We start from the raw sequence: 115,343 nt of genomic DNA on the forward strand, positions 1-115,343 counted from the left end.
GTTGCGCCAATGGTAGTGTGGCTCCGGCCATGTGAGAGTAGGTCATCGTCAGCTCTCTATTCTAAGAAGAGTCATCCTTAACCGGGTGGCTCTTTTTTTTTGCCTTTAATTTAGTCATTACCATGTGACCTACGCAGCTATTCCTAAAAAGCCCCAACATACTAATGTATGTTGGGGCTTTTCTTTGTCTGCTATTTTTTTATTGGTTTTGCCTTGCCTGTAAGAATTATCTCTAATCCTTACGGTTTTTATCAAGAGCTATAGAACAGATGACTTACGGAAAATAAAAACATTATGATGAATAGCTTCATTAATTTTCTGCACATCGAACGTTTCTTTATCTTCAGGAAGTCTTAATACTTTAGGCAAACGTGTGATAACCATTTTGTCATTGGCGATAGCATAGTGTCTATAATATTCATTAATGGTCTCATCACAGTCAAACTCTAAATAAATAATATTATCAGTATGACTTTTTGCCAATCTAACGATCGATAAGAAAAACTCATTCTTTAATTGATTCTTTGAGTGTTCAATATCTTTGAAATCATATCTTGGTTGCCATCCTACTATTAGTCTTTGCCAAAGATTTCCTTTTTCCTTGGTCTCATGATAAAGCTTTAGCTTTTGTTCTAGACGCGATATCTGTTTGAGATTGCTTTCCACATCATCGAACTCTTCTTTGATTATATCTATGATCTTTTTGGAGGCTTCAGTAAGTGCTTTTGCATTATAGTTTTTATTCTCTAACGAATCGTAGATCATATCTAATAAGTGCCTAAAGCTAATTAGTCTGGCAATCATAATCTCTACGTTATAAGAGTAAGTTGCAATAGGTAGTAATTGAAAGTTCTGAATACTATCAATCATTCTATTAAAAATTTTACTCAAGTAATAAAATAGATAGTCTCGATCGTCCTTGTCGCTGATAGCGTTTTCGATAAGGTTGTTTAGCTTATTGAGTATCAATACAGTGATTTGTTGTTCATACTCATTCATACGCTTGTGAATATGAAATTCTGTTTCTTCACCGTCTTTTTCAAGGGGTTTTTTAAGTAACGGTTCAATTTGCGTCTTACATTTATATTGTGCATCTTCAATAAACTTGATAATCGTATCTGATACGCCAGCATCTAAAGTATAGAGGCGACTCATGCAATAAGTAACGTGCTTAAGGTAGCGCTCATTATCTAAAAGGTTTTTTCTGAGAACTACATGAGTTAAATATACGTATAGTTCATTTTGCATACTGTCTTCATGCAAAAAGCGTTTGAAAGAGTAAGGGTTTTGTCTAGGCTTATCAGCGATACCAATCAAATACCAATACTTTTCACTTTCGATTACAAAGAACTTTTTACGCTTAGCTTCTTCTCTGATAATACTAGGTAAGTTTTCTTGTTCTTGAAAATCAATATCAGTCGAGTCCCAAGCACGAAAGTCACGTTCTTGAATCTTTTGTTTGATAAAAACTTCTTTAAAATACGTTTTTACAACGTCAACATTAAGCTTTCTAATGCCAGGTTGTACTATCAGATTTACATTATCAATCCAAGTCGCTAAATCGTATAAAAAAGCACGCTTTATACTCTTTCGACTCTGTTGGTCTAAATGATGATCGCCTATATCAATTCGATTAATATAGTCGATCATAGCTTCTACTTTATCTGCAAGATCAATAGCATCGCAGGTTTGCGGTTGGGATTCGACCAACTTTAGCATCTGTAGGCTAATCGCTTGCAACTCTTTATTGCGTACTGCGGTGTTAGATAATACACTTCTAAGGTTTTCTGGAATGATATAAGTAAAATTTGCGCTAATATTTCTCTTTGACAATATTTTTTCGTACACACTTTTACGACTAGCAGGGTCAAGCTGTGGCAAAATATTGGCAATGATTGTTTTCCAATTAGTACTTAAAGCTGGATCTATCGATTTTAATTGATAAATTTGATACTCTGAGAGCTCATATACGTGCATATCATAATTCCTTTGAACCATTTACAGTACTAATGTTTGCATAAGTGTCGTAATCTTAGCATTTATTAAATAGTCATAACACTGCCTATCATTCAAAATATTATTAAATCAGAAGGAGCCCTATGACAACTTCAAAAGTAACCTATCAAGGCGACTTGCGTACTAGCGCTATTCACTTGCAATCAAACAATGAAATTATTACCGATGCACCGACTGATAATCAAGGCAAGGGTGAAGCTTTTTCACCGACTGATCTATTAGCGACAAGCTTAGCCAGCTGTATGCTAACGATCATTGGGATTAAAGCGCGTGATATAAATGTCGACCTTGCAGGTACTACTGCTGAGGTGACCAAAGTGATGACAGCTGATCCAAGACGTGTCAGTGAAATACATGTTGCGATCATTTTTAATCAACAGCTCGATGAGAAAACGCAAAAGATATTTTATAACACAGCACTGACTTGTCCAGTTGCGAAAAGCATCCATCCTGATATTACGCAAAAGGTGACTATTCATTCTAAGAACTGATATATTTTATAATGGTGATTAATATGGCTTCCAAGACTTTACTTATTGTCGCGCATGCACCATCACCGAATACTAAAAAGTTGGCGCAAGCCGCTCATGACGGTGCCAATCATCCCGATATAGCTATCAATGTCCTTTTAAAGTCACCGAAAGATACGCAGCCTGAAGATATAATGGCAGCGGATGCGTTATTGTTAGGTACGACTGAGAATTTGGCGTATATGGCAGGACTGACCAAGGATTTCTTTGATCGCTGTTATTACGCGGTATTAGAGCACAAACAGGGGCTGCCTTTTGCATTATATATTCGCGCTGGGTTTGATGGGACGGGAACTAAACTGGCTATGAAAACGATTATCACTGGTTTGCGCTGGAATCAAATCCAAGATACGCTTATTTTAAAAGGTGATTGGCAAGAGGTGTTTGTGGAGCAAGTGGAAGAGCTGGCAATGACGCTAGCTGCTGGTGTTGAGGCAGGGATTTATTGATATATTAGCTTTGGATTGATAATTTATATATAAGAAAGCAATCGTAAGGACGTTATGAATAAAGACAATCTCGGAAATACCGATATCAGTAGCGCAGACAGACTACCTTTTTCACAAGCTTGTGAAAATAATAAACAACCTATCCTAGAAGTACTACAAAAAGAACTGCAAGACTCTACTCATGTATTAGAAGTAGGCTCAGGAACCGGTCAGCATAGTGTGTATTTCGCGCCAAATTTGCCGCACCTGCACTGGCAAACCAGTGATGTTATTTAATCATCAGGCGATCCAATCTTGGCATGAGAGCTATCCTGCGCCAAATTTGCATGCGCCATCAGTATTTAATCTCATGACAGATTCTATTCCAAAGTTGCAAGACGCTCCACCTTATGACGCTATTTTTACTGCCAATACCTTACACATTATTGCTTGGCCTTTGGTTGAGAGGCTGTTTGAGTTGGTCGGAGAAGCATTACCGTTAGACGGCAAGCTGATTGTTTATGGGCCATTTAATGAAAACGGACACTATACCAGTGCGAGTAACCGGCAGTTTGATAGCAGTTTGCGCCAGCGTGATTCTAATAGCGGTATTCGCCATAAAGAAGATATAATCGCTTTGGCAAAACAGCATAATCTAGAGTTAAGTTATAAATACCAAATGCCAGCGAATAATCAAATTTTGGTTTTTCAAAAAATAACCGCTAACTAAGTCAGCGGTTATTTGCGTTTTAATATCAGTACCAAGTTCTAACCAGTATTACGTAGTCCTGCTGCAAGGGCATTGATACTGCGAATTAGTGGATCTTCTACCGCCAGTTTGTCGGTACTTTTAGCATTATTATTATCAGGTTGGCGCATGCGTTTGAGTAGCTCGATTTGGATATAGTTGATCGGGTCTAAGTAAGCATTGCGCCATTGTAAAGACGCTGCCAGCTCTTGCTGCGTGGACAATAATGAGGTTTGCTCGAGCAGGGAGTTTAGGCCAGAGTGAGTAAGCGCGTGCTCGTGCTCGACAGCCTGCATGACTTGTGTGCGTAAGTGCTCATCTTTGCACAGCTGACTGTAGGCGTGGGCGATATTCATCTCCGATTTGGTAAAGGCCATTTCGATATTGCTGATAAAGGCGCTAAAAAACGGCCAGTTTTTATTCATCTCTTTCATCAATCCTTCGTTTTGTTTGACACTCTCTAATGCTGTGCCCACGCCATACCACGCAGGAAGGGTAAAGCGGGCCAATGACCAGCCGAACACCCAAGGTATCGCCCGAATTGTTGATTTGCTTGGCAAGCCTTTTTTGCGGTGGGCAGGGCGCGAGCCGATATTTAGCAAAGAGATCTCTTGTACGGGCGTGGCCTCGGAGTAAAACTGATAAAACCCGTCTGTATTATCCGTCAGTGCTCGATATTGCTGCTCGCCTGCATCGGCTAAATCTGCAAACAGTGCTTCATAGCTATCGAGCTGGGCCGGCTGCGCCACAAAGCGTGATGAGCTGGCTTTTAGCGCGCCTGTGATACCCATGGTCAGCTCAAACACTGCGGTATCTGGATTGGCGTATTTGGCATAGAGCACTTCGCCTTGCTCGGTAAACTTGATTTGTCCGTTTAATGTACCAGCGGGCTGCGCGGCAATGGCCTGATGAGTTGAGCCGCCGCCGCGACTGACAGATCCGCCGCGGCCATGGAACAGACGGGTGCTGATGCCGTATTGGTTGGCAATACGAGTGATGGTTTGCTGGGCGCTATACAGCTGCCAAGCCGAGGTGATAATGCCGCCGTCTTTAGAAGAGTCAGAGTAGCCCAGCATAATCTCTTGAATATTGCCTGAGTGCTCAAGTAGCTCGCGATACAGGGGGTTGTCCAGTACCGTTGGCATGATTTTATCGATGTTTTTTAGGTCTTCGATGGTTTCAAACAGTGGCGCTACCGGCAAGGCGGCAAATAAGTGTCCGTCGTCATTGATACCAGACAACCCTGCAAAACGCATCAGCAGCAGTACTTCTAGTAGTTGACTGGCGTTATTGGTCATCGAGATGACGTAGCTGCCAAAAGTATCGTCGCCGACCAGTTTGCGCAGTTTGGCCACCGACTGCATCAATGCCAGCTGCTCACGGGTTTGCTCGCTTAAATTATCGGTATAAATCAGCGGTGTGCCTGGTTTTTGTAGTAGGCGGGTCAGCCACGCTTGGCGCTCTGCTTCGCTTAGCACCTTGTAATTGGGCAAGTTGGAGGTATTGGCAAAAATATCGGCAATGACCTCGCCATGATAGCCTGAGTCTTGGCGAATATCGAGCGCGGCCAGATGAAAGCCGCAGGTTTTGACCAAGCGGATGGTATCTAGCAGTAGCCCTTCGGCATGGGCGCTATCATGCGTGTTGACGCTCTTGCGGATAAGGCGTAAGTCATCTAACAGTGCGGCCGGCGATAAGTACGCGTCTTTTGCTGCATTGTCGTCTGTGCCTTGGCTTTGGATATACTGGTTGGTTGCTTTTATTTTGGCAAGGATGAGTGACAACAATCTACGGTATGGCTCATGATTGTAGTCATCAGGGTTATAACAAAACACCTGCTGATCCAGCTCGCTATAGTCTTTAATGCGCTCATAAATCTCGGGCGCGATGGTGACGATGCTATCGCTATGAATCAGCTCGCGGCGCAGCTTTCGGATCAATACTTGGTAATGGCGCAGCACGGTATTGGCATGCATCAACACGGCCATTTCTGTGGTCTCATGAGTGACGAAGGGGTTGCCATCTCTATCGCCGCCGATCCAAGAGCCAAAATTGACAAAAGCGGGCAGCGCATAGTCACTAAGCTCTGGATAAATCTCTACGATTGCGTCTTTAATATTGCGATAGACTTTCGGTATGGCGGTAAAAAGACTGGCATCAAAATAATGCAGGCCATTATTAATCTCATCATAGACCAATGGTTTACGAGTCCGCACCTCATCTGATGACCATAGCAGGTCAATGGTTTCTGCGGTTTTTTGTTTGGCCTGCTCAAAGGCGAGACTGCCCTCAGGATAGACACCCATGGCATCGGTATGTTCGTATAGCGTTTGCAGGATATTCATCGTCGTACGGCGACGCGCCTCGGTAGGGTGCGCGGTAAAGACGGGAATAAATTTTAGCTGATCGATGAGCTCTTTGATTTGTTCAGGTTCGATCTGGCGCTCACGGCATTCTGATAAAGTACGGCGAAAAGAGCCTTCCCAGCTTTGGTTGGACTCTGCGCGCATCACTTGCCGCTGCTCACGTAAGTAGTTTTCTTCGGTCAGGTTTGCCAAAAAAAAGTAAATAGAAAACGCGCGAATGACGTTTTTTAGTGTTTGATTGTCTAGCGAGGCGATGAGCTCGATAAGTTGTTGTTTTTGTCCGTCGTTATGCTCGCGGCGCTCTTGGATAAAACCTTGGCGCAAGGTCTCGATGGTATCTAAGGTTTGTTGCCCAGATTGGCGAGAGATGGCCTCACCTAAAAACGATCCTAATAAACGAATGCGCGCACGCAATACGTCGTTATCTAATAACATAACTGTCTTCCTTGTCTATAACTAGGGAATATATCCAATAAAGCTTGGATATGGCTATTTTCCTTACTTAACGAACAATACGCCCTAGACGGATGAATAAAAACGGCCCGTAAATACAGTTACGAACCGCCTTATACAAAGTGATGCATCAAGCCTTTTATGATGGCTATAAGCGATGGTTATAAAAATTTCGCTTGATCAGAACTCGCCGCTAGTGTTTGCCACAGCTTTGATGCTGGCTGACTTTATTTTATGCCTGTCCTTATAATTTAACTGATAATCAGCCCGAACGCTATCGATATTCTTTAGCCAAAAAATCCAAAGAGCGCTGCCATGAGCGTTAAGGACTTAGCAATATATTTGATGATAGTAATGTGCTAATAGTTTGGCTCGTTGGTTTAACCAAAAATCAACAAGCTTCACGATATATGTGACATAAATCGCGAAGTTTTTAAGTAAGATGAGAGATGAGCACCATGGTTGGCAATGCTAGCGGTTGACATTGCGAACGGTTGGCACTGCCAGTCATAGTAGCGAAAGAGCAAAAAAGCGAAAGAGCAACAATAAAAAGTTAGATCATCAACCGCCGCGTAACCCATAAAGCATGAAGCGACAGTCGAAGTCACTATATAGATACAAGGATATAAATACTGGGTTTACGCACTTTGGATAGTCTCATCAGAGGCCATTTTATTCATCAGCTAGGATATATTATGAAAAAGCATCTTGATCATACTGACCCCGCAAAAGACATGAACCCAACTCGCGGCAATGGCGGCGAGACTCACCAACGTGCAGACGACGACACAAAAGCGCTCACTACGCAGCAAGGTGTCGTTATCTCTGATAATCAAAATTCTTTGAAAGCCGGTAGCCGAGGCCCGAGTCTTTTAGAAGATTTTGTATTACGCGAGAAGATCAACCACTTTGATCACGAGCGTATTCCTGAGCGTGTTGTTCATGCTCGCGGTAGTGCGGCGCATGGTTATTTTGAGCTGACAGAATCATTAGAAGAATACACGACCGCCAAAATCCTTACAGAAACAGGGAAGCAGACACCTTTATTTACGCGTTTTTCGACTGTGGCGGGCAATAAAGGCTCAAAAGATACGCCTCGCGATGTCCGTGGCTTTGCGGTAAAAATGTATACTGAAGAGGGGAACTGGGACTTAGTTGGCAATAATATGCCGATCTTCTTTATTCAAGATGCTATTAAGTTTCCTGATCTCATTCATGCAGTCAAGCCGGAGCCTGATCGTGGTTTTCCGCAAGCGGCCTCTGCCCACGATACCTTTTGGGACTTTGTCTCGCTAAGCCCAGAGACGATGCATAACCTGATTTGGCTTATGAGTGATCGTGCATTGCCGCGTAGCTTTAGCATGATGGAAGGTTTTGGTATTCATACCTACCGTTTGATCAACAAAGAAGGTAAGAGTACTTTCTTCCGTTATCATTGGAAACCAGTAGCAGGTGTACAGTCGCTTATTTGGGATGAAGCTGTAAAAATATCTGGTGCTGACCCTGATTATAACCGCCGTGACATGTATGAAGCGATTGAAAATGGTATGTATTTTGAGTGGGAGCTTGGTGTTCAGTTATTTACTGAAGAAGAAGCCAATGAGTTTCCGTTTGACCATTTAGACGCTACCAAATTGATTCCAGAAGAGCTAGTGCCAGTTAAAATCATCGGTAAAATGGTACTGAACCGTAATCCAGATAATTTCTTTGCAGAAACTGAGCAGGTAGCCTTCTGCCCATCGCATATACCACCTGGTATCGACTTTAGTAACGATCCCTTATTACAAGGCCGTCTATTTAGTTATTTGGATACTCAGTTGTCGCGCTTGGGCTCACCAAACTTTGCTCAGATTCCTATCAATGCGCCTAAATGCCCATTTGCAAATAACCAGCAAGACGGTCATATGCAAATGCAAGTGCCTAAGACTCGTGTCCTTTATGAGCCTCAAAGTCTAGATCTAGACCGTCCACGTGAAAGTCCTCAAAAAGGTTTTAACTCGTTTCATGAAAAACTGGACGATGGCGTAAAAGGTCGTATCCGTGCTGAGAGCTTCGCTGATCACTATAGTCAGCCACGTATGTTCTATCGTAGCCAAACCCCTGCTGAGCAAGCACACATTGCATCAGCCTACGCGTTTGAGCTTGGTAAAGTAGATGCGCCGCATGTTCGTACTCGCGTGCTCAGTCACCTTATCAATATTGATGAAGATCTAGCTAATCGTGTTGCCAATGCCTTAGGTATGGAGCTACCAGAAGCGGCAGAACCAGCAGCACCAGTACAAGATATGGACACCTCTAAGCCTCTACAAACGATTGGTCGTACGCCTAAATCACTAAAAGGCCGTTTGGTTGGTATCTTAGTGGCTGAAGGATCAAACCATGAGCAAGTTAAGAAGTTTGAAGATGCTATTAACGCTCAAGGCGGTATGGTCAAAATTGTTGCTCCTAGCAAAGAAGTCAAGCTTGACGACGATACGCGTATCCAAGCAGATGAGCGTGTCGCTGGCGCACCATCAGTATTCTTCGATGCGGTAGTGAGTATCATTATGCCGGATCAAGCTAAAAAACTAGCAGAGGATAGCTCAACGCTAGATTGGTTCACTGATGCTTATGTACATTGCAAAGCCATTGCTTATTGCGGTGCAACGGATGAGTTTATCTTAAGTAAACTTCCTGTAGAAAAAGATGAGTTTGTCACACCGCTCGCTGAGCTTGATAGCTTTGTAGAAAATGCAAAATCTCGTCTATGGGAGCGTGAGCCTAAGGTTCGTGACTTGGCTTAATCCGATGAAGTTGTAATTATGATGAAGAAAAACTCAGCCTAAGTGCTGAGTTTTTTTATTTTTTAGCGCAAGAACACCACATAACCTTGAAAGTGTGGATTGTCTTCTAAAAATGCAGCCCCTTGCCATTGACCACCTTCAATGATGCCTACTTTAAAATCAAAGGGCAGGTCTTTTAGCCGTATGAGGTGCTGCGCATAATTCGTCAAGGTGGTCGTGCCCTGATAAGTTTGTATCACCAGCTCGTCGATGGGGTCATTAAGCTGAATAAACTGAGAGTCTTCGGCTTGGTTTGACCAGTCCAGCAGACCAGTCACACTGAGTTGATACTGCGCGGGCAACTGCTGACGAATCTGCTTAAGCAAAGCGGCGTATTCGCCCAATCGGTAGGTTGGCGCATCATAGTCTATCTGAATACCCATAACGTGATTGCCTGCGCGTTGCCATTGCTCTAAGCGCTTTATAAGCTGTGGCATGACGTCCTCAGACCACGTCTGACTGGTCGCACGGTAGACCAGCCACATTTTTTTACCGCGTAAAGGTCGCACACCTAGCCCCTGCGTTATCAATGTCGCTGGTAATGCCTGAGCATTATTGTCATGGGTATCGGGGCGATAGTAGGGCATGTTGGGCGCACGTATCTCACCTTGTAATAGATACAACGTATGCGCTTGGCTGAGCTTGGTACTGTCTTTGGGCGGTGTCCACAGCCAAAACTGCTGGTAATCATTGGCCTGGATATTGGTAGTGTTCGTGGGCATGGTAATAGAGCCAATTTTACTGGCATCACTATCCTGTGATGGTATCTGCGTTATCTGCTTAGATGGCGCAGATGAAAAACGGCTTGCACCTTGATAGTAAACCAAAGCGGCAAACATAATAATACCCAGACCCAGCAAGCCTGATAGCCATCGCTTAAACGTAAATTGCTGATACTTTTGTGGATAATTACTCAAACCAGTAGCCCACCACATTTACCAGTAGTATTTTTGGTTTTTTGCCCAAGTGGTTTGGCTAAAGTCAGATTTTAGACGTTTAAACCATGCTTTGCGCACGGACAAATCAACCTGCTTATCGCCGCACTGGTTGTTACCCGAGCTGGCAAAACAACCTATGGCACGATGCAGCGCATAGGCGGACAGCTCGTCATCTTGATTGTCTGTAAATATGGCGCGGTAGATATCGAGTCTGCTGAGCGTTTGACCTGCGAAGTGACTGGGGACGTCACCTAAGTACGGATAGGGCTCGCTTGGATCATCGTCAACAATATAGCGAAACTCTTTGTCGTAGTCATCGAGGTAGCTGGTCAAATCGGTATCATACATAAACTCGGTCAGACACAAGGTTTGTAGTCTGTCGTTAGGGCGTTTACTGAGGCGCGTCACCGTGGTTGTCAAGTTTTGACACTTGATATGAAGGCTGATTTGTTTACCTTGCCAGTTAAATTGACTAAAAGTAGGGAAGTGCTTTAAGGTCTCATCCTTACTGCTATAGCCCTGATACTTTTGGGCGTTCTTTGGCAAATAACGCTGCTGGTAGGTTAAATAATCGTCGTAGCGTCCATGTATCAGTGATTTGGCGAGTAGCGCATAACGCGCCTCAACACCCAGTGCGTTTGTATTTGCATGATTGTCTGCAATTTGCTTTAGCAAGGTAGGGTCGGCTGAATATTTGATGACGCGCATCTTTAAGGCTTGTGATTGTATGCTGGTATCAGTAAACAATGAACGGTAATTATTGGTCTTGTCAGCATGCAGTGCTAATGCCAGCTCAGTGACGGTGTTTTGAAACGGCTGCTTGGGCAAGGTATGTAGCTGCTGCCATAGGGTATTGGCTTCATCGGTGCGTCCGAGTTGCTGTAATGCTTTTGCTTTTAAAGCGTATTGGCTAAATTGAGTATAAGACAGCTTACCCGTTGGCGTAGCGGTGGGCAAATAGGTTAGGGCGCGTTTTGGATTATTTTCTTGTACAAAATAATAGGTCGCGATCAGATACTGATACAAGTCCATACTGCCTTTAAACTTGGGCTTTAGACGCTCAAGCGCTGCCAATGTTATGGGTTTGGTGTTCATGAAGTTGCTGGCAGGTCGTAGACGATATAAGGCAAAACTGGTCAGCAATATGGGGTCATTAAGCACATTGATATCGACTTGTTTATCACTATCTGGAAAAAACAATCGTCTCTCAATCTCTTCTGGCAAGCGGCGACTGTCTAGGTTAAAGGCCAATGACTGTGTATGCTCGATTTGCCATTCTATTTCATCAACTAATTGTTCTTGCTTCCCTGACAGCCAATAGAGTCGGCGCTGTAATCCGCGAGCGGATGCTGTATACTGCCCTTTTTTAAAGCGGCTGAGATAAGTATTGATGGCGCTTTGCGTGCTGGCAAACAGTCTTGGGTCAACCGTTTTATGGTCATAAAAATAATCTTGCGCGCCTTGCTGATAAATACGATTGATACCTGTGCGAATCAGCATATAGTTGACCGTATCGAGCAGCCAAGCGCGTCCTGCATTATCCCCCGCATCAAGCGTGGTCAACGCGCTATATAGGTTATGCGCGCTATCAAAGTCTGATTTTTTGCCCAAATAAAACAGTTGTGTCGCCATGATGTAGTCCGCGTAGGGCTGTGCGTGGACAGACCACTTTAACGGAAAAGTAGCAGTATCTTTGAGCGCAGCGGTCTCATTATCAAATGAATCGGCACACTCACTGCGAATGGCGTCACGAAATTGCATCAGTTGTGCGCGCTCTTTTGGGGTTAATGCCTGATCTAGTGTTAGCGCGTTTTCTAGCGCCGTTTTACCTGTATAAAAGCTATTACAGTACTCAGCATAATTGCTGGTTTCAGAGGGCTCTAAAAAAGACTGATTGGGATTTTGTACTTGATTTACTGCCGCGTGCTTTAATGTGCGTAAGTTAAGCGGAAAGTCATAATAATAACCGCTGGTATGTAGCGTGTCAGGCTCATCAAAGGTGATTAAGCCCTTATCGGCAAGTAATAAATACAAATTGGTTTGGGTGTCATTGCCAGTATCTAAGGTGGGGAAGTTAATCTGACAGGCATTGTAGTAGCGATTGTCTAACGAAAAGTTAGAGCCACAGTATTCGCCGCCACCTGCTTGTGCAGACATACCAACGCTCATCAGACTGGCTGTCAACAAGCCTAAAAGCAAACTTTTGGGAACAGAGTTCAAAAAAGGTGAGGGGTGTCGTGTTGTATTGTCTGCGGTAGATTTCATAGCCAACTCGTGAGCGCGTACTGGATTGGAGTCTGTAATCATAACAGAGTTTTATTTTATCAATGTTATTTTTCCCCACAAAAATCAGCTTATATACCACAACGTGTCATCAACTAGTCCTAAGTCTGATACCTAAAATTTTAGCAAAACGCCTAAACGACGAATTGCAAGGAGCAAACGGAGTACAAGCGTTCATTGAAAGTCGAGTCGTACATAAGCTTCTGTACTACAATCAAAACAAGGGGTGTCATCAGTCCGCAGGGACAGGACTCTTTTTTGCCGCTTCATCATTAAAAATAAGCGCTTAGAGTGACTAAACTTATTATTTTTAACCTCGAATCGTCTAAAAAATAGTCGCTGTCAGTGCCATGGTCGAATGTTCGACACGCCCTAAGCAAACACTCAAGGATGACTTATGCGCTTAGATAAGATTGTGCGATTGGACGGTTATATTCAAAGTATTTATTTGGCGGTATATGCTAATAAGTTGCTGCTGCTTGACGGCTGCTGCCGTGCTGATGTGCCGATGGTACTGGCGTACATCACAGACACACTACAGCGCCCGATAAGCCAGCTTAAGGTAGTCATGGTGACACACATGCATCCTGATCACGCAGGCGGTGCAAATGCGCTTAAAAAAGCCACAGGCTGCCGTATCGTCTCAGCAGAAAAGTCACGGCAATGGTATGCAGGTATCGGCGGGCAAATGATGCATCTGGTTGATACAGGGCTGGCGTATTATGTGGCGCATCGCCAAAACCGTCCGCTAAAAAACCTATGGTATCCTGCGCACCTGCATCCTGATGTGACGGTAAGTGAGGAGGATAAAATTCCTCACTTTAGCGATTGGTTGGTACTTGAGACACCTGGACATACCGACCGTGATTTGTCGTTATTTCATCTGCCCAGCCGGCAAGTATATACAGCAGACTTGATTATCAAGCTGCGTCACAAGTTTGTCGCGCCATTTCCTATTTATGATCCAAAACTATATATTCAGTCGCTGCAAAAAATCAAAGCGTTAAAGCCCTCGGTAGTGATGATGGCGCATGGCCGCGAGCTGGCGATAGACGACGCCACTTTTGATATGCTCATCACGCAGGCACCCAAGCATCCGCGTACCATCAAAGACACCATCAAACATAAGCTGCTATGGCGCAAAGACGCTGATTTTACTGTCTTTTCGCGTCGCCGTAAGCTTAAACGATAGCGGTAACAGGCACGCAAAAAAAAGCCCCGTCACTATTAAGTTAGTGATGGGGCTTTTCAAATATGGTGGGCCGACCGCGACTCGAACGCGGGACCAATTGATTAAAAGTCAACTGCTCTACCAACTGAGCTATCGGCCCTAAAAGGGTGTGAAAGAAAAAGTGGTGGGCCGACCGCGACTCGAACGCGGGACCAATTGATTAAAAGTCAACTGCTCTACCAACTGAGCTATCGGCCCTAAAAGGGTGTGAAAGAAAAAGTGGTGGGCCGACCGCGACTCGAACGCGGGACCAATTGATTAAAAGTCAACTGCTCTACCAACTGAGCTATCGGCCCTAACTTTTCTCTCTCGTTTAAGAAGTTCTGTATCCCTAAACGTGAGAGCATAGTATATAGATAATTTTGAGTAATGCAACCCTTAATTTAAGAAAACTGCCTTTTTTCTTAGTTTACCGTGATTTTGAACATATTTATGTCCCATGTTGCTTTAATCGCGCGACAAGGCATCGACAGGGTCGAGCTTGGCGGCGTTGCGCGCAGGTAAAAATCCAAAAACCACACCAATCAGGGTCGAGCAAACAAAAGCTGCGATAATAGAGGTCGGTGAGTAGATAACCTGAAAGCTGTCACCGCCCACACGATTAATCACCTCACCAATGGCAAAGGCCAGTCCGATACCCAGCAAGCCCCCCAATACGCACACCAAAATGGCCTCAATCAAAAACTGCTGCATGATATCGCTTTGCCGCGCGCCGACAGCCATGCGCACCCCAATCTCATTGGTGCGCTCGGTGACAGATACCAGCATGATGTTCATGACGCCGATACCACCAACAACCAATGAAATGATAGCAATCGAAGAAATTAATAGCGTCATGGTCGAAGTCGTGGACTCAATAGTCTGGCGAATAGAGTCAGAATTGCGGGTACGAAAATCGTCTGCGCCGTGCCGCTCTTCAATCAGCTGCGAGATGGCTGACTCTGCCGCTGACGATGAGATGCTTTCATCCACCAAGGCCACGAAATTCTCAATATAGGCACTGCCTTCAATACGCGACATGACAGTCGTGTAGGGCATGTAGATGGTTGGAGAATCAGAGCTTGGGCCAAAGCCACTGTCTTTGGGTTCAAGGACACCTATCACGCGCCCTGGTACTGCGCCAATTAGTAGAACCTCACCAATAGGGTTGTCATTATCCGCGAAAAAAGTATTTTTGGCATTGTCATCTAAGATGACGTCTTGTGTACGCCGCAAAATACTTTGTTCATCAAAGGCTTGTCCTTGTGCCAGCGTTTCGCCCGTCACATCCAAATAGTCTTTACCCACACCACTGACGGTCGCTGATTCTTGGATACTGCGATAGCGAACGGTAGCGCTGCCATCTAACTGAGGACTGACGCTGACCACATAAGGCTGCGCGGCAACGGCATTGGCGTCATCAGGGGTTAAGTTGTCATCGTTGTAACTGCGCCTTGGATCCCCCCATGGATAGCCATCGGTGACAGTGATGGTATTGGTGCCAAGCGAGCTGATATTGGTCAAAATTTGCTGCTGTGAGCCTTTACCCAAGCCCACGACTGAGACGACTGAAGCAATACCAATAATAATGCCCAGCATGGTCAGCAACGTGCGCATTTTGTGCGCGCGCATGGCCAGCAGCGACATTTTAAAGGCCTCAAGCAGACGATCAATAAAGCTACCGATGCGGCTTTTTTTGTGCTGTTCTAGGATGGCCTCAGGCTGCTGTGTGCTATGCTCATAATGGTCATTGTGATAGTCATCAATAATATAGCCGTCTTTAATCTCGATGACACGCTCAGCTTGCGCGGCGATGTTGGGGTCGTGCGTCACCATAATGATGGTGTGCCCTTGCTCGTTTAACGACTGCAAGATTTGCATCACGTCTTTGCCCGATTGACTATCGAGCGCGCCTGTCGGCTCATCGGCAAGGATAATCTCGCCCCCATTCATCAAAGCGCGTGCAATAGAGACACGCTGCTGCTGACCGCCTGATAGCTGGCTGGGACGGTTGCCAACCTTGTCTGCCAGACCCAAATCACCGAGCAGGTGTGCGGCGCGTTCGCTACGTGCTTCTTTATCCATACCTGCATAGACGGCAGGCACGGCAACATTGTCGCGTGCGTTAATGTCGCCAAGCAAATGATAGCGCTGAAAAATAAAGCCAAAATGTTCACGGCGCAGGGTCGCCAGCTCATCGGCCTCAAGCTGGTTGACTGACTTGCCATAAATCTTATAGTCGCCTGCGCTGGCTTTGTCCAAGCAGCCCAAGATATTCATCAAGGTTGACTTGCCTGAGCCTGATTGCCCGATGATGGCAACCATCTCGCCTTGATAGATGGTCAAGTCAATATCATGCAGTACCCGCATTATCTGTTCGCCTGCGCGAAACTCTCTAATGACGCCTGTCAGCTGCATTAATGGTGGCGCATCAGCCGTTTCAGCGTGCATTTTTTGGGTATTCATAACCAGCATCTACCTTTATCATCTCTTTTTAGTACGTCTTCATTGTTGACCTGTGTTGCCGTTAAAATGGTGGGCGACCACCGCCAGATTGGTTGCCTTTACTGCTACTATTGGCTTCGCTTAAGATGACATCGTCACCTGCTTTCAAGCCGCTAAGAATTTGCGCATTGACGCGGTTATTAATCCCAACCGTAACAGGCTGTTCTTTAACCGTGCCGTCTGCTTGTAGTACGCGTACGGTCGCAGTTGTCTTACCGCTAGTATCGGTCTTGCTGTTTTTAAGGGCGGTAGAGGGTATCAATAGCGCATCTTTGGCTTGGTCAATGACCACGTACACTTGCGCCGTCATATCAATACGAAAGCGGCGCTCAGGGTTGGGCACTTCTAAATAACCAATGTAGTAGATAGCGGTGTCGGTCGAGCTGGTCTCACTGATTTGTTCAGGAGCAGGCTCAATAGCTTTGAGCGTGGCATCAAATTTCTGCTCAGGATTACCAATGATGTTAAAGTACACTGGCATGCCTGCTTGTACATTAATCACATCTGCTTCGGAGATTTGCGCGTTAATACGCACGGTGGATAAGTCGGCTAAGGTAACGATGGTCGGTGCGGTTTGATTGGCATTGACGGTGCTGCCTTGCTCAGTGGTGATAGAGACAACTGTACCTGACATGGGCGCGCGGATGGTGGTATAGCCCAAATCTTGCTGAGCAGTATTGACGTTGGTTTGTGATTTTCTAAGCTCGGCTTGTTGGCTACTGATATCGGCATTGGCAGTCACGATAGCGGCCTTGGCAGTGTCAATCGCCGCGCGTGCATTGTCTACTGCCGCTTTAGCCGTTTGAACCGCTGTGGCTTGGGTGTCGTATTCTTGCTGACTGATGGCGTCAATTTCTACTAAGGATTTTAAGCGGGCAAAGTCAGATTGTGCCTGTTTAAGCTCAGATTGACGACTGGCCAAATCGGCATAAGCGCTTTTTAAGTTGGCACGTTTACTTAATACATCTGCTTGAGCGCTTTGTAATGCTGCTGCGCTTTGCTCTAGTGTGGCTTGTTGATTGTCTAAGGCATTTCGTTGCGTGACTTGGTCAATTTGAGCAATCAAATCACCTTGCTGGACTTGGTCGCCAATATCGACATACAGCTTTTTGACTTCACCAGAAACCTGCGCGCCAACCTCAACCGTATTTAGCGCTTTGACCTTGCCTGATGCCATGACATTGTTTTCGATATCACCGATTTCGGCTTTAGCGGTCAGATAATTGGGTTCAGCGGCTTTTGGTTTTAACTGTTGATACGCAAAAACCCCAAGTAACAGCACAACGATTGCGGCAACCCCCCATTTTATTGCCGTTTTTTTACTTACCTTTTGCATCACACTTGCCCCGTAACCTTGAATCAAATGCAGTTATAGTAAAAGGTTGCTTGTCAAAAGGGAATGAGAATTAGTTTAAGAAAGGTTAAGGAGGATCGAGAGAACCAAAATCTGCCACTCGGCTGTGGCGAATTTGGTCGTCTTTTATACAAGTAAGTCGTTTATAGAAGTAAATTAGAGATGGCGGTCAAACGAGAGGTGTATCAAGCGATAAACAAGCGTTTGCCGGACAGCTCAAGCGCTGCTTGTAACAACAGCTCCCATGCAGGCTGACGGATAAGTCCTTTGATGGCTTGGTCGCAGCGATAAAGCAGCGCCGGCCACTGCGCGGTCTGCGCCTTTGACTGGCGACGACACGCCTGCTGATATAAGCCTTGTTTGCTGCGCCAAATGCCGAGCGCCTGCGGGTCTTGTCCATCTAGCAGCTGCATAATCTGGCGCATGTCTTTACTGATTGCCCACAGTACCAACGTTGTCGGCTCATCGGTGGTCTTGAGCTGCGTGATGATTTTGGCTACCTGCGCGCTGTTGCCAGCCAGCATGGCATCGGATAAATCAAAGACACTAAACTGAGCATCACTGACCAGCGCGGCTTGTAGATCATCAATATCTAATGCGACGTTTTCGGTATGAGTCCCGCCGTCAGTTGAGCTGGTAGAGTGATGGGCTGATTGTTGATGAGGAGTCGCCGCAGGTGTGAGCTGCGGCGCAAACAGATAAGAGAGTCGCCATAAGGTTTGATAGGCGCTTAGCAGATGGTGCTCGGTATGCGACATCAGCAGCTGCCACGCTTCTTGTGACAGCGTGAGGCCAAACTGCTGGGCCTGTATCTGTAATAACTGCTGACGCTGCTGCTCATTGTACAAGTTGCAATCAATCACGTGACCGTACTGAGCAAACGGCGCAAACCATTTGCTGCTCTGGCTGCGCTTGTCTTGCTTAGGCGTGAGCCATAGCAGGCTGTGACTGTGCGTGCCTGCTTGTGCCTCGATAGCAAAACGTTCGAGCGCGGCAATGACGGCTTTATCAGGCTTGTGATTGCCTGTCACAATCAGCGCACTGGCATCGTCAAACAACGACTGACTGCCAAGCTCGGATAACACATCTTGCCAGCTTTTGACTGACACCAGCTCGATGCGTTTGATGGCATAGTTTTGCGCGCGCCAGTGCGGACGCATGGCATCGATAAGCCATTGACTGAGTAACGGCTCATCACCGTGTGCCAGCCACAAGCCAGCTACTGTCGCCGCGGGTTGTAGTAGTTTTGGATAGGCTTGGATAAAAGTATCTTGCATAGGCTGAGGATACACAGGTTAAAAAAAAGAAGAAAAGAGCGGCGTTACATGATCATGAAGAATAGCAGAGCATTCCTACAAACTTATAAAATTACTGGGCGTTTGGCACCATCACGGTGGGTGCAGTGGCGCTGTTTATCATGGGTACTGCCTGCTTACCAGCAGGTGGCACTTTGGGTAAGGAGATGGCGACGTATTGATCCGTGATACGGCGTGCCAAGCGCTCATAGAGCCAGTCACGAATCTGATCGCCTTGCTGATCGTCAGTGCTGACCGAGGCTTCGTTGTACTGATAGCTGCGATCGACTTGGATGGCGTTTTTGAGTATCACAGGTTTGCCATTTTCAAAAGTTTGATAGCTGACATCGGCTGAGAGCACCAAACGGATTTCTGTCAAAACCCCAACCAGCTCATAACGCTTAAATCGCACATTGCTGATATCGATGACGGCGATGGGCTCTGCATGTGCTTGTCGATTGTTACGTGCCACATCATCTAAGGTCATATTGCTCATGACTTCCGCGCCTAGGGTTTTTAGGCGCTGAGTCAATGGCAGCTTGAGCGGAAACGACGTGCGATCATCTTCGATAATGACCGCTGTTTTGGCCACATCGAGCAGCATTGGTGTTTCATAACCGCGCAGCTGAAAGCCGCAGCCACTCAGTGCGGTGGTGGCACCGAGCACGGTCATCATCGGCAAAGCAGCCAGTAACGCTGTCGCAAGTTTTTGTCCGCTGGTCGATGATTGTGACGGTACTGCTCGGTGCTTATACGACATAATCGCTATCCTTTAATGATAAAAAGCTTGGGAGGTGCCCTCAAGTCCTCGTCTTTGGCCTAGTGAAGCAGTAAAGGCCGCTATCGAATAGAGGTGAGGGCCCGCCCTAACGTAATAAAGACGCATCGCAGAACAGCGCTAGCGGGTAGCGCCTAGCGCCTAGCTAAAGACGATGTACTAGCCTGCAACCACGATATTGACCAGCTTATTGGGTACGACGATCTCTTTTTTGATGTCCCCTGTCAAAAACTTGGCCACACCCTCAAGTGTGCGGGCTTGCTCTTTTAGTTGCTCAGGATCGCTGTTCGGTGCGACATCCATCTTACCACGCATTTTACCATTGACCTGAACGACCATTGTGATCATGTCCTGTACCAGCGCACTTTCATCAACAGTCGGGTAATCTAAGGTTAAAGTATCAAGGCCGAGCTGCTCAAGCAAATGCTCACCAACGTGCGGTGCGTAGGCAGATAGCATGATTAATAAATCAATCAATGCTTCGTGCTGTACTCGCAGGTCTTGCTCACTGCTGGCTTTAAAACCAGTCAGCTCATTGGCAAGCTCCATAAGGCTTGATACAGGTGTGTTGAGTGCTAAACGATCACCCAAATCACTATCAATCTTGGCGATGGTTTCGTGCGTTTTACGGCGTAAGTTTTTGGCTTCTTTACTCAGACCCTCTGTGTTCAATGTCGCACCGTTCAGCGTATCAATGCTGATATTGGCGGCCGTTAGCGCTTGCATGTGATCATTAGCGATGCGCCATACTTTTTTAACGAAGTTATAGGGGCCTTTTAGCGCGTCATCTGACCACTCAAGCGTCTGATCGGCAGGGGCGGTAAATAGCGTGTACAAACGTACGGTATCCGCGCCATATTTATCAATGGTGATTTGTGGATCGACACCGTTGTTTTTTGATTTGGACATTTTTTCTATTTTGCCGATGGTGACAGGCTGTCCATCAGATTTTAAAATCGCTTTAACTGGCTGACCGCGCTCGTTATAGTCGATATCGACATCTTCGGCGAAGTAGTAAGTGGTGCTGCCATCAGCGTTACGGCGGTAAAAAGTGCCCGCGAGCACCATGCCTTGCGTCATCAAGTTGGCAAATGGCTCATTGCCTGATACCAAGTTTTCGTCGCGCATGAGCTTATGGAAGAAACGCGCATAAAGTAGATGCATGACCGCGTGCTCGACACCGCCGATGTATTGATCGACAGGCAGCCATTTATTAGCGGCAGATTTATTGACCATGTTTTGCGTGTCGTTTGGACTGGCAAAGCGTGCGTAGTACCAGCTCGACTCAACAAAGGTGTCAAAGGTATCGGTCTCGCGCTCAGCTGGGTTGCCGCACTTTGGACAAGTGGTGTTGACAAACTCTGGCATGCTTTTGAGCGGGTTGCCGCGGCCATCAGGGACGACATCCGTTGGCAGTACGACAGGTAGGTCTTGCTCTTCGACAGGCACCGTGCCGCAGTGCTCACAGTTGATCATTGGGATAGGGCAGCCCCAATAGCGCTGACGCGAGACGCCCCAATCACGCAGACGATACTGGATTTTTTTCTTCGCAAGCTGTTGCGGCTCAAGTTTGGCAAGCATTGCCTCAAACGCTTGATCAAAATCCAAGCCGTCGAATTCGCCTGAGTTCACCAAGATATTGCGCTCAGTATAAGCAAGATTTGGCTCAGAGCCGTCCGCTTGAGCCGCAGCAAGGACGGATGCTTCAAAGTCTGCAGGCGACTGGATGACTTGCTTGATAGGTAGGCTGTATTTGGTTGCAAACTCATAATCGCGCTCATCGTGCGCTGGTACCGCCATCACTGCGCCTGAGCCATAGCTCATCAAGACATAGTTGGCGACCCACACAGGGACTTCTTCACCAGTGAGAGGATGGGTCACGGTCAGGCCTGTATCCATACCGATTTTTTCGGCTTTGGCCAGATCCGCTTCGGCGACCGAGCCTTTTTTGCACAGTGCACAAAACTGAGCGATGGCGTCATCATGCTCAGAGGCGTACTGAGCTAACGGATGCTCAGCGGCAACGGCGACATAAGTGACGCCCATCAAGGTATCAGGGCGAGTGGTAAACACTTCTAAGGTGTTGCGCTCGCCGGCGAGCTCATAAGGGAAGTGTACTTCCATACCCGCGCTACGGCCGATCCAGTTGCGCTGCATGGTCAGAACTTCAGATGGCCAATGACCCTCTAGCTGGTCTAAATCATCGAGCAGCTCATCGGCATAATCAGTAATATTAAAGTAATACATCGGGATGTCGCGCTTCTCAACGGGCGCGCCACTACGCCAGCCTTTGCCATCGATGACTTGCTCGTTGGCAAGAACGGTGTTGTCGACCGGATCCCAGTTGACGGTAGAGAGCTTTTTGTAGACCAAGCCTTTTTTGTAGAGCTGCAAAAACAACCACTGCTCCCACTGATAATACTCAGGGCTACAAGTGGCAAACTCACGTGACCAATCGATAGAGAGACCGAGCAATTTTAGCTGGGCGCGCATGTTGTCGATGTTAGCAAATGTCCAAGCAGCAGGCGGCGTTTGGTTGGCGATGGCGGCGTTTTCTGCTGGCAAGCCAAAGCCATCCCAGCCCATTGGCTGCATGACATCAAAGCCTTTGAGGCGATAATAACGGCTGAGTACATCAGAGATGGTATAGTTACGCACGTGTCCCATGTGCAGCTTGCCACTTGGGTACGGAAACATCGACAGCATATAGCGACTTGGCTTGTCGCTTGGCGCATTGCTCACTTCATAGCGTTTGTCCGTTGCCCATTTTTTTTGTTGTGCCGCTTCGATCAGCTGCGGTTGGTATTGGGTAGGGTCTATAGAAGTATTGTTGGTCTGATTGGTATTAGCAGTTTCTGCTGTCACGGCGTTGCTCATAGTCGGCTCGAAATTGATGATTACAGATAAATTGGGTAAAACAAAATAATGCCATAGCATAGCGTAATTTGGCAAAAATTGCGATGGTATGATGACGCGTTTGCGCTGTCACGACAACAGGTTGGCGAGTTGGGGGAAAGGCATCATAGCAGCGACAGGAGGTTTTTGTTTAATAAACCAAAAATTAACCGGCTTCGGTATAATACAGCGACTAATGATTATAGATTGGGAGTTTTTATGAGCATCACTGTTTATGGCATCAAATCTTGTAGCACCATGAAAAAAGCGTTTACTAAGCTTGATGAGTTGGGTGTCAGCTATGAGTTTCATGATTATAAAAAGCAGGGTATTGATAAAGAGAGCGTAGAGCGTTGGGTAGATTCGCTAGGTATCGATAAAGTGCTAAACAAGCGTGGTACCACATGGCGTAAGCTGACCGATGAGCAAAAGCAAGCAGCTGATGACAGTATAGATAAAGCGATAGATTTGCTGGTAGAAAATACCAGCATGATTAAGCGTCCGATTGTGGAAGGTCAGATTGACGATAAAAATCAAGGTCAGCCAATATTGTTGTGCGGCTTTGATGAAGCTGAGTTTGAGGCGGTTTTTTATAAATAATTTTTATAAAAAAGCTGTCACTTTGACAAATAATAAACTATGCTCTCATAGGTAGAATTAAGTTTACTAATTCATAGGGTTTATTGAATATTCAGATGTGCTACCAGCACGATATCTGAATATTCAATAGACCCTAATGTTCGAGGATAGAATGATGAAAAAATTATTACTGATGGCTACGCTTGCAGCAACACCTATAATGGCCACAAGCGTACAGGCGGCAGACTCATCAACTAAAGTAACCTTTGCAAAAGACAGCTATTGCGGTAACTTTACAGGCAATATCAAAGATGGAAAAGTGTTTCGTTTATGGCTTGCAGCAGACCAGAATTTAGTAATTCGTAATGTCGGCGATGATCGCATCAATGTGGCTTACGTCTCAGGGCCAAGTGGTCGATTGGACGGTGACCGCTATGATAATGAAACGTCTTATATTACTGAGAGCAAAGGCAATCACTATATGAAGGTTTATGGCAATAGTTACCATAGTTCTGTTGAGTTCTGTGCTTATTAAATTCATCTTGTTTGAATGAATGTTGATGGGTCATAAAATTGATAAACAGTTAAAAAGCCCGAGCTTAGAGTCTAAGCTCGGGCTTTATAATACCTACGACAAACCAAATCGCGCTGAAGCACCAAATAATGAGCACGTAAAGACGAATTTGCTCTGCTGTCCAATCAAGCGCAAACCACTCAATCATAAAGAACGACTTCCAGCCCTCTATCCAGCGCGCACCGCCGTAGCCAATAATCCACCAGCAATATAGGCTCTCTAAAACAAACAGTAGGCACCACAGCCACAGCGGCATGATTGACTCCTCAAGAAGCTAAAGCATGGCCGCATCAAGGTCACGACTGATTAAGGTACCGACGCCTTCGTTGGTAAAAATCTCCAGTAAGGTCGCATGAGGCACACGACCATCGACGATAACCGCACTTTTGACACCGCTACGCACCGCATCAAGTGCACATTGAATCTTGGGAATCATACCGCCTGAGATCGTACCATCTTCAATCAAGCCATCGACTTTCTTAGGTGTTAGTCCAGTCACCACTTCACCGTCACGGCCCAATACCCCTTTGATGTTGGTTAAGAGCATGAGTTTTTCTGCCTGCAAAAACTCCGCCACTTTACCGGCCACCAAGTCGGCATTGATATTATAAGTATGCCCTTCGCTATCGACGCCAAGTGGGGCGATGACAGGGATGAAGTCAGAGGAGATGAGCATATTGATCACGTCTTTGTTGACGCTCACCACATCACCGACGAACCCCAAGTCCACAGGTACAGCGACGCCATCGGCACCTATTTTGTCCATCATCAGTTTTTTTGCTTGAATTAAGTTAGCATCTTTACCAGTTAGGCCGATAGCGCGGCCGCCGTGTTTGTTGATGAGACTGACGATAGATTTGTTGACGCTGCCGCCTAGTACCATCTCGACGACATCCATGGTGCTTTTGTCAGTGACACGCATACCATCGATGCGATCAGACTGCCGCCCCAACTCTTTTAGCAGGTTGTCCACCTGGGGGCCGCCGCCATGAACGACGACAGGATGCATGCCAACGGTTTTGAGTAAGACGATATCACGGGCAAATGAGCTCTCAAGCGCAGGGTCAGTCATGGCGTTACCGCCGTATTTGACCACAATGATCTTATCGACAAAGCGCTGAATATAAGGCAGGGCAGTGGTCAATACTTCAGCAGTGATTTTGGCATCGTCTAGATTAAGCGTCATTACAAACTCCTACGGTAAAGGTACAGGGTCAAAAATATAAGCCAAAAAAGTGGGGGTGATAAGTTATTCAGCAGCAATCGCGATGATTTGCTCTGCCAGTCTTTGATCAAAGGGTCGGCACAAAGCGGCAAATCTGTTTTGTACTTCTTTTAAATCGTCAAGACTATCACCTGCAAAGCGCGCGGTCAGGTGATGACTGGTATTGGACTGCCGCAATACGCCAAAACCATGCGCAAAATCCAAGCGCACACCGTCGATACAGCTCAGTCTCGTGCCGATAGGCAATAACTGCCGCGCCTGCGCTAAGGTGATAGCGGGCTGTTGCGCTATACAATCACAAGACGAGCGTTCATTAGTAACTGTGTGGCTGCAGGTAGGATTGACCAAGCAATCTTTTTGAGACTCTGCTATATCGGACTGCTCGCAGGCCGCATCCATGAGCTGCTGTATATACTGACAAAAAACCTGTAGCTGCGTCACGATAGAGCGCTCGCGCGTGAGGGCATACGGTACTGGCAGATAATGATCGGCGGTACTGACCAGCGTAGGCAGGCTTTGGGTGATAGCTGCTAAGGATGTTTTGATAGCATCGTCCGGCTGAGCGGCCAATCCATGCAATAGCCGTAATGCCGCGTACATGGCATCATCATAAGCGATAAAACGCTTGTCATTAAAAATAAAATGCCCCGATAGCTCGCCTGCAAAGACAATGCGGCTATCGGTATGCTGCATCTGCTGGCGCATCAGACTGCTCCCCGTCCTGCTCACGATAGGCTCAGCGCCCAGCTCGGCCAGCAATGCAGGCAGATGGTGGGAGCACTTAACATCAAACAGTACTTGAGGCACCGCGGTTGACGCTGGGTTAGGCGCGCTATCGCAGAGCGCGGATTTTGCCAGTAGATACAACAGATGATCTGGCATCACCGTCTTGCCATTTTCATCGACGACCATCAGCCTGTCGCCATCGCCATCGAACGCCAGTCCGATATCGGCTTTGTGCGTGGTGACCGCTTGCTGCAACTGTTTGAGCCGACTTGGCTCAGTAGGGTCGGGGTTACCCAAAGGAAAATGACCGTCTGCTGTATCGTTAAGCATGACAACGCTCTGACAAAAACGCTGAAATAAAGGCTGAGCGATGTGACTGGTCGCCCCGTGCATACAGTCGATCACTACCGTCAGCTCAAGCTTGGGCGCAGCATAGCGCCAGTCGCTGCATGGCCGCTGGGCTGCGCTGTATTGTCCGTGATGGGGCGATGCTTTATCACAGGCCTGCTCACCACTTATAGGGTATAGAGGATATAGCTGGCTAAAAACATGATAAATGGCGTCGATATAGCCATGACTCACTTGCTCCGTTGGCAGATGCCCCAGCGAACCTATCGCTGCAGTCAAAGCAAGCTGCGTATCAGGAGGCGCCAGCTGCTGATAGAGCGCTTGAATCTCAGCACAGCTAGGGGACTGATGGTTTACCAGCCATTTTATGCCTAAGATGTCTTTGGCCGAGTGACTGGCGGTCACCATAATGCCATGTCCCTGATATTGCGCCGCCCAATATGCCATCATCGGTGTGGTCACCAAACCGAGCTGAATGACATGCAGGCCATGCTGTGCCAAGATAGTCGCTAAGGTATGTGCGATGTCATCACTGCTGCAGCGCACATCGTAGCCGATGACGACGATGCTTTGTTTGTTGGTGTTGTTTATGGTATTAGGAAGGATATGCTGCTGACTGATGCTGTGCGGATCCGTGTTTGGCCGACTGATATTTGACGGATCGACATTTGCCAAAGCATCCATATCAGCACTGGTGTCTCGGTATTCGGCGGTTTGATACAGATGGGCAAAAGCGTGCCCCAATGCCTGAATAAAATCGGTGGTAAAATGCTGCCGCGGCCCGCGAATATCATAAGCACGAAATAAGGATTGCTGGGCAGCAAAAGATGGCATCGCTTACTCTCCTTATGGCGTGATGGTTAAAATAGTAGAGGTTTTCTAGAGCCTGTCTTCCATTCAAGCGACAGTTATTAAATAGTCAAAAAAAGCAAGTCGGTCTACTGGCGACCTGAATGACCAAAACCGCCTGCGCCGCGCGCACTGGTATCACTAAACTCTGACACCACGGTAAATTCAGGGCGAGCGACAGGGACGACAATATACTGCGCCATGCGCTCTGCTGGGTTTAATACAAAATCCGCAGCGCTACGATTCCAAATACTGACCATCAGCTCGCCTTGGTAGTCGGCATCGATCAAACCCACCAAATTCCCTAAAACAATACCGTGCTTATGGCCCAGCCCTGAGCGCGGCAGAATCATCCCAGCATAATTAGGGTCCTCGATATACACAGCCAGACCTGTACCGACAAGATGTGTTTCCCCTGCTTTGATGGTCAAAGGCGCATCGATACAGGCGCGCAAATCAATACCAGCACTGCCATCGGTTGCACGTGTCGGCAAAGAAAATGCCTTGTCTTCAACGATTTTCGGGTTTAACACTTTTACTTGTACAGCTTGCATAACGCACTCACTCAACGATTGGATAGGTTGTAAATTAAATTCAAAAAAAATGCCTGATTCAGGCGACGCCGATTGGCTTTGTAAAAACAAAAAAGTCAATGACTGCTTTGGTGCTCACTCACAGTATCAGCACACTTGCTAGGCCCAGAAACGACATAAAACCGACAATATCAGTGACGGTGGTCAAAATCACCGACGCTGATAGAGCAGGGTCGATATTCATGCGTTTTAGCAGTAAAGGAATGCTAATGCCTGAGACATTGGCTGCAGTCATATTGATGGCGATTGCCAAGCCAACGACCGCACTGATCTTGATATCATGAAACCACAATTGGGCGATAAACGCCATGATTATCGCCCATATCATACCGTTTATCGCGCCGACCCACAGCTCTTTGTTCAGTAGCCATAGGCGGTTGGAGCCACCAATTTGACCCATCGCTATACCACGAATGACGACTGTTAATGTTTGCGAGCCAGCGATACCGCCCATACTGGCAACCACGGGCATTAAAATCGCCAGCGCCACCACTTTTGCCAACACCGCCTCAAACTGACCGATGACCGCCGCCGCCAATAGCGCAGTACACAGGTTGATACCGAGCCAGATACTACGGCTTTTGGCGCTGGTCAAGATAGGGGCAAACAGCTCCTCATCTTGGCTGACACCTGCGAGGTTTTTCATGGTGCTATCGACATCATCTTGGATAATCTCCATGATGTCCTCGGCATTCAACTGACCGACCAGCTCGCCATGGCTGTTGATGACAGGGGCAAAACGAATGTCTTCTGAGCGAAAAATCGCCGCCGCATCGGTGATATCGAGGCGATCATTGATGGTGATAGCAGGGTCGATAAGCGCTGACACCAAAGTGGTTTGATCATGTTTGATCAAATCCACCAAGCTTAGCAGTCCAAGCAACTGCTGGCTTTGATCGACGACCAACAGCTCTTGGCTTTCGTCATCGAGCAGATCGTCATTGTCGCGCAGCCAGTCTTGTACCTCAGCCAGCGTAATGTCGTCTCTGACCTGAATGGTATCAGGGTCCATATAGCGACCGACTTCCCAATCGGCATAGGTGTCGAGCTTATTGACCTGCACACGGATATCTTCGTCCAGCGTCGCCATCACCGAGGTGCGGACGCTGTCGGTCACCGTGTCCAAAATCTCCGAGATGTCTTGCGCGTCAAGGTCTTGTGTAAACAGCGATATCTCTTTGGATGAGATGTTTTCCATCAATGGCTGGCGCGTATCGACTTCTAGCTCGGCCAGCACCTCACCTTTGATATTATCGGGTACTTGCTCCCAAATCAGCAGGCGGTCTTGTGTTGGAAAAGACTCAAGTAAGCTGGCAGTTTCATACTCTGATTGCTTTTCTAAAAACGCGGTAATGTCTTCAAATGCCCTGTCAGCCACCAGACTTTGTAGATACAGCAGCTTGTACTCAGCGCTATACTCTGCAGGATTGTAATCTCCTTGCAGGGTCGATGGTCGTTCTTGTTCAGGCGGTGGCGTAGGCATAAAGGTTCCAATGTTTTTTACAAATGCTAGGACAGGTACTAGGGCGTGTCTTCAATTTACTCGGTAGTTGTCTCATCACGCAGCCATGTCGATGTTTTCTGTGCTGTGCCCTTATGATAACAAAGACGGGGACGAACTGCGCTCGCTGAACGTTTAGTAACCGTTAACGATTGCCCAATAATGCTCGAATATTGGCCAAATATTCATCAGCGACTTTTTCAGGGTCTTTGCTGGCTTTTTTCTTTTTGGCTTTGGCAGGCCAGTCGATATGATCCTCTGGCAGCTCATCTAAAAACCGCGACTCGGAGGTGACGCGCATTTGTCCACCAGCGCGGCGCTGAGTTGCCAGCGTCAGCGTCAGCTCACGGCGCGCGCGGGTGATGCCCACGTACATCAAACGCCGCTCTTCTTCGATGGTCTCACTGATGATAGAGTTGCGATGCGGCAGCATCTCTTCTTCTAATCCCATGATATAGACAAAATCAAACTCCAAGCCTTTGGCCGCGTGCAGGGTCATCAGATTGACTTTATTGGTGTTTTCTTCTTCTTGCTGTTGCTCGAGCATATCGAGTAATACCAGTTTGCGAATGATGGTATCAATGGTGCGATCTTCATCGTCTTCTGCGCGGTTGATCAGCGACTGAATACTGGTGTAGAGCATGTCGATATTGTCAAGGCGGTTTTTTTCTTGCTGCGGCGTCTTGGCATCGCTACGGACAAAGTCGATATAGCCTGTCTCATCAATCATCTGGCGCACGATGGGCACAGGGTCAGGGTGCTGATCCAGCTCGCGGGTATAGTGTTCGATAAACTCGCCAAACTCCTTTATCGTACCATAGGCTTTGGATGGCAATACGTGCGAAAGGCCCGCATGGGTACAAGAGGCGAGTAAGGAGATACTATGCTCTTGGGCAAATAAGCCTAACTTCTCAAGCGTCGCAGGCCCCATACCGCGTTTGGGCGTATTGATGATACGCAAAAACGCACTGTCGTCTTCTGGGTTTAATATCAGGCGCAGATAACCCATGATGTCTTTGATCTCACTGCGCGCAAAAAACGACTGACCACCAGAGAGCTTATAAGGCACTTGCAATTGGCGCAATTGTGCCTCGAGCATACGTGCTTGGAAGTTACTGCGATAAAGCACCGCGTATTGCTCCCACTCGTTGCCAAAGCGCAGCTTGTGCGTGACGATTTCTTTGGCGACCCGCTCGGCCTCATCATCGTCATTACGGCAGTTGATGATGCGGATTTTTTCGCCTTGGCCTTTATCCGACCAGAGCTTTTTTTCAAATAAATGCTCGTTGTTAAGAATCACCGCGTTGGCTGAGGTCAAGATACGGGTGGTCGAGCGGTAGTTTTGCTCGAGCATGACGATTTTTAGTTTGGGAAAATCTTCTTTGAGCAGTGCCATGTTTTCAGGTTTGGCACCGCGCCACGCATAGATCGACTGATCGTCATCACCGACCACGGTAAAGCGACCTTGCGGCCCGACCAAGTATTTGATCATCTCATACTGGGCGGTATTGGTATCTTGATACTCATCGACCAATAAGTAGCGAATGCGGTTTTGCCATTTGTCGCGCAGCTCCCTGTTTTCACGTAGTATCTTGGTCGGCAAGACGATCAAATCGTCAAAATCCACAGCGTTATACGCACGCAGATTGCGCTCATATAGACCATATAGCGTGGCAAAGATCATGTCTTCTGGATCGTCTAGCGTCTCCATCGCCTTATCCGGCTCAATCAAGTCGTTTTTCCAGTCTGAGATCATCTTGATGGCTTTGCCGACCAGCTCACGACTCTCAGCGCCGCTTAGGTTGTCGCGCATCATCAGCTCCATCAGCAGGCGCTTACTGTCGTCGCTGTCCATGATAGAAAAATTGCCCTTGAGCGGCGTATGCATCAGCTCATAACGCAAAAACTGCAGACCAAATTGGTGAAAGGTTGAGACCGTCAGACCACGCATCTTTTCGCTAGGGAGTAGCTTGCTGACACGCGCTTTCATCTCGCGCGCCGCCTTGTTGGTAAAGGTCACCGCGGTGATACGCTCTGCTGGCATGTTGCACTCTTCAATTAGATACGCAATCTTGCGGGTGATCACTGATGTCTTACCAGAGCCGGCACCCGCCAGCACCAATAGTGGGCCTGAGACGTAGAGCATGGCCTCGGATTGTTTGGGATTGAGTTGACTCATAACGTGACCTGTAAGACAAAAGCAAAAGATAAAATATCGTCGATTCTAAATAAAAGCGTCATGCGTTTATTGACCAGAAAGGCCGATAAAAATTTTCTGGCGTGCTATGCCGCTGCAGACAGAGGCTGCAAAAATTTCTATCAGCCTTGCTATAACATTTTATAGTGAACTGACTATAGCGGTATAAACACTGTACCGACAGCCACTGGATAAAAATAAACCATCACTGTCATCTAAGAGGGACAAACAAATATTGCCAATATAGGCTAAGATTTTTCATCAGATATCGTGCTGTAGGTTTATCATTACCGAAGATGATTGAGATGCTGCCAAAGGTGTCTTTGTGCCAATGGCGAGACATAATTAAAATTCGGTGAGGTATTATAAAGCAAAAACAACGACTTTGGGGAGGAGATGGCCGCGCAGAGATGCCGAGTAAAGCCAAGTGGTTTTGCTCAATAATGATATGGTATCAATTATAAGTAAAATTTATGGATTTGGGGTTAATATAAGGTAATGTCTATATCATAATTTATAGTAAAAAAAACATATTTTTTTTATAGAGAAAGTGACCGTCCAATACAGTTAAAAACTAGCTTTTGGGCACTGAAATGCGTATAGTACGTAAATAATTTATGCCAGTTGTCTCGTCCATTGTTGACTACGTGTAATGAGTTATTAAATCAATTAAGTAAGCAGTGCGATATGATATTGATTTAATAAGTTGATCTTACGTTGTTACAAGCGGGGTTAGATGACCAGCTTGCTCCGTATGTCTAGCGGAACCTCTACAGTTGGTCATGTCTGACATCGTCGTCAATACACTTGATAATTGGCTATTACCAGCACAGTACCTAATATGGTTATTTAGTCGTTACTTAAATACAGTCAGTGGCTCAATGACAGTCGCTTTGTGTTTTCGTCTGCGTCAAGCCTGCCGCTCACCGACCCTTATTGGTCAGTCTCTGCGCGGCGCTTGATACTCGATTGGGTGAGGAGCACGTATTATCATGTCTGCTTTTAATTGGTCAGCAATTGCTTTTATCTTAGCCGCCATTGGGCTAGTTGTTTTTATGCTGGTCGTGCCGCGTTTACTTGGCGGTCGCTCTCAAGGCTCACAAAAAGAAGAAGTATTTGAAGCGGGTGTTGTCGGAGCAGGCAACGCCCGTATTCGTCTGTCTGCCAAATTTTATTTGGTAGCGATTTTCTTTGTGATTTTCGATTTAGAAGCGCTGTATCTTTATGCGTATGCCGTTTCAGTGCGCGAAGCCGGCTGGTTAGGGTTTGCTGCCGCCGCCATCTTTATCACAATCTTAATCATCGGTCTGATATATGAGCTGAGTCTGGGCGCGATGAACTGGGCACCAGCGGACAAGCGCCGCAAAAAACCTCGGCTACATGCCGCGCCAGCTGGTTTTAATTTGGCAGACATCACCCGTTTTGATGGCGCGCACGAGCTGATGATCGATCCGACAGGTAAAGTCCCAGCGCAGTCATCAGGGCAGATCAATGTCTCAAACAATATCGAGACCAATCGTCGCCATCTACAAAATATCGATCATATCAATACCACGGGCAATGTGACTTCCGTGGATTTTGCCACGTCTGCGCAAAAAGACAGTGTTGAGCGTTAAGACGGTCAAGCTGTACAAAACCTTAGGGTTTTATGATGGTATATCAATGATCACTTATGAATAATGGGCGCGCGCGGTGGCAAGATGATTGTCCTGCAGTGCCCCATATAAAGGTTGTATGTTATGAAATACACATTAACAAAAGCCAACCCTGATGCAGATACCTATCCTGCTCAGACCAGTCAAACGGTCAAAGACCCTATCGAAGATGAAGTCAATAAAAACGTCTTTATGGGTCGTCTCGAAGACCTTGTCCATTCAACAGCAAACTGGGGTCGCAAGCACTCGCTTTGGCCATTTAACTTTGGTACCTCTTGCTGTTATGTCGAATATGCCACCACGTTAACTGCGGTTCATGACTTGTCGCGCTTTGGTGCCGAAGTCATTCGCGCCTCGCCGCGTCAGGCCGATGTGATGATCGTTGCTGGGACTTGTTTTGTCAAAATGGCCCCTGTTATCCAGCGTCTTTATGAGCAAATGCTAGAGCCAAAGTGGGTCATATCAATGGGTGCCTGCGCCAACTCAGGCGGTATGTATGATATCTATTCTGTCGTACAAGGTGTGGATAAGATTATCCCTGTCGACGTTTATGTGCCAGGTTGTCCGCCGCGTCCAGAAGCGCTGATTCAGGGGCTGATGCTGCTACAAGAGTCTATTACCAAAGAGCGCCGTCCGCTGGGTGTCCATGTCAATGAGCAGGGTATCTACCAGCCGCAAATGACGCCTGAGCGCGATCGCAAACAGGCAGACCGTATCGCGGTAAAAAACCTGCGCAGCCCAGACAGTATCTAAGCGCGCTGTTAGCGCCAGCGGTTATGTAGTCTGGCGAGGGTTTTATCGTTAATAATTCGTAGACGTACTCAGTACGCGTACGCCCATCACAGTTCGGTTATGATTAACATCGTTTAGTTATGATTAATGAAGGAATACATCATTCATGGTCACGGTAGTCGAAAACACAGATCCTAACAATAGGGGTCCTAAGAGCAAGCCTGCTCCAGCAGTCATCCAAGAGCTTACCCATAAATATGCTGGCAAGTTTGTGGTGCAGCATACGGTTGATGAGATTCCAACGGTGTGGGTGGCGCGCGCAGATTTGCTTGAGATATTGTTATTCTTGCGCAAGTTGCCCAAGCCCTATGTCATGCTATTTGACTTATCCGCGATAGATGAGCGGTTGCGCCAGCACCGTGCCGGTCTGCCAGATAGCGACTTTACGGTGTTTTATCATTTAATGTCGCTTGAGCGCAATAGTGATGTGCGTATCAAAGTGGCGCTAAATGAAGACGATTTGACGCTGCCGAGCGCCACGCAGATTTGGCCAAATGCCAACTGGTATGAGCGCGAAGTCTGGGATATGTTTGGGATTGTCTTTAGTGGCCATCCACATCTGACGCGCATCTTATTGCCGAAATACTGGGAAGGCCATCCACTGCGCAAAGAGTATCACGCGCGCGCCACTGAATTTACGCCGTATTTCCTAAACGCGGCAAAACAACAATACGAGCAAGAAAACCTGCGCTTTGTCCCAGAAGAGTGGGGTATGAAGCGCTCGGGCCGCGATGAAGACTTTATGTTTTTGAACATCGGGCCTAACCACCCTTCAGCGCATGGTGCTTTTCGTTTGGTACTACAGCTCGATGGCGAGGAAGTCGTTGATTGTATTCCTGATATTGGCTATCACCATCGCGGCGCAGAAAAGATGGCTGAGCGTCAGACGTGGCACTCATTTATCCCTTATACCGACCGTATCGATTATCTGGGCGGGGTGATGAATGAGCTGCCCTACATCATGTCGGTGGAAAAGCTCGCTGGTATTAAGGTACCGCCGCGCGCTGAGACCATCCGCGTGATGATGAGCGAGTTTTTCCGTATTACCAACAACCTATTGTATGTCGGTACCTTTATTCAGGATGCCGGTGGCATGACGCCGGTATTTTATATGTTTACCGACCGCCAAAAAGCCTATGATGTCATCGAAGCCGTCACCGGCTACCGTATGCATCCAGCGTGGTTCCGTATCGGCGGTACGGCTGCTGACCTGCCGCGTGGCTGGCAGCGCTTGGTACGTGAGTTTTTGGAGTGGATGCCCAAGCGTTTGGATGAGTATGTCAAAGCGGCACTACAAAACAGTGTGCTCAAGGGTCGTACTCAAGGCGTGGCACAGTACAATGCCAAGCAGGCTTTGGCTTGGGGTGTCACCGGAGCCGGTCTACGCGCGACAGGGGTGGACTTTGATCTGCGTAAGGCGCGTCCATACATGGGTTATGAGAATTTTGACTTTGAAGTGCCAGTTGGCTACAACGGTGATGCTTATGATCGCTGTATGGTAAAAGTCGAAGAGATGCGCCAGTCGCTGCGTATTATCCGCCAGTGTATGGACAACATGCCGCAAGGCCCGTACAAGGCCGACCATCCGCTAGCGGTACCACCGCCAAAGGACCGTACGCTAAATGACATTGAGACGCTGATCAACCATTTTATCTCTGTCTCTTGGGGCCCTGTGATGCCAGCGGGTGAGTGTGCCACCATCGTAGAAGCGACCAAAGGCCTCAACAGCTATTACATCACGTCTGACAAAGCCACGATGAGTTATCGCACTCGTATTCGCACCCCGACATTTGCTCATTTGCAGCAGATGCCGTCAGTGATTAATGGATCCTTGGTCTCTGATGCCATTATGTATCTGGCATCGATTGATATTGTGATGGCAGACTGTGACCGCTAGCGCTGTGATTTGAGATGAGTGTTTTTTTAAGATAAGTCAATCAATATATTATTGCCTGATGGCACGCCAAAATGCGATCACCTGTCAATATCATACAGTGTCTTTATGTCAGTGACGATAAGGCTGTAGTGGCTAGGTGCTTAGCATGATGAGTGAGGAAAGATAGAAGATTATGAAAATTGTTTCCGACAAAATGCCAAAAGTAGATGTGGCCAGCATCCTCACCCCTGAGGAGATTGCTGCCATTCATGAATATATGCATCACTATCCCCATGCGCGCGCCGCCTCGTTAGATGCGCTAAAAATCGTACAAAAGCGCAACGGCTGGGTCGATGATGCGCAGGTCAATGCTATCGCCAATATATTAGACATTCCGATGTCGGATATGGACGGCGTTGCGACTTTCTTTAACCGTATTTATCGTCAGCCTGTCGGCCGTCACGTTATCCTGATTTGTGACTCAGTGGCCTGCTACCTAACAGGTTATGAGGCATTATCGGTTGAAATTCGATCACAGCTGGGTATTGAGTATGGGCAGACCACAGCTGATGGCCGTTTTACGCTATTACCGATTTGCTGCTTGGGTAACTGTGATAAAGGCCCTGCGGTGCTGATAGACGAAGACACTTATGGTCCTGTCCAGCCATCTGAGGTCGCGCAATTATTGGAGCTATACGCATGAGTTTAACGATTTCAGAGCAAATTGCTCGTCGCGGTCAAGGTAAAGCGCCAAGCCAGCTAAACGAACAGCGTATACCAATTTATGGTGATAAGGCGACCGCCACCAGCGAAACCAAACCATTGACTTGGCGTTTGGCGCATCATGATGCCGTTTTGGATTTAGCGACTTATGAGTCTCTACAAGGCTTTACGGGTTTAAGAAAGGCATTGTCCAAATCACCAAAAGAAGTCGGCAATATGATCAAGGCGGCCAATGTCAGAGGACGCGGCGGCGCAGGCTTTAACGCTGGTCTAAAGTGGTCGTTTATGTCGCCGCCAGATGGCTTGCCGCGCTATCTCATCTGTAATGCCGATGAGATGGAGCCGGGCACCTTTAAAGACCGTTTGCTCATGGAGCGCCTACCGTTTCAGCTTATCGAAGGTATGCTCATTACTGCGCATGCGATCGGTGCCACCGATGGTTATATCTTTATCCGCGGCGAGTACATCTTAGCTGCTGAGCGCTTGGTCACAGCTATTGAAGAATGTCTAGCCAACAACCTGATGGGCGACAACATTCTTGGCTCAGATTTTAGCTTTAATCTGCATGTACATACGGGTGCTGGCCGCTATATCTGCGGTGAAGAAACCGCCTTGATCAACTGCCTAGAAGGTCGCCGCGCCAACCCTCGTACCAAGCCGCCGTTTCCGCAAATCTCTGGGGCGTGGGGCAGACCGACGGTGGTCAATAACGTCGAGACGTTAAATAATATGCCTGCGATTCTCAATCATGGTGTCGAGTGGTATCAGTCACTATCAAAGATCAAAGGCAAAAGCGAAACCCCTGGTACTAAGCTCTTTGGCTGCTCAGGATTGGTCAATGACCCAGGTCTATGGGAGCTACCATTTGGCTATACCGCTCGCGAGATCATCGAAGAGTTGGCTGGCGGCATGAAAGATGGCAAGACACTCAAAGCATGGTTGCCTGGTGGTGCCTCGACCGACTTTTTGACCACAGAGCATTTGGACGTGGTGATGGATTTTGACACCATTCAAAAAGCCGGTAGCCGTATGGGTACTGGGCTGATTATGGTCGTCGATGAAGCGCAGGACATGGTGCCGCTGCTGCGCAATCTTGAGATTTTCTTTCAGCGTGAGTCATGCGGTTGGTGCACGCCATGCCGTGATGGTCTGCCGTGGGGTGTCAAGCTGCTTACCGCCATCAATGATGGTGAGGGACAAGTCGGCGATGTGGAAAAATTAGAAGGCCTCACCCGTGACTTGTGGATTGGCAAAACATTCTGTGCCCATGCGCCTGGTGCGATGGAGCCACTGATGAGTGCGATTAAATATTTTCGTCCTGAGTTTGATCAAAAAATCGCGCAGGCGGTTGGTGTCGATGTCATTGATGCGGCAGCCAACCAACAGCCAGAAGTGAAATAAGGAGAGCGGCATGGCAGTCATACATATTGATGGTACCACTGTCGAAGTAGATAGCAGCGATAACTTGCTGCAAGCCTGCTTATCACTCGGCATTGATGTGCCGTATTTTTGTTATCATCCAGCCCTTGGCTCGGTCGGCTCGTGCCGTCAGTGCGCAGTCAAGCAGTTCCAAAACAAAGACGATATGGAAGCAGGCCGCGGTCGTCTGGTGATGTCTTGCATGGTCGCTCCTGGCGATGACATGTATATTTCAGTGACGGATGACGAAGCCAAGGCATTCCGCAAGTCGATGGTTGAGCTACTCATGACCAACCATCCGCATGACTGTCCAACCTGTGAAGAAGGCGGGCATTGTCACTTGCAAGACATGACTTATATGTCAGGTCATAGTCGTCGTCGCTATCGCTTTACCAAGCGCACGCATCATAACCAAGACCTTGGGCCATTTATCGCTCACGAGATGAACCGCTGTATCGCATGCTATCGCTGTGTGCGTTTTTATAAAGACTACGCAGGCGGCGAAGATTTGGGCGTTTATGGCTCAAACAACCGTGTGTATTTTGGCCGTGATAAAGACGGTCAGTTCGAAAGCGAGTTTTCAGGCAACTTAACCGAAGTGTGCCCAACTGGGGTATTCACTGACAAAACGCATTCTGATCGCTACAATCGTAAATGGGACATGCAGTATGCGCCCAGCATCTGTCATGGCTGCTCGGCGGGCTGTAATATCTCGCCAGGTGAGCGTTATGGCGAGCTGCGCCGTATCGAAAACCGTTATAACGGTGACGTAAACCGCTATTTCTTATGTGACCGTGGCCGCTTTGGTTATGGCTATGTCAACCGCGCTGATCGTCCAACCCAAGCGCTTGAACGTATCAATGACAAACACGTCAAAATCAATATTGACTACGCGCTTGATGAAACCATCAAACGCATCAAAGACAAAAAAGTCATCGGTATTGGCTCACCGCGCGCCAGTCTCGAGACCAACTTTGCGCTAAAAAATCTGGTCGGATTTGATAACTTTTCAACCGGCCTCAATCATCAGCAGCAAGCATTGGTCAATAAATGTATCGAAGTGCTCAGCACTGAAGGTATCTATAATCCTAGCATGGCTGATATCGAAGCACATGACGCTGTGCTGGTGTTGGGCGAAGACATCACCCAAACTTCATCACGTGTCGCACTGTCAGTACGTCAAGCCGCGAAAAACGAAGGCTTGAAAATGGCGGCGGCGCTGCAAACGCAGCCTTGGCTTGCCGAGCCTGTCAAGCGTATCGCGCAAGACGCGTTAAGCCCAGTATACGTCGTCGATGTGACCCAAACCAAGCTAGAAGACATCAGCAAAGCCAGCGTGGTAGCGACTCCTGAAGATATTGTTAAACTTGGTTTTAAAGTTGCTGATGAGATTGCAGGTCTGGCAGATGATTTGACGCAGATTGTAGCGCCGCAAGCGGATACTGCCGAGCGCGAGACCGATGCGATGCAGGCACTCGCGCAGCAAATCGCATATGATTTGATTCAAGCCGATCAGCCGCTGGTGGTTTCGGGTAGCAGCTTATCTTCTACCGCACTGATAGAAGCAGCGGCGCAGATTACCCAAGCGTTGACCCAAAAACGCGCGGCAATCAAAGCGACTGAGCAACAGCAGGTTGAGGCACATAATGCCAAAGTACAGGCAGCACAAGCGAAAGCGGCTAATGACCAGCCTGAAGAAGACCAAGATTTATCTGCTAAGCCGAACAAACCTGAAACAGGCGTGAATACAGAAGTGCAGGATGATGTCGAGCGCGAGCCTGCTGAAAACCTTGAGTTAAAAGAAGTAAATAACAGGTATCAGGCACAAGCAGGTATCTATCTAACGGTACCTGATGCCAATAGCATGGGCGTTTGTATGCTTGGCGGTCAGTCAGTTGAAGAGCTACTAGCCACTGACTTTGATGTGGTGGTGGTTGCAGAAAACCAGCTGACCGATGCCATTGATGCCAATAAGTTGACGCAGTTACTCGCTGATAAGACCGTCATCGCCCTTGATCATCAGCTGCTTGATTGGCACAAAGACGTCGACATCGTCTTGCCAGCCGCCAGTTTTGCCGAAGCGGATGGTACGCTTATCTCTGCTGAGGGCCGTGCGCAGCGCTTCTTCCAAGTTTATGATAATGAATATTATCATCCAATGAGCAGTATCAAAGAAGGCTGGCGCTGGTTACATGCGGTGCATAGCAGTATCGAAGGCCGTGATGTCGATTGGACACAGCTCGATGATGTCATCAATGCATTGATCGCCACCCATCCAAAGCTTGCTGGTATCAAGGGCGCCGCGCCCGATGCGGACTACCGTATCACGGGTCTTAAAATTGCGCGTCAGCCGCGGCGTTACTCTGGTCGTACTGCCATGCGTGCGCCGATCTCAGTGCATGAGCCAATGCAGCCAAAAGACTTGGATACAGGATTGACTTTCTCTATGGAAGGCTACACGGGCAAACAAACACCAAGCTCGATGGTTCCTTTTGCTCATGCTGCTGGCTGGAACTCGCCGCAAGCATGGAACAAATACCAAGACAAAGTCGGTGGTCATCTAAAAAACGGTGACCCAGGCGTGCGTTTGTTCGATATGCTCGAGCGCCTACCGACACGTCAGTATGTCGCACCAGAAGCCCTGTCTGCGACCACGACTGACATGCAGCAGGGACAAGCCAAACTGGTGCCTATCTATAACATCTATGCCAGCTCAATGATGGCATCGCGCAGTCCTATCGTCGCCGAACAGCTGCCGGTGGCGGCATGGCGTATCGGTATGGATGATGCCAAAGACTGGAATATTGCCGCTGGTGATTACTTAGCAATCGAGATTGACAAACAGCAAATCACCCTGCCAGTACAGATTGTCGGTTATCTAGCAGAAGGTTGTATTGGTTATCCTGTCGGGCAGGTGAGCATCATTCACCCTTCGATGCCAGCCTCAGTCCGTAAAGTCGATGCGCCCGTGACAATGAGGGGCGGTATGGCGGATAGTGCTGACGATACCACCAACCGCGCAGCGCCAACCAGCACCGCGCCGACCACCACACAGGAGGTGTAATATGCAAGTTACCCGTATTATCCCTGATGTGCCAAGCTTTTTGGCCAGTAGTATGAGCTTTGATACTTGGTCCGTTTTATTTATGGTGGTGCAAGCACTGGTCATATTTTTGGTGGTCGTTATCGTGGCGGCGTTGATGATTGTCTATGAGCGCCGCATGCTGGCATTATGGCAAGATCGTTATGGCCCCAACCGTGTCGGGCCGTTTGGCTCCTTGCAGCTGGTCGCTGATATGCTCAAAATCTTCTTTAAAGAAGACTGGACACCAAACTTCACCGATAAGTTTATGTTTACCTTGGCACCTGCGGTCGCCATGTTTACCGCATTGGCCTCATTTGCCATTATCCCTATCTCGCCGACCCTTGGGGTAGCGGATTGGGATATCGGTATTTTGTTCTTTTTTGCCATGGCAGGTATCGCCGTCTATGCGGTGATGTTTGGCGGCTGGGCGTCTGCCAACAAGTTCTCGCTATTGGGCGGCCTACGCTCGGCGGCACAAACCATCAGTTATGAAGTGTTCTTAGGCTTATCATTGATGGGCGTGGTGGCCTTGACCGGCTCGTTTAATTTGCGCGAAATCGTTGAGTCACAGATTGACGGCTGGTATATCATTCCGCAGTTTTTTGGCTTTTTGACCTTTGTGGTCGCTGGTGTGGCGGTGACCCACAGGCATCCGTTTGATCAGCCAGAGGCCGAGCAAGAGCTGGCTGAAGGGTATCATGTCGAATACTCCGGTATGAAGTTCGGTATGTTCTTCATTGGGGAATATGTCAACGTCGTCCTGATTTCAGCCTTGATGACCTGCTTGTTTTTTGGCGGTTGGCTGGCGCCGTTTAATTTAGATATTCCATTTATTCCACCAGCTTTTTGGTTCATGATTAAGACGCTGTTTTTTATGACCCTATTTGTTTTGGCTCGAGGCTCACTCATGCGTCCGCGCTATGATCAGGTGATGAACTTTGGCTGGAAAGTCTGCCTGCCAGTGACGCTGATTAACTTAATCGTTACTGCTGCAGTCATTTTGATCTTTTCCCCAACGTTGTAATCATTACTAGCCATCATTGATGAACTAGGGTAAAGCTGATAAGGATAATAATCCCATGTTTACTACCATAAAAAAGACCGTCATTGGTATCTTTACCATTGTCCGCAGCATGTGGATGGTCAACAGTCATGCGCTTAGGCCACGTGACACCATTCTTTATCCTGAAGAGCCAGTGCCAGTGCCGCCACGCTTTCGCGGGCGTATTGTGCTGACGCGTGACCCTGATGGTGACGAGCGCTGTGTGGCGTGTAACCTATGTGCCGTCGCCTGCCCAGTAGGCTGTATCTCACTACAAAAAGCCGAGCGTGACGATGGACGCTGGTATCCAGAGTTTTTTCGTATTAACTTTTCGCGCTGTATCTTTTGCGGAATGTGCGAAGAAGCCTGTCCGACGACAGCGATTCAGCTGACGCCAGATTTTGAGCTGGGTGAGTATAAGCGCCAAAACTTGGTCTATGAAAAAGAGCATTTGCTCATCTCAGGTCCAGGCAAATATCCTGATTATAACTATTATCGTGTGACCGGTATGGCGGTAGCGGAAAAACCAAAAGGCGCTGCTCAAAACGAAGCGGCACCGATTGATCTAAGGAGCTTGCTACCATGATGACTATTTTAAACAGCCCTGAGCTGGCAGGGTTTTATGCGCTGGCTGCTGTGGCGATATTTGCCAGCCTGCGCGTGGTGACGCAGGCCAATCCAGTACATGCCATCTTGTCGATGATTGTGTCTTTGCTCGCCATCTCAGGTATTTTCTTTGTCTTAGGTGCGCCGTTTGCAGGGGCGTTAGAGATCGTCGTCTATGCTGGCGCTATCATGGTGCTGTTCGTCTTTGTCATTATGATGCTCAACTTGGGCATGAGTAATGATGAGCGCGAAGAGCGCTGGCTCGATGCTGGCACGTGGGCGCTGCCGACCGGCCTGACGGTTATCATCGGCGTTGTACTGTATGCGATGATAGGTATGGGGCATGATGACGCGGCGATGATTGGTGGTACCACCATCTCTGCCAAAGCAGTCGGTACGGTGCTCTTTACCAAATACGTCATGCTCATCGAGGTGGCGGCGCTACTGCTGCTAGCCGCTTTGGTTGCCGCCTACCACTTGGGCAAAGAGACGAAAGATGATGAAGTCATCGGCAATGGTAGCCGAGACGTGCAGCCAGCTGTCGGCAGTATCAAATCATATGATAACGACGATAGCCATGCAGCACAGATGGCGGAGCCTTATGAATACAAAGATGTTGACCCGCATGACTATGTCGGTAAGCAAGTAGGTGTACAACGAGTCACGCGCAAGGAGTCAGACTGATGGTACTAGCAGCGAGCGTGGCACAAGATGTGTCAAACGTGCCGTTTGCCCACGAGGTAGCAGGCTTAGTACAGCCAGCTGCTGAGGCGCAAAATGTACTGGGTATGATACCCATGAGTCATGGACTGATTTTGGCAGGTATTTTATTTGCCATCGGTCTGTGCGGCGTCATGGTACGACGTAACTTTTTATTTATGCTAATGAGTCTTGAGATTATGATGAACGCGACAGCATTGGCATTTGTAGTAGCAGGCAGTCGCTGGGTCGATCCAGATGGGCAGATTATGTTTATCTTCATTTTGACTTTGGCCGCGGCTGAAGCTTCAATCGGTCTGGCAATATTATTACGGTTTTATCATAAGCGTGGGCATCTCGATGTCGATAGCGCCAATGAGATGAAAGGATGATGTCATGAGTTTATTACCATTAACCTTTATATTCCCGCTCATTGGCTTTTTAATCTTAGCCTTTATGCGCGATAAACTCACCGAGCAGGTGGCGAGGATAGTCGGTGTCGGTAGTATGCTGCTATCTGCGCTTTGTACGCTCGTTGTCAGCTATACTTTTTTGACCAGTTACCCTGCAGGTACGGTCGTCGAGATGCCGCTGTGGACGTGGTTTCAGGTCGGGGATTTTGCTCCGAGCTTTGGGCTGAGTTTTGATGGCTTGGCATTGACCATGACAGGCATCATCACGGGCATCGGTTTTTTGATTCATATGTTTGCCGCTTGGTACATGAAAGGCGATACCGGCTTTGCCCGTTTCTTTAGCTATATGAACTTATTTGTCGCCAGTATGTTGTTACTGGTGTTAGCAGATAACTTGTTTTTGCTGTATCTGGGCTGGGAAGGCGTGGGTATTTGTTCGTACTTGCTGATTGGTTATTATTACCACGACAGAGCCAATGGCCGCGCGGCGATGAAAGCCTTTACGGTCACGCGTGTCGGTGATGTGTTTTTAGCCTTTGGTTTGTTTTTATTGTTTCGCGAGTTCGGCACGCTGCATATTCAAGAGATTATCACCCGCGCGCCCGAAGTCTTTGACCTAAACAACCCCATAATGATGCTCACCACTATGATGCTGGTGGGCGGCGCGATGGGTAAATCAGCCCAGTTGCCACTACACACATGGCTTGCTGATGCGATGGCAGGTCCAACACCAGTATCGGCATTGATTCACGCCGCGACGATGGTCACCGCAGGGGTGTATTTAATCGCCCGCCTGCATCCATTGTTTGAGCTAACGCCAGGTATTTTATTGTACTGGGTCGGAGGTGTCGGGGCGTTAACGCTTGTGGTTGCTGGATTTTGTGCGCTGGCGCAAACCGATATCAAACGTATCCTTGCTTACTCGACCATGAGTCAGATTGGCTATATGTTTTTGGCCTTAGGCGTGGGCGCGTGGCAAGGGGCTATCTTTCATTTGATGACCCATGCTTTTTTTAAGGCGCTGTTGTTCTTGGCATCAGGTGCGGTCATTCTAGCGGTACATCATGAGCAAGACATCTTTAAGATGGGCGGCTTACGCAAAAAGATACCTTTGGTATTTTGGTGTTATATCGTCGGTGGCGGAGCACTCGCTGCGATACCTTGGGTCACCGTTGGTTTTTATTCTAAAGAAGCGATTCTTTGGGAAACTTATGCCACCGGTCACTTAGTACTATTTTACATGGGTGTGTTTGGTGCATTCTTAACGGCAATTTATACCTTCCGTATGATCTGGATTGTCTTTTTTGGTGAAGAAAAGACCCATGCGCATAAGCTGTCAGGGGTGTCATATTGGTTACCACTTACCGTGCTTTTGGTACTATCGACCGCTGTCGGTGCGTGGATTACGCCGCCATTGCAAGGTGTATTGCCCCAGAGCGTTGGGCATCTATTAGAAGTGGCTGGTCAAGCAGAGGCCAAGCATACTGCAGAGTATATCGCCATGGGTGCGATGCTGGCAGGTTTGGTATTGGCCGCGCTGTTATATGTGATCAATAAAGGTCGCCTGCTTACCAGCTTTAAGCGCTCGCGTGTCGGCGGCGCGCTGTATCACTGGTGCTATCACGGCCTAGGTTTCGATGCGCTATACGATTTACTTTTTGTAAAACCCTTTTTGTTCATCGGCCGCTTATTAAAAGCTGACCCTATCGATAAAACGTGGTATGTCTTACCTAAGCTGGCATCAGCAGGTAATAAGGTATTGTCTGCGACGCAAACAGGGTCACTTCGAGGTTACGCTGCAAGCTTTGGCTTAGGCGTTGCTGTATTGCTCGTGCTGGTAATGATAACGGTGGTATAAGATGATTGAGTTACAACAAACGTGGATGCTACCAGCATTGATTGCAATTCCTTTTATTGCAGGGTTGCTATGCTGGCTGGTAGAGCGGATTAATAAACGTCTGCCGCGCTGGATCGCCTTAATCGGGATGATCATAACCTTTGCTTTGTCACTCGTGCTATGGCAGTACGGCGACTATAGCGGTATGAGTAAGCAGGTGATCGCGCCAGATGCAAACGTGCCATGGGTCGCTGAGTTTAGTGTGCCGTGGATACCAAGCTTTGGTATCAGCTTTCATTTGGCGCTAGATGGTTTGTCGCTGCTGATGGTGGGTCTAACAGGGCTGCTCGGTATTGCCGCTGTCGCTTGTTCGTGGAACGAGATTCAGCGCCGTGTGGGTTTTTTCCATCTCAACTTACTATGGAGCTTGGGCGGTGTCATCGGTGTGTTCTTAGCCATTGATCTGTTTTTGTTCTTCTTCTTTTGGGAGATGATGCTGGTACCTATCTACTTCTTGATCGCGCTATGGGGTCATGATGTGGTGGGCAAAACCAAAGAGTACGCAGCGACCAAGTTCTTTATTTATACCCAAGCGTCTGGGCTAATCATGCTCATCGGTATCTTGGTGTTGGTCATTATCAGCTATGCGCAAACTGGGGTGGTCAGCTTTAATTATAATGACTTGCTCGGTACCTCGCTTGGCGGCTGGGAATATCCCATTATGCTGTGCTTCTTTATCGGTTTTGCGGTGAAGTTGCCGATTGTACCTTTTCATGGCTGGTTGCCAGATGCGCACGCTCAAGCACCAACAGCAGGTTCGGTGGATTTGGCTGGGGTTCTAATTAAGACTGCCGCCTATGGTTTGATTCGTTTTGTCTTGCCATTATTTCCAGCCGCGTCGCAAGAGTTTGCACCGATTGCCATTACCTTGGGGACGATTGGTATCTTTTATGGGGCGTGGCTCGCCTTTATGCAGACCGACATGAAGCGTCTATTGGCATATACCAGTGTCTCGCACATGGGCTTTGTGGTATTGGCCATCTATGCTGGTACGCTCATCAGCTTACAAGGCCTGATGATTCAGATGCTGGCGCACGGGCTTAGCTCGGCGGCACTCTTTATCATGGCAGGACAGCTGTATGAGCGCTTACATACGCGCGATCTGACTTTGATGGGCGGTATGTGGGGTCAGTTCCGCTACTATGCACCGATACTGATGTTCTTTTGCGCCGCTTTATTGGGTATCCCGGGTACGGGTAACTTCATTGGCGAATTTATGATCTTATTTGGCTCATTTGCTCAGTATCCTGTGTTTGTGGTTTTTGCTACGTTCAGCTTGGTACTTGCAGGCCTATACTCGCTCATTTTGATTCACCGCGCCTTGTTTGGTAAAAACAATATCGAAGCGCTGGCGATGCACGAAACCAAATCGCATGGTCTGCCGACGCGTAGACTAAAAGATTTGGGCAAACGTGAGCTTTCGTTGCTGCTTATGTTAGCAGCAGGCTTGGTTTGGCTAGGATTGTATCCGCAGCCATTCCTCGATACGTCAAGTCACGCCATGCAGTGGATCAATAATGCATATATATACAGTCAAGTCACACAGGTAGATGCCATGCAACTGCTTGATGCAATGGAGGCACGTTAAGTCATGAATGATATTACGATGAATGATTTGATGGGATTGCTACCTTACGCACCGATCATCGCCGTAGTGATTACGGTGTTGGTGGTGATGATTGCCATCGCGGTAAAACGCTCACATGTGGTGACAGGTACTGTTACGGTGGTGGGCTTAAACGTTGGGCTATTTACCTTGCTGGCGCAGATGGCTGGTATCGTCAGTAGCGGCGCGGCTGCGCCTAGCGCTGAGCAGTTATTTATCATTGATAATTTTGCTCAGTTTAATATGGTGGTGATTTTTATCTGTGCATTGGCGTGCTGTACGCTGTCTTATGCTTATCTTGCTAACCTAAAAGACAATAAAGACGAGCTGTATCTGCTGATGTTGCTATCGACAATCGGCGCGCTGCTGATGGTCAGTGCTCAGCATTTGGCGGCGTTCTTTATGAGTCTTGAGATGCTATCGATACCGCTATATGGCTTATTGGCCTATACTTATATGCGTAATCGTTCGCTTGAGTCGGGGCTGAAGTATCTGGTGTTATCAGCGACCGCATCGGCCACACTACTGATGGGCATGGCCTTTATCTACGCTGAGGTGGGCGCGCTGGCGTTCAAACCGATCAGCTTGGTATTGGGTAATGTATTTGAGTCGCCACTCTTGATACTTGGGGCGGCGATGATGCTGTTCGGTATTGCCTTTAAACTCTCAGCAGCTCCTTTTCATATGTGGACCCCCGATGTCTATGAGGGTGCACCAGCTCCTATCGCTACGTTTTTGGCGTCTGTCTCAAAAGTGGCGATGATGGCTTTGGCCGTGCGTTTCTTAATCGATACTGCGTTATTGGCGCTGCCGTCTGTACAGATACTGCTGATGGTGATGGCGACCTTATCGATATTGGTAGGTAACTTACTAGCCGTACGTCAGACCAGTCTCAAGCGCTTATTGGGTTATTCATCCATTGCGCATATGGGTTATGTGCTGATCGTTATTGTTAGTATCGGTACCGCAGCCGATAGCATCTCTAGCATGTATATGGCGGTCTATGCCTTTACCTCTATCGGTGCCTTTGGGGTAGTGACCTTGATGTCGAGTCCTTATCGCTTGGCAGGTGAGGCTGATGAGCTGACTCACTATCAAGGGCTGTTTTGGCGTCGTCCCGTGCTGACGGCGGTCATGACCATTATGATGCTGTCACTGGCTGGTATTCCGCTTACCGCAGGCTTTATCACCAAGCTGTTTGCGATATTGGCGGCGGTACAAGGGACCAACTGGTTCTTGGCTGCGATGATTATCCTAGGCAGTGCCATCGGTCTGTTTTATTACTTGCGCGTGTTGCTTACTTTATTTAAGCGTCCTAAGCAATTCATCGAGTTTGATGTGGCAGGACAGTGGGGTATTCGCACGGGTGGTATCATGGTCATCGCCGTCACAGCGATTATTTTGTTCTTTGGTATCTTGCCAAACAGTATGATTGAGTGGGCGAGCATGGCACGTATCTGGTAATGTACTGATAGTAATATGCTGATAGATAGGTAGCAAATAAACCGCTACAGTGCGGCAATCTATCGTGCCGCACATCCGCTGTGATGGTAAACCACCCAAGATGCGCCAGCTTTATGATAAGCTTGGCGCATCTTTTGGTTTGACCCCTTTAAAAACAAATAAACACAACCATCAATAGAAGTATTAAAAGAAAACGACGAGGGCGTGTTGAATATTCACAAATAGGCACTGCTGATCGCTAAAATTGTTCCAGACAAGGCGCAAAGCGACGATAATGCAGATGCCTTAGCTAGATTTGCAACGCAGTATGGCGCAATTTTAGCATCAGCCGTAGGGACAGGACTCTTTTTTGCCGCTTCATTGGTAAAAATAGACGCTTAGAGCGACTAAGCTTACTATTTTTACCTTCGAATCGTCTAAAAAATAGTCTCTGTCAGTGCCATGGTTGAATGTTCAACACGCCCTAATAAAAACGAGAGTGATTAACGATTATGAGTGACAATATTCAGACAGTAACGGTGCTCAGTAAAACCACGTGGACACCCAATTTATTTAGCTTTACGGTCAGCCGTCCTGACAGTTTTAAATTTACTGCAGGGCAGTTTGTGCGTTTGGGGGTCAACCCCAGTCGGCTGAAGTATTATCAGCAGCAGGACGAGGAATTAGCAGCATTGGACGAAGACATATTTCGTGCCTACTCAATTGTCTCCTCACCATTTGATGAGGTGTTAGAGTTTTTCTCTATTGTCATTCCTGATGGCGCTTTTACCTCGCAGTTGCAGCACTTAGAAGTGGGTGATGAGCTGCTGCTCAATACCATGCCATTTGGCTTTTTGACGTTGGCTCGCTACCAAAAACCTCTACCCAAAGACTTATGGTTATTGGCGACAGGTACAGGCTTGGCACCTTTCTTGTCGATGCTCCAAGACCTAAAGACATGGAACGACTACGAGCATATTGTACTGGCCTACAGTGCGCGCTCGGTGGAAGAGCTGGCTTATATTGAGCTGATTGAACGCTTGCAAGCAGACTTTGGCTCGTTGGTGGACAACCCTGCCAAGCTGATTTTTATTCCTATTGTCACCCGCGAGCCCGTCGATGGCGCATTGACGGAGCGCTTGCCGAAGCTGCTATTGGACGGTACGCTACAAGAGCGTGCAGGTATTGCGCTGGATGTCGACAGCACCCATGTGATGCTCTGCGGCAACCCTGAGATGGTAGAGGATACCAAAGAAGCCCTAAAGACATTGGGGCTGGTGATGAACCGTCGCGGCGAGGGCAATATCGCGGTAGAAAATTATTGGTAAAAGCTATTGATGTATTGATAAAAGCTGCCGCTACAGGTGTTTGCTTAAATCTGATAAATAAGAGTTGTATTGCCGTTGTACAAAAACGCCGCTACTTGATAGACGAAAAGTAGCGGCGTTTTAATGGTTTATTACGTACGATTGATAACCCATGTAGTTGGATATCAAACCTGACTGGGCTCGGTGGCATCTGCGACAGGGTTGATCGGGCCTTGCATCAGTTCAGGCTCATCGGCATCGCTAATGATATCTTCATTGCTACTGGCGGCCAGTAGGTCACGATAGTTGATCTGAGTCTTTAAGATCATCTGCTCTTCTTCAAGCTCGCCATAATTGACCTGCACCTTGTGCAGTGTGCTGATGATTTTTTTGTTCTTTTTTAGCCAGCGGTTGATATCGAGGTAGATAACCTCGTCTTTGGCACGAGCGATGTTGATATACGATAAGATAAAGCCGAGTGGGTCTTTTTTGAGGATACGATGATAAAACCAGATAAACAGCTTGATGCCTTGGCGCTTGATAAAAGACTCGCAGCGCAGGTTTAGTACATCGGTATAGGTCTGCTGGCCAAAGACAAAACGCTGCACATTGCGATCGAGCTGTACATGAATCAAGCTAAAGTTACTGGCGACCTCGATATAGATGCCTGAGATATCAATAGTACAGTATAGGCGAAACCAGTCGTCGTGCATCTCAACGCGCAGCTCTAAGATGGCCTTTACATTGTCGGTGACAAACTTTTGCAAGGCATCGTTGACGTATTGCTGCGCCACCGGCAGCGATAGCTCGTTTTCAAACTTATCGGTGGTTTTGTTATAAAGGTTTTTGACAGATTGGGTGAGGCGCTCCCAGCCGTCGCTAAATGACTCATCAAAACGATAGCCAATGTTTTCAAAGTACTCATCAAAACTGTCTGAATTGTTTACGTTATCACTCATGTTATCAAAGCCACTCAAACGTATTATCCTTATAGTGCGCTATTAAAGTATGCACTTCTTGTTGTGTTCCTGCATATTATTGAAAGCAAGCATCCCAATGATAGGGTGTTTGTTTTATAGTATCTCGACTATAGCATTTATAAAGCAGTATATAACAAATATCGTGGCTTCAAAATGAACACAGGCGTTTTATCGTAAATGATTTGTTTGCAGTGTGGATGGCGCGCCTGTTTGGCGGTTGTGCTAGCGACGCAATTCTATGTCATGTTATGATAGCCTCGGCACGGCATGAGTCAACCGCTTAGCGGTGCCTATTCATTGATACATAGATGAGCGGCAGACTTGTGCTGCGACGCTCATACCCTTAAGCTGAGAGCAACTGTGGCCTATATTAAAGACTCACAAAGTTATCATTTTTCAGCGCAAGCCCCTAAGCGCGATAGAAGCCTGCCTATGGCGATCGTCATCGCTGTGAGTGTGCATGTGCTGATTATTTTTGGTATCAGTTTTTCTATGGGGCAAGATCCGGCAGCGATGATGCAGGATGTGGCCAAGGCCTTGACGGACAACATGCAGCCAAATGAGGACGCGCACTTTATCGCCAACGCCTCGCAGGTCGGTGGCGGCACGATAGAAGAGCAGCTCAGGCAAGAAACCGATCAGGTCAGCCCGCTGTCAGCTGAGCAAATGAGCGAGACACAAGATGTGATCAACTTGCAGCGGCAGACCCGTCAGCAGCGCTATCAAGAAAGCTACCTGCGTACCACCTTGAGCTGGCGACAGGCAACCGTCGAGTCTGATAATGACAGTACGCAAGAGCAAGATGATATCTTGGCGCAAGAGGAGCGTCTGCGTAAACAAATCGCGACATTAGAGGCGCAGTTGTCCCAGCGTCAGCAGATCTATGCGACCAAATCAAAAGTGGTGACGGTCGATAGTAACTCAACGACGCGCGGCGCTGCAGCGGATTATATCAATACGTTTCGTGAGCATGTCGAGCGGGTCGGCAACCTGCATTATCCAGCGCAAGCTCGGGCGCAGGGTATCACCGGCGACGTACGCTTGATGGTGGTTATCAGTAGTGATGGCAATGTCAAAGCCATCCGTTTGCTAGAGAGCTCAGGCTCGACGATATTGGATGAAGCGGCAAAGCAGTCAGTGCGTCAAGCAGCACCCTTTGGCAAATTTACCGAAGACATGAAAGATATTGTAGAGCTGCGTTTGATACGCACTTATCAGTACAGCGATACAGTCAATGTGACGTATTAGCGGATGAGGTATCAATAAGCGACGTATTAAAAAGCGATACAGCAAATCAAATAAAAGCTGTTTGCCAGCAAAGGCGAACCGGCACTTAGATATCACAATACACTTAAACAAAAAGAGTCAGTATGGAATTTTTAGGTTTTACAGTCGATGTTGCTGCTTTGACCAGTAACGCATTGAGCTTGGTAATCAAAGTGGCTTTTGCCATCGTTATATTTGTGGTCGGGCGCTGGCTGGCCAAAAAGGCCGTTACCTTTGCTCATGGTATTATGCGCCGCAGTCATTTAGATGATACGGTGGCCAGCTTTTTAGGGCGCTTGCTTTATGGCGTATTACTGGTGGTAGTGGTGTTGGCCGCGCTGAGCAAGGTTGGGGTCCAAACGACATCGGTCGTTGCCATACTGGGCGGTGCAGCGGTCGCGATTGGTCTGTCGTTAAAAGATCAGCTATCAAACTTTGCCGCTGGTATCATGATCGTTACTTTTCGCCCCTTTGTGCGCGGTGATTATGTACAGATTAGCAGCTACACAGGGACGGTGACCGATATTACATTGATCAATACTCACCTAACCACGATCAATAACCACGACATCATCATCCCAAATGGCGATATCACCACCTCTGCGGTGACCAATTATACGGCGCTGCCCAATCGCCGCGTCGATATCACGGTTGGGATCGGCTACGATGCCGATATCAAAACTGCCAAAGAGGTGATGCTGAGCTTGGCCAGAAACAACCCAATGGCCTTTACCGACCCTGAGCCTATCGTACGCGTGACCAATCTGGGCGACAATTCGGTAGATTTGACCCTCAATGTCTGGACGACCAATGCTGATTGGTGGACGATGCAGTGTGATTTGCTTGAGCAGTTTAAATACGCTTTAGACGATGAAAAGATTGAGATTCCATTCCCGCAGCGTAGCGTCCATGTCAAAGGCTTGGATCAGATGATTAATCAAATGGGTCAGTCGCAAAAACTGCCCATGACTAAAGACTGAGCATATAACTAAAGACTGAACAAGGATTGGTTATTCAGCGCTTGTTCTAAGGGATTGGTTCGGTCAAAAACCATCTCGTCAAATTTAAGCGTTTGGTAGATAGGGGTTTGGGAGATTGAGACTTGCCAAAATCCCTATCTCAAACCCTTCCATCTCCTCTTGCTCAGCTTGTCCAAGCTCGTGATCAAAGCCTAGTAGATGTAGCATACCGTGTACCAATAAATGACTGATATGCTGCGCGACGGTCTTGTCTTGTTCGGCGGCTTCTCGTACCACGACTTCATGACAGATGATCAGCTCGCCGAGTGGTAGGGTCGGCATCAAGTCAATAATAGCGACGGGTAAGTCGCTTGGATAGGATAAGATATTGGTCGCATAATCCTTGCCCCGTGCCTCTAGGTTTAATTCACGACCTTCAGTTTTGTCAGTAATATAGATATCTAGCGCTTTGATTTTGTGCTGCCACGTCTCAAGACTAATATCTGTAAAATAAGGGAGCATCAGACCGTTTTCTATACGTCTATCTATATATTTCAAAGTTGCAGCCATGATTGGCAATAGGCGATCTGCACTGTAGTAACGACTAATTAATCCTTCATCGATACTATCAAGAGCGCTGACATCAAGCTCAACTTTTTCTAGATTATTTATCTTTAGGGCGTTCATGTTATCGTTGTTAGATTGGTTCATAGCGTCACCTTAGGGGGAGATATAGTCGATTCTAAATAAAAAAGATAGATTGTATGTCAACGTGGAACTGGTATAAATTTTTCTTGCGTGCTGTGCCTACGCCGACAGAGGCTGCGAAAATTTCACTGCGCATTGTCTGAAAAATAGCCGCCGCCAGTGCCACATTTGAATGTTCAACACGCCCTAACGAAAAGACCAGATCACTATGTTTAGTAATCCGGTCTTTTGGGTTAGACATAACGGTTTAATGACGTTTAGCTACAGTTTAGAGGCTGCATCTGCCACCGCCTGTCTGCGCTCTTGCTCTTTGATGCGCTCAAACTTACGTTTTTCTTGTAGCGCGATTTGCTCTTCATCAAACACATCATAGGCTTCGACGATTTTTTGTACCAACTGATGGCGCACCACGTCTTTTGAGTCAAACTTAGTAATATGAATCTCTTCGATACCGCTTAAAATATCCATCGCCTGTGCCAAGCCTGATTTGGTACCGCGTGGCAAGTCGACCTGTGAGATGTCACCGGTGATGACCGCGCGTGAGCCAAAGCCAAGACGCGTCAAAAACATCTTCATTTGCTCAGGTGTGGTGTTTTGCGCTTCATCCAAGATGACAAATGAGTTGTTTAAGGTGCGGCCACGCATATAAGCCAGCGGCGCAATCTCGATGATTTGTCGCTCGATCAATTTGCCGACCTTCTCAAAGCCAAGCATCTCATAGAGGGCATCGTAGAGTGGCCGCAGATAGGGGTCAATCTTTTGTGTGAGATCACCGGGTAAAAACCCAAGCTTTTCCCCAGCTTCTACCGCTGGACGTACCAGCAGTATGCGCTCAATCTCATTGCGCTCTAGCATATCGACCGCGCAGGCCACCGCCAGATACGTTTTGCCGGTACCGGCAGGCCCAATACCAAAGGACACATCAGAGCTGAGCACGTTTTTGACATAGCGCTGCTGGTTGCCCCCGCGCGGGATGATACGGCCTTTGCGCGTGCGCAGGCTAATGGGGGTAAACTCATTTGCCGAATCCAAATCAGCTGTATCGCTCTCATCATCGGCAGACTCTTGCTCATCGTCTGCCATGTCTTCATCGCGGGAGACGCTCGATTGGATAATCAAATGCAGCTCTTCTGCACTGATATCCTTGGTGTTTTGCGCTTCATCGACCAGCTTATAAATGATGCGTTCGCCGCGCTCGACCGCAGTCACATCTCCGCTCAGGCAAAAGTCGCCTTGGCGTTGAATGATCTTGATATCGAGGCGATCTTGTAGGTATTTCATGTGGTTGTTGTATTCACCAAGCACGGTTTTGAGCTGTGCTGGGGTTAATGATTCAAACTTTATACGGCGGCTCATAGAATCAGTCAAGCGATTATCCTTGTGTTGTGTACCCGCTGCTATCGCCTAGTCTGATGAGATCAACATGGAGAGTGCTACGGGCTTCAGAGATAAAAAATAAAATGATAAAAAATAAAATGAGTAATAAAAATCGTTCGTCAAAGTGTCTGGGCGGGCAGTGTGTCACGCGCCTTTTAACACGCAGGAGGCCTATCTGCTAGCGATATAGATAACGGTAAATTATTATTGGTTTTGGGGTTAATGATAAATCAATGTCTTGTCTTCATTATGGTAGATAGTTTTTAAAATTCAAGCCATTGCCTGCCCAGATGGCGGGGTTTTTGTATGTAGATTGCAACCACAGGCTGGTGGGCAAATGGCTGCAATGGTGAGATATGCTTTGGCGTAGCTTACCCTCATGTCAGTCTTTTATGATATGACCGCAAACAGGCGAGTACACGCTTTGCATACGTGTCAGGACACAGAAACACAAGCAAACTGTGGTAATCTAGGGCATTAATAAATAACGCCTGAAAAATAAGAAAGCACACCATTAAAAGCAATATGATTAGGAATAGCATGATGCAAAATACCAATGCAACGTCATCAACTGTCAAAAAAAAAGCAGCAATCACCGACCAGCAAGTGCTGATCGCAGGCGGCGGTCATGTGGGTCTGTCTTTTGCCTTGCTGCTCGCCCATCACGGCATCAAAAGTACTTTACTTGAAAAAAACAGTTACCCAACCATCAGCCCGCAAGATGACCGCACGCGCAGTCATTATTTGGACAGTCGCAACACCGCTCTGTCGCGGCGTACCGTACAGATTTATCAAGAGATTGGGCTGTGGGATGAGCTACAAAGCCATGCCTGCCGTATTGATGCGGTACAGATCAGCGAGCAAGGCAGCTTTGGCCGCGCGCAATTAAATAAGGCGGACGAGCAAGTCGAGTCGTTTGGGCAAGTGATGGAAAACGCTTGGCTGGGGCGTAAGCTACTACTGGCCGCGCAGCAGGAGTCGCTGATTAGTATCATTGATAATGCCAACGTCATCGCTGTCGAGCAGCAGCCTGATGGCGTGACGCTCAGCTTTAGCTACTACGGCGAAGAAGAGCACGAGCAGCAGCTGCAGGCCAGTCTACTGGTCGCTTGCGATGGTCGCGACTCTACCGTGCGTCAGTTATTGGACATTGGCACGACGACGTATGACTATCAGCAGACCGCCATCGTCGGAGTGGTAGAGACGGATAAGCCGCACGACCATGTCGCCATTGAGCGCTTTAGTCCAGCAGGGCCACTGGCGGTGCTGCCATTGACCGACCCAGAAGGCGATGGCAATGAAGAATATCAACAAGGCTACAGACGCTCGGTGGTTTGGGTCTGCCCAAAAGGCGAAGAGACAAGATACCTAGAAGATGATGCGCATTTTTTGGCGACATTGCAGCAAGCGTTTGGCGAGCGTGCTGGCACGTTTGTCAACGCTGGTCGCCGCGGTGGCTACCCGCTGACGCGTGTACTGGCAGATAAACAAGTCGCTGGCCGCTGCGTCATCATGGGTAATGCCGCCCACACCTTGCATCCCGTGGCAGGTCAAGGCTTTAATCTGTGTATGCGCGATGCTCACGTACTGGCAAAAATGCTGAGCGCGCAAGTGCTGCGAGGCGAGGATATCGGTAGTCCGGCATTGCTCACGCGCTACGAAAAAGCCCGACAAACCGACCAAAAGCGCGTCATTCGTTTTTGTGATGCGGTCGTCCATGGCTTTACCCATCCCAATCCAGCGATTAAGCTAGCGCGTAACATGGCACTGGTGGCGTTTGATAAACTGCCCAATATCAAACCGCTGGTGGCAAATTATGCCATGGGCTTAAAATCGTAATACCCATAACTAAAGTGATGCGCTATTTTTAGCCCATTTAGATAATTATCAAGTGAATTGAAGATACGCCCTAACACGTCCTGATATCGAGAGCTAACTTATGACAAACAACCATACACTCATTATCGGCGGCGGTATCGTCGGTGCGACGCTGGCGCTAAAGCTGGCGCAGGCCAAAATGCCCGTGACCTTAATCGATGCGCGTCCTGCTCGAGATGAATCTGCATGGCAACAAATGCTTGGCAAGCGCGATGCCCGTGTTTATGCGCTGAGCCTCGCCAGTATTGCGCTGTTAAAAGACGTAGGCGCTTGGCAAAAGATAGCGCTATCAGGACGAAAGGCGGATTACTCGCAGATGCAGGTATGGCAACTAAATGGTATGGGCGAGCTATTATTTGGCGATAGTGAAAGCAGTACGCCAGCGCTGCTTGGCAGTATGGTTGAACCAGCGGTCATCGAGTATGCCTTGTGGCAGCGTCTGTCTGAGGAGGATGTCAGTGATTATCTGACCGTCATCGCAGGGCAAAAAGTTGTCAATATGGACTGGCGCGGGACGCAGCAGGGCTACCGTGTGACGCTAGCGGACGGCGCTGCTATCGATACGCATCTGCTCGTCGGTGCCGATGGTCGCGGCTCGTTTGTCCGTCAGCAGGCGGCGATTGGGCTGGACACGCTTGATTATAACCAAACCGCGATTTGCTGTGCGATTCAGACTGCCAAGCCCCATCAAGCGACCGCGCGCCAAGCCATGCTACCGACCGGCACGCTGGCTCTGTTGCCCTTAGCGGATATCACTGATGAGGATAAAGCTACGCCGCAGCATTGGCAGTCCATTGTCTGGACACTACCGCGCAATGACGCACTGGCTTTGCTCGAGGAAGACGAGCGCGTGATCGCTGATAAATTGGCCGCTGCCAGTCATTATGAGCTTGGCGCAATCGAGCAGATAGAGTCCATCGCCAGCTTTCCACTGACCGCGCAGCAAGCGAAGCGTTATGTACAGGACAATTTGGTACTAATAGGCGATGCCGCCCATGGTGTGCATCCGCTGGCAGGTCAGGGGTTAAATCTGGGTATGCTCGATGTCAAGGCGCTAAGTGAGCATCTGATGCACGACTATGCGCGTAGCGGCGATAAGCTGTGGGGCAGTAACCAAACCTTGCGTAGCTATGAGCGTCTACGCCGACCGCATAATAGCCTGATGATGCACAGCTTTTCGGCGCTTAATTGGCTGTTTGCAGGCTCGCTTGCGCAGATGCGTCCGATTCAGCAGATTCGCAGCGAAGGCATGTACCGCGTTGGCAAGATAAAACCACTCATGCGATTGTTTGCGAAGCAGGCGAGTGGGGTTTAGGATTGCTTATTTTTAGTGACATAGAGTTAGTGACATAGCATGAGTATAAGTATGACCTATCATAACCAGTAAGGCATTCACTATGACAAAGTTTAAGACAACAAAATTCTCTACTGCCTTATGGATGATAGGAGCTGTGGTAATAGCAGGCTGCCAATCAGTGACTCCAGCCACAAATAACATGGCACAAGAGGTTTTAAAGCCCTCCACTTGCGTGGTTGAACCGCCACCTGTTGATGAAAATGGCAAACCTATGCCAGTGGATTTGGACGATAGATTGTCTATGGAGTTACGAGTGTTTTTCGATAAATATAGTGCCGAAATAAAGGAACAATATACTCCAGAATTGAATAAGATCATAGCGTTCGCGGATCGCTGTTCTAACCTGACTTTTTTTGTCCAAGGGCATACCTCCACAATTGAACAGCAAGCCATTGACGAGAAAGCTCTACATCTCAAAGGCTCGTCTCAGCCACTGGACTTTATCTCATTAGCGAGTGCTCGTGCACAAAGTATCAAAAACTACTTGGTTAATTTGGACCTGCCAGCGCATAGAATTCGCACCTTTGATTGTAGCGCTGATAATCCTATTGCTCCTAATGATACCGAGGAGGGAGCTATTATGAATCAGCGAGCGTTCGGTTGGATATCAGCGCGAGATAGGTATGATCAAATGCTACTAGAATGCAGAGAATTTTAAAGGCAAAATATTATGAAAACCAAATTGAGAAATACATTTTTAATTTTGGTAAGTGCTTTGGCGTTATCAGCCTGCCAAACATCTGTTTCACAAAATCAAGCAACTCAAAATATTAATGCCCCAGTTGCTAAAGCTATTTTAGACAGCGATGGGGATGGTGTGCCTGATGAGCTGGATCAATGCCCAGGCACTCCGTATAACGTGGTAATAGATGAAAGAGGCTGTCCGCACTCCTTACTTTTTGCTGAAAATGAATTCAGAATGGAAGCTAGAGCCTATTATGATGAAAATAGCAGTGAGATAAAAAGTGAGTATTATGAACAGCTAGATAACGCAGGCAAGAAAATGCAAGATCATTTGGACGCTGTCATGCGTGTTGAAGGGCATATATCCAAGCGTGAAGAAACTAACGCCAATCAAACATTATCAAGATACCGTGTGGAAGGGGTCAAAAACTATGTGATCATGAAGTATGATATTGACCCTGACCGTATCAAAACTTCTTATTATGGTTCAGATCGCCCAATTGCACCAAATGATGCTGAAAACAGTTGGCTCAACCAGCGTATTTATGCGCTTATTAGCAATGTTGAATAGTGTATTCAGCGTTTGAAAATTAAAAAAGTAAACTTATCAAATGCTACCCCAACGCCGAAAACGCCACCATCAGTACGGGCGAGACAATATTAATAATAAAGCCAAAACTAATCGCCAGTGGCACCACTTTTAGACCGCCAGATTGTTGAATAATCGGCAAGGTAAAGTCCAAGCTCGTTGCGCCGCCAAGGCCGACCGCTGCTGACGGATACTTACGCATAAAGACGGGAATAAATAGCAGCGCAAAAAACTCACGTATCAAGTCATTAAACAGCGCCACGCTGCCCCAAATCGCCCCATAAGCATCGGTCATGACGATGGCCGATAGCGAGTACCAGCCAAATCCAGACGCCAGCGCCAAGCCTTTTGTCCACGATACATCGCTAAACATCAGCGCAAAGACAAGTCCGCCTACCAATATCGAAAAGGTAAAGATAATACTCATCTCTACCCCGCGCTTATTGAGCAAGACTTCTTTTAGGGTGATGCCTGAGCCTTTGAGACCGATACCGACGAGTAAGATCAAGATCATCAGCAGGACAGTCATGGTGTTCTCAGGCGGTAGATAGCCTTCGGGCAAAAAATACCCAATCACCATACCGATGACGACGCAAACCACTTGTGCCAAGCTGCCTCTAATACTGACCCGATGCTCTTTAGATTTGGCTACTGGTTTTTTGGCTTGCCAAGGTTTTAGATGATCAAAGAGCATTAGGCTAAATAGCCCCGTACCTATGGTCAATATCGACAATATAATGACATACAAGGCAATCTCACCTATCTGACTGCCCAGCCCTTCCACTTGTGACAGCTCGATACCGATGAGCGCCAAGATAATAAACACCAAGTACGACAAGCCTTTATCCGCAAGCTTGGTCATTTCGGGATTTGAGGGGATGGCAAAGCCAATGAACATCGGCATAAGAACAAGAACAAGGGTAATCAGGCTTTGCATGTTGGCAGGCTCGCAGCGGTTTTAAACAAGCCGAAGATTGTATCATATTCATTTATAAATACGGCTATCCGCGCATGATATTCATCATAAAATAGAACGATACTGGCCGCGAGTAGTACTTTTATATGCTTGGCTTGTCTTTACCTGATCAACTTTTGTTGCTACATTAAGGCACTCAATCTCTGTGGTCAGCCCTATGTCGCTCTATCAGCTCAAATCTCAGTTTCAAGACCAGTTGCGTCCCATAAGCGATACATTGGCTAAGTCAGGATGCAGCGCCAATCAAGTGACGATATCTGCTGTGATACTCAGCCTAGGGACGGCCTATGTGATTGCCAAGCCTGCGGCACACCATCAGGCGCTTTGGGCGCTGCTACCGTCGTCGCTGTTTGTGCGTATGGCGCTCAATGCCATCGATGGCATGATGGCGCGTGAGCATGCACAGGCATCTGCGCTGGGCGGTGTGCTCAATGAAGCAGGTGACATTATTGCCGATACGGCGCTCATCAGCAGCTTGCTACCTCATAGCGCTCAGTCAAGCTGTCCATCTAAAAATGTGATTGACCAACAGGCTCATCAGCAGCGTCATGTCTTTGTGCTGATGATACTGAGTGTCAGCACTGAGCTGATAGCCATCGCCTGCGATGCTGCGGTGGGCGCTCGAGCCAATCAAGGGCCGCTGGGCAAAAGTGACCGTGCGTTTGTGTTGGGCGTGCTTGGGGCGGCAAAAAGCCTTAGCGTACCGATATCATTGTCTCATCGCTCAGCAAGTCCGTTTTTTATGCTAATAGAAATACTACTGCTAAAAACGTGCCTCAATCGTCTGCGCTATATGGCTGCATTGTATCTACAGCATCAGCCGCCTGTACCGCGCTCAGCCCATACTACTTTGGAGTCCCAGACCATGTCTTCTGATTTTATAAATATAAATGATACAGCGGCGCAGGATATGCCAGCCTCTCCTAGTGCGGCGACAGAAGTATTACAAGCTGCCGTGATAGAAGGCGAGAGCTGCTATAACGCGTATGATGGCACGGCGATTTATTACCGTTATTGGCTAACGATGCCTATTGAGCAGTTAAAAAACGCCGATCAATGCTTACGGCAAGTGATTTTGTTGCACCGTGGTCATGAGCATTCAGGACGTCTGGCAGAGCTGGGGCAGCAGTTTGCAGCGGCAGGCTATCAGGTGTTTGCGTGGGATGCGCGCGGCAATGGCCGATCAGGCGGTATCAAAGATCATGCCGAGAGTGTCACCGAGCTTGAGCGCGATTTAAATGACTTTGTTCAGCTGGTGATGGGACAAACCGGCATCGCCATCGACGACACACTAATCGTCGCCAGTAGTATCGGTGCCGTGCTTGCCGCCGCGTGGGTGCATGATTATGCGCCCAACATCCGCGGCATGATACTCGGCACACCTGCGCTCAAGATACGTCTGTATCTGCCTTTTGCCATACCGTCGCTAAAGGTAGCGCGTACGCTTGGGCTGATGTCACGCGTCAGCAGCTACGTCAAAGCGCAAGTACTCACCCATGACCAAGACGCGCAGCACGCCTACAATGCCGACCCGCTGATCTCTAGCAGCATCTCAACCGACCTGCTGATCGACACGCACGCGACCGGTCAGCGTCTGCTCGATGATGCAGAGGCCATCACCGTACCGACCTTTGTCTTGTGTGCTGGCAAAGATTATGTGGTAGATAAGCAAGCAGAGCGGACATTTTATGAGGCGATCAATAGTTCAAGCAAACGCTGGCAGCTGTATCCTGATAGCTACCATGCCATCTTTCATGAGACCAACAAAGCCGACGTGTTTGCCGACTGTCTAGCGTTTGCCGAGGAGGTATTTAGCACACCGGTACAAACAGTGGATTTAAGAGCGGCGCATTTGCATAGCGCTAGCAAAGACAAGGTCGATCGACTGGCCATCAAGCCATTTAATCCAAGCTTTGCGCTAACTCGGTTGGCGATGCAAAAATTTGGTCATGTCAGCGATGCGATCGCCACAGGGCTTGAGCATGGCTTTGACTCAGGGCATTCGCTCGATCATGTCTATCAAAACCAGCCTAGTGGCCAAAACAAGTTTGGTCAAGCGGTCGATAAATTCTATCTTAACAACATCGGCTGGCAAGGCATTCGTATCCGCCGCGAGCATATATTAGAGCTGGCGCGTACCGCACTGACAGCTATCGAAGACAACAACCCCCAAGGTAAAAAACCAAGTAGCTCTAAGCGCTATCAACCAAAGCTGCTAGATATCGCCAGTGGCCATGGTTATTATGCATTTGATCTGTTGACGGAATTTACGGGACTACAAGCTGAGCTGCGAGATTATGAGGTACATAATATTCAAGCGCTACAAGCAAAAGCTGAACGCTTAGGTATCACTGATCGAGTGGTGGTCAGGCAGCAGGACGCTTTTGACCCTGCCAGTTATACGCAGGCCGTGCAGGAGGATAGTGTCACCGCATCATCACTACACATGTCATCATCAAACAACGCAAAATCTGATGCAGGGTTTGATATCGCTATCGTCTCTGGATTGTTTGAGCTGTTTTCTGACAACCGCTTACTCGAGACTGCATTAGCAGGTATTTATGATAACTTAAACACAAATGGCTACCTGATTTATACCAATCAACCATGGCACCCTGAGCAAGAGTTTATCAGTAAAACCTTAAACAACCATCGCGGCCGTGACTGGGTGATGCGTTGCCGCTCACAAGCGGAGATGGACCAGCTGATCAGGCAGGCAGGCTTTCAAAAAGTCAGCATGCGTATCGATCGTTTTGGTATCTTTACAGTGTCGCTGGCGGTAAAGGTCGCCCCGCTCGATGACAAATAAGCACACAACATATGAGCGTGTGCAGCTGTTTTCGGGAGGCGGCTCGCGCTTTGCCTATTATCTGGGCAGTTATGCCGCGCTGGTCGCCCATGATTTGAGGCCAGATATGATCATAGGTACTTGCGGCGGTAGCCTCTCGGCGTATTTGGTACATCTTGCGCCTGAGCCAAAAGACTTGCAAGCACTGCTGTATAGCCATGAGCTGTATACCGCTATTTGTGCAATCAGGCATGTCAGGCCAGATGAAGCAAATAGACGATTAAAAATGCGCTATATAACGCAGGCCATACAGCGTTGGCGCTTAGCAAGCAAGCAAAGCACCAAACCGCAACGCTCATCGCCAGCCAGCTATGAGCAGCTACTCGCAGAGCTGCAGCAATTGGCCATGTTTCGTATCGATGATGAGCGGTATTGGCTCGATGCGCTATCTGGTGTTGTCAATGAGCGTAATGAGCGTAGAGACAAGAGTGCCTGTGGTCATAAGCGTATTCAAAGCACCAAGCAAGCCATACCTGAGGTTGCCATCATCGCCAGCCGTCTGCAAAAAGCCTCTGGGGTTGACAGCGCGTGGCCACCTGCCTCATATACGGGGGCGGGTCCAGCAGCAGTATTGCAAGAGTTGTTATTTGCCTCGCCGCGTGTGGCGACTATGATGTCGCTTGCCGCCGCCATGCAAGGCGAAGCTGATGATAAGATACGATCACCTGCGCATACGTTTGCTGATGGGCGCATACCGCCGCATGTACAGATAGTGAGCCAGTGGAGGTTTGCAGACGCGATACGTGCGTCTATGGCCGATATGTACTATCTGCCACCTACCCATATTTCAGCGCTCGGTTGGTGTTTAGGCGGTGTCATCAACCTCACGCCCGTTGAGCTGGCCTGTAAGCTGGGGCAAACGGTATTTGCCGAGAGCAAAGCGGGGTATGATACCTGGCTTGCTGCCCCAGCGATTAAGCGTGTCTTTGGTTTTGATCCCAATGCTCGTTTGGCACAGGTGCATGGCTATCATAGAGAGGCAAGCCATCGCCATACCGAGCCGCTGCATTGGTTGCCGTTTGCTGACAATGCCGAGCAGCTCGGAGGCCAAAGCGTGCAAAAGCGCTTTAGTATAAAGCAAATGACCGTAGCGTTGATTCATCGTGATTATGATGGTTTTGTGCAGCAAATGCAGGCGCAGTGGCAATATGGCTATCAGCGAACGAGCAGCTATATTCGGCAGCATACGCTATAGTTGACCTACTTTAGCGCTACCGTTTTACAGGTGTACTGTGTTTATACCTTTGCTTATGCCTATACCGCCAGCGGCTACGCCACATTTATCCCAGTAGCGCGCTTAGACTTATAACGATGGTGTTTTGAACTGACGATATACGAATACCGCGATTTATGCCGAACCGATGATATGACAGATCTTAAACCAAACGCCTTAAAGCCTACCACAGCTGATGCACCGCACGTCATCATCGTCGGTGGCACCAGTGGTTTGGGGTTGGCATTGGCACGTCATCACCAGCAACTGGGCTGGCATGTGAGTGTGGTGGGTCACGATCGCCAAAAAATAGCGCAGATCAATCGTCAGTATCCGCACATCATCACCTATCGCTGTGATCTGACTGACCGCGCCCAAACGCATGAGTTTTTGCAGCGCTTATCTGCCATCACGTTTTATCGGCTGGTTTATAGTGCGGGCAGTTATACCAACGAGCGGGTGCGGACGCTCAATGCGGCAGACAGCACGCGCATGCTAGCGATTAACTTACAAGCATTTGAGCAGGTGTTTTGGTGGGCAAGTGAGCGACTAAAACAGCAGCCGACATCGTTTGACATGAGGCAATATGGCAAGCCAAGTCTCATCTGTATTGCCTCCATCGCTGGGGCGTTGGACTATCCCTATGCCAGCCTCTATGCCAAAAGCAAACGCGCGATGATAGCCACGGCCAGCGCCTATCGCTTGGCACTGCGCCCGTATGATATTCAAGTAAACGGCATCGCCTCAGGCTATATCGATACCCAAGCGCTGCGTGATCTAAATGACGGTGACGCCAGTCATAAGCCATTTATCATCAGTACACAGACCGCCGTCCAGCATGTCATGCAAGCTATCGCTGATGATACCGAGCTTGCCATATTTCCACGAGCGATGCGTTATATTATTTATGCCTTAAACAGTGTGCCCAAGCCGTTATTAGACTGGGTATTACGCAGCCAGCTTGATAAAAACAATGAGTAATGAAAAATGAGTAAAAAAACTGTCTTTGCAACAGGCTTTATTTAACCCAGTAGCCAATAAAGGACGGTAAAAATAGGCACGCCAATCAGCAAGCTATCGATACGGTCCAATACGCCGCCGTGCCCTGCTAGCATGGTACCTGTGTCTTTGATACCGTGCTGACGTTTAAACGCAGACTCTAGCAGATCGCCTGCGATACCGCTCACTGCCAATCCATACGCGGCTAGCAAGCAAAGCCACCATTCAAACCCCGTCAGCCAGACCCCCAGTAGCGATGCCAGTAGCGCGGCACACATACTGCCAAAGACAGCGCCTTCAATGCTTTTGTTGGGGCTGATGCGCGGCGCTAGGCCACGTGAAAACAGACGATGACCAAGTAGGCGACCGCATAGATACTGGGCGATATCGTTAAATTGACTGGCAAATAAGACAAACAATAAGACACCATACTGCTCGCGTTGCCACGTCAGCTGCTGGAGGGCAATCAAGCTGACAATCAAGGCGACAAATGCCATGCTCAATAACCCATCTAAACCCGTTGGGCGCGTGTAGTGTGAAGTGGTCGGGCTAGCGGTGTGGTCGGCAGAAGAGGTGGGAGTGACGCTTGGCTGCAGGCCGCGGCTTTGTAGCTTATGGATCAGTCGTGCTCTACTAGGTAGGCACCATATCCGTTTGATTTCGTAGCCACCGCGCAGACCGATCAGCACAAAAAAACCAATAAGCAGCCATTGATAGGGGTATCTGGACGTCAAGAGCTCGGCATGGCGATCTGCTATCTTTGCGATTGCATAGCAGCCAAAGAGCGCCGCCAGCATAAACCACCATGAGCGTGCGATCAGATAAATCTTCGGTAGGCGTCTGCGCAGGCGTGGTATGGCCAGCCCTCCCCATACCGCGCTAACCACCCCCATTAGCGCGATCACAAAGACGATATCAGAAGCCATACCTTTAAGATCCAAATGCTACCATTTTATGTCGCGGATTATGTCGCAACGCTTACAGCCGAATTGTTATGATAGCGTAAATGCTTCTTTAATCCTAACTATAGTTGATAAACTATATGGTATTAGCTGATATTAACCGGACTCCCGCATGGCTAAAGGTGGTACAGTTATTTTTTGCACATCCGCTGTTGTTATATGGGCTGTCATGTCTATATCGTCAATAGTAGCAAATGCGGTCAGCGAGGGCGGCTCAATGACACTGGTCAGAGGTTTGTTCGCTAAGTTTGGATAGTCTTGTCTATAATGACCGCCGCGACTCTCATGACGCTGATAAGCCGACTGCATAATCAAAGCCGCTAACTGCAACTGCCTAGTTAATTGAACGTAGGGCAGCGTATGGTAAGAGATGACGTGGTCTTGGCTTTTAGTATCTATATCATCAAAGCTTCTACCACCGAGCTGCTGTTGCCACTGGCAGATTTGCCCCAGCGCTTGCTCAAGCTGCTCGGCGCTACGAGTGATGCCCAGATGCGAGGTCATTAACGCTTTTAATTGGGTGGTTATGCCAGCAATGTCATTATTTGTACTGGTGTGGACATTAGCGTTGTGATGGTCATTAGTATGGCGTTGGTACTCAATGGGCGATGGCAAGGTAATACGCTGATAGTCTGCCAGCATCGGTGGGGTCCAAATATCATAGATGGATTGCTCTGAGTTAGTATAAATGGACGTGGCGTCTGGTTTTTTAGTTGCGTGTAGATAGCGCGGGATATCGGCGGCGATGTGGCGCCCGACCACCACGCACTCAAGCAGCGAGTTACTGGCCAAGCGATTAGCGCCGTGCAAGCCTGTATAAGCAACTTCTCCTGCCGCATAAAGCCCTATCACATCGGTCAAGCCATTAGCAGAAGTGACCACGCCGCCGCAGCTATAATGCGCGGTGGGGGCTACTGGGATCGGGTCGGTGGTGATGTCGATGCCAAGGTCTAATAGTGTCTGATAAATCTGCGGAAAGTGTGCTCGGAGAAATGCCGCTGGTAAGTGACTGACATCGAGATGAACGTAGCCAAGTCCATTGATGCTAATTTGCTCGGCGATAGCACGAGCGACGATGTCTCTTGGTGCCAGCTCTGCGCGTGTATCAACCTCTAGCATAAAGCGTTTACCTGTCTGCGGGCAGTACAGCCGTCCGCCTTCACCGCGTAGGGCTTCAGAGATTAAAAAACTACTTTCACCAAGCGCCAAACCTGTCGGATGAAATTGGATAAACTCCAGATTTGCCAAGCGGCAGCCTGCTTGCCAAGCCATCATCACGCCATCACCGACACAGACATTGGGCGCGCTGGCACGTTTAAACAACTGCCCTAGACCGCCACTGGCCAGCACCACCGCGCGACTATGCAAGGTTAGCTGTCGTTGATGAACGTGATCAAAAACAAGTGCACCTCGGCAATGATTGTCAGTATTTTTTAGCAGATGAAACGCTTCATGATAGGGCAGGATGGTTATATTGGATGCCGCTTGCGCTTTTTTAACTAAGGCTTCCATAATATGTCGGCCAGTGGCATCATCAGCATGAGCGACGCGCCGGCAGCCATGACCGCCTTCTTTGGTCAAGTGTAAGTCGCTGGTTTGTAAGGCGGCTGTCTCAAGGTCTTCCTCATGGGGGTATTGAAAATTGTCTAATGTCGCTATTTTTTCTGCTGGCGCGTGTTGTTTTGGTAGGCGAGTAAAGGGCACGCCTTGCTCGCACAGCCATTGCACCGCTTGCTCGCCTGAGCTTAGGATCTCTGTGGTGTTTTTTGCCTCGCACAGCCCTGCGCCTGCGATGAGCGTATCAGCGATATGATCAGCGGTGCAGTCTTTGGCATCCAAACTTGCCGCGATACCGCCTTGGGCATAATGACTGGAGCAAACGTCCAGCGCCGCTTTACTTAGTATCGTCACGTGGAGTGTTTGCGGTAAGGCCAGCGCCGTGCTCAATCCAGCAAGACCTGCGCCAATGATCAACACATCTGTGTGTCTGACGCCATGGGTATCATCAGTAGGGGTGCTTGTATTAGCGGCTGTATGCGCCTTACTCATATTAGGCGGCTCCCACATTGGCAAAGAGCGCGCGGTCTTTGACAAGGTCACCGCTTGCAGTGACGCGCCGCTTTTGCGCTTCGGCAAAATCCAGCATACGTTGTAAAGGTTTTTTGGCAGCCGCTGCCAGCTCAGGCGTCAACATGACTTCACCGCTTCGCTGTGTCAGACACTGCTCGATGCCTTTTAGGCCATTCATCGCCATCCACGGGCAAAACGCGCAGCTCTTACAGCTGGCGCTTTCGCCAGCGGTCGGTGCGGCCAAAAAACGCTTGTGTGGTGAGCGTTTTTGCATCTCGTGCAAGATACCCAAATCGGTCGCTACGATAAAGGTCTCGGCATCCATCTCATAGGTTGAGCTGAGCAGCTTACTGGTTGAGCCGACGACATCAGCCAGCGCGACCACGCTATCAGGCGACTCTGGATGTACCAGCACTTTGGCGTCAGGGTGCTCCTCTTTTAATTGCAGCAGCTCGGTCGCTTTAAACTCATTGTGCACCAGACAAGAGCCTTGCCAGAGCAGCATGTCTGCGCCAGTCTCACGAGCGATATATTTGCCCAAATGCCGGTCAGGCCCCCAAATGATAGGCTCGCCTTGCGCGTGTAAATGACGGACGATATCGATACCGACAGAGGAAGTCACCACCCAGTCGGCGCGCGCTTTGACCGCGGCGCTGGTATTGGCATAAACCACCACGGTACGCTCAGGATGAGCGTCGCAAAATGCGGCAAACTCATCTGCAGGACAGCCCAAATCAAGCGAGCATTCCGCTGCTAAGTCAGGCATCAGGACGGTCTTTTCCATACTTAGGATTTTTGCTGACTCGCCCATAAAGCGCACGCCTGCCACCACCAATGTCTGTGCCTCATGGGCTTGTCCAAAGCGCGCCATCTCAAGCGAGTCACCGACACAGCCGCCAGTCGCCAATGCCAAATCCTGAATAAAAGGATCGACATAATAATGAGCGACGAGCACAGCGTTATGCGCTTTTAGCAAGTGCTTGATGTTTTCTTCAACTGCCAGCCGCTCAGAGCGTGGCAGCTCGGTAGGTATCTTTGCTCTGGCGTATTCGATGGTCATCTGAGTGACGATGCGCTGGTCGGTACTCATGATAGGGGCGTCGTACGGATAAGTTTTCATAGCTGCAACCTTTCCTTTGGTGCGATAGTGATACATCATATGTCGTAATATTGGAATGACTCGCTAAAGCAAAATCATAAATTGTCTTAATTATGCTCATTTTGAGCATAAAAACAAGGGTTTTTTATGATTTTTCTAACTATATAGTCAATCCTAAATAAAACTGACATGCTAGATATTATGTTCACGTGCTACTGGGTGCCACGTGCTACTGATATTTATTTTGCGCAGCCTCTGTCGGCGTAGGCACAGCACGCAAGAAAAATGAATACCCGTAGCGCTGTACCTGTTTTAATGTAAATTAACCATATTAAGGCGTGCGGCTTGGCTGATGTTACAGCGACAGACTGTGATCGTCTTAGATTCGAGCTATACTAGGAAGTGTTACTGTTTGTAGGTAAACGGTGCTAACGACTGCTGTAGCACGGCTGTTTTGATTGTATACTGAGTTTGTTTTTGTACTCAGCTTGTTTGTGTACTACGTTTGATTTTCTACCGAGGATGATAAATACACTTATGACGTTGTCTTATTCACATGCGCATCAGCAAGGCAGTGGTACCACCGAGGTGGTTGCCGTACTCGTTGCGATTACCGAGCATACCGCCCGTGTCCTAACGGTCGATAAAGGTAAGCTATTGCCCAATGGGCCACTGATGCCGCTGCATCGCTCGTTGCAAGCAGGGGTGCGCCAGTGGGTGGAGGAGCAGACGCAGCAGCCACTTGGGTATTTAGAGCAGCTTTATACCTTTGTCGATACCAATAGACGCAACGTCGATGGTCATGCTTTAGTGTATGTCAGCTATCTAGGGCTGGTGCAAGAGACGCAGACGCCAAAGCTGCCAAGCCAAGCGCTATGGCGAGATTGGTATGATTACTTCCCGTGGGAAAACCACTTAGATGGCGCGCCAACTATCATTACCTCGTTTATCGTGCCAGCATTATTGGCATGGGCACAGGAGGCAGATGACGTTATCATTCAGCAGCGGCGACGTCAGCGTATTGAGCTGTGTTGGGGCGTCGGTGATGCGCATGTGATAAGCCAACAGCCGCCAAGCTTGGGTGCCAGCGCGGCCAGCCGGGAGCAGCTGCCAGAAAATAAAGAATGGGTCGCCGAGCATGTACTGCTGCGCTATGAGATGCTTTATGAAGCAGGGTTGATACCTGAAGCGCCAAGCTATCCGGCAAGCTACTTAGCCAATGTGTCCACCGAGCTGCCTAAACACTGGTCGCAGCTGATAGGCGAGCCGATGTATTACGATCATCGCCGCGTGATTGCCACCGCCATCTCTCGATTACGAGCCAAGATAGAGTATCGGCCGCTGATTTTTGGTTTGATGCCCGAGGTGTTTACTTTATCGCAGTTACAGCAGAGCGTAGAGGCGTTATCAGGTGTGCGCCTGCATAAGCAGAACTTTCGCCGCTTGCTGGAGGCACAAAACCTAGTGATGGAAACAGGAGAGAGCAGTAGCGCTCAGCGCGGCCGGCCCGCTAAGCTGTATCGTTTTCGGCACGATATCGAGTTACAAAGCCTGCTCATGGATAGCAAGCTGCCCAAACGCAAATAATTAAATGACATTATTTTATTGCAGGGCGGGGTGCTTTACGCTATATTTATGCTCATTTTGAGTCTAATAAATGACCGTGATGCCAGTGATATGATTGCTATTTGTGGTGCTATCACTGGCGATGGCACATTTATCAAGCAAATGCGCAACGATAAGGATAACCGATGACAGGCAAACAAGAACCAGCATTAAATGAGGTGTTGCTACGCCCATTAGTAGAGACCGCTCTCACAGAGGATCTAGGCAGGCGCGGCGATGTCACCTCACAAGCAACCATCCCAGCCGATATGCAAGCGCAGCTACAGATCAAAGCGCGCCAGGCTGGCGTTATCTGCGGTATGGATTTGGCGCGATTGGCCTTTGGTATGGTCGATACGCAGATTGGTTTTGACGCTCAGATCGCGGATGGTGAGAGGGTTGAGGCGGGGACAGTGCTGGCGACCGTGCGCGGTAATGCGCGTCATTTGCTCACTGCTGAGCGTACCGCGCTCAATTTTATGACGCATCTGAGCGGTATCGCGACCGCGACACGGCAGATCGTCGATAGTGTGGCTGCATACCCTGCGCAAATCACCTGTACGCGTAAGACCATTCCTGGCCTACGGACAGTGCAAAAATACGCTGTACGCTGCGGCGGCGGGCGCAACCATCGCTTGGGGCTGGACGATGCGATTTTGATCAAAGACAATCATATTGCGATTGCAGGCGATATCGCAACTGCCATCAAGCAAGCGCAAGACGTTGCCGGTCATCTGATTCCAATTGAGGTAGAAGTCGACACCTTAGCGCAGTTAGCGCAGGCACTCGATGCCGGTGCAAGCTTGGTATTACTGGACAATATGACGCCTGATGTTTTGGCGCAAGCGGTGGCTATGTGCCAAGGCCGCGCCAAGACAGAAGCCTCAGGAGGCATCACCCCTGAGACGGTGCAAGCGGTCGCCCAGGCAGGGGTGGATTTCATTGCAATGGGTTATCTGACGCACAGTACTACCGCGCTCGATATCGGTCTGGATTTTATGGTCAGTGATAATACGGGAAATTAAGCAAAGTTAATGATTTTATTGGCTTATCTGCCTATGCTACAATGGCGCTTATGCGGTGGTTAGCCGCCTAACAGGTCATCGCTGTGTGCCGTGATGACCTGACTTTAGCATCATTGCTGCAACAGATAAGCGAGACTGAGTGAACACTGAAATAATCAAGATAATCTTAGCCTTTTTGGTGCTGATCAATCCATTTAGCGCATTGACGTTGTTTTTGGATTTGACCCGCGGTTATTCGATGAATAATCGGCGCAAAGTGGCGCGTATTGCTTGCTTGACCATTTTTATTACCATCAGCTTTTTTACTGTGGCAGGGGAGACCTTGCTTAAGCTGCTGGGTATTTCTATCGGCTCGTTTCAGTTGGCGGGTGGTATCTTGGTGTTTTTGATTGCGCTCAACATGATGAACGGGGAAGGTAACCCCGTCAAACCCGATCAAGAAAACTTCGATGTCGAGTATGACAAATACTCCGCGCCAAGTACCGCCTCTGCTGTTGTGCCGCTCGCTATTCCGATGATGATTGGTCCTGGCGGTATCTCTACCGTCATCATTTACTCTTCGCAAGTCTCTGGGATTTTGCAAGTCTCAGCCATTCTTATCGCTGGATTGTTTATCAGCTTGTTTTGCTATTTGGCCTTAATGGCGGCAGGTCGTATTAGCCGGCTGCTGGGCGATACTGGACTAAACATCATGAGCCGCATCATGGGCATGCTCTTGGCTGCAGTGTCTATCGAAATCATCGTCAATGGCTTGCGTACCTTGTTTCCTGCCTTGGTATAACCGCTTGTCTGACGCTTAAAAGCATGTGCGCTTGTGTGACTAATCACCAAAGACGCTGGCAAAAAACTCCATTAATGAAAATATGTTATAGTAGTGATTCACTATTTTTGACAGGAGTTGATCTTGAGTAAGAAAAGAATTGCTATTTTAGGAGCAGGTCCAAGTGGTTTGGCGCAGTTGCGTGCCTTTGAAGCAGCGCGCTTGGCAGGTGTAAAAGACTTACCTGAGATAGTTTGTTATGAGAAACAAAACGCCATTGGCGGTATGTGGAACTATAGCTGGCGCACAGGTCTAGACAGAAATGGTGAGCCCGTCCACGGCAGTATGTACCGCTATCTATGGTCAAATGGCCCAAAAGAATGCTTGGAGTTTGCAGACTACTCGTTTGATGAGCATTTTGGTGAGCCTATCCCTTCATACCCTCCGCGTGAAGTCCTAAAAGACTACATCATGGGCCGTATCGACAAACAAGACATTCAAAAATATATTCGCTTTGAATGCCCAGTACGCTGGGTAGCTTTCGATGATGACACACAAAAATTCACCGTCACGGTGATGAACCATAAAACCGACGAGCAAGAAGTCGAAGAGTTTGACTATGTTGTGGTTGCGACAGGGCACTTTTCGACGCCAAATATGCCGTACTTTGAAGGTCTCGAAGCCTTCCCTGGCCGTATCTTGCATGCTCACGACTTCCGTGATGCCCTAGAGTTTAAAAACGAAGATATTTTACTTGTCGGTAGCAGTTACTCCGCCGAAGACATCGGTACGCAGTGCTATAAGTATGGCACCAAATCAGTAACCATCAGTTATCGCAGCCAGCCACTTGGCTATGAGTGGCCTGAGGGCATCAAAGAAGTGCCACTGGTGACGCATTTTGAAGGAGATGTGGCGCATTTTGCTGATGGCACCAGCCAGAGCTTTGACGCCATCATTATGTGTACCGGTTACTTGTTCCATTTCCCGTTCTTGCCGGATGAGCTGCGTTTGCAAACGCATAACTGCTTGTACCCTGCCAACCTTTATAAAGGTATTTTTTGGCAGCCCAATCCCAAGCTTATCTATCTAGGCATGCAAGATCAGTACTTTACCTTTAATATGTTTGACGCCCAAGCGTGGTATGCGCGTGATGTCATCATGGGTGAGATGGCGCTGCCGGATTTGGCAACGCGTGAGGCTGACGAGCAAAAATGGCTGGAAACCTACGCCAAATGCGTCACGGTCGACGACTCCATCGACTTTCAAGCTGCTTATATTCGCGACTTGACCGATGCGACGGACTATCCTGAGTTTGCGGTCGAAAAACAAGGCGATATTCTAAAGCAGTGGCAAAAGGACAAAGCAGAGAACATCATGACCTTTAGAGAAAAGGCCTACCGCTCGACGCTGACGGGCACGCTAGCGCCTGAGTTGCCAGAGCCGTGGCTGGATGTGTTAGATGACTCGCTTGAACACTTTTTAAACTTGGCATTTGTCCAGCCCAAAAAGCATAAAAAAGCCTCATAAGCAGTTTTTATCTATAAGTGTTTATTGTAAAAAACCAAACCTTCAAGTGAGGGTTTGGTTTTTTTTAGGTTAGGCCATCCATCTTTGGTGACTAGCTTTGATGATTAGCTTTGATACAAATGCCATGCCAGATAGAGCATCAAGATACCGACGAGAGCGTCCAAAACATTCCAAGCTTTTGGTTTGGCAAACAGCGGTTTGAGTAAGCGCGCGCCATAGCCCAGCGCAAAAAAGAAAAAGAAAGACGCGCTGACGGCACCAGCGGCAAACATCACTTTGCTACTAGCGCCTGTTGAAACCATGCCGACGAGCACCAATGTATCTAAATAGACGTGCGGGTTGAGCCATGTAAAGCCAAAACACAGGAGCAGCGCTTTTTTTAGGCTGCTGACCACTTGACCCTCGACGGTCAGTGCCTGTGATAGGCGCACACTGGCATATAGGCTTTGTAAGCCATAACCGAGCAAAAACACCACACCGGCGAATTTTGCGACATCGACGATGTGCGGATAGCGTGCTGTCACGGCGCCAAAGCCGCCGACGCCTGCTGAAATCAAGATGGCATCGCTAAGGGCACAAAACAAACAGACAAAAAAGATGTGCTCGCGCTTTAGCCCTTGTTTGAGTACAAAGGCGTTTTGCGAGCCTATCGCAATGATGAGCGATAGCCCAAGCAAGAAGCCAGAAAGAAAGTCAGGGGCATACATAATTAAGTGCTTAATCGGTGGTGGAGCGGGGCGGATAGTGCCAGCGGCGCTGACATTTTGCGTACTGGCAGCATCACAAAAAGCTGTTAAGATACGCTATTGATTGCACAGATGCAATAAAGCAAAGCCCCTTACTGTAAAATGGGTGTGTAACAAGAGGCGTGTATAACAGAGAGGTAAGATCGGTCATGGTGGTAAGTTTGACAAGAATGCTACAATCATTTGGGCAAGCCCAAGACGATCTGCCAGCGCAAGCGGCCTTACAGGCGCAAAAGACAGCGAGCCACTATGATAGCCAAACAAAGAGCAAAGGCGGCGAGCAAGCAGATGACGGCAATAGCAAAAACCCGCGTACTACGCTGACGCCCCCTGAGCGTGCCGACCGTATCTGTGCGGCATTGGCGCAAGTGAGTGATGCGCGTTCGGCCACACCGCTCACCGACCGCTATCTGGCCAATCATGCACAAATGCGCCCAGACAACAGACCCCCTTTTGACCCTGATACCTTATGGTATCTCAAACATGGACGCTGTCCGATTATGACTGAGCTTGTAGATGTGGTCGATGAAGCCACCTTAAACGCCATGCCTATCGAGGCGGTGGCAATACTCGATAGAATAAATGGTAAGCTAAAGCGCTACCGTGAGTGGAGTCAAGAGCTCAACGATGAGCAGCAGCAACAGCATAACGAGCGGCAGTTCGTCATCGATAAGCTGGTTTCTGAGAGTATCCCCGAGGCGCTGCATCATTATGAGCAGCTGCAACGATTTAGCCCGCACCGTACCAGAAACCATGCAGCACAAGGTAAGATGAGCGCAGGTGATATGCTGACGGATTTGTTTTTAGAGATTGACTACGAGCTTGATGAGCTGCTCGATGAATTGCACAACACTGTGATGAGCCGCCTTGCTTCCACGCATCGCTATGTCAAAAGCCGCACGCAAAGCTAAGCTAAGGGTGGCGGTTGTGACTGCGAACCTGCTCTCATTGATACCGCGGTGCTTGCCAATCATTTTGCCAAAAAAAACTGCCAAAAAACTTGCCATAAAATAAGGATCAGCCAATGACCCAAATGACTGCGATGTTTATCATGTTTGTATTGTATGGTGTGCTACCAGCGGCTGGGTTGTACTTGGGATATCGTGGTATCAAAAAAATGACCGCGCCCAAAATGCTGGAGTATAAGGCGATGCCGCAGCTGGGTTATATCCCCGAAAAAAGCCTACCGGCTGATATCAAGACGATGCTGGCGCAGATCAACGAAAAAGGCGAAAAGCTGCGCGTCATTTATGGTGATACCAATAATGACGGTAAGATTGATGACAAAGACACTGTCAGTGAGACCTATATCATGATTCAAAATCTCATGGACAGACATGTGCCGCTGGCGGTGGCGGACTATCGGCGCTTGCATGACTTAGATGTGGGCGATAGTGCGCGCGCTGATACCACCAAAATCAAGAACTCCAATGTGACAGGCAAAGAAGCGCTGCTTGAGGTGCTCACCACCATTGACGCGCAGTTTGATGATTTGCTCAATGCCTCCTATCATCAAGACGGGCAAAAGCTACTCGCGACCAGTCGCTATCTACAAAAACGTTTTAAAACGCCTGCTGTCAGTCATGAAGGACAAAACCTCGATGACAGTGCTGACGATGAGGCAGGTATCCAAACGCTTGAAACCCCAGCTGGTGCTGCGGCCAAAAAGGCGCGCGCTGACGATATCAAACGGTAAAGATTAAAAGCTAAGCGCAATAATGGTAAAAGAGTAAGATATATGAGTGTGCTCATTGGTGTCGGTATCGTGACGACCATCACGACCATTTATTTGGGTAAAAAAGGCTGGCAAGCGCTGCATAAAGCCGTCGGTATCACCCCAGGCGTGCTTACATATCAAGATGATCAAGCGCCTTTGTCATTGTCTGCGGTCACATGGCGGCATCTGCGTTTACAAAAAAAACATCTACAGCGTTTACCAAATGATCAGCTGCGCCAGCTGCAGCGTATCGACGATAAGGTGAGTCGCTATCAGTCTTATCAAAAAACACAACAGGCTGATGATAAGACGCCGACGGTGACCGAGTCGCAGTTTGTGTTAGAAAAGCTGCTGTACACGCGCTTGCCTGACACACTAGCCAGTTATGATTATCTGGTCAGTATCGATAGCGCCGACCTATCACAAACAGAAAAAAAAGCAGAAGCCAGTGAGCTGTTGCAGCAGGTATTAGACCATATCGAGCAGCGTCTAGATGCGTTATTGGACCAAGCGCAGACGCAGCATCTACAAGCGTTACGCGTGATGAAAAACTATGTCGAGAGCCACGATCGTTAAAGGGTAGGGCAAAACGACAGCAAGTGGCGCAAAAAAAGCTGCCTGTGATATCTCTCACAGGCAGCTTTTTTATGATCTAGGTGTATAAAGCCTCAATAAAACTAACGCTTATCGCCGCGGCCACGAGTGTGCCGAGTGCCGCGACTGGCAGGGCTGCCGCTGCTTTTCGGTTTGCTACTGTGCGACTTATCGCTACGACTATCGGCACGGCGTGCTTTGAGCGGTTTGTTTTTGATACGTTCTTGCTTTTCTTTGGCCGCGCCGTGCAGACCTGTACCATAACGCGGGCGCAAGCTGACTAAGTCGGTTAGGGTGTTGATCTCCTTTTTGTCCAGCTCCAAGAAGCGGCCTGTACGCAGCTCTTTGGGCAGTGAGATCGTACCATAGCGGGTGCGCAATAGGCGGCTGACTTTGAGGCCTTGCGACTCAAACAAACGGCGCACTTCGCGGTTACGGCCTTCTTTTAGTTTGACGTGATACCACTTGTTGACGCCTTCACCGCCGCCTTCTTTAATGTCTTCAAACTGCGCCATGCCGTCCTCTAACATGACACCAGCGGTCAAGTTGCGAGCGATATCAGGGGTGACCTCACCCAAGACACGTACCGCATATTCACGCGTGACTTCACTTGAGGGGTGCATCAAGCGATGGGCCATCTCGCCATCGTTGGTAAACAATAACAGTCCGGTTGAGTTGATGTCCAAACGGCCAACCATCACCCAGCGATCGTGGGTCAGCTTTGGTAGGCGCTCAAACACAGTCGGACGACCCTCAGGGTCTTTTGCCGAGCACACTTCTCCTTCAGGCTTGTAGTATGCCAAGACGCGGCGGCGCTTTTCGTTTTCGGCGTTGTATTTGATCTGACGACCATCTACCCGTATCTCATCGCCTTGCTGCACGCGATCACCAATGGTTGCAGGCGCATTATTGACAGACACGCGGCCTGATCTGATGACCTCTTCCATCTGACGGCGTGAACCCAGCCCCATACGGGCGAGGGCTTTTTGTAATTTCTCATCTTTCATAATCATGTCCTTGAGTCGGTGGGTTTACATTTCTCAATGTAAAAAAATAGAGCGCCTATTCTACGCTATTTTAACAAAATTAGCACGTAAACAACTGCTTACTGTCAATGATGACTCAAACCAATATTTATTAGAAAATTCGCGTTTGGGTTATCTGTTTTAAGAAAGAGCGTTCTAAAAAGGGTAACGACAGCCATGTTGTTTTTTAAAAGACGGTAAAAGAGCTATCTACAAATACCTCTTCTCTTGCCAGTCACTTATTAAAAAGCGTATCAATATTTTGGCTTTATCTTGCGCTAGGATTTTGCCGCGTACACAGGTACAATATTATGACTAGTCAAAGGTTGACGAAGCAAAAGACAGGCATGCAAAGTACTTGCGCGCGCTGTCTTTATTTTTTATATCGTACCCTCTATTGGAGTTACTATGTCTATTGCCCAAGAGCCTGCTACCGTTTTGGACGGCAAAGCACTTGCCAAACAAATAGAACAGGATCTACGCGCGCGCGTGGATACGATCAAAGCTAAGACGGGACGCACCCCAAGCCTTGCAACGATATTGGTTGGTGATGATCCAGCCTCTGCGACCTATGTACGTATGAAAGGCAATGCCTGTAAGCGTGTCGGCATGGACTCTATTCGGGTCGAGATGCCAAGTGCTACGACTACCAAAGAGCTGATGGCAAAGATTGATGAGCTCAATAACGATCCTGATGTCCATGGTATTTTGCTGCAGCACCCAGTACCTGCGCATATCGATGAGCGTGCATGCTTTGAGCAAATTGACTTGGCAAAAGACGTCGATGGCGTGACGTGTCTTGGCTTTGGTCGTATGGCGATGCAGCAGTCTGCGTATGGCTCTTGCACGCCGCAGGGCATCATGCACTTATTGGCGCATCATGATATCGAGTTATCAGGTAAAGAAGCCGTGGTCGTTGGCCGTAGTGCTATCTTGGGTAAGCCGATGGCGATGATGTTATTAAATGCCAACTGCACAGTGACGATGTGTCACTCAAAAACACAAGATTTGGCCGCTCATATCAAGCGTGCTGATATCGTGGTCGGGGCAGTGGGTGTGCCTGAGTTGATTAAAGCTGAGTGGATCAAAAAAGGGGCTGTGGTAGTCGATGCAGGTTTTCATCCCACCGACAATGGCGGTGTTGGCGATATCGAGCTGACAGGCGTTGAGAGCATTGCTAGTGCTTATACACCTGTGCCAGGCGGCGTAGGCCCGATGACTATTAATACTCTCATTCGCCAGACGGTAGAAGCCGCTGAAAAATCAGCAGGCTTGGATATTAGCTAAAAACAGGCTTGGATATTAGCTAAAAAATAGCCATGTGAGTGCTGATTGCCGATAGATAAAGCGGCCTGATTGATAGAGTCAGGCAAATCAACCACCTCTTCGTTGATAGGATCTAAAAATGGCTAAAAAAGACGTAGGTATTCATGAGCGACTACAAGGTATTGGTAGAGAGTTTGTCGATGTCTGTCATTACGTTATTTTATTTTTAATCAGTGTGGTGGTGGTCTGGACGGCAGGTAAAGAGTTCATTTATATTGTCCAAAAAGGCTCAGCGGATCTAAAAGATATTTTGATGCTGTTCATTTATCTTGAGCTACTCGCTATGATAGGGATTTATTTTAAAACCCATCGACTTCCCGTACAGTTTTTGATATTTATCGCCATCACTGCATTGTCGCGACATCTGGTCGTTGATGTGCAGGCAGTGTCAGATTATTTTCATCTATGGCTATTGGCAACGATCTCTGTGGCAATCATGCTATTGAGTGGTGCTATTGTCATATTGACTTGGACGGCAAAAACCTTTGGTCGTCCAGAGGACAATCTTGATAGACAGTATGCAAATTTGACAGTCAAGGCTATGCTGCCTGATAATGCGCAAGCACCAGACAGCCATACCAAGCACCGCCGTGAGTAATGAGGCACAATCAGCACAAAAAAAAGGGCTACCACTGGTAGCCCTTTTTTATGTATGAATGAGTTATCACAACCATTTGAGTTTCTTAAAGTTGTAATACAAGAAGCTACACAACGCGATGATAATAATCATAATAACGAAGTAAGCGTATTTCCAATGCAGCTCAGGCATAAAGTCAAAGTTCATTCCATAAATGCCAGCGATGGCCGTTGGTACCGCTAAAATCCCTGCCCAAGCGGCGAGCTTACGTACCACCTCGTTTTGTCCCATATTGACCATGGCCATATAGGTGTTCATTACCACGCTTAGCATCTCATTGAGGCCGTTGATGGCGTCTAACGAGTGCAGCAAGTGGTCATTGACGTCACGAAAGTAGGGCTTGGCCGCTTGCGAAAACCCAGAGACCAGCTCGCTTTTTTTGTGATTGATAAAAAAACTACAGATGTCTTGCACCGGTAAGATAATGGCACGCATATGTACCAGCTGTGATTTGAGCTCGTAGAGGTTTTTGAGCGTGCCTTTATCAAACTCATAGGTAAAGACATAGCGCTCTTGCTCCCGCAGATAACGCCCCAAACGATCGGTAATCGGCATATAGTTATCCACGATAAAATCGAGAATAGCGTGCAAGACAAATATCGGCCCCATTCTGAGCTTTTCTGGGCGACGGTGGCAGTGCTCGCGGACAGGTGCGTAGGAGTTGGATGGACCATTGCGAATGGTGATTAAGTAGTTTTTGCCCATAAATATCGCAGTGGTGCCGTAGCGAATGACGTTGTCTTCAAGCTTTGCGGTACGTAAGACCACAAATACCATGTCGTTGTCATAATTTTCGACTTTGGCGCGCTGATGGTCGGCAAAGGCATCCTCGATGGCAAGTTCGTGCAGACCAAAGGCTTCTTTGACTTTGACCATGGTTTGGAGGCTGGGGTCATACAAACCCAGCCAGATAAACTGGCCATTGTTACTCAGCGCCCGACTTACATCATTTAGCGCCACTTTATCGAGGTTTTCGCCGGTCTTACGAGAGTAGGCGTAGCAATTGACAACCTCATCTTCACTGGATAGATCGATATCTTCATAGCGCTCAGAATCAGGGTCATAGACCGTCATGGTCTCGATGGTGTCTTCTCTGGTGGCATCGGCATCGCCGTAGATATAGCTATCATCATTATCGAGATACAAATGCTCATCATTCATATCCGCATAAAGACGGTTGATGTCGGAGTTAGGTTCAATACGTGCGGTTTTTTTGAGCAATTGATCGTTATTGTGGTCCATACCCCCTCCCGTGATAAAGTAAAAAATGTCTCACAAATAAAACGCGGCGCCGTCATTAAAGCGCGTGGCTTTTTAAAGTCTCAATATCGACCAAGCTCAGCAGGCTTTCGTGACAGGCTTCGAGCTTGATCGGCGGGGCGATATCGAAGTCCAAGGCCTCGACCCAGCGCAGCGCACAGATGCACCAGTAGTCGCCAGGTTTTAATCCAGCAAAACCATACTCAGGCAGAGGCGTGATTAAGTCATTGCCGCGACTGGCAGAAAAATTCAAAAACTCGCTGGTCATCTTGGCGCAGACGGTATGCTGGCCAACATCATGACTGCCAGTATGGCAAAAACCATTGCGATAATAGCCGGTAATCGGGTCAAAACAGCAGCTAGCAAGCGCCGTTCCTAAGACGTTGGTTTGGTTGATGGCTGGGTTTGGGTGGTAATCAGATGACATAAGGCTTCCGAGATAAAAATATGTGTTAGTGTAACATGAGTCTGTCTGCATGGCGCTGTTCTTGCTGAGGCAATTCGCGCACGTTTTATCAAGTAATGCAAGCGTATAGCGGCTATTTCACGGGCGCTATTTGTTCAATACGAGCAGATAGCCGTCGCCGTAGCTACTGATGCTCATGCTCATGATGCCATAGACGATAATTAGATAGTAATTGTGCCCAATTGTCACTAGGCGAACCTTGAGTGCTATGCTAAACTAAAGCATAAAGTGCCTTGATTATTTATCTCTGTTTATTAGCGCATAAAGATACTCGTCTTATCATTCCAAATTATACTTATTACTCACCCTGTTGCGGTTACCTAGTTTGTTTATAAATAATTGGGTCAATGATGTTGTGTGTTAAAAACACAACGATACGATGTCAATGCCCTTATAAATACAACCTTTTAGTACCGCATCAGTACCGCGTTTTTTGGTAAGCGATACGCCAAACAAGGATTTATTGTGTCTGTCAGTTCTGATTCTGCAAAACCTGCCCAGTTAAATGCAACAAAAAATGCGGCCACTCAGCCTGCCGATAGCGTTGCTAAACCCAATAGCATGCCCTACCTAAACCACTTTGCCAGCGATGTGGCCAACAGTTGGCTGTTGCCTGATGGCGTGGTGGATGTGTTGTTTGAAGACGCGCATAAGCAAGAGGTGCTTAGGTATCAATTGACGCAGCAGCTGATCACTCATGGCTATCAGTTGGTCAATCCGCCGATGATTGAGTTTACTGAGTCACTATTAAGTGACGCCTCAGAAGATTTGAAACGTCAAACGTTTAAGATCATCGACCAGCTGACGGGTCGTTTGATGGGCTTGCGCGCCGATATTACCCCGCAGATTTTGCGTATTGATGCGCATCATGGCGGTACCGGTATTGCGCGTTATTGCTATGCAGGCGATGTGATTCACACTTTGCCCTCAGGACTGTTTGGTTCACGTACGCCCTTGCAGTTAGGCGCTGAGATATTTGGCTGCGCCGATTTGGCAGCCGATATCGAGCTGATTGATGTCTTGTTTGGGATGGTCAATACACTAGATATGAGCGCAGCACTGCATATTGACTTGGGTCATGTGGCGATATTTAAGCGTTTGGCTGAGATGGCGGCGCTATCTGACAGCGACGCTGAGCAATTGATGCATTTATATGCCAATAAAAACCTACCAGAGCTCAAACGCGTTTGCCAAGCATTGCCGATGGGCGATGACTTTTATGCCTTAGCGCGTTTTGGTCACGATATCGATAATTTGCTGACCAAGCTCTCTACTGCCGCCCAGCAAGATGAACAGATATCTACGGCTATCGATGAGCTACAGCGCCTAAAAACGCACCTAAAAACGCAGTGGCAGTGTCCGGTGAGTGTCGATGTGACTGAGCTATCAGGCTACCACTATCATACTGGCATTGTCTTTAATGGCTATATCAATAGCGAGACTCAGCCGCTGGTACGCGGTGGGCGTTTTGATGGTATGCAAAGCGGTGGCCATCTGTCCGCCAGCCAGCCACGCGAAGCCACAGGATTTAGTATGGATGTCAGCCGTTTGCTGGCGCACACGCAGCTTGAAGCGCCAAGTATCGTGCTGATCGATTATCAAGCCGCTACTCAAGCAAGCCCCGAGCAGCGACAAACCTTGCTCCAGCAGGCCACCAGCTTACGCGAGCAGGGCTACCGTGTCACCATGCCACTAAACGCGGACGATCGTCCCGATGGCGTGACACATCGTTTGGGTTTTGCTGACAATCAATGGCAACTACAAACTATTTAGCTTAACTAGATTCAGTTTGGCTGACTTATAGGTATAGTTACAGTAGCATCGCTGCTTGGATAAAGACTTTAAGATAAAACATACTTGGTTTGGCGCGGCAATGATAAGCGCACTGAGCACAAGCATCAAACACTGCTAACATCATGTTAGTTTTGCAACCGTTATTGCACACACCTCAATACATAAAGGTAAGGATTGATCATGGGTAAGAATGTCGTAGTTTTGGGTAGCCAATGGGGCGATGAGGGTAAGGGTAAAATCGTTGATTTGCTTACCGAAAAAGCCTCAGCCGTTGCTCGTTTTCAAGGCGGTCACAACGCTGGGCACACACTGGTTGTCGATGGCAAAACCACCGTCCTACATTTGATCCCATCTGGTATCTTGCGTGAAGGCGTCACCTGCTTCATCGGTAACGGTGTGGTACTAGCGCCAGATGCCCTACTAAAAGAGATAAAAGATCTAGAAGCCAACAACGTACCAGTACGTGAGCGTCTACGTATCTCGCCAAACTGCCCACTCATCATGCCATATCACGTGGCACTTGACCAAGCACGCGAAGCCAAACGCGGTACAGGCAAAATCGGTACCACAGGTCGCGGCATCGGTCCTGCATATGAGGACAAAGTGGCGCGCCGTGCCATCAAGCTTGCTGACTTGTTCCGTGATGATTTAGAAGAAAAACTACGTAACCTAATCGAATATCATAACTTCCAACTGACACAGTATTATAAAGTCGATGCCATCGATTTTGATGAGACCTTTAAGCTGTGCCAAGAGTGGCGCGAAGAGATCAAAGGCATGGTTACTGATGTGACCGAAGACCTCAACCAATTGCGCCTTTCTGGCAAAAACCTAATGTTTGAGGGTGCACAAGGCACGCTACTTGATATCGACCACGGTACCTATCCGTTTGTCACCAGCTCAAGCGTTACAGCAGGCGGCGTATCGACTGGTACGGGTATCGGCCCATTGTACCTAGACTATGTACTTGGTATCACCAAAGCCTACACCACGCGCGTCGGTAGTGGCCCATTCCCAACAGAGTTGTTTGATGATGTGGGTGCCCACTTAGCCAAAGTCGGCCATGAGTTTGGCGCGACCACTGGCCGCGCGCGTCGCTGCGGCTGGTTTGATGCCGAGGCACTACGCCGTGCGGTGGTATTGAACTCTATGTCAGGTATCTGCTTGACCAAGCTTGACGTCTTAGACGGTCTTGAAGAATTGCTAATCGGTGTGGGTTACAACCTCCCTGAGACAGAATGTGCTGGCGCGCACGACGCAGAGTTTTATGAGTCTGTCACACCGAAGTACGAAACAATGGAAGGTTGGAGCGAGTCTACCGTTGGTATCACCAACTATGACGACCTACCAGAAAACGCCAAAAAATACATCAAACGTATCGAAGCATTGATTGGCTGCCCAGTAGATATCATCTCAACCGGCCCTGACCGCGAAGAGACCATCGTACTTCGTGACCCGTATGATGCTTAGTGCTTACTATAAGTCTTGGTGCTATAAGCATTAACTGGCTTGTAGTATTCATCAAGTAGTATCAATTAAACGAACCCCAGTGCTGAGCATTGGGGTTCTTTTTGGTCAATATGATGACCGTATTAACAATTAGCGGATCATAAATTTACTTTTATGCAAGGTGCGGTCATAAATTAATCCTATCATTTATAGCCTCAATCATTATAATAGGCAACAATCCTATGTTGACGCTCGTGTTTTGCTATCGATAAATCATGAGTTATCCGCTTCGTCGACATGGCGGCCAACGTTAAAACAAAGCATTTACCCCTTTACTTTTACCAAACTGACCCCCTATTAGGAGTTTTTTTATGGCTAACGAACGTACTTTATCTATCATCAAGCCTGATGCAGTCGCTGGCAACCACATCGGCGCTATTTATAGCCGTTTTGAAGAAGCGGGTTTAAAAATCGTTGCTGCAAAAATGTTGCATCTTGATGACAAAAAAGCAGGCGGTTTTTACGCTGAGCATGCCGAGCGTCCATTTTATAATGCTTTGGTCTCATTCATGACTTCAGGCCCTGTCGTTGTTTCTGTATTAGAAGGCGAAAACGCCATTGCTAAACACCGTGAAATCATGGGCGCAACCAACCCAGCCGACGCTGCCGAAGGCACTATCCGTGCTGACTTTGCTAGCAGCATCGACGAAAACGCGGTTCATGGTTCAGATTCAGCTGAGTCAGCAGCACGTGAAATCAGCTACTTCTTTAACGATGATGAAGTATGTGCACGTACGCGCTAAGAGCAGCCAGTTATTGATAGCAGCCGAGAGGTTGGCTATGAATAATTTGTGTCGCAAGACGGCTTATATCTGATGGGTATAAGCCGTTTTAGCTATTTTGGTTTGTCTGTTTTTTCGCCGTCTTTGTGTTATTGAAATTTTTTATTATTTGCCTCATTATTGTCTTTATCTAGCATTATCAATCCTTTATCAGTATAGCTACTCATTTTTTGTGCTTGTCGCTATGTATGATTGGCATAAGTACAAGAGATGCTGCGCTCATAATGGATTGCTAATGGCCATATTTGCCATAAGGCGTATGGAGAGCAACACTCATCGCTTATATCAACAATTGCCACGCTTAATTTAGCTGATGCAAAAAGGTTATCTATTATGTCCACTGTTCAATCCCCGATCCAGCATGTCCCTGCCACCTCCAAAGCCAGCATCAAGCTGGTCGATGAAGCGCAGGCCAAGACCAATCTTTTGGGGATGACCCAAGCACAATTGGCTGACTATTTTAAAAGCCTAGGCGAAAAGCCATTTCGCGCGACGCAGGTGATTAAATGGATATATCAGCACGGGGTGACAGATTTTGAGCAGATGACCAATCTGAGCAAGTCACTGCGCGATAAATTGTCGCTGAATGCCTGCGTGACTCCGCCTAAGGTCATTCATCGTCAGTACAGTGATGATGGTACGCGTAAATGGGTGTTTGAAGTGACGGGCGGCTCGCTGGTAGAGACGGTATTGATTCCGGCGGATGATAATAAATCGAATGGCCGCAAAACCTTGTGTATCTCTTCGCAAGTCGGCTGCGCGCTCGACTGTAGTTTTTGTAGTACCGGTAAGCAGGGTTTTGAGCGCGATCTGACGGCGGCTGAGATCATCGGGCAGCTGTGGGTGGCCAATGCTTCCTACATGAGTGATGACAATGACAGCTTAGAGGCTGTCGATCATAGCGCTTGGGAAAACCATGTCACCAACGTGGTGATGATGGGTATGGGTGAGCCTTTATTAAACTACAAGCCTGTAATCGGCTCGATGGAGATTATGCTCAGCGACCATGCTTATGGCCTCTCAAAACGCCGTGTGACATTGTCAACCTCAGGCGTGGTACCCAAGATGTATCAGCTGGCACAAGATCTCGATGTGGCTTTGGCGATATCCTTGCACGCGCCCAATGATGAGCTGCGTGATGAGCTGGTGCCTATCAATAAGAAATACCCGTTAAGTGAGCTGATCGCCGCGGCAAAAAACTACGTGTATGATGTCAATCCACGCCACAAAAAACACGTCACCATTGAGTATGTCATGCTTGATGGCGTCAATGACAGCGATGAGCATGCGCGGCAGTTGGTGGCGTTATTGGATGGTCTACCAAGTAAGATTAATTTGATACCGTTTAATCCGTTTCCGCATGCACCATATGACAAATCAAGCAACAACCGCATCCATGCGTTTAGCAATATCTTAAGTGAAGCTGGGTTTGTGTGTACCATTCGTCAAACGCGCGGCGACGATATCGATGCGGCTTGCGGCCAGCTGGTCGGGCAAGTCGCCGACCGCACTCGTCGTTCAGCGGCATGGCAGCAAAGCATCAAAGCGCGTGAAAACGCTGAGTTGTGATTCATCATACAATTAATCACAACTAAATTGTACTTATGGGGGCTAAATCTATTAAACTGATGCTTCGATTATCGAACGCATTGAATCCAGTTTTATGATGGCGGCTATGATGACTTCTAAAAATTCTTGTCAAAATAAGTATCAAAGCGTGTGTTTTTTGACTGACAAACCATGGATGACAGCCACGTTGCCAGTCGTGGCACAGACGGCAGTGGCGTCCAAACGGCTACTGCTTGGTATGGCAATGGTGGGGCTGTTTTTGACGGGGTGTCAAAGCACGCCAACCGATGATTTATTGGGGGATACCCCTTATCAGACGTCGACGCGGCCGAGCAATGATCGCAACTTGGATCAACAAGAAATTGCGCGCGTACGCACCTCGCTTGCCGCGCAATATATCCGCAAAAACGAGCTTGATACCGCCCAACGCCAGCTTGAAAAAGCCTTCGCTGCCGATAGCCGTTACGCGCCAGCCTATGATATGATGGGCGTTTTGCTGCAGCAAGAGGGCAGCCGTATTAATCTGCAAAAAGCCGATCAGTACTTTAAAAAAGCCATCGCGCTTGATAAAGACTTTGAGCAAGCTCACAATAACTATGGCGTGTATTTGTCGCAGATGAAACGCTATAAAGAAGCGGCTGAGCAGTTTGAGATTGCAGGGGCAGCGCTTGGCTACGAAGGTCGTATCGGCGCGCTGGAAAACCTAGGCCGAACCTACCTACAGATGGGCGACCGTACTGCTGCGGCCAAAGCGTTTTTGCGCGCGCTAGATGGCAACCGCAATAGCATCATCGCCCATATCGAATTGGTAGATTTATTGCTTGAGCAGCAGCGGGTGGCCCAAGCGCAAAAACTTTATGACGAGACACTGATCTTGGTACAAGGGCAAGGTATCAGCCCGCGTTTGCTATTACAAGGCATCAAACTTGCGGCGGCTCAAAACAACATAACCACACGCCAGCAATTGGCACAGCAGCTTTTATCCGCTTATCCACTAAGTGATGAAGCAAAACAACTGAAGACTTGGCTTAACAATCCAGAGGCACCATGGAAATGACCACCCCATCATCAAACACTCAATCAAATACTCAGGGATCATTTGGTGCCATGTTGCAGCAAGCCCGCAAAACAAAGCAAGTCAGTCTAGAAGAGGCCGCCGCCGAGCTATTTATCTTAAAGCGTCACCTAAAAGCCTTAGAAGATGAGAATTTTGCAGATTTGCCGCAAGCCGCGTTTGCTCGTGGTTTTGCTATCAACTATGCCAAGTTTTTGGGGTTAGACCCTGTAAAGATCGCCAGTAGCTTTGATGCCGCCTACCCCAATGAGCTAAAACCACATTCAGTCAACAACATTGATACACCGCTGCGCCCGATGGGCACCTTGCAGCGAGACACTCATAACCGCATTCGTTTCAATCCGTTACTGATTATCGCGGTCATTGGCGTTATTATCTTAGCGATTTTTTTATTCCGCATGGTCAGTAATGCCAGCAAAGAAAATACCCAAGCACCGACCAACGCTGTCGAAGACATCTCGGCACTTGAGCAGGCTCAAGGCGCTGCTATCGATAGCGAGACAGGCGTGGGTGCCGCAGGCTCTGCGCTTAACATAGGCGCGGCGAGCAGCACCGCGACGTTAGAGGTGATGTTGAGCGACGAGGCGGTGGTGGTGATTACTGATGCGTCAGGGAGCAATCTGATGAACGGCGCTCAAAGCACGGGTAGCTATAAGCTATCTGGCATACCGCCATTTAATGTACAGATCGATAATGTCGATAATGTCAGCTTAATGCTCAACCAAGAGGCGGTGGCATTAGAGGCATATGCCACTGATAAGCAAGCCAGTTTTGAGCTTGCGCCATAAGTGGGCAAAAGCATAATGCCGCATCGTTAGGTATCATTGTCAGGGTTTATTTTTATTTTTTTGTTTTAACCAAAGGGTTTGTCTATGTCAACGTCAGCGCCTATTAACCGTCGTTTTACCAAAAAAATATATGTCGGTGATGTCGCGATTGGGGGTGATGCACCGATTAGTGTGCAAAGCATGACCAATACCGAGACTTGTGATGTGGCCGCGACGGTCGCACAAATCGAGCGCTGCGTAGAAGCAGGCGCTGATCTGATGCGCGTCTCGACCCCGACGATGGATACGGTCAACGCCTTTGCCGAAATCCGTAAACAGGTCAGCGTGCCGCTCATCGCCGATGTGCATTTTGATCATAAGATTGCTTTGGCAGTGGCCGAAGCAGGCGCTGATTGTTTGCGTATCAACCCAGGTAATATCGGTAGTGATGCCAAAGTACGTGAAGTGGTTGCCTGCGCCAAGCATCACAATATCCCGATTCGTATCGGTGTCAACGCAGGCTCGCTAGAAAAAGACATCCAGCGAAAGTATAAAGAGCCGACGGGCGAGGCGATGCTAGAGTCCGCGATGCGCCATATCGATATTTTAGAGCGCCTCAATTTTGATCAGTACAAAGTCTCAGTCAAAGCCAGTAATGTGTTTTTGACATTAGAGGCGTATCGTCTGCTCTCAGCCCAAATTGACAACCCGCTACATCTGGGCGTGACCGAAGCTGGTGTCTATCGCACCGGCGCGGTCAAATCTGCCATTGCATTAGGGGGGCTACTCCTAGACGGTATCGGCGATACCATTCGTATCTCCCTTGCGGCAGAGCCTGAAGAAGAAATCAAAATCGGCTTTGATATTTTAAAATCGCTAAATATCCGCTCAAACGGCGTCAATTTTATCGCTTGTCCTAGCTGCTCGCGCCAAGAGTTTGATGTGATCAAAGTGATGACAACGTTAGAGTCGCGTCTCGAGGATATTCGTGAGCCGATGGATCTGTCAGTGATTGGCTGTAAAGTAAATGGCCCAGGGGAGGCCAAAGAAGCCGATATCGGTATTGTCGGTGCTGCGCCAAAGTCATTGGTCTACCGTATGGGCGAAAAAAGCCATTTGATCAATACCGAAAATCTAGTCGATGAGATTGAAAGTATGGTGCGCGCCCATGCTGAAGACTTGGCAAAAAAGCGCGAAAATGAGATTATTCGCGTTAAATAAATACCAGTAGCGCTAACGGATACCAGTAGTGCTGTCGCTGTTTTTAGGTTAACCATATAAAAAAGAACTTGTGATAATTGTAAGGATATGACCGTACCATGATCAAAGCTATCAAAGGGTTTAATGATATTTTGCCTACCCAATCGGCAAAATGGCTACAATTAGAGGCGATATTGGCGGATGTGCTGGGTAGGTACGGTTATGAGCATATTCGCTTGCCTATCGTTGAGCAGACTGATTTGTTTGCCCGTGCTATTGGCGGGGCCACCGACATCGTCGAAAAAGAGATGTATAGCTTTGCCGATAAATCTGAGCCGCCCACTCCTTTGACCTTGCGCCCAGAGGGCACCGCAGGCGCGGTAAGGGCTGTAATCGAGCACAATCTACTGCGCGGTGATACGCCCAAACTATGGTACATCGGCCCCATGTTTCGCTATGAGCGCCCGCAAAAAGGCCGCTATCGTCAGTTTCATCAATTAGGAGTCGAAAGCTTCGGTAGTGCGCTGCCCGATGCCGATGCTGAGCTGATCGCGATGACGCATCTGATGTGGCAAGCGCTGGGTCTCAAAGACGAGATGCGCTTGCAACTAAACAGCTTGGGTGAAATCGACGAGCGCCATGCTTATCGTGAGGCCTTAGTCGCTTATCTAACCGACAAACAAGATCAGCTTGACGAGGATAGCAAGCGCCGTCTGACGACCAACCCGCTACGTATCTTAGACAGCAAAGAGGCGAGTACGCAGGCGTTATTGAATGATGCGCCAAAGCTGGCTGAGTTTTTGGGTACGGAGAGTATGGCGCACTTTGAGCAAGTGCAGGCATACTTGACCGCGCTTGGTATCGATTTTGAGATCAATCCGCATCTGGTACGCGGTCTGGATTATTACAATAAGACCGTCTTTGAATGGGTGACAGACAAGCTAGGTAGCCAAGCCACCGTCTGTGCAGGTGGTCGTTATGATGGTTTGATTGGCCAGCTAAAGTCTGTAGGTACCGACGGCAGTAAACCTGCCAAATCTGAGCCTGCCGTTGGATTTGCCATGGGGCTTGAGCGTTTATTATTGTTACTAGAGGCGGTCGCGCCGATGGCAGACGTTTCGGCCTGCGATGTCTTTGTGGTCGCTCATCCAGAAGTCTATAGCGCAGGTATCAAGTATGCCCAAAACCTACGTTATGAGCGTCCAGATATCCGAGTCAAGATGGCAAGTGCCACCAGCCTAAAAGCGCAAATGAAAAAGGCGGATAAATCAGGGGCTGCGCTCACGGTGATTATTGCTCAGCAAGAGCTCGATGACAATTTGGTGAGTATCAAAGACATGCAGACAGGCGAGCAGCGTAGTGTCTCGCAAGACTGGCTATCGAATGCAGACAATTTTTCGCGCCAGTGATGAATGGGTCGATCGATTAGTCGATCAATTAATAGGTTAATCAGTTGATATCGGCTTTCGCCTCAGCATTTTTATAACACTTTTATTAGGTAACCCTTTATGGCTTTGACACCCAATTCGCCAAATCCAGACAATTCCATGGACGCGTTAAAGCAGTATGGCAGTTATATCGTCACTGCAATTTTGTTGGCGTTGGCCGCTTATTTTGGTTGGACATACTGGCAAAATAACCATGCGCGCGTTGATACAGTCGCAGCAGATCACTACGCGGATATCCAGCGGCTTAATGAAGAAATCAGTCTGGCGGCGCAAAACCCAGATTTGGAAGCTGAGGCGCAAGAAGCGCTGGCACAAAGCCGCACACAACTAGATAAAGATATCGATGCATTGGTTGCCGCCCACGGCGATTCAGTCTATGCGTGGCAAGCACTGATGATAAAAGCCCGTCACCAAGTGGATAGTGATGATTTTACCGCCGCGGCAAATACCCTGAAGCAGGCATTGGCAATTGACTTGGGCGACGCTGGCCTAAGCGCCATCACCCGTCTACGTTATGCCAACACGCTACTGGCAGCAGGTGATACTGAGGGCGCACTGGCAGAAGCCAAACAAGACGTGCCAAGCTCATTTGAAGCCAGTCAGCAAGAGTTGCTAGGCGATATCTATCTGGCACAAAACGATAAAGATTTGGCCATCAACGCTTACAATAATGCGTGGGAGCTGTTACGTGAGCGTCAAGAAATGCGTGCAGTATTGGCACTGAAGATGGAGAGCTTGGGGGTAATGCCTGAGCCCATCGAGGCGCAAGCCAGTCTGATCCAAGAGCCTGCTGTACCAGGGCCTGCGATATCTGAGCAGCCACCAGTGGTAGAGGGCGCATCGGCCGAAGTTACACAGTAGTGGTATTGTATTAGGCGCTATTAACGAATAATAGCGCTGATGTTTTATCAGCACCCTAGGCAGTACCAACAGAATTCTATATGCTAGATTGGCGGCCAGTGGGCTGATCGTGAGAGCAGAGTTGATAAGTGGCTGTTATCTATTTAAAAAAATTTATAACAGTCACCAAGATAATTAAAACCAGGCAACACTGTGAGCAGATCATTGATGGATGAGCCACAGACTGACCGCCCAATCCACTAATCCATAATAATTTTTGTAGTGAGAACCTATGATGACTCAATCCATTCGCTCGAGCAACATGTCAACAGCCAATATTATCAAAAAGACAGTCATGCATGTGGCCGTACTGGCAGTAATGAGCACTGCAGTGATTGGGTGTAATCGCGGTATCAAGCCTGTCGTCAATGATCCTGTCGATTTGGTACAAATTGCAGAGCCGGTCACTGTGCTACAGCCTGTCTTTAGCGCAGATGTTGGCAATAAAAAAGCCAGCAAAAAAGATCCTTTGGCGCTGCAAGTTGGCTATGCCAATGGTCAAATGGTCACAGCTTCACGCGGTGGCGACTTGATAGGGTTTGATAATGCAGGTGAGCGTCTGTGGTCAGTCAATGTCGGTGATCAAATCACCGGCGGCGTGACAGTAGATGCCTTAAGCCAAACAGCAATCATTAGCACACGTGGCGGTCAGGTGATGGCGTTTGATAGTACAACGGGTGCCAAACGCTGGCAGCAGCAGCTATCAGGGTCGGTATTGACGCCAGCTTTGGTCAGTAATAATCGCGTGATTTTGTCAGCGAATGATGGGTTTTTGCACGGCTTATCTCTACAAACCGGCCAGTCCGTATGGCAGTTTGCCACTCAAGTGCCTGCCATCAGTGTACGCGGTAGCGCTGCGCCAACCCTACTAGACAGCAAGACCGCGTTGCTGGCGACCGCAGATGGCCGTTTGCATGCGGTGACGGTTGATAGTGGTCTGCCGCAGTGGTCGAGACGCGTCGGTGTCGGTATGGGCAGCAGCGAAGTTGAGCGTATGAGCGATGTCGATGGCACGCCTACTGTTGATCAAAACCAGCTGTTTGCAATCAGCTATAGTGGTCAGTTATTGGGTATTGATTTGGCCTCGCGTCAGGTTTTATTTGTCAATGAGCTTGCCAGTCTCAAATCCCTTGCTGTCAATAATCAGCAAGTCATCGCCACCAGCCTAGATGGTAAAGTGGTTGCGTATGATCGCAGCAATGGCGAGATGCTCTGGGAGAGCGATGAGCTGGCGTATCGTCACTTGACCAACCCTGTGATGATTGGTGATTATATCGCGGTCGGTGATTTAGAAGGTGTGGTGCATTTGTTCAACCCTGCCAATGGTCAAATCATTAGCCGTGTACAGACCAAGGGGGCGTTGACCAACTTGCAAGTACAAGGAAGTCGTTTGCTAACGCAGAGCACCTCAGGTCAAGTGGCTATCTGGCAGCTGATACGTTAAGTATCATAGACTGTGCCATGCGGTAGCTGATGAGTCGTGATATTGTTATCAGCCAGCCATTAGACTTGCGGATTGATATCACGATCACTACTATTATCACTCACGCTGCTAGGTCAGCGTTTTGTGCTTGGTTGTAAACTGCTTGTTTAAACGCAGGCTTTCGCGTACTCTATGCGACCGATATGCGGTAGGTTTACCATATAGACGATATCATTTGATAGATCCGATAAAATGGTGTCTGAGAGATATAATCATCACTGTAGACTTGCTTACTATAGAGTCGATGTCATAGGGTCGATGATTGTATCTGCTGTCGTTTTATCATTTATATTAATTTGCGGTCACGTACAACAATATTTGCGACTATGATTTTGGTCGCTGTACGGTCTGCCATTGTGCCTTTCACTGAGAGTAACCCATGAGTATCAAGCCTGTGGTCGCCTTAATTGGTCGTCCAAACGTCGGTAAATCAACCTTATTTAACCAGTTTACAAAAAGTCGGCAGGCATTGGTTGCTGATATGTCGGGGCTGACGCGTGACCGTCAGTACGGTGATGCTACCTACGAAAACAAATCGTTTATCGTTGTCGATACGGGTGGTATTGGTGAGGCAGATGATGGCAGTGGCAATATCGATGATTATATGTCTGAGCAATCGCACACAGCGATTCATGAGGCAGATATCATCGTGTTTGTGGTGGATGCGCGGTCTGGGATGATTGGCGCTGATGCTGAGATTGGTAAGTTTTTGCATACATTGGGCAAGCCTGTCTATGTGGTCGCCAACAAAGTCGATGGCGTCCATGATGCCGCGCCTGCGGAGTTTTATGCGCTTGGTTTGGGCGAGCCGTATCCGATGGCCGCCAGCCACGGCCGCGGTGTCGGTAACTTGCTAGAAGTGCTGACCGCTGATATGCCTGAGCAAGAAAACGTCGTCGAACCAAATGGCTTAAAACTTGCCATTATCGGTCGTCCAAATGTCGGCAAATCTACCTTGGTCAACCGTTTGCTTGGCGAAGATAGGGTGGTGGTGTTTGATATGCCAGGCACCACGCGCGACAGTATTTATATTCCTTATAAACGGGATGGTAAGGATTATGTCCTCATCGACACCGCAGGCGTGCGCCGCCGCGGCAAAATTGATGAAAAAGTAGAAAAATTCTCCGTTATCAAAACCCTACAAGCCATCGAAGACTCCAATGTGACGGTGATTGTCATCGATGCGCAAGAAGGCATCGTCGATCAAGACTTGCATATGATAGGCTATGCGCTCGATGCAGGTCGGGCGCTGGTGGTCGCGATAAACAAATGGGATGGCCTCAGCCAAGACCAAAAAGACTATATCAAGCTTGAGATGGATCGCCGCTTTAGCTTTATTCCTTTTGTGAAAGTGCACCTGATCTCAGCGCTACATGGTACCGGCGTGGGCAACTTATACCCGTCGATTTTGCGCGCTTATCAGTCATCTATGTTTGAGGTATCGACCAATCGCTTGACGCAGATATTGCAAGACGCTGTGACAGCCAACCCACCACCGACCGTCGCAGGTCGCCGTATTAAGTTGCGTTATGCGCATATCGGTGGTCACAACCCACCGGTCATTGTCATTCACGGTAACCAAACCAGTGCGCTACCGAAGAGCTATCAGCGTTACCTCGAAAACCAATTTCGTCAAGTCTTTAAGCTTGAAGGCACACCGCTGAATGTCATCTTTCGACAAAATGACAACCCCTATGCTAATAAAAGCGACACGCCGACGAAAGCAAAAGCGCAGCAGTTACGCCAACGTGAACGCAATCGGGCAAAAAAATTCACCACCAAAGACAAAAAACCTCGCTAACTTGCTAATGGCTAACTTGCCAGTGGCGAGTGTACGAACCAGTCGCTTTATGATGTCGCCTGTATCGTTGTCACGATAAGGCGGCATAGTGCTGCGCCGCTGTTTTTATTCTCACCTTGTTGTGTATAGTCAATCCAATATGAAATTGGCACATCTGATGCCAGTATAGTTAGCTGAATGTAAACCTGTTATGGATTTAAACGCGCTACTGGTATAAATTTTACTTGCGTGCTGCGTTCCCAGAGGCTGCGCAAAATTCATCCCAGTAGCGCTATGACATTTTTAGAGTGTATCGACTATAGGACGGTACTTGCCCAAAAATATCTGCATGTTTTTCTTATCACTTCTGCAAAATACCTGTAGTATGAATAAAAAGTTGTCTTGGCTTCGTTGAGTGATATGAACAGCCCTCGATCTCGCACCATTCCTATGCTTATCTGGCGCTCTGTCGTACAGGCCATTACGCTGGCTGTGTTGGCAGGGTTTATATTGTCTTTTGTCTATGGTCTGACTTATCATTACAAAGAAACGCATCGGCATATAGATCAGCTTGCCGCGGTATTGACCGCCAGCGCCTCGACAGCAGAAGGGGCAGATATCGTAGCGGAGCAAGTTGCCTTTTTATTAGAAAATGAGCCAAGTATTCAGAGTATTTTATTTTACTCAACCCCTCAGCCTATCAGTGATACTAGTCAATCTAGAGGCGACTGGAAAAACGCCCTGTTTGCCGATACGGTCAGCTTTAATTACCCAGTCGTCAGTAATGACTTGCAACCAGACAGTCTTACTATTGCCGCTACGCTCTCTGATGCTGATGGTTTACCGCGCCAGTCATCAGACCTAGCGGCGTCCTCAAGCACCACAAAAAATGCCAAGAGTACGCTGGTCGGTTATATTAATATCACCTTAGATGTCAAAAAACTGCGCGCAAGCTGGTTTCAAAGCAATGCTTTATTGTGGCTGGTTACGATTTTGCTGGCTGTGGTCTGGGCGCTGTATATCTTACGCAAGCTCAACTGGCCGGTTAGGGATTTGGACGCGCTCACTGAAGTATGCGACATCATCATTAGGACGCCTGAGCTTGAAAAACTGCCCGTTATCGCTCAGCATTTTAATTTTCAGGAGCTGGTGCAAATCAAGCAGGCTTTGATTGTACTGTTTAAACGCTTGCAAGATATCAAACAAGACTATGAAGCGGTGGCGATCTTTGAGCAGCAGCTACACAGCAAAGATGTATCGCTCGATGTGCAGCTGCATAATTTTCAGAGCATGATAACCCACGAGCTAAAAACCTCATTAAATGCCATTGTCGGCGGCTTACAACTGCTAGATTATGAAACCTTGAGCCGAGAGCAAAAAGACGCGGTCGATATCATCAGTAGTGGCAGTGACAAGCTGGTGTCTTCGCTTGAGCATATCATTCAGTTGAATCAGATACAAAAAGGTCAGATGACCATTCATCTTAGTGAGTTCAACCCACTACAGCTGATCGCTGATCTGTTGGCAGAGTTTGAGCCTGTCGCTAAACGTAAGGGCTTAGAGCTGATTAGCCAAGTGCATCATATAGATTATGGCCTACAAGGTGATGTAAAAAAGATACAGCAAATACTCTCGATTTTGCTAAGTAATGCCATTAAGTTTACCTCAGCGGGGCAGGTCACCATTGCCTCGCAGCTCACGCATTTTGATAAAAGTAATCGCTGGCAGATTAGCGTAAAAGACACGGGCATCGGCATCGATAATAATCACATCGACGATATTTTTAATCCGTTTTTTCAGGTGGATTCGTCACAAACGCGGCAATACGAAGGCTCAGGGATAGGCTTGCCCGTCGTCAAACAAATGGCCCAGCTGATGGGAGCGAGTATCGATGTCCATAGTGAGCTGGGCGTTGGTACAGAGTTTGTCTTGACCATTCCTCTGCCCAACCAACAGCAAGTCCATCAGCAGCAAGTGCTGGCGGGGCTGAGTATTATTTACTATTATTATCACGAAGCGGGATTTTTGGTGGAAGAGCTTGAGCGGTTAGGCGCGCAGGTGATCTGCCATCAGTATGAGCAGCTGGCGCTAGATGAGATGCGCCACAAAAAAATCGACATAGTGATGTTTGCAGAAGACGTGTATCCTGCGAGGGCTGAGGCATTGGCCACTCGTATTCGTCAGATAGAAAACGCTGATATCACCCATCGGACGCTATTGATATACTGGTATCCAAAACACCACGTGCGCAGCTTAGAGAGCTTTGAGCATGGGCTAAAAGCCGCTGGTGTCGACTATTGCCACATGGTGACATATAGTGACAAAGGGTTGAGCGATTTGATAAAACGCTGGCTCGTTTGGACATGATATGGTGGGATTAACTACAGACATGGCGAGATGAGTGTGATACTACAAGCCTTGATTTTATGCAAAAAAAAGACGCTCCGGTAGATGAGCGTCTTTTTTTTTGTATATAAGTTATGCCAAGTGCTTAAAAAAAGCTTTGTACCCAGCGAACCACACGCTGCCAAGTGCGGCTCAAAAATCCTGATTGTTCGATGTCACTGGTGGCAATAACAGGCACGGATGCCACTGCTTTGCCGTCGATGACTGCCATCATTTTACCGATGTTTTGTCCTTTTTTGATGGGGGCTTCTAAGCTTTCGGGGATGTCGACCACGGTGGTTATTTTGTTTTTTTGCGTCTTACTGGTCAGTATTTGCAAGTTATCACCTGTGACCAGCTCAGTTTCGTCGGTTTCACCAAACCAGACTGGTACCTTACTGACAAACTGCCCAGCAGGTGCTTTGGTGACGGTGGTAAAGTGACCAAAACCCCAGTTAAGCAGCTCGCGCGACTGGTCGGCACGGGCTTGCGGGCTTTCGGTGCCCATGATCACAGAAATCAGACGCATGCCATCACGTTTGCTCGAGGCGGCCAAGCAGTAGCCTGCAGCATCTGTATGCCCTGTTTTTAGACCGTCGACCGTGGGGTCAGTCGCTAGTAGGGCGTTGCGGTTGCCTTGTGTGATGCCATTGTAGGTAAACTCTTTTTCGGCATACAAGCCATAGTAGTCGCCGCTGTTTTTGATGATAGCGCGCGATAGCTTGGCCAAGTCCAGCGCTGAAGCTCTATGGCCTTCGTCAGGCATACCTGTCGAGTTGACAAAATGGGTGTTTTCCATGCCCAGCTTTTCTGCTTGCTCATTCATCAAGATGGCAAACGAGGCTTCGCTACCAGCGATATGCTCTGCCATGGCTTTTGAAGCATCATTACCGGATTGAATTATGATGCCGCGCAGCATGTCGAGGACACTGGCGGTTTTATTGACAGGGACGTACATACAAGACTGACTGCTACTGCCGCGGCACCACGCATTTGGGCTCATTAGTACTTGATCGTCTTCTTTTAGGTCACCTGAGGCGAGGCGCTGCTCGATGATGTAGCTGGTCATCATTTTTGTCAAAGATGCTGGCGGTAGCGCTTCATTGGCGTTTTTTTGTGCCAAGATTTCACCAGTGTTGTAGTCCATTAATACATAGGCGGTATTGTCCATCTCGGGTGGCTGAATGGCGGCATTTGCCATCATCGCACTCATAGAAACACTTACACCAACGACCAGCTGTACCAGCTGATTTTTTACACGCTTTACTGTCATATATCGTTACACCGCATCATAAAACCAAATGTATCTGCCGCTTGCGACTCGCCCCAAACCTCGGTCATTTTTTTCGTATGTCTTAAATATTATATTCAAAAACAAGGGATTAATGATGGCAGTGACGATGGTGCGACAGACATAAAATTAACGCCTTATCTTAGCAAAATGATAACCGATGGGGAATCGATAACTGCAAAAAATAAGGCACCACCAAAAATAAAAAGCCTTGCTTATGTCTATGTTCGCTTATTGCGTTTATCACGTAACTCAGGCTATCTTCACCTATCTATAGTTAGCTGAATGTAAAACTGTTATGAATTTAAACGCGCTACTGGTATAAATTTTACTTGCGTGCTGCGTTCCCAGAGGCTGCGCAAAATTCATCCCAGTAGCGCTATGACATTTTTAGAGTGTATCAACTATATAAGGTATCTTAAAAAACAAACCCAGCGCGATCTTCGGTTGCAAAAAAGCCTGCTGCATGGCCCATCTTCTGGCAATACAGCAAGCTTTTATGTCATCTATCACTCGTCAGAAAATATTAAAGACATTAAAAATCTTGACGCTTTGTCTCGCTCTGGACGCCCGCTTGTGTCGTTTTTTATTGTCGTTGATGATCAATGTTATTTTGGCGTCAAAAGCACAGTGGCACGTTTTTTTTATTTTTTTAAATCGTCTGTCTTATTATGCTTATCATAAGTGGTGATGAGGGGGTACTAGTATTCAGCATTGGCCAAATCTTCGCACAGCGCTCGGTTGTCTTGCTTAGAAAACCCCATCGTCCAGCTACGGATGCCTTGGAGAATTTGGCGATAGTCTTGCTGCGTTGATAGGTATTGAATCGCCGCTTTGGGGTCTTCTAGTGACGGCATCAGCTCGTGCAACTGCACGTTATAAGACTTATAAAAACGCTGTTTTTGCTTACCGTTTAGCATCGGCGGACAAATCTCTGAAAGCACTTGCATCACAGCGATTTCATGCTTGGTGATGTTGATACCAGACATGTCTAAAGGAATGGTCGTCGCAGCATTGTTTGCCGCATAGGAGGCTTGAGACAGCATGGCAACAGACGTTATCAGTCCTGCAAGACCTACCTTGGATGCGGTCTTCGCTAGCACAGAAGCTATAGATAATATCGATTGATTTTTCATTCTGTATTACACTCGCTTATCTTTATTTAATGGTCATATGTTAATGGGTAAAAAAACAAAAGTCACATAAAATATTGATTTATGTGTAGATATATTGTGAGCCAAAGCCATCTTGCAGCAACATATCAGCAGCATCGTCAGCTAAGTTACGTCCGCCTAAAAGTATAAGTTTGTATTGTAGTGCGTTGTTGCCTATTGTAACCTAATGGCAAGTTTTTGCTTATCATTTAATCTGTACTGTCGGTATGACGCTCTGCCATAAATAGTTCAGGATAAAGCTGTAAAGCCTTGAATACTGTAGGATGTGAGCCTTCATATTTGTATCTATTGCATCTATGGTTTGGTCTGCTATGTGTGCGTCAGTGTATGATTGGGGTATAATCGCCATTTATTTTTGCCCTTTTGCTTTTTTGCGCTTTTACTTACGATATCAGCAGGGCGCGCTGATGATCTTTACCATGGGTAGTGAGTTGGCACAATTTATAAGTATAAGGAAGAAGGTATCATTGGGCGATAAATTTTACCAATCAACCGTTTTCATGATGGCCTATCATCTAAGCAATGCTGCGCCGAGTATAGCAATATTATGACAAAAAGGCTGAAAAGCAGACAAACGGTCAAAGACAAAAACAACGAGCAAATATGAGATTTTTACTTAGCAATGATGATGGCGTACACGCGCCAGGACTATTGGCATTGGCTCAGGCACTATCGACCATCGGTGAGGTAGTCGTCGTCGCCCCAAGCGAAGAGCAAAGTGGCTGCGCAAGCTCGCTTAGTGTCTCAAAGCCGCTGTATGCTCATCAGTTGCCGTCAGGTTTTGTCGCTGTCAATGGCTCTCCTGCCGACTGTATTTATCTGGCATTGCACGAGCTGTACCGTGATACGGACTTTGATTGTATCGTCACCGGCATCAATTCAGGCGCCAATTTGGGACAAGATGTCTTGTTTTCTGGTACCTTTGGCGCGGCATTGACCGCTCAGATTTTTGGTATACCCGCGATTGCCACTTCTTTGGTAGGCGGCGGTGTCAAAGGAAAAAAGACAGGCAAACGACGAGGGCAAGAGGATGCCAGTCACTATAAAGTGGCTGCTGAGGAGATTGCCAAGCTCATTCGTGAGACCGCCATTTTGTCGATGTGTAAAAGTTTGCCCTATCACGTATTAAACGTTAATATTCCTGATGTGCACAGTAGTGCTGAGATAAAAGGCCGAAAAATCACCACGCTTGGCCATGCTCAGATTGCGCGCCCCGTCCATCACATGGTGGATCCGCGCGGGCGAGATGCGTATTGGCTGTCGTTACGCAAACGCAAAAACGCCCACGCCGCATCAGTGCGAAATGATGAGGAGGGTGACGAAACGACCCGATTACCAGATCGTCAGGCGCTTAACCCCTTATACCAGCAAACCTATGAGGTGGCAGGTGTGATGAACGACGATAAAGCCGTGGCCGAAAACTATATCAGCCTATCGCCTGTGCGATTACACCATGCGCCAAAAGCTGCGTTAGAGACGTTGTCGAGTTTGGCCTTATGAAGATAATTGAGGCGATAAAGGCAGGAGTAATAGCACAAATCATAGACAGCTGAGGTCTGTGGCCATAGGATAGATAACCCAAAAAGCATAATACGTATGAGTGGCACACAAACCACTCAATGAGACAAAAACTGATGAGTGAGAGAAAGAATAGGAACCTTGTATGAAAAAGCTTAACACAGGATCGCACCTTGCAACGTCGGTGTTGATTGGTAGCATGGCCGCCGCTGCGCTAACGATGGTAGGCTGTGCCACCAAACCTACTTATCAGACAGCAAACCAAGCTGCGCCCAAGATCATCACCAACGCACAAGGGGTTCCTAACTACCATCTGGTCCAGCGCGGTGATACCGTCAGCCAAATCGCCGCCCGTTATCGCCTAAATTATCGTCAAATTGGCGCGATCAATGGCTTAGATAGCAAATACACCATCTATAGTGGCCAATGGCTAAAGCTCTGGCAAGGACAGCCAAATGCTGCCAATAACAATCGCTATAACGCGCCTGCTCAGACACGGCCACAGCCTACTTACAACCCACCTGTCACCAGTACACCTAATAACACCAGCCCTGTCTATGAAGTCACGGCAAACGCCACGTCAGGCTATGAGTACCCGAGCCACAACCAAGTGACACGTAACTTTGATGCGGCGGCTGGCACGATGGGCATGTGGTTTGCTGGCAATATCGGCGACCCTGTACTGGCGAGCCAATCAGGGACAGTGCTATATGCAGGTAACGGTCTGCCTGAATATGGCAATCTGATCATGATTCGTCATAGTGACAACTATATCACCGCCTACGCTCACAACAGCCAACTTTTGGTTAAAGAAGGGGACGCGGTGCAGCGAGGCCAACGTATTGCCAATATGGGGAGTAGTGGCCAAACCAATCAAGTGGGCCTGGAGTTTCAAGTACGCTTAAATGGCAACCCTATTGATCCACGGGCAGTATTGGGACGCTAGTCTTTGTCAGTGCCATGATTGATTGTGCAGCACGGCCTAGCATTGCTGCTCTACCGCTGCTGGTTTTTATTTGCTAAGTTATCCCAAGTCCTAAAAAGATGATAAACGACTGATGAGCGATATGTTGATGAGTGGTATATAGTTACTCTATGCTCATTACTCTGATTTTTGGCAACGGTATGGCTTACCGATAGTACTTATTCACACCTGAGACTTCTTATGATTTTAAAAAAACACTATATTGCTCTTTTCCCAGCGCTAGTCATGGTGGGCTGTACCAGCCAACAAGCGATGCAAAAACCTAGCAAACCTGTGCGTCAGGCTAACGTGCAAATTACTCAAACTCAGACCATTCAAGTCAAGCCGACCCCCAAGCCTGCTGTCAAACCCCAGCCAGTCGCAAAACCAAGCTATGGCAGTTTTTCTGACTGGAAGTCGGATTTTTCTATGCGCGCCATGGCGTCAGGTTATGATGCACAGACCATTCGCCGCCTGCTAGATTTGGCGTATCTCAATCAGCAAGTCATCTCTTTAGACTCAGGGCAGCCTGAGTTTTCTAAAATGCCGTGGGAGTATGTGGATTCGGCGGTATCAGACGGCAGAGTCAGCACAGGTAAGCGTAAGTTTGCAGAGCAGCGGGCGTTTTTGTCCCAGTTACAGTCGCAGTATGGCGTCAATGCCGAAATCATCGCGGCAATATGGGGGATGGAGTCTTCGTATGGCGCGGTGACGGGCAACAGTAGCATTCCAAGCTCGCTTGCCAGCCTTGCCTATGACGGTCGTCGCCAAGAGTTTGCCGAAACTCAGTTGTTGTCGCTTGCTTCGTTATTGCAGCGCGGCGATGTGTCATGGTCACAGCTTGATGGCTCTTGGGCGGGCGGCATGGGGCAAACCCAATTCATCCCTGATACTTGGCTCAAACAAGGGGTAGATGGCGATGGTGATGGTCACCGCAACCCTTGGGCAACGGGAGATGCATTGGCGTCTACTGCCAATTATCTGAGTAACTCAGGCTGGGTACGCGGCTTAGCGCCTTTTTATGAAGTGAGGATTCCTGCATCTTTTGATTATGCCGTTGTTGGCAGTAAACAGTCGGCGGCCAGATGGGCGGCGCTTGGTATCGATACCATCGATGATGTGTCTTTGGATGCCAATACTCAGATGGAGTTGTGGCTACCGGCTGGCAAAGATGGTCCTGCACTGCTGCTCAGTCCCAATTTTGATGTGATCAAAGTCTATAATAATTCATCAAGCTATGCCCTAGGGGTCAGCTTGTTGGGCAAAGCGCTGGCAGGGCAAGGCGGTCTATATAAATCATGGCCACGTTATGAGCGCCCATTATCGACTGTGCAAGTACGCAATCTCCAGCAGCGTCTGACCAGCATGGGTTACGATACCAAAGGTGCTGACGGTATCGTAGGCACCAATACGCGTAGGGCGTTTCAGCGTTGGCAAGCAGATAATGGCCAGACGCCAGATGGCTTTATTACTCAGCGCAGTGCTGCAAGCCTAGCCTCATGGTGAGCTAGGCTGTTAAACTGGCTGTGTCATCTGGTTGGCTATTAATATTAAGCTGTTAAAGAAGGCATTTTGCTCACGTTCTTGCTAGGCTCTACAGTAAGCCGTTAACAACTACAACAAAAAGCACCTTATTAGGTGCTTTTTTTGCGCTAGTCTAGGATTGCTATATCAGTTATAGTCAATCTGATACGCGAGAAAAATAGCTGCTCATTGAGCGATTTAATAGCCGTCAAAAAAAGAAGAGTACCCTTTTATGATTACCATGGAAGCCTTGCAATTAGCGATAAAAGCGCGCGTAGAAGATTACAATAATAATGATTTTTCTCTAAGGCAAAGAGCTATTAGGACGTGCGCTTTGCAAGACAGCGGCAATCAAATACTGGCGCAAGATATCGCCTCGCCTTTTGATATACCCAGACAAAACCTATCGTCGATGGATGGTTATGCTATCGCGCAAGGCAGCGAACTATCGGCAGATAGCACTATCGAGATCATCGGTGAGTCACAAGCGGGCAGCGCTTATACAGATCGGCTTGTAGCAGGGCAGGGCGTACGGATTTTTACAGGGGCGGTGGTGCCTGATAGCTGCGATACTGTCATCATGCAAGAAAACACCAACTTTGCAAAAATAAAAGACACAATCGACAAAGCAAAGCCTTATCGGGTAACACTGACCCAAGCGGCCAAAGTGGATAGCAATATTCGCCGGCAAGGCGAAGAGATAGAGGCAGGTGAAGCGGTGTTGACAGTCGGTAAGCGCATAAACCCTGCTGATATTAGCCTACTTGCAAGCTTAGGTATCAGCCAAGTCAGCGTCTTTGCGCCGCTTATCGTCGGGCTACTGGCAACGGGCGATGAGCTGGTGGCTGTCGGTGATGAGCTGGCAAGTCTAGCGCAAATATACAACTCCAACACCCCAACGTTAAAGACTTTGCTGGCTGGTTTGCCGATTACCATTCGCGACTACGGCATTATCCCTGATGATTTGGATAAGACCACGACTGCTATTAATGAGGCTATGCAAGACTGTGATGTGCTAATCTCGACCGCTGGCGTGTCGGTGGGTGATTATGATTTTTTGACTACCGTCATCGAGCAGCTTGGGCAAATTAACCATTACAAAGTGGCAATGAAGCCTGGTAAGCCTTTTGTGTTTGGGGAGCTGGCTAAAGATTTGGATAAACCAGTACTGTACTTTGGCTTACCTGGTAACCCCTTATCGACAGTCGTTGGTACGCTACAGTTTGTGCTACCGGCACTATGGCAATTATCAGGCGCGCGCGTATCTGAGCAGCCGATGCAAATACATATCAACGCTAAACTAACAAACGACATCAAAAAATCAGTCGGTCGCAAAGATTTTCAGCGCGGCGTATTGATGCAAAACGCTACAGGCGAGTATGAAGTGGAGTGTTTTGCCAGGCAGCAGTCGCATAGAATCAAACAGCTTAGCCTCGCCAACTGCTTTGTCGTGTTGGACAAAGACAGTGGTGATGTCGCAGCAGGTAGTAGAGTCACGGTGCAACCTTTTCCTTGGCTCCATCAGACGAATAGATGAGACGTATAAATCGTAATTGGCAGTAAATTATGAATGATGACAAGCTTAGCATCGGCCGTGCTCAACCGACTATATCAAAGACCGACCCGTTACTTATCGCTTTATAGAATTTATGCAGACAAGCGACAACAGCGATCTGTTTTTTGCCCAGCATGCGCATTCGGATAGTATTATCGATTATCGGTGGGTAGGTCAGTTGTCACTTTTTTGATTATTTAAATCTGTATGTGAAGGAGTTTTTATGAGTAAGCCTGCCACCCATTTTATACCGCTTAATATTGCTATTTTAACGGTTTCTGACAGTCGTACGCTGGCAGAAGATACTTCGGGTCAGTACCTAGCAGGCAGCCTGACCGAGGCAGGTCATAACTTGGCTGATCGCAAGCTCATTAGCGATGATATTTATCAGATACGAGCAGTGATTAGCGGCTGGATTGCCGATCCAAACGTGCATGCGGTGATTACCACGGGCGGTACGGGGTTTTTTATCAGAGATAGCATGCCAGAGGCGGTGAAGGTCTTATTTGATAAATCGATCGATGGTTTTGGTGAGATGTTCCGCCTGATCTCAAAAGAGGAGATTGGCATGTCTACGGTGCAGTCGCGCGCCGTTGCAGGCATGGCAAATCATACCGGTATTTTTTGTTTGCCAGGCTCATCGGGCGCGTGCCGTACAGGGTGGGAGAGTATCTTGAAAGAGCAGCTCGATAGCCGTACGCGTCCGTGCAACTTTGTACCGCATTTTATGGCACAAAACCCGACTCATAATTCACATGACTGACGTTATAAAAGACTCGGCTCATTTGGCAGGCGTGGTCATTTTGGCAGGCGGCGCGTCTACACGGATGGGCGCGGCAAAAGCCCAGCTTAGATTGCCGACAGGTGAGCGTCTGCTGGATTATCACGTCAGACACACGCTGAATTTGGCTACGTTTGATACTGGTAATAATAAAGATATCCCTATTATGATTGCTGATAATGGTCGCGGATTTGACGTTGATTCAGCACTCAAATCTAGCCAGCCGCAAGCCGCTATCATGCACATTGCTGATTATACTAGCGCTGATAGTCAAGATAAAAACCAAAATGAGAAGATTAATAAAAAGATTGATGATAATATCAAGACGGGCGGGGCATTGGTCGCTATCGAGTCGGCTTTGCAAACGGTAATAAAGTCTCAATCATTAAATGCGTTAACAGAAAATCAGTCATTATGGTTATTGGTGATTAGCTGTGACAGCTTGATACCAGCCATCGACTTATGGCAAAAGTTGCAGCCGATAGCGACTCAAATAACCAAAAACCAAGCAGCTGATAAAAAGGTGATTTGCTTAGCTGATGACAGTCACTTATATCCGTTGTTAGGGCTTTATCGATTAAGCCTTGAGCCTGATTTAAAGGCCTATATCGATAATGGCGCGCGGCGAGTTATGCCCTTTATCACACCTTATTTACAAGCGGCATCTTTTCCAAACAGTTGGCAGTATTTGACCAACTTTAATACGCCTACAGACTTTGAGCGCGCCTGCCACTCGCTAAGTACTCTATAGCGTGGTATTTATCACCCCAGTCGCAGGCGGCTAGGCAAGGGGGTAGAGATAGTAAGTAGAAACCATGAGTAGAGATAACATATGACAGACAACGTCCACAGCCATTCTATGACCATCAAACACAGCGTTGATGAGGTCTATACCCATCGTTATCCCGCGTATGATGCCTGCCGCTGGATACTCGATGCCATTAAGGCTGATATTCCTGTATGGAAGCAAGAGTATTACAAGGATGCGCCCTCTAAATGGCTGAGCAACAATGGTTAAAGTAGCCGTTTTATGTGGTGCGCTATTGGCCTTAAGTGCTTGTACGTCAAAGAGTGCTACCGATACCTCTACTGATAATGAATCTAAGCAATTGCAGACGCTACGTATCGCCGCCGCCGCCAATTTATCGGATGTACTGCCTGAGGTTATTGATGGCTATCAAACCGCTAATAAGCTGTCCAAGGACAATATAGAAGTCACGTATGCCTCATCTGGCAAGTTGTATGCGCAAATAATAGCAGGCGCGCCTTATGATATGTTTTTATCAGCCAATCAAGAGTTCCCTGCTAAGCTTGCTGATAAGATTCCCAAAGATAGTACGACGCATCAACCTTTTACCTATACGCAAGGTCAGCTGGCACTATATAGCGTCAACAAACCTTTGGATGAATTTGGTCCAAAAGCGCTGAGTGATATGTTGATAAGCGACAGCAGTAGCAAGATTGCTATCGCCAGTCCTGAGCTTGCACCTTATGGCGCGTCGGCACAGTCTTACTTGCAGGCGCAAAAGTTATATGACCCTTTAGTGCAGCAAAAACGCATAATACAAGCAGAAAACATCGGGCAAGCCTTTCAATATGCGTATACAGGCAGTGTCGATTATGGCTTTGTCGCGCAATCACAAATTAGCGCTATCAATGCGAAACCTGAGCAATTTATTACCTTAGCGCCTGAGTCTTATCCGGCTATTTTGCAAGATGGTATTATCATTAGTGATAAACCTGCTACCATAGATTTTACGAACTATTTGCGTTCAGCCGAGGGGCAGCGATACTTCTTACAAGCAGGGTATTTAACCGTGCAATAGCAATCTCTTAGATACAATAAACCTTTGTGAATACAATGAGCCATGAGAAATGACATCATGATAGATTCATCGCTAATGTCAGACATGCTCGCGCCTTTCTTAGTCAGTCTTAAGCTCGCCACCGCCACCACTTTGTGTCTACTGTTTTTTGCCACTCCTGTGGCCTATTGGCTAGCCAAGCCCAGTCGTGGACGTATCATTGCACGGGTAAAGGTAGTGCTGATGGGTATTATCGCTATGCCGCTGGTCTTGCCGCCCACTGTGATTGGGTTTTACTTACTGCTTTTGCTAAGCCCTAGCGCTGGTATCGGTCACTATCTTCATGAGCACAATATTAGTCCGCTTATTTTTACTTTTGAAGGTCTAGTAGTTGGCTCTATTATTTACTCACTGCCTTTTTATATACAGCCATCGTATGCACAGTTTTTGCGTATTCCCCAAAGTGTCACAGAAGTCGCGCATCTTTTAGAACCCAGTCGTCTGCGCCGCTTCGTCAAGGTAGCCTTACCGCAAGCGCGCGTGGGTATTATTTTGGGTAGTTTGGTGAGCTTTGCCCATACCATTGGTGAGTTCGGTGTGGTACTGATGATCGGAGGTAGTATCTCAGGTGAGACCAAGGTAGTGTCGATTGCGATATACGAGCAAGTCGAAGCGCTCAACTATGAGGCAGCGCATATGATGTCTGGCATTTTGATTATCATGGGCGTGGTAATGGTGGCGTTGATTGCTAGTGTGAGTCGCATGAGTCAGCGTCCATAATACTAAAATACCTGCACGCCCGTTGGATGATTATAACTATTGCTAACACAAAATAGATGCTTATCGAGAGGTAGTTATATTAGAAGGAACATAGACAAAAAACACAAACACAGACACAAACACAGACACAAAAAAACCCCAAACAATCTAATGCTTGAGGCGAAACTTGCTTAAACCCAAAGGTCTAAATTCGTTTTAAATATGGCGCAGCGGACGGGACTCGAACCCGCGACCCCCGGCGTGACAGGCCGGTATTCTAACCAACTGAACTACCGCTGCTTAGGTCGTCTTAGCATCTTGCCTTTATAAAAGGCCCGCTTGCTAGTAAGTGGTGGGTGATGACGGATTCGAACCGCCGACATTCTGCGTGTAAGGCAGACGCTCTACCAACTGAGCTAATCACCCGCTCTGTGGGTGTGTATTATATAGATTTAGATATGGCTGTCAAACGATATTTTGATTATTTTAGCAAATAATCGAAAATATATTTTTAAGCCGTTGATTTATTGTCATAAAATCTAAAAAAACAACAGTGTTTTCTGTAAAACACTTATGATAGTTATCTGTTGTTTGAAGATGAAAAGCTACTATACTACTGAATGTTTTATAAAGGTCATTGATTTTATCTGAATGGTTGGAGGCGAGCATAGATACTTTTGCTATTGAACAGTACTTTACGACTTGGTCTTGGGGCGATTTTGCCGGATTGGGTCTGGTATTGCATATTGTGCTGATGATAGTAATGACGCTGCGTATCGTATCTGTGCAGCGTAATATCGGCGTGTCTATCGCTTGGGTTGCGGTTCTTTATACATTGCCGGTGTTTGGTTTTATCGCCTATATTTTGTTGGGTGAGCCGATGATTGGCCGCCGTTATCGTGAGCGGGTGGATCAAGCCAGTCTATTGATGAATGATATGGCACGGCGTGAGCATTTGGTGTTTGATCAAGGTCAAGAGCTGCTACCGCCCAACTATCGCGGTGTCAGTCAGATAGGGACGCGCTGGACAGGGTTTGGCGTGTTTCCAGATCACAATATGCAGCTGTTGACAGAGCCGAGCGCGATCTTTAACAGCTTAATCGATGATATCAATGCCGCTCAGCGGACTGTTTTTATGGAGTTTTATATTGTCTATCCAAAAGGGCAGGTACTAGAGCTGATAGAGGCGCTGGCGGCGGCGGCGCGGCGCGGGGTAGAGTGTCATCTGTTGGCCGATAGTGTGGGCAGTTTTAGCTTTTTTAATAGTAGCGCGCATCGTACGCTTGAGCGGGCGGGGGTGTTTGTCCATCAGTCGCTTCCTGTGGGCTTATTTAAGACGCTCTTTAAGCGCTCTGATTTGCGCAATCATCGCAAGATTGTGGTGATTGATGAGTATATTGGCTATATCGGTAGCTTTAATCTGGTGGACCCAAGGTTTTTTAAACAAAACAAAAACGTCGGTCAATGGATTGATGTGGCGATTCGGGCGACCAGTCAGCAAGCGATTAGTATCGCGACGGCGATGGCAAAAGTGGTGGTGACCGATATCGGCGCCGAAAACAACGAAAACCTAGATGCGCTCAATCAGCGAGTCAATAACTATACGCGAAAGCTCTATGTGATGGATCCGACCATCAACGACTTAAACAGTCGCGTAAAAGTATTGAGCGATCACATTGATTATCACGAGCAGCCAGATATTGGCTCGACGTCGATTGTGATACCCAAAAAACCAATCGTAAAAGGCGTGTTGGCGCAGCTCATACCCTCAGCACCGCAAGTCACAGCACATGTGATTTATAACACTTTGGTGACGGTCATTCATCGCGCCAATAAACGCATTCGCATTACCACGCCGTATTTTGTGCCTGATGAGGCGCTATCAGGAGCGCTGACCATTGCCGCAAAGCGCGGGGTCGAGGTGACGCTGATTGTACCGGAAAAGGTCGATTCGTTTTTGGTGCAGCACGCCTCACAAGCGTATTATCAAGAGCTGCTAGAGGCGGGGGTCAACATCGCTTTGTTTACAGGCGGACTGCTGCATACCAAAACGGTGGTCGTCGATGATGACTATTGTCTCTTTGGGACGGTAAATATTGATATGCGCAGCTTTTATTTAAACATGGAGGTCAGCTTGGCGATTTATACGCCAGAGATGGTCGCACAGGTGGCAGAGTGTCAAGAGGTGTATTTACAAAGCTGTCGCTATGTGAGTCTTGAGGCGTGGCAGCAGCGGCATGGTGCGGAGCGACTGTTTGATAACGTGGTGCGTCTGTTTAGTCCGTTATTGTAGCCTGTGGTATTTTAGGATAAGGTAAGCAGGCGCTCGCTGCCGCTTAGTAAGTAAGCTGGTCGATAAATGCGCTGTGTTACCGATTTTTGACTAAATTTTTGAATATTTAAATAAAGGACACGCTGGTTTATGGCTGCATCGCCCGTAACGCCCCTTGATTATATGGCAGCTGGTTATTGGCAGGATTTTTTGGCCAATCGTCCTATCGCAGGCGGTATGGCTTATGAAAGCCAGCTGCGCGCTTGTATGCTGGATGAGTCGCTGGCAAGCTTGCAGCGCGTCGATACCTTGCTGTCTCAGATACGCCGCGAGCTGATCAAAACAGAGCGCTGGTCTGAAGAGATGCTGCTGGTTGATGAGCACTATCGCAATTTGATGGTGTTTTTGGCGTTTTATGCAGGTCGCGTGCTGGCGCAGCACTGGCAGCAGACGCCGCACTGGTACGGGCAGTTTGAATTAGGCAAGCGTTATCCTGAGCTTGCGCTCATTCGTGAGGATTTTTATCAGCATATGGCGGTCGTCTATCGTGAGGATAATGAGGCGACTGAGGCGACTGAGGCGGATAAGCCGCCGTTGTTTTTTGCGTTAGAGCCTATCGGGCTGCGGCTGTTTGGCCATATCGATCGCCCCTTTGTTGCTGTGCAAGGTGATCAGGTGGCAAGCGGACTATATCAAGCGGTGAGCGCCAGATTGCCTGCGGCACATAAGCCCAGCATTCATAGCACTGATGCACTCGATACCGCGCCCTCTTTTACCAAAGACAGCATCACTATAAATAAGGATGCTGACAGCCGCAATAGCGCTGCTGGCATCGATAGCATAGACCGCCAAGTCAGTATCGATGATGACACAAAAGCAGGCGCGCGCGTCAGTACCGTGCCCACGGCAGATAGCCAAATTGCCTTCAGTGACGTATCGCTCGATAAAGCACAAACCTCAATTAGTAACTTATCCCATGACGCATCAATGATAACTGAACCTGCCTCGCCGCGCACTCAGCAACCAGCACCTTCAACGCTCCAGCTTTCAACACCTCAGCCTTCAAAACATCAATCACCCCAATCATCCCAAGCACCCCCAGAACCATTGGCACCGAACGCCAAACTATCGCCTACGCCCGAGCTGTTTACTCAGCTAATGTCTGAGCTAAAGGACATTGAGGTCATGCAGAGCGCTGGCGAGTCAGACTATGAGCAAGCCAGTCGCATTCTAGAGCAGTTCGAGCAGTATATTGCCAAGCAAAACACACCACGCGCGCAGGTGAAATTTGCCCCAAAGCATTTGGCTGTAAAAAAACAAGCACTACTCAAATTACAAACCGCAGCAGAGGCGGGTAATACTGCTGCCATGCTACGCTTGGCAATGTATGAGCTGCTCGGCGAAGGTGTCACAGCCGAGACAGAGGCGGCGCTGGCAGCGGGCGCTGAATGGGTCAAGCAAGCGGCAAGCAAAAACGACAGCCGTGGTCAGCGTTTGCTAAGTAAGATGTACTACCAAGGACTGGGGGTGGCGCAAGATATCGACAATGGTAAATATTGGCTCGAGCAAGCGGCAAAAAACGGTCATGCAGAAGCAGCAAGTGTGCTCGAGCAGTGGCAGCAAGCGCAAGCGCTGATCACCACCCAAAAACAAGAGCAGCATAGTAGCAAGCGCTATCAGTTGCTGCTCGCTTCTGTCGTTATGGTGGCGATACTGATATTTATCATTGTTTAACATATAGTCGTTTCAATCTAAAAAGAACACAGTACTGCTGGGATGAATTTTTTGAAGCCTCTGGAGTGCAAAGCGCACAGCAAGCGAGAAAAATTTATACCAGCAGAACGCAATTCTTAACGTTTCCCTTTTATTTTGGACTGCTTATACTGATGGCGGGCAGTAATTAAAGGCGTGTTGTTCAGTGTCAAATTGAGGTAGAATTGGCGCGTTTTTTATTGGCATTTTGTCATCATTGATTCAATCTGAAAAACCCATAGCAGCCAAGTACAGACATATACGAGTGTATCGGTATGTGTAATACTTCAAGCGCGTTTAATACTGTCATTCTTTTATAGTGGATTGACCATATAATCTGATTCATTACCAATCTGGGCGACGTTATGTCATCTTCTCCTACGCCATCTGAGCACGTTTCGCAGAGATCTGATTCAGTATCAGGGCTTAATCATGCGGTGTATCAGCCGCCGTTTTATTATCAATGCGCCATCAATGTCCTAAAGCCCTTGTATCGACTGCAAGTATGGCGACGCTCGCACCAGCGCGACAACTATCAGCAAGAAGTGGCGCAGCGCTTTGGTAAGCATTATCCCTCGCCTCCTATAGCTGTGAGCGATAATATGACGCATCATGGCGTTATCTGGTGTCATGCGGTTTCATTGGGTGAGACCAATACGGTCGCGCCGCTACTGGAGGCGTTATTGGCAGCGGGTTATCAGATATGGTTGACCAATACCACTCAGACGGGTTTTGCCCGTGGTGCCAGCCGTTTTGCTGATGAGATTGCCCAAGGCCAGATGAGCCATAGTTATGTGCCGGTCGATAGCCCTGTCGTGATTGAGAC

General features: G+C 48.0%; 91 protein-coding genes, 5 tRNA genes and 2 pseudogenes (1 of these 98 running past the window's edge). 65 read left to right on the forward strand and 33 right to left on the reverse strand.

What is annotated here, in order from left to right; all coding sequences use genetic code 11:
- Window positions 1–258: 258 nt before the first annotated feature.
- Window positions 259–1,977: a hypothetical protein gene (locus tag JFC05_RS03825; RefSeq protein ID WP_198335844.1), complete on the reverse strand. Its 1,719-nt coding sequence runs from the start codon at window positions 1,975–1,977 to the stop codon at window positions 259–261.
- 122 nt (window positions 1,978–2,099) lie between these two features.
- On the opposite strand from JFC05_RS03825, the gene JFC05_RS03830 reads away from it, so the two are divergent.
- The 4 genes from JFC05_RS03830 to JFC05_RS03840 are packed head-to-tail and all read left to right on the forward strand — an operon-like array spanning window position 2,100 to window position 3,704.
- Window positions 2,100–2,507 carry an OsmC family protein gene (locus JFC05_RS03830; protein ID WP_198335845.1) on the forward strand — a complete coding sequence of 136 codons (408 nt, stop codon included), beginning with the start codon at window positions 2,100–2,102 and terminating at the stop codon, window positions 2,505–2,507.
- Between the two features lie 23 nt (window positions 2,508–2,530).
- Entirely contained in the window at window positions 2,531–2,995 is a 465-nt protein-coding gene (locus JFC05_RS03835; RefSeq protein WP_198335846.1) for a flavodoxin family protein, read from the forward strand.
- Between the two features lie 54 nt (window positions 2,996–3,049).
- Entirely contained in the window at window positions 3,050–3,271 is a 222-nt protein-coding gene (locus JFC05_RS12885; protein ID WP_338104537.1) for a DUF938 domain-containing protein, read from the forward strand.
- Window positions 3,261–3,704 (forward strand): DUF938 domain-containing protein, encoded by a 444-nt coding sequence (locus tag JFC05_RS03840; RefSeq protein WP_338104538.1) that lies wholly within the window; start codon window positions 3,261–3,263, stop codon window positions 3,702–3,704. The genes JFC05_RS12885 and JFC05_RS03840 overlap by 11 nt, the downstream gene beginning before the upstream one ends.
- A 38-nt stretch (window positions 3,705–3,742) precedes the next feature.
- On the opposite strand, the gene ppc is transcribed toward JFC05_RS03840, so the two are convergent.
- Window positions 3,743–6,523, reverse strand: a complete 2,781-nt coding sequence (gene ppc / locus JFC05_RS03845) for a phosphoenolpyruvate carboxylase (protein WP_198335847.1) — start codon at window positions 6,521–6,523, stop codon at window positions 3,743–3,745.
- A gap of 713 nt (window positions 6,524–7,236) precedes the next feature.
- On the opposite strand from ppc, the gene JFC05_RS03850 reads away from it, so the two are divergent.
- Window positions 7,237–9,324 carry a catalase gene (locus JFC05_RS03850; RefSeq protein ID WP_198335848.1) on the forward strand — a complete coding sequence of 696 codons (2,088 nt, stop codon included), beginning with the start codon at window positions 7,237–7,239 and terminating at the stop codon, window positions 9,322–9,324.
- A 62-nt stretch (window positions 9,325–9,386) separates the two neighbouring features.
- On the opposite strand, the gene JFC05_RS03855 is transcribed toward JFC05_RS03850, so the two are convergent.
- Both JFC05_RS03855 and JFC05_RS03860 read right to left on the reverse strand, forming a co-directional pair.
- Complete coding sequence (locus JFC05_RS03855) at window positions 9,387–10,280, reverse strand: DUF3142 domain-containing protein (protein ID WP_198335849.1); 894 nt, start codon at window positions 10,278–10,280, stop codon at window positions 9,387–9,389.
- Window positions 10,281–10,298: 18 nt separating this feature from the next.
- On the reverse strand, window positions 10,299–12,566 hold the full coding sequence (locus JFC05_RS03860; RefSeq protein ID WP_198335850.1) for a PA5441 family protein: 2,268 nt from the start codon (window positions 12,564–12,566) through the stop codon (window positions 10,299–10,301).
- Window positions 12,567–12,981: 415 nt separating this feature from the next.
- Here JFC05_RS03860 and JFC05_RS03865 point away from each other — a divergent pair, with 415 nt between their 5' ends.
- Entirely contained in the window at window positions 12,982–13,776 is a 795-nt protein-coding gene (locus JFC05_RS03865; RefSeq protein WP_198335851.1) for an MBL fold metallo-hydrolase, read from the forward strand.
- A 63-nt stretch (window positions 13,777–13,839) separates the two neighbouring features.
- On the opposite strand, the gene JFC05_RS03870 is transcribed toward JFC05_RS03865, so the two are convergent.
- The 8 genes from JFC05_RS03870 to leuS all read right to left on the reverse strand — a co-directional run bounded on the left by JFC05_RS03870 (window position 13,840) and on the right by leuS (window position 22,603).
- Window positions 13,840–13,915 (reverse strand) — tRNA-Lys (locus tag JFC05_RS03870).
- A 22-nt stretch (window positions 13,916–13,937) separates the two neighbouring features.
- Window positions 13,938–14,013 (reverse strand) — tRNA-Lys (locus JFC05_RS03875).
- A 22-nt stretch (window positions 14,014–14,035) separates the two neighbouring features.
- Window positions 14,036–14,111, reverse strand: a tRNA-Lys gene (locus JFC05_RS03880).
- A gap of 151 nt (window positions 14,112–14,262) precedes the next feature.
- Window positions 14,263–16,260, reverse strand: coding sequence for a MacB family efflux pump subunit (locus tag JFC05_RS03885; protein ID WP_198335852.1), 1,998 nt, complete (start codon window positions 16,258–16,260; stop codon window positions 14,263–14,265).
- Window positions 16,261–16,321: 61 nt separating this feature from the next.
- Window positions 16,322–17,635, reverse strand: a complete 1,314-nt coding sequence (locus JFC05_RS03890; protein ID WP_198335934.1) for an efflux RND transporter periplasmic adaptor subunit — start codon at window positions 17,633–17,635, stop codon at window positions 16,322–16,324.
- A gap of 203 nt (window positions 17,636–17,838) precedes the next feature.
- Window positions 17,839–18,930 (reverse strand): DNA polymerase III subunit delta, encoded by a 1,092-nt coding sequence (locus tag JFC05_RS03895; protein ID WP_198335853.1) that lies wholly within the window; start codon window positions 18,928–18,930, stop codon window positions 17,839–17,841.
- Between the two features lie 91 nt (window positions 18,931–19,021).
- Entirely contained in the window at window positions 19,022–19,708 is a 687-nt protein-coding gene (locus JFC05_RS03900; RefSeq protein WP_075101443.1) for an LPS-assembly lipoprotein LptE, read from the reverse strand.
- 177 nt (window positions 19,709–19,885) lie between these two features.
- Complete coding sequence (leuS, locus tag JFC05_RS03905; protein ID WP_198335854.1) at window positions 19,886–22,603, reverse strand: leucine--tRNA ligase; 2,718 nt, start codon at window positions 22,601–22,603, stop codon at window positions 19,886–19,888.
- A gap of 237 nt (window positions 22,604–22,840) precedes the next feature.
- On the opposite strand from leuS, the gene JFC05_RS03910 reads away from it, so the two are divergent.
- Window positions 22,841–23,221 (forward strand): arsenate reductase, encoded by a 381-nt coding sequence (locus JFC05_RS03910; protein WP_198335855.1) that lies wholly within the window; start codon window positions 22,841–22,843, stop codon window positions 23,219–23,221.
- A gap of 154 nt (window positions 23,222–23,375) precedes the next feature.
- Window positions 23,376–23,735 carry a hypothetical protein gene (locus JFC05_RS03915; RefSeq protein WP_198335856.1) on the forward strand — a complete coding sequence of 120 codons (360 nt, stop codon included), beginning with the start codon at window positions 23,376–23,378 and terminating at the stop codon, window positions 23,733–23,735.
- A 64-nt stretch (window positions 23,736–23,799) separates the two neighbouring features.
- Here JFC05_RS03915 and JFC05_RS03920 read toward each other — a convergent pair whose 3' ends face one another.
- The 6 genes from JFC05_RS03920 to JFC05_RS03945 form a co-directional block, all read right to left on the reverse strand.
- Window positions 23,800–24,030, reverse strand: coding sequence for a hypothetical protein (locus tag JFC05_RS03920; protein ID WP_105244954.1), 231 nt, complete (start codon window positions 24,028–24,030; stop codon window positions 23,800–23,802).
- A gap of 18 nt (window positions 24,031–24,048) precedes the next feature.
- Entirely contained in the window at window positions 24,049–24,960 is a 912-nt protein-coding gene (argB, locus tag JFC05_RS03925) for an acetylglutamate kinase (protein ID WP_198335857.1), read from the reverse strand.
- 63 nt (window positions 24,961–25,023) lie between these two features.
- The gene (locus JFC05_RS03930; RefSeq protein ID WP_198335858.1) at window positions 25,024–26,907 is read right to left on the reverse strand and encodes a phosphohexomutase domain-containing protein; all 1,884 of its coding nucleotides are present in this window, start codon (window positions 26,905–26,907) and stop codon (window positions 25,024–25,026) included.
- 104 nt (window positions 26,908–27,011) lie between these two features.
- On the reverse strand, window positions 27,012–27,476 hold the full coding sequence (gene dut / locus JFC05_RS03935; RefSeq protein ID WP_105244957.1) for a dUTP diphosphatase: 465 nt from the start codon (window positions 27,474–27,476) through the stop codon (window positions 27,012–27,014).
- A 118-nt stretch (window positions 27,477–27,594) separates the two neighbouring features.
- Window positions 27,595–28,998 (reverse strand): magnesium transporter, encoded by a 1,404-nt coding sequence (gene mgtE, locus JFC05_RS03940; protein ID WP_198335859.1) that lies wholly within the window; start codon window positions 28,996–28,998, stop codon window positions 27,595–27,597.
- Between the two features lie 163 nt (window positions 28,999–29,161).
- Window positions 29,162–31,195 carry a UvrD-helicase domain-containing protein gene (locus JFC05_RS03945; RefSeq protein WP_075101451.1) on the reverse strand — a complete coding sequence of 678 codons (2,034 nt, stop codon included), beginning with the start codon at window positions 31,193–31,195 and terminating at the stop codon, window positions 29,162–29,164.
- Between the two features lie 1,010 nt (window positions 31,196–32,205).
- Between JFC05_RS03945 and ndhC the strand changes: the two genes are divergently transcribed.
- The 14 genes from ndhC (at window position 32,206) to JFC05_RS04015 (ending at window position 49,797) form a co-directional block, all read left to right on the forward strand.
- Window positions 32,206–32,829: an NADH-quinone oxidoreductase subunit A gene (ndhC, locus tag JFC05_RS03950; protein ID WP_198335860.1), complete on the forward strand. Its 624-nt coding sequence runs from the start codon at window positions 32,206–32,208 to the stop codon at window positions 32,827–32,829.
- 123 nt (window positions 32,830–32,952) lie between these two features.
- Window positions 32,953–33,621, forward strand: a complete 669-nt coding sequence (locus tag JFC05_RS03955) for a NuoB/complex I 20 kDa subunit family protein (RefSeq protein WP_075101453.1) — start codon at window positions 32,953–32,955, stop codon at window positions 33,619–33,621.
- Between the two features lie 145 nt (window positions 33,622–33,766).
- Window positions 33,767–35,557: an NADH-quinone oxidoreductase subunit C/D gene (gene nuoC / locus JFC05_RS03960; RefSeq protein WP_198335861.1), complete on the forward strand. Its 1,791-nt coding sequence runs from the start codon at window positions 33,767–33,769 to the stop codon at window positions 35,555–35,557.
- A gap of 172 nt (window positions 35,558–35,729) precedes the next feature.
- A complete protein-coding gene (gene nuoE, locus JFC05_RS03965; protein ID WP_198335862.1) occupies window positions 35,730–36,239 on the forward strand; it encodes an NADH-quinone oxidoreductase subunit NuoE in 510 nt (169 codons plus the stop codon).
- Window positions 36,236–37,660: an NADH-quinone oxidoreductase subunit NuoF gene (nuoF, locus tag JFC05_RS03970; RefSeq protein ID WP_198335863.1), complete on the forward strand. Its 1,425-nt coding sequence runs from the start codon at window positions 36,236–36,238 to the stop codon at window positions 37,658–37,660. Before nuoE ends, nuoF begins: the two co-directional genes overlap by 4 nt.
- Window positions 37,661–37,670: 10 nt before the next feature.
- Window positions 37,671–40,742: an NADH-quinone oxidoreductase subunit NuoG gene (gene nuoG, locus JFC05_RS03975; protein WP_198335864.1), complete on the forward strand. Its 3,072-nt coding sequence runs from the start codon at window positions 37,671–37,673 to the stop codon at window positions 40,740–40,742.
- Between the two features lie 52 nt (window positions 40,743–40,794).
- A complete protein-coding gene (gene nuoH / locus JFC05_RS03980; protein WP_192994854.1) occupies window positions 40,795–41,787 on the forward strand; it encodes an NADH-quinone oxidoreductase subunit NuoH in 993 nt (330 codons plus the stop codon).
- Window positions 41,788–41,842: 55 nt separating this feature from the next.
- Window positions 41,843–42,391, forward strand: coding sequence for an NADH-quinone oxidoreductase subunit NuoI (gene nuoI / locus JFC05_RS03985; RefSeq protein ID WP_198335865.1), 549 nt, complete (start codon window positions 41,843–41,845; stop codon window positions 42,389–42,391).
- Window positions 42,388–43,095, forward strand: a complete 708-nt coding sequence (gene nuoJ / locus JFC05_RS03990) for an NADH-quinone oxidoreductase subunit J (protein WP_198335866.1) — start codon at window positions 42,388–42,390, stop codon at window positions 43,093–43,095. Before nuoI ends, nuoJ begins: the two co-directional genes overlap by 4 nt.
- Before the next feature lie 98 nt (window positions 43,096–43,193).
- Window positions 43,194–43,502: an NADH-quinone oxidoreductase subunit NuoK gene (nuoK, locus tag JFC05_RS03995; RefSeq protein WP_075101564.1), complete on the forward strand. Its 309-nt coding sequence runs from the start codon at window positions 43,194–43,196 to the stop codon at window positions 43,500–43,502.
- A gap of 4 nt (window positions 43,503–43,506) precedes the next feature.
- Window positions 43,507–45,381: an NADH-quinone oxidoreductase subunit L gene (gene nuoL, locus JFC05_RS04000; protein WP_198335867.1), complete on the forward strand. Its 1,875-nt coding sequence runs from the start codon at window positions 43,507–43,509 to the stop codon at window positions 45,379–45,381.
- Window position 45,382: 1 nt separating this feature from the next.
- On the forward strand, window positions 45,383–47,008 hold the full coding sequence (gene nuoM / locus JFC05_RS04005; protein WP_198335868.1) for an NADH-quinone oxidoreductase subunit M: 1,626 nt from the start codon (window positions 45,383–45,385) through the stop codon (window positions 47,006–47,008).
- A gap of 3 nt (window positions 47,009–47,011) precedes the next feature.
- Window positions 47,012–48,490 (forward strand): NADH-quinone oxidoreductase subunit N, encoded by a 1,479-nt coding sequence (locus JFC05_RS04010; protein WP_198335869.1) that lies wholly within the window; start codon window positions 47,012–47,014, stop codon window positions 48,488–48,490.
- A gap of 488 nt (window positions 48,491–48,978) precedes the next feature.
- Window positions 48,979–49,797 carry a ferredoxin--NADP reductase gene (locus JFC05_RS04015; RefSeq protein WP_420850559.1) on the forward strand — a complete coding sequence of 273 codons (819 nt, stop codon included), beginning with the start codon at window positions 48,979–48,981 and terminating at the stop codon, window positions 49,795–49,797.
- A gap of 164 nt (window positions 49,798–49,961) precedes the next feature.
- Here JFC05_RS04015 and JFC05_RS04020 read toward each other — a convergent pair whose 3' ends face one another.
- Entirely contained in the window at window positions 49,962–50,735 is a 774-nt protein-coding gene (locus JFC05_RS04020; protein ID WP_105246581.1) for a hypothetical protein, read from the reverse strand.
- 381 nt (window positions 50,736–51,116) lie between these two features.
- Here JFC05_RS04020 and JFC05_RS04025 point away from each other — a divergent pair, with 381 nt between their 5' ends.
- Together JFC05_RS04025 and JFC05_RS04030 are read left to right on the forward strand one after the other, a co-directional pair.
- Window positions 51,117–52,004 (forward strand): energy transducer TonB, encoded by an 888-nt coding sequence (locus JFC05_RS04025; RefSeq protein ID WP_198335871.1) that lies wholly within the window; start codon window positions 51,117–51,119, stop codon window positions 52,002–52,004.
- 122 nt (window positions 52,005–52,126) lie between these two features.
- Window positions 52,127–53,002, forward strand: coding sequence for a mechanosensitive ion channel family protein (locus JFC05_RS04030; RefSeq protein ID WP_198335872.1), 876 nt, complete (start codon window positions 52,127–52,129; stop codon window positions 53,000–53,002).
- An 84-nt stretch (window positions 53,003–53,086) separates the two neighbouring features.
- Here the strand turns inward: JFC05_RS04030 and ybeY are convergent, their stop codons facing one another.
- Window positions 53,087–53,692: an rRNA maturation RNase YbeY gene (gene ybeY / locus JFC05_RS04035; protein WP_198335873.1), complete on the reverse strand. Its 606-nt coding sequence runs from the start codon at window positions 53,690–53,692 to the stop codon at window positions 53,087–53,089.
- 258 nt (window positions 53,693–53,950) lie between these two features.
- Window positions 53,951–55,045 carry a PhoH family protein gene (locus tag JFC05_RS04040; protein ID WP_105244971.1) on the reverse strand — a complete coding sequence of 365 codons (1,095 nt, stop codon included), beginning with the start codon at window positions 55,043–55,045 and terminating at the stop codon, window positions 53,951–53,953.
- 564 nt (window positions 55,046–55,609) lie between these two features.
- Between JFC05_RS04040 and JFC05_RS04045 the strand changes: the two genes are divergently transcribed.
- From JFC05_RS04045 to JFC05_RS04060, 4 genes are all read left to right on the forward strand, one after another.
- Window positions 55,610–56,905 carry an FAD-dependent monooxygenase gene (locus JFC05_RS04045; protein WP_416376090.1) on the forward strand — a complete coding sequence of 432 codons (1,296 nt, stop codon included), beginning with the start codon at window positions 55,610–55,612 and terminating at the stop codon, window positions 56,903–56,905.
- A 100-nt stretch (window positions 56,906–57,005) separates the two neighbouring features.
- Window positions 57,006–58,259 carry an FAD-dependent oxidoreductase gene (locus JFC05_RS04050; RefSeq protein ID WP_198335875.1) on the forward strand — a complete coding sequence of 418 codons (1,254 nt, stop codon included), beginning with the start codon at window positions 57,006–57,008 and terminating at the stop codon, window positions 58,257–58,259.
- Window positions 58,260–58,341: 82 nt separating this feature from the next.
- Entirely contained in the window at window positions 58,342–58,959 is a 618-nt protein-coding gene (locus JFC05_RS04055; protein WP_198335876.1) for an OmpA family protein, read from the forward strand.
- Between the two features lie 12 nt (window positions 58,960–58,971).
- Complete coding sequence (locus tag JFC05_RS04060) at window positions 58,972–59,556, forward strand: OmpA family protein (RefSeq protein WP_198335877.1); 585 nt, start codon at window positions 58,972–58,974, stop codon at window positions 59,554–59,556.
- A 43-nt stretch (window positions 59,557–59,599) separates the two neighbouring features.
- Here the strand turns inward: JFC05_RS04060 and JFC05_RS04065 are convergent, their stop codons facing one another.
- Entirely contained in the window at window positions 59,600–60,511 is a 912-nt protein-coding gene (locus JFC05_RS04065; protein WP_198335878.1) for a LysO family transporter, read from the reverse strand.
- 196 nt (window positions 60,512–60,707) lie between these two features.
- Between JFC05_RS04065 and JFC05_RS04070 the strand changes: the two genes are divergently transcribed.
- The 3 genes from JFC05_RS04070 (at window position 60,708) to JFC05_RS04080 (ending at window position 65,592) form a co-directional block, all read left to right on the forward strand.
- The gene (locus JFC05_RS04070) at window positions 60,708–63,359 is read left to right on the forward strand and encodes an alpha/beta fold hydrolase (protein WP_198335879.1); all 2,652 of its coding nucleotides are present in this window, start codon (window positions 60,708–60,710) and stop codon (window positions 63,357–63,359) included.
- On the forward strand, window positions 63,349–64,593 hold the full coding sequence (locus JFC05_RS04075; protein WP_198335880.1) for a patatin-like phospholipase family protein: 1,245 nt from the start codon (window positions 63,349–63,351) through the stop codon (window positions 64,591–64,593). The genes JFC05_RS04070 and JFC05_RS04075 overlap by 11 nt, the downstream gene beginning before the upstream one ends.
- Window positions 64,594–64,764: 171 nt before the next feature.
- A complete protein-coding gene (locus JFC05_RS04080; RefSeq protein ID WP_198335881.1) occupies window positions 64,765–65,592 on the forward strand; it encodes an SDR family NAD(P)-dependent oxidoreductase in 828 nt (275 codons plus the stop codon).
- Window positions 65,593–65,633: 41 nt separating this feature from the next.
- On the opposite strand, the gene JFC05_RS04085 is transcribed toward JFC05_RS04080, so the two are convergent.
- The 3 genes from JFC05_RS04085 to nadA form a co-directional block, all read right to left on the reverse strand.
- The gene (locus tag JFC05_RS04085; protein ID WP_198335882.1) at window positions 65,634–66,536 is read right to left on the reverse strand and encodes a phosphatidate cytidylyltransferase; all 903 of its coding nucleotides are present in this window, start codon (window positions 66,534–66,536) and stop codon (window positions 65,634–65,636) included.
- A gap of 132 nt (window positions 66,537–66,668) precedes the next feature.
- Entirely contained in the window at window positions 66,669–68,621 is a 1,953-nt protein-coding gene (gene nadB / locus JFC05_RS04090) for an L-aspartate oxidase (RefSeq protein WP_198335935.1), read from the reverse strand.
- 1 nt (window position 68,622) lies between these two features.
- On the reverse strand, window positions 68,623–69,762 hold the full coding sequence (gene nadA / locus JFC05_RS04095) for a quinolinate synthase NadA (protein WP_198335883.1): 1,140 nt from the start codon (window positions 69,760–69,762) through the stop codon (window positions 68,623–68,625).
- 516 nt (window positions 69,763–70,278) lie between these two features.
- On the opposite strand from nadA, the gene JFC05_RS04100 reads away from it, so the two are divergent.
- The 4 genes from JFC05_RS04100 to JFC05_RS04115 all read left to right on the forward strand — a co-directional run bounded on the left by JFC05_RS04100 (window position 70,279) and on the right by JFC05_RS04115 (window position 74,658).
- On the forward strand, window positions 70,279–71,328 hold the full coding sequence (locus JFC05_RS04100) for an NUDIX hydrolase (RefSeq protein ID WP_198335884.1): 1,050 nt from the start codon (window positions 70,279–70,281) through the stop codon (window positions 71,326–71,328).
- Between the two features lie 164 nt (window positions 71,329–71,492).
- A complete protein-coding gene (gene nadC, locus JFC05_RS04105; RefSeq protein ID WP_198335885.1) occupies window positions 71,493–72,371 on the forward strand; it encodes a carboxylating nicotinate-nucleotide diphosphorylase in 879 nt (292 codons plus the stop codon).
- Between the two features lie 139 nt (window positions 72,372–72,510).
- A complete protein-coding gene (locus tag JFC05_RS04110; protein WP_198335886.1) occupies window positions 72,511–73,152 on the forward strand; it encodes a MarC family protein in 642 nt (213 codons plus the stop codon).
- 123 nt (window positions 73,153–73,275) lie between these two features.
- Window positions 73,276–74,658 (forward strand): NAD(P)-binding domain-containing protein, encoded by a 1,383-nt coding sequence (locus JFC05_RS04115; RefSeq protein ID WP_105244984.1) that lies wholly within the window; start codon window positions 73,276–73,278, stop codon window positions 74,656–74,658.
- A 104-nt stretch (window positions 74,659–74,762) separates the two neighbouring features.
- Here the strand turns inward: JFC05_RS04115 and JFC05_RS04120 are convergent, their stop codons facing one another.
- The gene (locus tag JFC05_RS04120) at window positions 74,763–75,365 is read right to left on the reverse strand and encodes a LysE/ArgO family amino acid transporter (protein WP_198335887.1); all 603 of its coding nucleotides are present in this window, start codon (window positions 75,363–75,365) and stop codon (window positions 74,763–74,765) included.
- Window positions 75,366–75,574: 209 nt separating this feature from the next.
- Between JFC05_RS04120 and JFC05_RS04125 the strand changes: the two genes are divergently transcribed.
- The 3 genes from JFC05_RS04125 to JFC05_RS04135 all read left to right on the forward strand — a co-directional run bounded on the left by JFC05_RS04125 (window position 75,575) and on the right by JFC05_RS04135 (window position 77,697).
- Window positions 75,575–76,315, forward strand: a complete 741-nt coding sequence (locus tag JFC05_RS04125; RefSeq protein ID WP_198335888.1) for a hypothetical protein — start codon at window positions 75,575–75,577, stop codon at window positions 76,313–76,315.
- A 113-nt stretch (window positions 76,316–76,428) separates the two neighbouring features.
- On the forward strand, window positions 76,429–77,100 hold the full coding sequence (locus tag JFC05_RS04130; RefSeq protein WP_227697396.1) for a hypothetical protein: 672 nt from the start codon (window positions 76,429–76,431) through the stop codon (window positions 77,098–77,100).
- A 42-nt stretch (window positions 77,101–77,142) separates the two neighbouring features.
- Complete coding sequence (locus JFC05_RS04135) at window positions 77,143–77,697, forward strand: hypothetical protein (RefSeq protein ID WP_198335889.1); 555 nt, start codon at window positions 77,143–77,145, stop codon at window positions 77,695–77,697.
- A gap of 101 nt (window positions 77,698–77,798) precedes the next feature.
- Here JFC05_RS04135 and rluB read toward each other — a convergent pair whose 3' ends face one another.
- A complete protein-coding gene (gene rluB / locus JFC05_RS04140; RefSeq protein WP_198335890.1) occupies window positions 77,799–78,722 on the reverse strand; it encodes a 23S rRNA pseudouridine(2605) synthase RluB in 924 nt (307 codons plus the stop codon).
- A 426-nt stretch (window positions 78,723–79,148) separates the two neighbouring features.
- On the opposite strand from rluB, the gene folD reads away from it, so the two are divergent.
- Entirely contained in the window at window positions 79,149–80,027 is an 879-nt protein-coding gene (folD, locus tag JFC05_RS04145) for a bifunctional methylenetetrahydrofolate dehydrogenase/methenyltetrahydrofolate cyclohydrolase FolD (RefSeq protein WP_198335891.1), read from the forward strand.
- A gap of 118 nt (window positions 80,028–80,145) precedes the next feature.
- Window positions 80,146–80,664, forward strand: a complete 519-nt coding sequence (locus JFC05_RS04150) for a phosphate-starvation-inducible protein PsiE (protein WP_058024361.1) — start codon at window positions 80,146–80,148, stop codon at window positions 80,662–80,664.
- A 66-nt stretch (window positions 80,665–80,730) separates the two neighbouring features.
- Here JFC05_RS04150 and corA read toward each other — a convergent pair whose 3' ends face one another.
- Both corA and JFC05_RS04160 read right to left on the reverse strand, forming a co-directional pair.
- Window positions 80,731–81,945 carry a magnesium/cobalt transporter CorA gene (gene corA, locus JFC05_RS04155; RefSeq protein ID WP_198335892.1) on the reverse strand — a complete coding sequence of 405 codons (1,215 nt, stop codon included), beginning with the start codon at window positions 81,943–81,945 and terminating at the stop codon, window positions 80,731–80,733.
- Between the two features lie 55 nt (window positions 81,946–82,000).
- The gene (locus JFC05_RS04160) at window positions 82,001–82,390 is read right to left on the reverse strand and encodes a DUF2237 family protein (protein WP_105245018.1); all 390 of its coding nucleotides are present in this window, start codon (window positions 82,388–82,390) and stop codon (window positions 82,001–82,003) included.
- A gap of 504 nt (window positions 82,391–82,894) precedes the next feature.
- On the opposite strand from JFC05_RS04160, the gene JFC05_RS04165 reads away from it, so the two are divergent.
- From JFC05_RS04165 to JFC05_RS04220, 12 genes are all read left to right on the forward strand, one after another.
- On the forward strand, window positions 82,895–84,202 hold the full coding sequence (locus tag JFC05_RS04165; protein WP_198335893.1) for an ATP phosphoribosyltransferase regulatory subunit: 1,308 nt from the start codon (window positions 82,895–82,897) through the stop codon (window positions 84,200–84,202).
- A gap of 201 nt (window positions 84,203–84,403) precedes the next feature.
- The gene (locus JFC05_RS04170; protein ID WP_075101505.1) at window positions 84,404–85,693 is read left to right on the forward strand and encodes an adenylosuccinate synthase; all 1,290 of its coding nucleotides are present in this window, start codon (window positions 84,404–84,406) and stop codon (window positions 85,691–85,693) included.
- 350 nt (window positions 85,694–86,043) lie between these two features.
- Window positions 86,044–86,475: a nucleoside-diphosphate kinase gene (ndk, locus tag JFC05_RS04175; protein ID WP_198335894.1), complete on the forward strand. Its 432-nt coding sequence runs from the start codon at window positions 86,044–86,046 to the stop codon at window positions 86,473–86,475.
- Between the two features lie 372 nt (window positions 86,476–86,847).
- The gene (gene rlmN, locus JFC05_RS04180; RefSeq protein ID WP_192994768.1) at window positions 86,848–88,083 is read left to right on the forward strand and encodes a dual-specificity RNA methyltransferase RlmN; all 1,236 of its coding nucleotides are present in this window, start codon (window positions 86,848–86,850) and stop codon (window positions 88,081–88,083) included.
- A 106-nt stretch (window positions 88,084–88,189) separates the two neighbouring features.
- Window positions 88,190–89,140 (forward strand): type IV pilus biogenesis/stability protein PilW, encoded by a 951-nt coding sequence (gene pilW / locus JFC05_RS04185; protein WP_227697397.1) that lies wholly within the window; start codon window positions 88,190–88,192, stop codon window positions 89,138–89,140.
- Entirely contained in the window at window positions 89,131–89,946 is an 816-nt protein-coding gene (locus JFC05_RS04190; RefSeq protein ID WP_227697398.1) for a helix-turn-helix domain-containing protein, read from the forward strand. The genes pilW and JFC05_RS04190 overlap by 10 nt, the downstream gene beginning before the upstream one ends.
- A gap of 84 nt (window positions 89,947–90,030) precedes the next feature.
- Complete coding sequence (gene ispG / locus JFC05_RS04195; protein ID WP_198335896.1) at window positions 90,031–91,146, forward strand: flavodoxin-dependent (E)-4-hydroxy-3-methylbut-2-enyl-diphosphate synthase; 1,116 nt, start codon at window positions 90,031–90,033, stop codon at window positions 91,144–91,146.
- A gap of 98 nt (window positions 91,147–91,244) precedes the next feature.
- The gene (gene hisS, locus JFC05_RS04200; protein ID WP_105245023.1) at window positions 91,245–92,534 is read left to right on the forward strand and encodes a histidine--tRNA ligase; all 1,290 of its coding nucleotides are present in this window, start codon (window positions 91,245–91,247) and stop codon (window positions 92,532–92,534) included.
- A gap of 138 nt (window positions 92,535–92,672) precedes the next feature.
- Window positions 92,673–93,434, forward strand: coding sequence for a YfgM family protein (locus tag JFC05_RS04205; RefSeq protein ID WP_227697399.1), 762 nt, complete (start codon window positions 92,673–92,675; stop codon window positions 93,432–93,434).
- Between the two features lie 274 nt (window positions 93,435–93,708).
- The gene (gene bamB / locus JFC05_RS04210) at window positions 93,709–94,917 is read left to right on the forward strand and encodes an outer membrane protein assembly factor BamB (RefSeq protein WP_105246591.1); all 1,209 of its coding nucleotides are present in this window, start codon (window positions 93,709–93,711) and stop codon (window positions 94,915–94,917) included.
- Window positions 94,918–95,335: 418 nt separating this feature from the next.
- Window positions 95,336–96,757, forward strand: coding sequence for a ribosome biogenesis GTPase Der (gene der / locus JFC05_RS04215; RefSeq protein WP_075101512.1), 1,422 nt, complete (start codon window positions 95,336–95,338; stop codon window positions 96,755–96,757).
- 399 nt (window positions 96,758–97,156) lie between these two features.
- Window positions 97,157–99,103: a sensor histidine kinase gene (locus JFC05_RS04220; RefSeq protein WP_198335898.1), complete on the forward strand. Its 1,947-nt coding sequence runs from the start codon at window positions 97,157–97,159 to the stop codon at window positions 99,101–99,103.
- Window positions 99,104–99,227: 124 nt separating this feature from the next.
- Here JFC05_RS04220 and JFC05_RS04225 read toward each other — a convergent pair whose 3' ends face one another.
- On the reverse strand, window positions 99,228–100,394 hold the full coding sequence (locus JFC05_RS04225) for a D-alanyl-D-alanine carboxypeptidase family protein (RefSeq protein ID WP_198335899.1): 1,167 nt from the start codon (window positions 100,392–100,394) through the stop codon (window positions 99,228–99,230).
- A 719-nt stretch (window positions 100,395–101,113) separates the two neighbouring features.
- Window positions 101,114–101,548: an MCR_0457 family protein gene (locus JFC05_RS04230; protein WP_075101516.1), complete on the reverse strand. Its 435-nt coding sequence runs from the start codon at window positions 101,546–101,548 to the stop codon at window positions 101,114–101,116.
- A 642-nt stretch (window positions 101,549–102,190) separates the two neighbouring features.
- On the opposite strand from JFC05_RS04230, the gene surE reads away from it, so the two are divergent.
- The 10 genes and pseudogenes from surE to modB all read left to right on the forward strand — a co-directional run bounded on the left by surE (window position 102,191) and on the right by modB (window position 110,514).
- Window positions 102,191–103,087 (forward strand): 5'/3'-nucleotidase SurE, encoded by an 897-nt coding sequence (gene surE, locus JFC05_RS04235; protein ID WP_198335900.1) that lies wholly within the window; start codon window positions 102,191–102,193, stop codon window positions 103,085–103,087.
- A gap of 163 nt (window positions 103,088–103,250) precedes the next feature.
- Window positions 103,251–104,051 carry a peptidoglycan DD-metalloendopeptidase family protein gene (locus JFC05_RS04240; protein WP_198335901.1) on the forward strand — a complete coding sequence of 267 codons (801 nt, stop codon included), beginning with the start codon at window positions 103,251–103,253 and terminating at the stop codon, window positions 104,049–104,051.
- 219 nt (window positions 104,052–104,270) lie between these two features.
- Window positions 104,271–105,575 (forward strand): lytic murein transglycosylase, encoded by a 1,305-nt coding sequence (locus JFC05_RS04245; RefSeq protein WP_198335902.1) that lies wholly within the window; start codon window positions 104,271–104,273, stop codon window positions 105,573–105,575.
- Between the two features lie 250 nt (window positions 105,576–105,825).
- Window positions 105,826–107,130: a molybdopterin molybdotransferase MoeA gene (locus JFC05_RS04250; RefSeq protein WP_198335903.1), complete on the forward strand. Its 1,305-nt coding sequence runs from the start codon at window positions 105,826–105,828 to the stop codon at window positions 107,128–107,130.
- A 67-nt stretch (window positions 107,131–107,197) separates the two neighbouring features.
- A pseudogene (locus JFC05_RS12940) lies at window positions 107,198–107,311 on the forward strand (GTP 3',8-cyclase MoaA); the annotation flags it as partial.
- A 60-nt stretch (window positions 107,312–107,371) separates the two neighbouring features.
- On the forward strand, window positions 107,372–107,911 hold the full coding sequence (gene moaB, locus JFC05_RS04255) for a molybdenum cofactor biosynthesis protein B (RefSeq protein ID WP_198335904.1): 540 nt from the start codon (window positions 107,372–107,374) through the stop codon (window positions 107,909–107,911).
- Window positions 107,904–108,680, forward strand: coding sequence for a molybdenum cofactor guanylyltransferase (gene mobA, locus JFC05_RS04260; RefSeq protein ID WP_198335905.1), 777 nt, complete (start codon window positions 107,904–107,906; stop codon window positions 108,678–108,680). The genes moaB and mobA overlap by 8 nt, the downstream gene beginning before the upstream one ends.
- A gap of 135 nt (window positions 108,681–108,815) precedes the next feature.
- A pseudogene (locus JFC05_RS04265) lies at window positions 108,816–108,947 on the forward strand (molybdenum cofactor biosynthesis protein MoaE); the annotation flags it as partial.
- On the forward strand, window positions 108,940–109,755 hold the full coding sequence (modA, locus tag JFC05_RS04270) for a molybdate ABC transporter substrate-binding protein (protein WP_198335906.1): 816 nt from the start codon (window positions 108,940–108,942) through the stop codon (window positions 109,753–109,755). The pseudogene JFC05_RS04265 and the gene modA, both read left to right, overlap by 8 nt.
- 42 nt (window positions 109,756–109,797) lie before the next feature.
- Window positions 109,798–110,514, forward strand: a complete 717-nt coding sequence (gene modB, locus JFC05_RS04275; protein ID WP_420850558.1) for a molybdate ABC transporter permease subunit — start codon at window positions 109,798–109,800, stop codon at window positions 110,512–110,514.
- A 202-nt stretch (window positions 110,515–110,716) separates the two neighbouring features.
- Here the strand turns inward: modB and JFC05_RS04280 are convergent.
- Window positions 110,717–110,793: transfer RNA gene (locus JFC05_RS04280), tRNA-Asp, on the reverse strand.
- 50 nt (window positions 110,794–110,843) lie between these two features.
- Window positions 110,844–110,919, reverse strand: a tRNA-Val gene (locus tag JFC05_RS04285).
- Window positions 110,920–111,130: 211 nt separating this feature from the next.
- Here JFC05_RS04285 and JFC05_RS04290 point away from each other — a divergent pair.
- The 3 genes from JFC05_RS04290 to JFC05_RS04300 form a co-directional block, all read left to right on the forward strand.
- Entirely contained in the window at window positions 111,131–112,786 is a 1,656-nt protein-coding gene (locus JFC05_RS04290; protein WP_227697400.1) for a cardiolipin synthase, read from the forward strand.
- Window positions 112,787–112,915: 129 nt separating this feature from the next.
- Complete coding sequence (locus JFC05_RS04295; protein WP_198335907.1) at window positions 112,916–114,499, forward strand: tetratricopeptide repeat protein; 1,584 nt, start codon at window positions 112,916–112,918, stop codon at window positions 114,497–114,499.
- A 383-nt stretch (window positions 114,500–114,882) separates the two neighbouring features.
- Window positions 114,883–115,343 carry the start of a 3-deoxy-D-manno-octulosonic acid transferase gene (locus tag JFC05_RS04300; protein WP_198335908.1) on the forward strand. 1,129 nt of this gene lie beyond the right edge of the window, so the window shows 461 of its 1,590 coding nt (coding positions 1–461); its start codon is at window positions 114,883–114,885; its stop codon lies off the right edge, out of view.

Source organism: Psychrobacter celer (assembly GCF_016107555.1).
In the GTDB taxonomy this organism is placed as follows: Bacteria; Pseudomonadota; Gammaproteobacteria; order Pseudomonadales; family Moraxellaceae; genus Psychrobacter; species Psychrobacter celer.

What these genes read in the sequence shown, in the direction of transcription:
- JFC05_RS03825 (WP_198335844.1), bottom strand. Translation starts at nt 1,977, where the DNA reads ATGCACGTATATGAGCTCTCAGAGTATCAAATTTATCAATTAAAATCG.
- JFC05_RS03830 (WP_198335845.1), top strand. Translation starts at nt 2,100, where the DNA reads ATGACAACTTCAAAAGTAACCTATCAAGGCGACTTGCGTACTAGCGCT.
- JFC05_RS03835 (WP_198335846.1), top strand. Translation starts at nt 2,531, where the DNA reads ATGGCTTCCAAGACTTTACTTATTGTCGCGCATGCACCATCACCGAAT.
- JFC05_RS12885 (WP_338104537.1), top strand. Translation starts at nt 3,050, where the DNA reads ATGAATAAAGACAATCTCGGAAATACCGATATCAGTAGCGCAGACAGA.
- JFC05_RS03840 (WP_338104538.1), top strand. Translation starts at nt 3,261, where the DNA reads ATGTTATTTAATCATCAGGCGATCCAATCTTGGCATGAGAGCTATCCT.
- ppc (WP_198335847.1), bottom strand. Translation starts at nt 6,523, where the DNA reads ATGTTATTAGATAACGACGTATTGCGTGCGCGCATTCGTTTATTAGGA.
- JFC05_RS03850 (WP_198335848.1), top strand. Translation starts at nt 7,237, where the DNA reads ATGAAAAAGCATCTTGATCATACTGACCCCGCAAAAGACATGAACCCA.
- JFC05_RS03860 (WP_198335850.1), bottom strand. Translation starts at nt 12,566, where the DNA reads ATGAAATCTACCGCAGACAATACAACACGACACCCCTCACCTTTTTTG.
- JFC05_RS03865 (WP_198335851.1), top strand. Translation starts at nt 12,982, where the DNA reads ATGCGCTTAGATAAGATTGTGCGATTGGACGGTTATATTCAAAGTATT.
- JFC05_RS03885 (WP_198335852.1), bottom strand. Translation starts at nt 16,260, where the DNA reads ATGAATACCCAAAAAATGCACGCTGAAACGGCTGATGCGCCACCATTA.
- JFC05_RS03890 (WP_198335934.1), bottom strand. Translation starts at nt 17,635, where the DNA reads ATGCAAAAGGTAAGTAAAAAAACGGCAATAAAATGGGGGGTTGCCGCA.
- JFC05_RS03895 (WP_198335853.1), bottom strand. Translation starts at nt 18,930, where the DNA reads ATGCAAGATACTTTTATCCAAGCCTATCCAAAACTACTACAACCCGCG.
- JFC05_RS03900 (WP_075101443.1), bottom strand. Translation starts at nt 19,708, where the DNA reads ATGTCGTATAAGCACCGAGCAGTACCGTCACAATCATCGACCAGCGGA.
- leuS (WP_198335854.1), bottom strand. Translation starts at nt 22,603, where the DNA reads ATGAGCAACGCCGTGACAGCAGAAACTGCTAATACCAATCAGACCAAC.
- JFC05_RS03910 (WP_198335855.1), top strand. Translation starts at nt 22,841, where the DNA reads ATGAGCATCACTGTTTATGGCATCAAATCTTGTAGCACCATGAAAAAA.
- JFC05_RS03915 (WP_198335856.1), top strand. Translation starts at nt 23,376, where the DNA reads ATGAAAAAATTATTACTGATGGCTACGCTTGCAGCAACACCTATAATG.
- JFC05_RS03920 (WP_105244954.1), bottom strand. Translation starts at nt 24,030, where the DNA reads ATGCCGCTGTGGCTGTGGTGCCTACTGTTTGTTTTAGAGAGCCTATAT.
- argB (WP_198335857.1), bottom strand. Translation starts at nt 24,960, where the DNA reads ATGACGCTTAATCTAGACGATGCCAAAATCACTGCTGAAGTATTGACC.
- JFC05_RS03930 (WP_198335858.1), bottom strand. Translation starts at nt 26,907, where the DNA reads ATGCCATCTTTTGCTGCCCAGCAATCCTTATTTCGTGCTTATGATATT.
- dut (WP_105244957.1), bottom strand. Translation starts at nt 27,476, where the DNA reads ATGCAAGCTGTACAAGTAAAAGTGTTAAACCCGAAAATCGTTGAAGAC.
- mgtE (WP_198335859.1), bottom strand. Translation starts at nt 28,998, where the DNA reads ATGCCTACGCCACCGCCTGAACAAGAACGACCATCGACCCTGCAAGGA.
- JFC05_RS03945 (WP_075101451.1), bottom strand. Translation starts at nt 31,195, where the DNA reads ATGAGTCAACTCAATCCCAAACAATCCGAGGCCATGCTCTACGTCTCA.
- ndhC (WP_198335860.1), top strand. Translation starts at nt 32,206, where the DNA reads ATGTCTGCTTTTAATTGGTCAGCAATTGCTTTTATCTTAGCCGCCATT.
- JFC05_RS03955 (WP_075101453.1), top strand. Translation starts at nt 32,953, where the DNA reads ATGAAATACACATTAACAAAAGCCAACCCTGATGCAGATACCTATCCT.
- nuoC (WP_198335861.1), top strand. Translation starts at nt 33,767, where the DNA reads ATGGTCACGGTAGTCGAAAACACAGATCCTAACAATAGGGGTCCTAAG.
- nuoE (WP_198335862.1), top strand. Translation starts at nt 35,730, where the DNA reads ATGAAAATTGTTTCCGACAAAATGCCAAAAGTAGATGTGGCCAGCATC.
- nuoF (WP_198335863.1), top strand. Translation starts at nt 36,236, where the DNA reads ATGAGTTTAACGATTTCAGAGCAAATTGCTCGTCGCGGTCAAGGTAAA.
- nuoG (WP_198335864.1), top strand. Translation starts at nt 37,671, where the DNA reads ATGGCAGTCATACATATTGATGGTACCACTGTCGAAGTAGATAGCAGC.
- nuoH (WP_192994854.1), top strand. Translation starts at nt 40,795, where the DNA reads ATGAGCTTTGATACTTGGTCCGTTTTATTTATGGTGGTGCAAGCACTG.
- nuoI (WP_198335865.1), top strand. Translation starts at nt 41,843, where the DNA reads ATGTTTACTACCATAAAAAAGACCGTCATTGGTATCTTTACCATTGTC.
- nuoJ (WP_198335866.1), top strand. Translation starts at nt 42,388, where the DNA reads ATGATGACTATTTTAAACAGCCCTGAGCTGGCAGGGTTTTATGCGCTG.
- nuoL (WP_198335867.1), top strand. Translation starts at nt 43,507, where the DNA reads ATGAGTTTATTACCATTAACCTTTATATTCCCGCTCATTGGCTTTTTA.
- nuoM (WP_198335868.1), top strand. Translation starts at nt 45,383, where the DNA reads ATGATTGAGTTACAACAAACGTGGATGCTACCAGCATTGATTGCAATT.
- JFC05_RS04010 (WP_198335869.1), top strand. Translation starts at nt 47,012, where the DNA reads ATGAATGATATTACGATGAATGATTTGATGGGATTGCTACCTTACGCA.
- JFC05_RS04020 (WP_105246581.1), bottom strand. Translation starts at nt 50,735, where the DNA reads ATGAGTGATAACGTAAACAATTCAGACAGTTTTGATGAGTACTTTGAA.
- JFC05_RS04030 (WP_198335872.1), top strand. Translation starts at nt 52,127, where the DNA reads ATGGAATTTTTAGGTTTTACAGTCGATGTTGCTGCTTTGACCAGTAAC.
- ybeY (WP_198335873.1), bottom strand. Translation starts at nt 53,692, where the DNA reads ATGAACCAATCTAACAACGATAACATGAACGCCCTAAAGATAAATAAT.
- JFC05_RS04040 (WP_105244971.1), bottom strand. Translation starts at nt 55,045, where the DNA reads ATGAGCCGCCGTATAAAGTTTGAATCATTAACCCCAGCACAGCTCAAA.
- JFC05_RS04045 (WP_416376090.1), top strand. Translation starts at nt 55,610, where the DNA reads ATGCAAAATACCAATGCAACGTCATCAACTGTCAAAAAAAAAGCAGCA.
- JFC05_RS04050 (WP_198335875.1), top strand. Translation starts at nt 57,006, where the DNA reads ATGACAAACAACCATACACTCATTATCGGCGGCGGTATCGTCGGTGCG.
- JFC05_RS04055 (WP_198335876.1), top strand. Translation starts at nt 58,342, where the DNA reads ATGACAAAGTTTAAGACAACAAAATTCTCTACTGCCTTATGGATGATA.
- JFC05_RS04060 (WP_198335877.1), top strand. Translation starts at nt 58,972, where the DNA reads ATGAAAACCAAATTGAGAAATACATTTTTAATTTTGGTAAGTGCTTTG.
- JFC05_RS04065 (WP_198335878.1), bottom strand. Translation starts at nt 60,511, where the DNA reads ATGCAAAGCCTGATTACCCTTGTTCTTGTTCTTATGCCGATGTTCATT.
- JFC05_RS04070 (WP_198335879.1), top strand. Translation starts at nt 60,708, where the DNA reads ATGTCGCTCTATCAGCTCAAATCTCAGTTTCAAGACCAGTTGCGTCCC.
- JFC05_RS04075 (WP_198335880.1), top strand. Translation starts at nt 63,349, where the DNA reads ATGACAAATAAGCACACAACATATGAGCGTGTGCAGCTGTTTTCGGGA.
- JFC05_RS04080 (WP_198335881.1), top strand. Translation starts at nt 64,765, where the DNA reads ATGACAGATCTTAAACCAAACGCCTTAAAGCCTACCACAGCTGATGCA.
- JFC05_RS04085 (WP_198335882.1), bottom strand. Translation starts at nt 66,536, where the DNA reads ATGGCTTCTGATATCGTCTTTGTGATCGCGCTAATGGGGGTGGTTAGC.
- nadB (WP_198335935.1), bottom strand. Translation starts at nt 68,621, where the DNA reads ATGAGTAAGGCGCATACAGCCGCTAATACAAGCACCCCTACTGATGAT.
- nadA (WP_198335883.1), bottom strand. Translation starts at nt 69,762, where the DNA reads ATGAAAACTTATCCGTACGACGCCCCTATCATGAGTACCGACCAGCGC.
- JFC05_RS04100 (WP_198335884.1), top strand. Translation starts at nt 70,279, where the DNA reads ATGACGTTGTCTTATTCACATGCGCATCAGCAAGGCAGTGGTACCACC.
- nadC (WP_198335885.1), top strand. Translation starts at nt 71,493, where the DNA reads ATGACAGGCAAACAAGAACCAGCATTAAATGAGGTGTTGCTACGCCCA.
- JFC05_RS04120 (WP_198335887.1), bottom strand. Translation starts at nt 75,365, where the DNA reads ATGTATGCCCCTGACTTTCTTTCTGGCTTCTTGCTTGGGCTATCGCTC.
- JFC05_RS04125 (WP_198335888.1), top strand. Translation starts at nt 75,575, where the DNA reads ATGCTACAATCATTTGGGCAAGCCCAAGACGATCTGCCAGCGCAAGCG.
- JFC05_RS04130 (WP_227697396.1), top strand. Translation starts at nt 76,429, where the DNA reads ATGACCCAAATGACTGCGATGTTTATCATGTTTGTATTGTATGGTGTG.
- JFC05_RS04135 (WP_198335889.1), top strand. Translation starts at nt 77,143, where the DNA reads ATGAGTGTGCTCATTGGTGTCGGTATCGTGACGACCATCACGACCATT.
- rluB (WP_198335890.1), bottom strand. Translation starts at nt 78,722, where the DNA reads ATGAAAGATGAGAAATTACAAAAAGCCCTCGCCCGTATGGGGCTGGGT.
- folD (WP_198335891.1), top strand. Translation starts at nt 79,149, where the DNA reads ATGTCTATTGCCCAAGAGCCTGCTACCGTTTTGGACGGCAAAGCACTT.
- JFC05_RS04150 (WP_058024361.1), top strand. Translation starts at nt 80,146, where the DNA reads ATGGCTAAAAAAGACGTAGGTATTCATGAGCGACTACAAGGTATTGGT.
- corA (WP_198335892.1), bottom strand. Translation starts at nt 81,945, where the DNA reads ATGGACCACAATAACGATCAATTGCTCAAAAAAACCGCACGTATTGAA.
- JFC05_RS04160 (WP_105245018.1), bottom strand. Translation starts at nt 82,390, where the DNA reads ATGTCATCTGATTACCACCCAAACCCAGCCATCAACCAAACCAACGTC.
- JFC05_RS04170 (WP_075101505.1), top strand. Translation starts at nt 84,404, where the DNA reads ATGGGTAAGAATGTCGTAGTTTTGGGTAGCCAATGGGGCGATGAGGGT.
- ndk (WP_198335894.1), top strand. Translation starts at nt 86,044, where the DNA reads ATGGCTAACGAACGTACTTTATCTATCATCAAGCCTGATGCAGTCGCT.
- rlmN (WP_192994768.1), top strand. Translation starts at nt 86,848, where the DNA reads ATGTCCACTGTTCAATCCCCGATCCAGCATGTCCCTGCCACCTCCAAA.
- pilW (WP_227697397.1), top strand. Translation starts at nt 88,190, where the DNA reads ATGATGACTTCTAAAAATTCTTGTCAAAATAAGTATCAAAGCGTGTGT.
- JFC05_RS04190 (WP_227697398.1), top strand. Translation starts at nt 89,131, where the DNA reads ATGGAAATGACCACCCCATCATCAAACACTCAATCAAATACTCAGGGA.
- ispG (WP_198335896.1), top strand. Translation starts at nt 90,031, where the DNA reads ATGTCAACGTCAGCGCCTATTAACCGTCGTTTTACCAAAAAAATATAT.
- hisS (WP_105245023.1), top strand. Translation starts at nt 91,245, where the DNA reads ATGATCAAAGCTATCAAAGGGTTTAATGATATTTTGCCTACCCAATCG.
- JFC05_RS04205 (WP_227697399.1), top strand. Translation starts at nt 92,673, where the DNA reads ATGGACGCGTTAAAGCAGTATGGCAGTTATATCGTCACTGCAATTTTG.
- bamB (WP_105246591.1), top strand. Translation starts at nt 93,709, where the DNA reads ATGACTCAATCCATTCGCTCGAGCAACATGTCAACAGCCAATATTATC.
- der (WP_075101512.1), top strand. Translation starts at nt 95,336, where the DNA reads ATGAGTATCAAGCCTGTGGTCGCCTTAATTGGTCGTCCAAACGTCGGT.
- JFC05_RS04220 (WP_198335898.1), top strand. Translation starts at nt 97,157, where the DNA reads ATGAACAGCCCTCGATCTCGCACCATTCCTATGCTTATCTGGCGCTCT.
- JFC05_RS04225 (WP_198335899.1), bottom strand. Translation starts at nt 100,394, where the DNA reads ATGACAGTAAAGCGTGTAAAAAATCAGCTGGTACAGCTGGTCGTTGGT.
- JFC05_RS04230 (WP_075101516.1), bottom strand. Translation starts at nt 101,548, where the DNA reads ATGAAAAATCAATCGATATTATCTATAGCTTCTGTGCTAGCGAAGACC.
- surE (WP_198335900.1), top strand. Translation starts at nt 102,191, where the DNA reads ATGAGATTTTTACTTAGCAATGATGATGGCGTACACGCGCCAGGACTA.
- JFC05_RS04240 (WP_198335901.1), top strand. Translation starts at nt 103,251, where the DNA reads ATGAAAAAGCTTAACACAGGATCGCACCTTGCAACGTCGGTGTTGATT.
- JFC05_RS04245 (WP_198335902.1), top strand. Translation starts at nt 104,271, where the DNA reads ATGATTTTAAAAAAACACTATATTGCTCTTTTCCCAGCGCTAGTCATG.
- JFC05_RS04250 (WP_198335903.1), top strand. Translation starts at nt 105,826, where the DNA reads ATGATTACCATGGAAGCCTTGCAATTAGCGATAAAAGCGCGCGTAGAA.
- moaB (WP_198335904.1), top strand. Translation starts at nt 107,372, where the DNA reads ATGAGTAAGCCTGCCACCCATTTTATACCGCTTAATATTGCTATTTTA.
- mobA (WP_198335905.1), top strand. Translation starts at nt 107,904, where the DNA reads ATGACTGACGTTATAAAAGACTCGGCTCATTTGGCAGGCGTGGTCATT.
- modA (WP_198335906.1), top strand. Translation starts at nt 108,940, where the DNA reads ATGGTTAAAGTAGCCGTTTTATGTGGTGCGCTATTGGCCTTAAGTGCT.
- modB (WP_420850558.1), top strand. Translation starts at nt 109,798, where the DNA reads ATGAGAAATGACATCATGATAGATTCATCGCTAATGTCAGACATGCTC.
- JFC05_RS04295 (WP_198335907.1), top strand. Translation starts at nt 112,916, where the DNA reads ATGGCTGCATCGCCCGTAACGCCCCTTGATTATATGGCAGCTGGTTAT.